The sequence below is a fragment of the Aeromonas rivipollensis genome (assembly GCF_037811135.1).
Classification (GTDB): domain Bacteria; phylum Pseudomonadota; class Gammaproteobacteria; order Enterobacterales; family Aeromonadaceae; genus Aeromonas; species Aeromonas rivipollensis.
On the sequence record NZ_CP149130.1, the window covers coordinates 2,928,766 to 3,041,431 of the forward strand.

The following is a 112,666-nucleotide window of genomic DNA, read 5'->3' on the forward strand; positions in this document are numbered from 1 at the left end:
GAGTTCGCCCGCTACCTGGCATCCCGCGGCCAGACCATGTGGATCCGCTACGTGGTGGTGCCCACCTGGTCCGACGATGACGAGAGCGCCGAGGGGCTCGGCCAGTTCATCGCAGAGCTGGGGGAGTGCGTCGAGAAGGTGGAGCTGCTGCCCTACCACGAACTCGGCAAGCACAAATGGGACGTGCTGGGAGACACTTACGATCTGACCGGGATCAAGCCCCCCAGCAAGGAGACCATGGACAGGGTCCAGGCCATCCTCGGCAAGTACCACCCCAACGTGAAGTATTGAGACAGGAGGCCGCCCGGGATTGGGCGGCCTCTTTTCACTGCACCGCCAGCGCCCGGGCTCATCACCGGGCAATGACATCCGAGGGAACATGTCATGAGTGAAGGACAAGTCGCCGCCCTCCTGCTCTGGCTGGTGCTGCTCGCCTTCAGCCTGAACGCCTCCCTGCTGCGCACCCTCCACGACCACCCCCTCTATCAACACCTCTGCCTTGGGGGCGCCATCGTCCTGGTGCCGCTCTGGACCTTGCGGGCGGGCCTCCATGAGGGGCTGGAGATCCACTTTCTCGGCCTCACCAGCCTGACCCTGCTGCTGGGCTGGCGCCTCGCCCTGCTGGCCCCCTGCCTCACCCTGCTGATCCTCGGGGCCTTTGGTGTCACCGATCTGGCGGAGTTCGGCTGGCAGGCGCTCATCGGCGTCGCGCTGCCGGTGGCCACCAGCTGGCTGCTGTTTCTGGCAAGCTGGGCCTGGTTGCCCCGCCACCTCTTCGTCTACCTGTTCGTGGCCGCCTTCCTCGGCGGGGCGCTGAGCATCTCGGTCAAGATCCTCGCCAGTGCCCTGCTGATGGGGATAAGCGGCGCCTACCCCTGGCACACCATCAGTGCCGACTACCTCTCCATCTGGCCGCTGCTGCTCTTCCCCGAGGCCCTGCTCAACGGCATGGCCATGACACTGCTCGCCGTCTATCGACCCCACTGGGTCAACACCTTCTTCGACAGGGAATATCTGGGGCGGTGAGCCAGCAGAGGCCGGCGCCATAAAAAAAGCCCGCAGCTGCGGGCTTTTTCATTTCTGTCACACGCTGCGGGGGCGCAGGTGGGCGTGCCAGCGGGCCTCCCACTTCTTGAACAGCCAGACGATGGCGAAGGTGAGCAGCATGTAGAGCAGGCCTGCGGTCAAGAAGGCCTCGAACGGGCTGTAGTAGCGGGAGTTGATGATCCGCGCCGCACCTGTCAGGTCGACGATGGTGATGATGCCCGCCACCGCCGACCCCTGCAGCATGAAGATCACCTCGTTGCTGTAGGCGGGCAGCGCACGGCGAAACGAGTTGGGCAAGATGATGCGGGTGAGGGTCTGCCAGCGGCTCATGCCAAAGGCATTGGCCGCCTCAATCTGCCCCTTTGGCATGTTCAGCACGGCACCGCGCACTATCTCGGCGGTGTAGGCCCCGGTGTTGAGGGTGAACGCCAGCAGGGCACAGAACCAGGCCTCGGAGAAGAGCGCCCAGGCGGGCCCGTTCTTGAGCCACTCCCACTGGGCGGCGCCGTAGTAGATGATGAACAGCTGCACCAGCAACGGGGTGCCGCGGAAGAAGTAGATATAAGCCCAGATCGGCCCCTTGATCAGCCAGTTGCGGCTGTTGCGCAGAATGCCCATGGGTACCGCCAGCATGAGGCCGAGCATGAGAGAGGCTGCCACCAGCCAGATGGTGGTGTAAAAGCCCTCCCAGTAGGTGGGCCACTCCTTGAGAATGATGGAGAAATCCATGGCTTACCTCGTCTTGATCGTGATGTAGATACGCTCGGCACTGACACCGCGACTATCACAGTAAACGAATGACTGCATTGAATACGGCATGGCTTACCTCGTCTTGATGGCGTAGTGACGCTCGGCCCACTTGAGCGCCGAGGTCGAAACCGCGGTGAAGATCAGGAAGATCAACGCCACCGCCATGTAGAAGGTAAACGGCTGCTGGGTCGAGCCCGCCGCCAGGGACGCCTTTCGCACCATGTCATCGAGCCCGATGATGGAGACCAGGGCCGTGGTTTTGAGCAATACCAGCCAGTTGTTGCCAAAGCCCGGCAGGGCGTGGCGCATCATCTGGGGAAAGAGGATCCGCACAAACACCTGGGTTGCCCGCATGCCAAAGGCGCGTGCCGCCTCGAGCTCCCCCTTGTCCACCGCCAGGATGGCGCCGCGGAAGGTCTCGGTCATGTAGGCACCGAAGATGAAGCCTATGGTGGCGACCCCGGCCGCAAAGGGACTGATGTCGATGTAATCCGGTAGCAGGGAGACCCACTCCTGATTCGGATTGCTCTCCAGCAGGTAGTTGTTGTAAGCCTCGTTGACCCAGGTACAGATCCCGTTGATCAGCACCTGGCCGCCGAAGAACAGCAGCATCATCAGCACTAGATCCGGAATGCCGCGAATGACGGTGGTGTAGGCGGTCGCGATGCCGCGCGCCCACTTGTAGGGGGAGAGCTTGGCCAGGGCACCCAGCATGCCCAGCACCAGCGCCAGCAGCAAGGAGGCGAGCGCCACCTCCAGGGTGACCCAGGCCCCCTCCAGCAGGGAGGTTTCATATCCTTTCAAATCAAACATATGCAATGCAGCTCCATCGCAATCGGGCCCGTCACTCCCAGCGGAAGGCAACGGGCCCGATGACTACTGACGGGATCAACCTGTCGTTGTTCGCCTGACGTTGACTTACTCGCCGTACACGTCGAAGTCGAAGTACTTGTCGTTGATTTCCTTGTACTTGCCGTTGGCGCGCAGGGCCAGGATGGCAGCATTGAATTTCTCTTTCAGATCCTTGTCAGCCTTGCGTACCGCTATGCCGGCACCCTCGCCAAACCACTTGGGATCCGTCAGTTTCGGGCCGACGAACTCGTAGGCATCGCCACCCTCTTTCTTCAGCAGACCGTCGCTGATGGCGGCGGAGTCGGCCATCACATAGTCAACCCGGCCCGATTTCAGATCGAGATAGGCCTCATCTGCGGTGCCGTAGCGCTTGATGGTGGCGTTGGGGAAGTTGTCGGTGATGTAGGTGTCCATGGAGGTGGCGCGCTGCACGGCGATGGTCTTGCCATCCATGAAGGCCTTGTCGAGCTGCACCTCGGTGCCTTTCTTGGCGGCGAAGCGGGCCGGAATGTGCTGGTACTTCTGGGTGAAGTCCACCTTCTTCTTACGCTCTTCGGTGATGTCCATGGTGGCGATGATGGCGTCATACTTGCGTGACAGCAGCGCAGGAATGATGCCGTCCCAGTCCTGCTTGACCAGGGTGCACTTCACCTTCATCTCTTCACACAGGGCGTTGGCGATGTCGATGTCAAAGCCTTTCACCTCGCCGCTCGGCTCGGTCCAGGAGAAGGGAGGATAGGCACCTTCCACCCCGATCCGTACCTCTTTCCACTCCTTGGCCATCAGGCTACCGGAACACAGGGCCGTCATCACGGCAGTCGCCAGCATCAGCTTGTTCATGTATCTCTCCTTGATAAACACGTCGATCGTTGAAAACGCAGAATATTGAAAATACCGCTCCCCCATCAATAAATGGAAGAGATGAATTGCTTGAATCGCTCCGACTTGGGATGGGCGAAGATCTCCTTGGGATTGCCTTCTTCCTCTACCCGCCCCTGATGGAGGAACATCACCTTGTTGGACACGTCACGGGCAAAGGACATCTCGTGGGTGACCACCAGCATGGTGCGCCCCTCTTCGGCCAGCTCGCGCATCAGGCCGAGCACCTCGCCCACCAGCTCGGGATCGAGCGCAGAGGTGGGCTCGTCGAACAGCATCACCTCGGGCTCGACCGCAAGGGCACGGGCGATGGCGGCCCGCTGCTGCTGGCCGCCGGAGAGGTGACCGGGGTAATAGTCGCGCCGCTCCCACAGGCCCACCCGGTTGAGCAGTTGCTCCGCCTTGGCGATGGCCTCGGCACGGGGCACCTTGAGCACCTGGATGGGGACTTCGATGATGTTCTGCATGATGGTCATGTGCGACCAGAGGTTGAAACTTTGAAACACCATGGCCAGACGGCTGCGAATCCGCTCCACCTGACGCATGTCCTCAGGCAGGCGTTCACCGGCCCGATTGCTCTTCATGCGGATCAGCTCGCCATGGAGTGACACTGTGCCGGAAGAGGGGGTTTCCAGCAGATTGATACAGCGTAGAAAAGTCGACTTCCCCGAACCCGAGGAGCCGATCAGGGAGATAACATCCCCCTTGCGGGCCGTCATATCGATGCCCTTGAGCACTTCGTGGGTGCCAAAATACTTGTGCAGTTCACGAACTTCCAGTGCGGCAACGTCGCTCATCCATTACAACCTTGTCTGTCCCTAGACGCCGCTACGGCGTGACTCCACCATCGCAAATTTAACAAAAAGTTAACCGATGGCAACCTTCAGCGAAAATATCATTCAGGTAGTTAAAAAACAATACAGAACCGAGGTATTTAGTGGTTTATCTGTATTTTTATTGGCCTTGGCGGTATTTTTCAGCACTTTGTCTGCATAAAATCTGCTTTTCGCCACCTCTGAGATACCGCCTTTTTATACCCGGAACGCACCAGTAGCAAGAAGATTAAGCCATTTCAGTCAGAAGCCATTCAGAGTCACTTTATTCACCCAGGTTCAGCTGAACAAAACGCACTTTTTTCTGAATGAAATTGATTTTATTGGCGATGACGACCCGAGAGCAGAGGGCTCCGGGAAGATGGCCTCGCCATGCAAAAGTAACAAACCGATAAAAAAAGGGTCGAATGAAACATACAAACTCATGGATTTATGACTCTTGGCCAATAAGTAGTGGTAATGTGTCGTTTTCCCAGTTTTGTGACCGAGGCCCCAATGTTGCTGAATGTGTTGCTGATCCTGCTGCCGCTGGTGATTGGCTATCTTGTCCCCCTATCCTCCACCCGGCTCATCAAGCTGATCAATCAGTCGCTGGGCAAGATGGTCTATCTCATCCTGTTCCTGATGGGGCTGGGGCTGGCCTATGTGGAGAACCTCGGCAGCAACCTGGCGGTGATCTTCAAGGTGGCCGGGGTGATGCTGGCCGCCATCACCGCCTGCAACCTGCTGGCACTCTGGTGGCTGGACAGACGCAGCCCCCCCACCCATGAGGCGAGCGACGCCAGGATGCCGAGCAAGCTGCATCTGCTCTGGGAGTCACTCCAGCTCTGCTTCGTGGTGCTCGGCGGCGTGCTGCTGGGGCTGCTGGTGGACTTGCGCGCCCTGCCCATCGACAAGTGGAGCGAGTGGGCCCTGATGCTGTTGCTGCTGCTCATCGGCATCCAGATGCGCAACTCCGGCATGCGCCTGCGCCAGATCCTGCTCAACCCCTGGGGCATGAAGATAGCCGCCACCGTCATCCTCAGCAGCTGGCTCGGCAGCCTGCTGGCGGCCCAGTTGCTGGGGATGCCCTCGAGCCACGCCCTGGCGCTCGCCTCCAGCTTCGGCTGGTATTCGCTGTCGGGCATACTGGTGGCCGACAAGCTGGGACCCGTGCTCGGCTCCGCCGCCTTCATCAACGATCTGGGGCGCGAGCTTATCGCCATCCTCATCATTCCGGTGCTGATGCGTCGCCACCCCTCTGCCGCCATCGGCTACGGCGGCGCCACCGCGCTGGACTTCACCCTGCCGGTCATCCAGAAATCCGGCGGCATCCAGGTGGTGCCGGTGGCCATCGTCTCGGGCTTTATCCTGAGCCTGCTCGGTCCCATCCTGATCCTGGGTTTCCTCGCTATCTGAGCCTGGATAAACCACCCAGGCGAAAAAAAGCCCGGCAGCAGTGCCGGGCTTTTTGTTGGTTCAGGGGTGCGCCATCTCTAGGTTCGCCACTGGCCGCCGCTCATCACCCTCTCGATGGCGAGGTGCTCCGGCGCTATCAGCAGCAGGTCCGCATCCTGCCCCACCCCTATCATCCCCTTGCCAGCCAGCCCCAGGGCTCGCGCCGGATTGGCCGTGACCACCCCCAGGGCGACCTCGAGCGACACCCCGAGGGCGCAGGCACGAACGCACTCCTGCCACAGGCTGGCAATCTGGCCGCAGCGCATCTCCACAAGGCGCCCCTCACCGTCAAATCGCGGCAGGCTGGCGTTGGCATCCGAGCTGAAGCTGATGCGATCGGCGGGCACGCCGGCCGCCAGCAGCGCCACCAGCGCCTCTGCCGCCAGTTGCTCGCCATCGTCCAGCAGCTCGGGGAAGCTCGAGGTGGTGAGATCGATCCAGCCCCCCGCCCTGCCCCAGTCGATGGCCTCGGCAAAGAGCCAGGGGTTGCGGTTGCAGTGGGTGGGATAGAGCTGGCGCAGGGGAATGTCGGTGCCATCGCGCAGGGCCCGCAGCGGTGCCAGGGCCCCGCGGCCGTCCCCGACGTGGAAGAAGCTGACCCCGCTCTTGCCCGTGAGCAGCCCGGCCACCCGCGCCTCGCTCACCAGCCGCGCCAGCTCATCCTGGGTGGGCGCGCTGGATCTGTGATCGCTGATGGCCAGCTCCCCCACCCCCAGCACCTCGGGGATCAGCATGATGTCCGATTCCACCCTGCCGGTGAGGGTCTTGACCGGCAGGTGATAGGAGCCGGTGTACATGTAAGCGCTCACCCCGGCGGCGCGAAACTCGCGCACCTTGCCGAGCACCTGGGCCGGGGTGCGGGTCAGACTGTCGGTGCCGAGCGCCGCCACCAGCGTAGTGACCCCGGCCTTGAGGGCCTCCCCCGCCGCGAGTTCGGGGGTACGGAAGGCAAAGCCCCCCTCCCCACCGCCCCCCGTGATGTGGGCCAGGGGATCCACCAGCCCGGGCACCAGGTAGCGGCCACGGCCGTCGACGCGCACCAGCGGCCAGTCAGGGGGAACAGTCAACCCCTTGCCCAGCCAGGCGATGCGGCCGTCGGCCACCAGCAGATCCTGCTGGCCGAGCGGGGCCGGGCTATGAATTTCCGCGCCCTCGATCAGGGTCAACATGGGCATCTCCTTGTTTCATCACCGCTTGCTGCGGAAAAAAGAGAGGGAGCAAGCTCCCTCCCCCATCAACCACCATAAATATCGTACTTGAAGTACTTCTGGTTGATCTCCTGATACTTGCCATTGGCCCGCAGGGTCTTGATCGCCTCGTCCAGCTTGGCCTTGAGATCCTGATCGCCCTTGCGTACCGCAATTCCCATGCCGTCACCAAACCACTGGCGATCGGTCAGGGCCGGCCCCACATACTCGAACTTCTCCCCGCCCGCCTTGCTGAGCAACCCCTGATCGATGGCCGAGGCGTCGGCCAGCAAGGCCAGCACCCGGCCCGCCTTCAGATCGAGATAGGCCTCATCGGCATTGCCGTAACGCACTATGGTGACGTCGGATCCAAAGTTATCCGTCAGGTACTTGTCGTGGGTGGTGGCGCGCTGCACACCGATGCGCTTGCCTGCAATCCCCGCCGGGGTCAGCTCCAGCGTTGTGCCCTTGGCCGCCACGAAGCGGTTGGGGATATGGGCATATTTCGCGGTGAAATCCACCTTCTTGCGCCGCTCGTCGGTGATCGACATGGCGGCGATGATCGCATCGTATTTGCGCGACAACAGGGCCGGGATCATGCCGTCCCAATCCTGGGCCACCAGCTCGCACTTGACGGCCATCTGTTGGCACAGGGCGTTGGCGAGATCGATATCAAACCCCTTGATCTCCCCCGATGCATCGGTCCAGGAGAAGGGGGGATAGGCGCCCTCCACACCGAAGCGCACGGTTTTCCACTCCTTGGCCGTGACGGGGGTGGTGAGCAGGCAGGCAGCAAAGAGGGCTGACAGGGTCAGTTTGGTATTCATCATGAGTACTCCATTACATAGAAAGCGCACAGGCGCGGTCAAGGCATCGCAAGCCTGGGCAGGCGATGGCCAACAAACGGCAAAACGCGGATGAGCGAGATCACGCCCCCGTGGGTATCAATGATCGACAGATATCAATGACCGTCGGGTATCAATGATCGGCGGGCGTCAATGAACTGCTCCGGGGCCTCGATCTATTCGTCGAACCACTCGGAGAGGTAGAAAGGCTTGAAGTAGAAGGCCAGAAAAAAGCCTCTGGCTTTGCGCATCATGATGGTCTGTCGCGTCCTGTGACAAAGATGGAAACCACCTTAGCACGCCCCAAATTTGCCCTGCAAGAGGGGCTTGCAGGGCTATCGAAAAATCCTGATCATGGCCAACAGAATCAGGATCCTCTAGGCTCTGAGCACCTTGTCATCGACCTGAAAACGACCTCAATTCCATGAATTACCTGGCGCATCTCCATCTGGCGGCCCACACCCGAAGCTCCCTCACCGGCAACCTGCTGGGGGACTTCGTCAAGGGGCCCCTGCCCACTGGTCTCGCGGCCCCCTTCGACGAGGGGATCTGGCTGCACCGCAAGATAGATGCCTTCACCGATGCCCACCCCGAGCACAGGGCGGCGGTCGCCTGCTTCGAGGCCCCCTGGCGCCGCTTTGGCGGCATCCTGGTGGACATGCTCTACGACCACTGGCTGAGCCACCACTGGCAGCAATTCAGTCAGGATCCCCTGCCCCGCTTCCTGCAGCGGAGCTATGGCCAGCTGCTGGCGGATCACGCCCGCCTGCCGGAAGGGTTGCCAATGGCCCTCAAGCGGATGGCGGAGCAGGACTGGATCGCCTCCTACGGACGCCGGGAGGGGCTGGGTCAGGCCCTCAACGGCATAGGCCGGCGCCTGCGTCGTCCCCTGCTGCTGGGGGAGGCGCTCCATACCCTGGATGAGGGCAGCTGGCGCGACTGTGAACTGGGGTTTCTGCGCTTCTACCCCGAGGTGATGCGCTTTAGTGAGCGGCAACTCACCTGCTACCGCGCCACCAGGGCTCCTCAAGGAACCCCAGGGTAGATACCCTGGCCCTGTTTCAGGCAAGACTGGTGGGGCAAGGCATGAAACTGAAGCTGGATCAGATTGGGTCTTTTATGGCACCCAAAAAAGGAGGAGACTGGCGATGCCGATCAGCCCGGGCTCAGGCTGAACGGGCAGGGCAGGGCCAGACTCAGCCCCCTCAAGATCCAAGGAGACCTCTTCATGTCATTGCGATTATTCTGCAGCGCCCTGTGCGGCGCCCTCCTGACCGGCGGCACCGTTCACGCCACCGAACCGGCTCATACAGCCACCTTGTTTGAAAACGTGCGCATCTTCGATGGCAAGGGGAGTACCCTCAGCGCCCCCTCCTCCGTCCTGGTGGAAGGCAACCTGATAACCAAGATCAGCCAGGGCGGCATCAAGGTGGAAGGCGAAGTGCAGCGTATCGACGGCCAGGGCAAGACCCTGATGCCGGGCCTCATCGATGCCCACACCCACCTGATGTTTGCCACCCTGCCGCAAATCGCCGTGCTGACCAACGACGTCACCTTCACCACTGTGGCGGCAACCAGGGCGGCCAACGACATGCTGATGCGCGGCTTCACCAGCGCCCGTGATCTCGGCGGCCCCGTCTTCGGCCTCAAGAAGGGGATCGACATGGGGCTGACCAACGGCCCACGCATCTGGCCGGCCGGCGCCATGATCTCCCAGTCCGGGGGCCACGGTGACTTCCGCCTGCCCAATGAACTGCCGGCGCTGGAAGGACAATACTCCTTCGGCGAGCGGGCCAACGCGGCCATGGTCGCCGACAGCCCGGATGCCGTGCGCCAGCGCACCCGCGAGCAACTGGCCCTCGGCGCCTCCCAGATCAAGGTGATGGCCGGTGGCGGTGTGGCCTCCAACTATGATCCCATCGATGTGACCCAGTACACGGTGCCGGAGATCCGCGCCGCCGTCGAGGCCGCCGACAACTGGGGCACCTATGTGACAGTGCACGCCTATACCCCGAAGGCGGTGCGCCAGGCCATCGAGGCTGGCGTCAAGTGCATCGACCATGGTCAGATGCTCGACGAGGACACTGCCAGGCTGATGGCCGAGAAGGGGATCTGGTGGAGCCTGCAACCCTTCACCGACGATCGCAAGTCCCCCTTCCCGGAAGGCTCGGCCAACCGTCTGAAGCAGCTTGAGATGTACAAGGGCACCGACCACGCCTATGCCATGGCCAAGAAGTACGGCATCAAGACGGCGTTCGGTACCGATGCCCTGTTCAGCGCCCAGGCTGCCGCCGATCAAGGCACCATGCTGGCCAAGATGGGCACCTGGTATACCCCGGCCGAAGTACTGAAGATGGCCACCCATGACAACGCCGAGCTGCTGGCCCTCTCAGGCCCGCGCAACCCCTACCCGGGCAAGCTGGGTGTGGTGGAAGTCGGCGCCCTGGCCGACTTGCTGCTGGTTAACGGCGATCCCCTCAAGGAGCTCTCCCTGGTGGCCGATCCGGCGACCAACTTCAAGGTGATCATGAAGGACGGCAAGGTCTACAAGAACACCCTCTGACCTCTTTCGATAACAAAAAAAGGCCCCGAAAGGGGCCTTTTTTATGGGTACTGCATGACCGCCAGTGGTGGAGCGGCTCAGCGATCTTCCTTCTTCTTGCGAATGCTGAGGCCAAGCTCACGGCCGCGCTGGCGGGCGTAATAGATGGTCCCGACGAAGGCCAGGGTGGTGAATACCAGCTCCACCACCGCCAGCCACCGCTCCCCCTCATCCGTAGTGATCAGGGTCAGGGCGTGGAGGAAGTAGGGCATCAGCACGAAGTTGCCCCAGGCGTGGGTGTAGGGGTTGCCCTGCACTATGCCCTTCAGGGGAAACAGCAACGGCACAGTCCAGATCACCGGCAGCAACCAGGGGGCGAGCCCCGGGTGAGGCGAGAGCCACAGATGCCAGAGCAGGACCCAGGCCAGCAGGCCGAAAAAGCCGACCAGGGTCAGCAGGCGGGCGAAGCGGGTGCTCACTTGAGGATCTCCAGCACCAGCTCGGGCGGGCGGCCGATGCGGGCCTGGCCATTCTTGATGACGATGGGGCGCTCGATGAGCTTGGGGTGCTGATGCATGGCACGAATGAGGGCATCGCCCTGCACATCGGCCAATCCCAGCTCCTTGTAGAGCTCTTCCTTGGTGCGCATCAGCTGGCGCGGATCGGCAAACCCGAGCTGGCCCAGCAGGGTGCGGATATCATCCTCGCTCGGCGCCTGTTCCAGATAGAGCACCACCTCGGGGGCTATCCCGTGCTGTTCCAGCAAGGCCAGGGTTTCACGGCTCTTGGAGCAGCGCGGATTGTGATAGATTTGGGTCTCGCTCATGGTAACTCCCTGATATTGCAAGATGGGACAACAAATGGCGCTATTGTAGGGGAAACGGATGGGCAGGGTAAGCGGGAGGGCGGTGGAAATGAAACGAATATGTTGGCTGATTGTGGCCGCCTTGCTGGGCGCCTGCACGCCGGCCCCCCAGTTCATCGACGGGGCGGGCAAAAACCTCAGCCTTAGCACCCTGGCGGGCAAGCCCCTGCTGGTCAACTACTTCGCCCCCTGGTGCGCCCCCTGCCTGCGGGAGATGCCCCTGCTCGCGGCGCTGCACCGGGAGGGACAGATAGGGGTGATCGCCATCAACTATGATCCCGCCTCCCCCGCCGAGCTGGCCGAGCTGGCCCGGCGATACCAGATAGCCGTGCCCCTGATGGTCCCTCTCGATGAGGCCAGCCTCCCCTTCCCAAGGCCTGGCGCGCTGCCCACCAGCTACCTGCTCGATGGCAAGGGGCAGTTGCAAAAGACCCTGGTGGGGGAGCTCGATGAGCACAAGCTCGCCGCCATCCGGGCCTGGGCCGCCACACAAGCCTCCTCGGCACGGCCCTGATGGCCCCATGACGACAAGGGGTGCACCATCTCTGGTGCACCCCGTTTCATTCAGGCGTGGTCAGCCGGACTAGCCCTTCAGGCTGTCCAGATCCTTCTTGGCCCGCTCCAGCTGGGTGATGCGCGCCTCGATGCGGGCCAGGGTCAGCTTGTCGCTGGTGGTGCCGCGGGCCACGATCAGCTCGTCGATGGCCGCCTGGTAGTCCCCGCGCAGGGAGAGGGTCTCCGCCCGCGCCATGTGCAGGTCCGTCATCCTTCCCGCCTTGCGATAGGCATCCGACAGCAGGCTCCAGGCCAGGCTGTTCTCGTCGTGCTCCCGGGCATAAGGGTCCAGCAGGGCGATGGATTTCTGGTAGTTGCCCGCCTCCAGATAGGCGTTGCCGAGGTTGACCACCACCACCTCGTTGTCCGGCATCCGGGTGCGGAAGCGCTCCAGCCGGGCGATGGCCTGGGCGCTGCGCCCCTTGGCGAGATCGATGTCGGTCAGGGCATCCACCACGAAGAGATCTTCCGGATGGCGGGCGGCCAGGCTCTGCATCAGGGTATCGGCCTCGTCGGTGCGCTTGAGCTGCAGCAGGGCCAGCGCCTTGCCATAGGTGGCGGCGTCTTTCAGGGGGTAGTCCCCCTTCTGCAGGCGGCTGTCGAAATAGGTGAGCAGCGCCTGGGGGCTCTCGGTGCCATAACGCACCTGGATGCGCACCTTGGCCAGCCAGAAGTCGAGGCTGGGAGGCAGAGCGCGGCGGCCATAGCTGTTGGCGCGGGCGCGGGCTTCGCTGATCCGGGTCTCCGGCAGGGGGTGAGTGAGCAGCATCTCGGGCGGCTTGCTGGCGTAGCGGTACTCCGCCGCCAGTTTCTGGAAGAAGCTGGCCATGCCCATGGGATCGAAACCGGCGTCATAGAGCGTCTTCATGCCGATGCGGTCCGCTTCGTACTCGTTGTCCCGGGTATAGTTGATGGCCGACTGCATGGAGAGCCCGAGGGTGGTCTGCAGCGCGGCGATGCCTGCGGTGGGGTTGATCACCGCCAGTGCGATGGAGCCCACCAGACCGGCCAGGGTCATGGCCGAGCTGCTCGCCTGGGCCTCCATGTAACGGGCTATGTGGCGCTGGGTCACGTGGGTGATTTCGTGAGCCAGCACCGAGGCCAGCTCGCTCTCGTTGTCGGCGTAGAGGAAGAGGCCGGTATGCACCTTGACCCGCCCGCCGAGGAAGGCGGCCGCGTTGATGCTGGGATCATTGATGAGGAAGAAGGTAAAGGGGAAACGCACCCCGTCGGCATTGGTGAGCAGTCGCTGACCCAGATCGTCGATGTATTCGCTCAGCACGGGATCATCGATGATGGGCAAGCCCGCCCGGGCAAACCGCATGAAGGCATTGCCATAGCGCACTTCCTGCTCGATGGGCAGGGCGGCAACCCCGGCGGTGCCGATGTCGGGCAGCTGGTTGTTCGCCTGAGCCTGAAAGGTCGCGCTCATCAGGGATATCAGCAGGGGAAGCGATGCCATCAAGGGGGAAAAACGGGCCACAGTGTTTCTATCTCCATCAGAAGGGGCTCGGGCAGAATACCCTTGCCCATCAAGGCCCACAAGCGTTGTTTCATACTGGTATCACGGCCATAATGACCACCACGCACGCGATGGAATCCTCATGGAACAGCTCGACCTGACCCCCTGGCGTTGTCCCGAGCCGCTGATCCGGCTCAAGCTCTGGCTGCGCCAGGCAAGACCCGGCCAATCCCTGCACCTCATACTGGGGGATGCCGGCTCCCGGCAGGACATTCCGGCCTACCTGCAACGCCTGGGTCACAGCGTCCGTCCCCTGGAGGAGTCCGCCGCCCGCCTCTCCTTGCTGCTCGTGGTCGGGAACCGGCCATCATGATGCCAGGCCCCGGGCTGCCCCTTTCCATCGAAATGACACGGTAAAAACCAAGGAAGCCTCGATGTTAGATGTATTGAAGCGCTGGTATCAGACCCGTTTTTCCGATCCCGATGCCGTTGCCCTGTTCCTGCTGCTGGTGTTCTGCTTCGCCGTGCTCTGGCTGTTCGGCGATCTGTTGGCCCCCCTGCTGGTGGCCGTGGTGATGGCCTATCTGCTGGAGTGGCCGGTCAGCCGCCTGCAACGCACCGGGCTCTCCCGCCCCCTGGCCACCAGCCTGGTGCTGCTGCTGTTCCTCAGTGTGACCACCATGATGCTGCTGGGGCTCATCCCCACACTGGTGAGCCAGGGGGTCAACCTCGCCAAGGAGGCGCCCTCCATGCTGGCCCATGCCCAGGACGCGGTCCGCACCCTGCCGGAAAAATACCCCGAGATAGTCGACGTCAGCCTGGTCGAGACCATCATCGACAACATTCGCCAGCGCATTCTGGCCGGGGGGGAGCAGCTGGTGAGCGCCTCCCTCAGCTCCCTCATCAACGTGGTGGCCATCCTCATCTACGCCATCCTGGTGCCCCTGATGGTGTTCTTCATGCTCAAGGACAAGCAGGTACTGATGGGCGGCCTGCGCCGCTTCCTGCCCCGCAACCGCACCCTGGTCAACCGGGTCTGGGTGGAGATGAACGACCAGATCATCAACTACATCCGCGGCAAGGTAATCGAGATCCTCATCGTCGGGGTGGCGACCTACATCCCCTTCGCCCTGATGGGGCTGCGTTACTCGGTGCTGCTGGCGGTGGCGGTCGGCTTCTCCGTGCTCATCCCCTACATAGGGGCGGTGGCGGTGACTGTGCCCGTCGCCATGGTGGCCCTGTTCCAGTGGGGGCTGACCCCGGACTTCGCCTGGCTGATGGTGGCCTATCTGGTCATTCAGGCGCTGGACGGCAACCTGCTGGTGCCCCTGCTCTTCTCAGAGGCTGTCAACCTGCACCCTGTGGCCATCATCGTCGCCGTGCTGGTGTTTGGCGGACTCTGGGGATTCTGGGGGGTCTTCTTCGCCATTCCCCTGGCGACCCTTGTGAAAGCTGTGCTCAACGCCTGGCCCAAGCGGGACGAGGCGCCCCGCCCCGCCCCCTGATGAGAAGAGAGGCTTTCGCCTCTCTTTTTTTATTACCGCGAACTCATCGACCACGGACTCAGTTCCCGCCTGAATCCAGGTGAAATACAGTGACGCTATCGAATTGAATTTCCAATGAAAACGGGCTTCACTGACAAGGTCATCGGCAGTATGCTCTGCCAGCCCCGACTCTGAAGGATCAGTTCATGCCCCCTGTTCGTACCCTTTACAGCGCCGCGCTTGGCGCGCTCCTGACCCTGCTGTTCGCGACCCCGGCCCGGGCCGAGGTCGATCTCGGCTCCCTCGATATCTTCGTGCAGGACAGCCCCACCAGCCCGGTGCCCAAGGGGCTGGTGCTGGGCGGCGCCGTCATCGGTGGCGATGCACGCTATCAGGGCCAGGATGACACAGCCCTTGCCGTGCCCGGCTTCATCTACTTCGGCGAGCAGTTCATGTTCCTCGGGGACAGGGCCCGCTACTACTTTCACAAGGATGACAGTTTCGCCGCCTACGGTTACGGCAGGATGCGCTTTGGCAACCTGGATCCCGACGATGCCCCCGAGCTGGCCGGCATGGAGGAGCGCAAGTGGGAGCTGGAAGGGGGTGTCGGCGCCAGTCTCATCACCCCCTATGCCCTGCTCAGCACCCGCCTCAGCACGGACGTGACCGGGCGCAGCAACGGCCAGGAGCTGCTGCTGTGGGCCGACTTCCCCATATTGCGGGACAGGCTGCTCATCATGCCCGGCATGGGGATGATGATCCGCAGCAGCAAGATGGCGAACTACTACTTTGGCGGCGTCTCGGGGGGCGAGGCCAGGGGGCAACGCCCGGAGTGGGACACGGGCACCACCCTCTCCCCCATGGCGGCCATCATCACCAGCTACCGTTTCAGCCCCCACTGGATCGGCATGTTTGCCGCCAACTACGAGCGCTACGACGACGACATCGCGGACAGCCCCATAGTCCAGCACAAGGGGGAGCTCTACGCCGGCTTCGGGATCGGCTATATCTGGTAACCGCAGCGCCCGGTAGCAAGAAACGCCAGTAACAAGAAGGGAGCCCGAGGCTCCCTTCTTTGTTATCGATAGGCGACTGGCGCTGACTGCCCGGCCTTATAGTCCGGCCAGAAACTCGGCCAGGGTCCGGTTGACAAACTCGGGGTTCTCCAGGGTCGAGATGTGGCCCGCGGCCGGGATCTCCTTGAAGGGGCAGGCCAGCGCCTCGGCCATCAGATAGCCCTCCAGCACCGGGCGCGCCTTGTCCTCGCAGCCTGTCATCACCAGGCTCGGCACTTTCATCTCTTCGAGCCACTCGATGCGATCCTCCCGGGTCACGAAGCTGCGCCCCACCGCCACCAGACTCGCCACCTTGTCGGCGGGCCACTGGGCCAGCCGCGCCTTGAAGCCGCTCATCAGGGCGGGATCCGGCTCATGGGCAAAGAAGAGCGGCGCCACCTGATCGATGACGGGGGCCGGCAGACTGCCAAGCTGCTCTATCATGGCCAGCATGCCGAGGTAGCGCTCGCAGGGGATCTGGGGCTCCCAGCCAACGAAGGTATCCATCAGCACCAGTCCCTTGAGCCGCGCCGGGGCCATCCTGGCGAGCTCTACGCCCCACATGCCGCCAATCGACAGCCCCACCAGCACGCACTGCTCGATGTCGAGGGCATCCAGCAGCGCCAGGTGATCCCTGGCCAGGGTTTCAAGGGAGCAAGGACCGGCTGGCAAGGGGTCTGAATTCCCGTGGCCCCAAAGCTCGGGCACTATGCAGCGAAACTGCCCCTTGAGGGCCTCGACTTGCGGCGCCCACATGGCACTGTCCCACAGGTAGCTGTGGCCAAAGAGCAGCACAGGGCCCTGTCCCTCGTCCAGATAGGCCATGCGGCGACCCGCTATCTCCATAAAATGCTTCATGTTATCTCCTGTTGCCAGCTGCCGATGATGAGACGGCAGTGCACATCGCCATAAATGGCTTCATGTTTTTCTATTGCCAGCGGTTGATGAGGCGGCAGTATAAATCGCCACGAATGGCTTCATGTTTTTTCTATTGCCAGCGGCTGATGAGGCGGCAGTATAAATCGCCACAAATGGCTTCATGTTTTTTCTGTTGCCCGCTGCTGATGATGAGACGGCAGTATCAGTCGCCATACATTGCCTCATGTTTTCTTCTGTTCTGCTGGCAGCGATGGGGCGGCAGTGTAACACGCCGGCCTTGGCAGTGGCGCCTCCCTGGTGCAAGCTGGGGTGACCCACAGAAAGGACTCGAACAGGAGAAGATCATGCCGAAGGAAAAGAGCAAGAAACGCCCGCGCCTGGGCAAGAAGACCTATGAGCACCACCTCACCCAGCTGCAGGAGGAGCTGGTCAAGCTGCAGGAGTGGGTCAAGCAGGAGGGGCTCAAGGTAGTGGTGCTGTTCGAGGGGCGCGATGCCGCCGGCAAGGGGGGCGTCATCAAGGCGATCACCGAGCCCCTCAATCCCCGGGTCTGCCGGGTCACCGCCCTGCCCGCCCCTTCGGACCGGGAGCGTACCCAGTGGTACTTCCAGCGCTATGCCGCCCACCTGCCGTCGGCGGGCGAGATGGTGCTGTTCGATCGCTCCTGGTACAACAGAGCCGGGGTCGAGCGGGTGATGGGCTTTTGCACCGATACCGAATACCGCGAGTTTCTGCGTGCCTGTCCCGAGTTCGAGCGGATGCTGACTCGCTCCGGCATCACCCTCATCAAGTACTGGTTCTCGGTCAGCGACGAGGAGCAGGAGAAGCGCTTCAAGGAGCGCATCAACACCCCCATCAAGCGCTGGAAATTCAGCCCCATGGACCTGCAGTCACGCTCCCGCTGGGTGGAGTACTCCCGCGCCAAGGATGACATGTTCATCTACACGGACACGGAAGACTGCCCCTGGTTCGTGGTCGATGCCGACGACAAGCGCCGCGCCCGCCTCAACTGCATCGCCCACCTGCTCGGCAAGGTGCCCTACGAGGCGATCCACTACGAGCCCATCAAGCTGCCCCCCATCAAGACCGAGGGCTATGAGCGCCCGCCCCTGGCCAGCCAGACCTTCGTGCCCGACATCACCGCCGAGCTCTAAGCCTTCACCCCGACACCCTGCCTGCCCGCTTGCCCACACGGCAGGCAATAAAAAGCCGGTCATTCGACCGGCAAAAAGGCATTGAATACTACGGAAACCTGCACTGCAACACCATCAGGTGCGGATATATCTGGCGGTACGGGGGAACGCCTGCTCCTTGGCATCGAACAGGTAGCAGGCCTCGGCCGGAATGCCGACGCTGTACTGCTCACCGGTGGCCACGTCCACGTCTGAACTGGCCTTGACGGTGAAGTCGTGGCCATCCACGTCCATGTAGACGAAGGACTCGGCCCCCAGATGCTCGGCTACCTGCACCACCCCGCTCACCTTGCTGTCGGCGTGGGCGTGATCCAGCGGCACCAGGTGCTCGGGACGAATGCCCAGCTCCACCTTGTCACCGACAGCGCCGCTGCGGGCATCGACCCGGGCACGCACTGTGTCGCCGGAAGTCAGCTTGACCACGCACTCCTGCTCGCCTATCTCCAGCAGCTCCCCCGCCAGGAAGTTCATCTTGGGAGAGCCGATGAACCCCGCCACGAACTTGTTGTCCGGGTTGTGGTAGAGCTCGAGCGGCGTGCCGAACTGCTCCAGGTTGGTGGTCGCCTCGCCCTTGAGCGGGCTCAGCACCACGATGCGGTTGGCCAGGGTCATGGCCTCCACCTGATCGTGGGTCACGTAGATGATGGTGGAGTTGAGCTCCTTGTGCAGCTTGGCGATCTCGATGCGCATCTTGACCCGCAGGGCGGCATCCAGGTTGGACAGCGGTTCGTCAAACAGGAACACCTGGGGCTGCTGTACGATGGAGCGACCTATGGCCACCCGCTGGCGCTGACCGCCGGAGAGGGCCTTGGGCTTTCTGTCCAGCAGGGGTTCGAGCCCCAGGATCTCGGCGGCACGCATCACCCGCTTGTGGATGTTCTCCTTGTCCATCTTCTTGAGCTTGAGGCCGAAGGCCATGTTCTCGTAGATGTTCATGTGGGGGTAGAGGGCGTAGGACTGGAACACCATGCCCACGTTGCGCTCCACCGGCGGCACGTCGTTCATGTAACGACCGCCGATGGTCAGCTCACCGCTGGTGATGTCTTCCAGACCCGCGATCATCCGCAGCAGGGTGGACTTGCCACAACCGGACGGGCCGACGAAGACGATAAACTCCCCTTCCTTGATGGCCAGGTTGATGTTGCGCAGCGTGTCCTTGTGGACAGCCGGATCGTAGTTTTTGCGAACGTTGTTGAGTACTACTTCAGCCATGACGAGCTCCGCTCTGAAATCTGTGCAAATCGTGATAGTCGGGGGAGCACTCCCCCGGCCATTAAAACCTTAACCTTTCACACCGCCCGCGGTGAGACCACCCACCAGCCAGCGCTGCGCCATGAGGAACACCACCGTGATGGGCAGGCCGGACAGCACGGCGGCAGCGGCGAAGTCACCCCACAGATAGTTCTGCGGATAGAGGTATTGCTGGGCACCGACCGCCAGGGTCAGGTTGTTCACATCCTGCAGCAGGATGGAGGCCACGGGCACCTCGGTGATGGAACCGATAAAGGCCAGAATGAAGACCACCGCCAGGATGGGCACCGACAGGGGCAGCAGGATCAACCTGAATGCCTGCCAGGGGGTCGCACCATCGATGGCCGCCGCTTCCTCGAGGGAGGAGTCGATGGTCTCGAAGTAGCCCTTGATGGTCCAGACATGCAGCGCTATGCCGCCCATGTAGGCCAGGATCAGGCCACCGTGGGTGTTCAGACCCAGCCAGGGGATGTAGTCGCCAATCTTGTTGAACAGCGCGTAGATGGCCACCAGTGCCAGCACCGCCGGGAACATCTGGAAGATCAGCATCCCCTGCAAGATGGTCTGCTTGCCACGGAACCGCAGGCGGGCAAACGCATAGGCACAGGTGGTGGAGAGCACCACTATCATCAGGGCCGTGATGCCCGCGATCTTGATGGAGTTCCACAGCCAGGTCAGCACAGGGAACGGTGGCGGCGTTATGCTGCCATCGGCGTTGGTGATGGACATGCCAAGGGCCAGCTTCCAGTGATCCAGGGTCGGATTGGAGGGGATTATCTCCCCCACCGAGAAGTTGCCGTTACGGAACGAGATGGCGATGACCATGATCACCGGGAAGATGATCAGCGCCAGGAAGCCCCACATGACCAGGTGGGTTGCCCACACCCGGTATTTCACTGATTTGGGTTGTACGATAGCCATTGAGAAGCCTCCTTACAGCTTGTCCGCTTTGGACAATTTCAGGTTGAGCAGTGCAAGCGCGCCGACGATCAGGAAGATGGCGGTGGCGATGGCACTGGCCAGACCGTAGTCCTGACCACCCGAGCCCTGGAACGCGATCCGGTAGGTGTAGTTCACCAGCAGATCCGTGGTCCCGGCCGGGGTACTGGCCCCTATGATGTCCGGCGCCCCGTTCGTCAACAACTGGATAAGCACGAAGTTGTTGAAGTTGAAGGCAAAGGATGCAATCAACAGGGGGGTCAGCGGCTTCATCAGGAGCGGCACAGTGATCTTGAAGAAGTTCTGTACCGGACCCGCACCGTCCATGGCGGACGCCTCATAGAGATCTTCCGGGATGGCCTTGAGCAGCCCCATGCAGAGGATCATCATGTAGGGGTAGCCGAGCCAGGTGTTGACGATGAGGATCATCACCTTGGCCAGGAAGGGAGTGGTGTACCAGTCCGGCTTGATGCCGAACGCCGCTTCCAGGAACAGGTTGATCTCGCCGAAGTTCTGGTTGAACAAGCCCTTGAACACCAGGATGGAGATGAACGCCGGTATCGCATAGGGCAGGATCAGCATGACCCGGTAGAAACCGCGCCCCCTGAGCTGCTCCCACTGCACCAGACAGGCCATCACCATGCCGATGGCCAGGGTGAAGGCCACAGAGCAGGCGGAGAAGATCACCGTCCAGACGAAGATCTGCATGAAGGGACCCTGGATACCCGGGTCTGTCATGATGCGGACGAAGTTCTTCCAGCCCACGCTCACCACGAAGCCAGGAGCCATGCCCTTGCCGACGAAGTGACCGTCAGCATCGATGTACTGATAGAAGCCGGTATCGCCGTTGGGCAGCATCAGCTCGCCGTTCTGGTTGTCACGCAGCAGGTTGCCATCCTTGATAACGACTCCTGACTTGAGCACGGCCCCGTCAACCAACTGGGTATAGAGGGGCTTTTGCGCCGCGAACTTGCGCAGGCTGCTCAGGGTCAGGTGGATGGTGCCATCCGGCAGTACCAGATCCAGGGCGCTCAGGTGAGTGCGGTGATCGACGATGGCACGTATGGGTGCCGCCTTGTCGAGCGCTTCCCCGTTCAGGGGTTGCAACTGAACAACCTGTGGCTCGTCACTGACCCGTCCTTCACGGACGGCCAGGGTACGCGCCTTGTTGTTCAGCAGGGTAAGGGGTTGACTGATAAAGGATTGGTCGTCCTGTTGCAGCAGCAGCTGAAACTGATTGTTCTCACCACCCAGGAGGGTGAAATCGAATTCACCGCCGGTCACCTTATAGATTTTTTTCAGATGGAAATCCCGTGCCTGCTCGAGGGAGAGCAAGTTGGACCCCGAATAGTTGGTGAAAGCGATGCCGATCGTGTAGGCAAGAGGGAAGATGATAAAAACAACCATGCCTGCCACACCGGGGAAGATATAGCGGTGGGCATAGGTCTTCTTGTTCATGAAGACATAGAGACCGACGGAAACGACCACCAGATCGAGCAGGGCAAACACCCACTCGCCGCTGGCATACATCATCACGGCCGCATAACCATTAAGCACTGCAATCAGTGCCGCCATGGTCCACTTCAGCCAGACGTACTTGTCTTTCTTCGGACCGGCATAGGATTCGATAGAAGGTACAACTTCCATGCCAATTAACCTTTATTGCGCCAAGAGAGATTGGAGAGAGTGGGAGGCCCGAAGGCCTCCCTGGTGCTAGCTTACTGGACGATGCGCTTGGCAGCGGTATCCAGGGCTTCGTCAACGCTCTGACGGCCAGAGGTGACGTTCTTGAGGGCTGTTTCGAAGGAAGACCAGAAACGGCTCATCTCGGGCACGGACGGCATCGGCTCGCCATTCTGGGCGTTCTGCATGGTGGCCTTGATGTTGGGGTCGGTTTCCAGGGTCTTCTGGAAGGACTTCAGCGCCACGGCACCCAGCGGCTTGTCGGCGTTGACCGGCGCCAGACCGGCATCGGTCAGCAGGTAGTTTTCCAGGAACTCGATGGCCAGATCCTTGTTCGGGCTGGCGGCGTTGATGGTGGCACCCAGTACGCCGACGAAGGCCTTGGCCGGATTACCCTTCAGGGTCGGCAGCGGCGCTACACCGTACTTGATACCGCTCTTGTCCAGGTTGCTCCAGGCCCAGGGGCCGTTGATCATCATGGCCACTTCGCCCTTGTTGAACTTGGCATCCATGACGCCGTAGTCGATGCCCTTCTCCAGGTGACCGGACTTGATCATCTCGGAGATGTAGCCGACGCCGGCCTTGGCACCCGCGTTGGCCACGCCGGTGTCTTTCACGTCATAACCGGTGGCGGTCTTCTTAAAGGCATAACCACCGTTTGCAGCCACCAGGGGGTAGCTGAAGTAGGGGGTGTCATAGGCCCACATGATGGCGCGCTTGCCATTTTTCTTCAGGTCTTCGTCGATCTTGGCGATCTCTTCGAAGGTCTTGGGCGGATTGGGCAACAGATCCTTGTTGTAAATCAGGCTGACGGCTTCCACCGCGACCGGGTAGCCATAGGTCTTGCCATCGACAGTCATGGCGTCCCAGGCGAACTGCTCGAACTTGGCCTTGGTGGCGGCGTTCGGAGTCACTGGCACCAGCAGACCGGCCTTGACCCACTCACCGTAACGGTCGTGAGCCCAGAAGAAGATGTCCGGGCCGTTGCCGGTGGCGGCGGCTTGCTGGAACTTCACTTCTACCTGGTCCGGGTGCGCGACGGTCACCTTGATGCCGGTCTCGGCTTCAAACTTCTTGCCTACTTCGGCCAGGCCGTTGTAGCCCTTGTCACCGTTGATCCAGATGGTCAGCTGACCTTCGTCAATAGCAGCAGTGGCTGAGCAAGCCACACCCAGGGTAGCCAGACCGATCAGGGATGACAGCAATTTCTTTTTCATGAGCCTTTCCTTGTATTAGTTCCGCGCTGTAAGAGCATTGTGTGCGAGATGAATATTATCCCAAGCCTGCAACGCCTCACATGACACGCCTCGCATTTTTGAAATGCAATTACGTATTTTCTTCCAGAAAGTTATGAAAACATTTTCTTATTTCAGCGACTTATCGGGATTTGTCGCCATATTTTTGGCCTTCCATGGAAAATAAATTACCAAAAAGAAATAAATTTACACCATTGAAAGGGGTTTCACCCCATTGAAAACCCTTTCAACTCCATTATTTTGTTTAATGTGTTAACAAAAGTACCAAGCCGGATTCCAGGTTCATCTCCCCCTTAAATAAAAAGGCACCGGAGCGAACTCCGGTGCCTTTTTGCCAGAAATGGTGACTGGATCACATTATGACTGGCGCAGCAGCTGATCCTTGAGGTTGGGCGGCACGCCACGGATGGTCAGGGTGTCCGTCTGAGGATCGTAGAAAACCCGGCTGTTCAGCAATTTCTGCTCGAAGCTCAGGGTGAGGCCGCCACCGGAGCCGACAAACTTGGTCAGGCCGCGCAGGGTGGAGCGATCGGCCGGGAAGCGATCTTCCAGCTCATATTCCTGACCGATGAAGCTGTAGAAATCGAGATCGCCATCGCCAGGCAATTCTGCCGACAGCTCCTTGATTTCGATCTCTTCACCGGCGCTCGCCTGCTCGGTGCAATATTTGAAGACCTGCTTCTTGTAATCATTGCGCTCGGCGGGTTCGAGCTGGCGGCTGTCGCAGTAATCGTCCACCGCCTGCAGCAAGCCTTTATTCTGCACCTTGGCATCCATGCCCTCCCGGGCACCGAGCAGATCCATGAAAAAATCCCCCAGCTTGCGGCCGACCCGCCCCTTGCTGAAGGTGATATAACGGCGAGAATCTGCTTGAGTTTTCCATTCGGTCAGATCGATGCGGGCCACCAGGTTGAGTTTGCCGATATCCAGGTAATGAATGTGACGCAGGTCCAGCGCCTCGCTGACGGTGACGCTCTCCTTGCCCTCCAGCAGGGCAATCATCAGATAATCAACCCCGACATAGTTGTATTTGGCAATCAGCAGCACGCCCTGCTCGTCCAGGGCGTGCTCCACCAGCTGCTTGACCAGCATCTGGGTCAGGGTGATGGAGAAGGGGACGAATTCGGTCTGCTCGCCAAGCAGCTGTTCGAGGGCGATGCGAAAGGCCGGAGACGGCTGCTTGGGAGCCTCTTCACCTTCTGCCAGCTCGGCGACGGCGGCTTCCGGGTCGGCAAAGAAACCGAAGCCCTTGCCACCCTTGCCGTTGTAGATGCGATGCAGTTCTGCCATCAGCCCTTGCACCGCCTCGTCGGCAGGCAGAGTCTGGCTGCGGGTATCGGCGTGCGGCTGACCGTCATTGCCGGCGCGCAGGGAGTGAAGAATGATCTTGTCGATATCGAGACTCATGTCACAAAGCCATAGTGTTAGCCGAAAGGGTGAAGTATTATAAGGCGCTTTGAACCGAGATGAACCCAAGATTATGCCCATCGTATCAAAGTACAATAACGAGCAGTTTGACGCCCTGATGAACGACCTGATCACCGCCCTGGAGAAACACAAGGCGCCGGTGGATCTCAGTCTCATGGTGCTTGGCAACCTGACCACCAACATCATCAACGGTATGGCCCCGGCCCAGCGTCAGGCGATCACCGAGAAGTACATCCAGGCGCTCACCGCCTCGGTGGATCATCGCCACGATGCTCACTGAGTTTCTTCGCATTCTTTGATGTTTTTCAAGCAGATGGATCATTATGGTCGAAACCGGCAACCCCTATCGTGATAACGTCTCTCGCCTGATCACCTGGGGGCATTGGTTCTCCTTCTTCAACATCATCCTGGCCATGCTGATCGCGACCCGCTATCTGGGTTCCATCAGCTGGCCATCGACCACGCTCGGGGTCACCTATCTCATCATCAGCTGGATAGGTCATTTCTCGTTCCTGAGCTTCGTCACCTATCTGCTGACCGTCTTCCCCCTGAGCTTCGTGCTGCCCAGGGAGAAGCCCCTGCGCTTCATTTCGGCCATCATCGCCACCCTGGCGCAGGTGCTGCTGCTCATCGATACCCAGGTCTTCCAGCTATTCAAGTTCCACTTGAATGGTCAGGTGTGGCAACTGCTGCTGGATCAGGCCCAGACCGAAGAGGGCTCTATCTGGAGCATCATCTTCGTCGCCGTGCCCACCATCTTCCTGCTGCAATTGCTGCTGTCGGCCTATGTGTGGCGCAAGATCAACAAGCGCAAACGCCGCCAGTACGGCAATCAGGTGGGGCTGGCCCTGCTGGTCTGCTTCATGCTGACTCACCTGGTCAACAGCTGGGCCGATGCGACCCTGTATCAACCCATCACCATGCAGCGCGCCAACTTCCCCCTCTCCTACCCCATGACAGCCCGAAGCTTCCTGGCCAAGCATGGCTGGCTCGATCTCGAGCAGTATGAGAAGAAGGCCGAGAACCAGGGCAGCGCCGAGCATCGGCTGCTCTATCCCCTGCGCCCCCTCAGCGTGAGTGCGCCGAGCGAGCACAAGAACCTGCTGGTGGTGGTGGTCGACTCCCTGCGGGCCGACATGCTCAACAACATCAACATGCCCAATCTGCAGCGCTATGCGGATCAGCACCTCAACTACAGACGCCACATGAGTGGCGGCAACGATGATGCCATGGGGATGTTCGGCCTCTTCTACGGGCTGCCCGGCCACTACTATGGCGATATCCGTGCCGACAAACGCCCGCCGGTGCTGTTCGACGAGATGCTGCGCCAGGACTACCAGTTCGGCCTGTTCGGTGCGCTGGAAGACGCCAAGCAATATCAGCAGAGCCTGCTCGCCGGCCTGCGCAAGCAGGTGTTTGTCTCCCGCCAGAGTGATGACACTCGCCTCATCGGCGACTGGCAGCAGTGGCTTGGCACCCGCACCGCGGACAGGCCCTGGTTCTCCCTGGTCTATCTCTCGAGCCCGGGGGATTATCAGGTGCCCGCCAGCCTCAAGGGCCCCTTCCAGCCCGAGCTGACGCGCTTCAACCCGGCCACCGCCTATAGACCCGAGAACCTGCAAAAGCTGGAGAATCGCTACAAGAACTCGGTGTTCTACACCGATCAGCTGCTGGAGCAGATGCTCTCCCAGCTGCAGCAGCAGGGGCTGAGCGAACAGACCATAGTCGTCATCACCTCCAATCACGGCCAGGAGTTCAACGAAACCCAGAGCAACAGCTGGGGCTATGGCAGCAACTACTCCCCCTATCAGGTGCAGGTTCCTTTGGTGCTCGCCTGGCCAGGCGTCGAGAGCCAGCCACAGGAGCAGGCAAGCAGCCACCTGGATCTGGTGCCGACCCTGATGAAGGGCATGCTGGGGGTACGCAACCCCCCTCGCGACTACAGCACGGGGCGCAGCCTGTTTGACACCAGCCCGCGCACCTGGCTGCTGGCCGGCGATCAGAATGACTTTGCCATCTATCAGGACAACACCATCACCCAGTTCAACAAACAGGGTGACTTCGAGCTGCTGGATCGCAACACCTATCGCCCCATCAAGCACGGCACCCCGGACATGGGTGCCATGATCCAGGTGATGAACGAGCTCAACCGCTTCTATCGCACCCCCTAGATGCTCTGATGGCTCCAATCAGCCCGCCTTCTCGGCGGGCTTTTTATTGTCTCGAGATCCAGGCGGGGCGCCCTCTTCCCCTCCCCCGGCCAGTGCCATTCGCAAACGTATGCCCTGCAACTACTGATTCATCTCTCAAAAAAACTCAGTCCGATCAAGATCATAAAACAAAGATGATAATGATTATCAATCGTTGATACGGAGGGATTCATCTGCAATAATCCGCGCCCTTCAGGCTTAAATAAAAATCATTATCAACAATGAAAATACTGCTTCACTACTGGCCCATGCTGCTGTCCGGTACAGCCCTGGCCGCCAGCGATCCCGCCGGGACTGATCCCGAACCCAGGGCCCACGAGACCATTGTGGTCAAGGGGCAGCGCATCGAGCAGAAGCTCTCCGATGTCTCCGGCTCCATCACAGTCATCACGGAAGAAGATCTGGATCGCCAGGTCGCCACCGAGCTCACCGATGTGTTCAAGAACGAACCCGGGGTCTCGGTGACCGGCTCCGCAGGTCGGCCGCAAAACATCATCATCCGCGGCATGGGCGGCAACCGGGTGCTCATCATCAAGGATGGGGTGCGGGTCAGCGACGGCTTTGGCGCCGACGACCTCAACGACAAGGTGGGCCGCTTCAGCTTCGATCTCGATGACGTCAAGCAGATCGAGGTCGCCAAAGGCGCCGGCTCCTCCCTCCATGGCTCCGACGCCATCGGCGGCACCATAGTCATCTCCACCAAGCAGCCGGAGGACTACCTGCAGGGGCAGGATGCCTATCTCGGCAGCAAGGTGTTGCAGGATGGCAGCAGCGACAAGCAGAAGCTGAGCGCCACCGGCGCAGCCCGGGTACTGGATAGCGAGCACCTGCTGCGGGTCTCCGGCTGGCAGGGACACGAGACCGCCAACTATGACGAGAGCCGCATCCCGGCGGATCTGGACGGCCTCAGCGCCTCCACCAGCTCCCGCTTCCCGTTAAGCGATCACCACCTGCTGCGCCTGGAGCTCGACTACTTCGAGGACAATGCGAAGCGGGATCAGGGACCGCGCGAAGTGCCCCAGCCCGACGGCAAGTGGCAGGTGCGCCAATACCACGAGCAGGGCAGCCAGCGCACCCAGGGGGGCAAGCTTGGCTGGGAGGCGAGCGATCTCGGCAACCTGCTGGCGGATCAGTTCACCTGGAGCCTCTATGGCAACCACTCCAAGAACAGCGCCAACAAGCGCAGCCTGCTGCAAAACGACCTGCTGAGCGGTTATCCCCGCTACCGCAGCGAGCGAGAGCTCGCCACCTTCACCGAAGACCGCGTCGGCAGCGAGCTGGACCTGCGCCGGGATCTCGTCACCGGCGACCTTTCCCACAAGCTGAGCTACGGCATCGAGCTGGAGCGTACCCGCCACGAGCGTCCGGTGGAGAAGCTGAGCCTGGAAGCGGGCGTGCCCCAGCCCAGCCAGTCCGAGCCCTTCAGCAGTGCCCGCACCGACCGGGCCGGGGTCTGGCTCGGCGACGTGGCGACCCTGGGCCGGTGGCAATTCACCCCCACCCTGCGCATGGATCACCAGTGGCTGCGCCCGCAAGATGGCAACCAGGGAGAGAACCACAGTTGGCATCTCTCCCCGAGCCTGGCCACCAGTTACCGCGTCAACGAGCAGTGGCGCAGCTGGCTCAGCTATGCCAACGGCTTTCGGGCCCCCTCCTACGACAAGGTGTACGGCAACATCCCCCACTACTTCGCCCTGCCGCCGTTCCAGATCATCGCCAACACGGATCTGAAGGAGGAGACCAGTCACAGCTTCGAGTGGGGTTTGAGTGGCGAGGGGGAGAGCTGGAGCATCAAGCCCGCCCTCTTCTACAACCGTTACTACAACTTCATCGACTGGCGCGAGGTGGGGCTGCGCCTGAGTGACGGCGTCATCCTGCGCCAGTACCGCAATGTCGCCAAGGCCGAGACCTGGGGGGCAGAAATCGCCGCCAGCTACTGGCTGACCCAGGAGTGGGAGCTGGCCACCAAGCTCGGCTGGGTCGACGGGGAAGACAGCCAGGGCGAGGCGCTGCGCACCCTGACGCCGCTCGAGGGCAACACCCGCCTGAGCTACCAGACCAATGACTGGAGCCTGGGGCTGCAGGCGGACTACGCCGCAGCCATGGACAGGGTGCCCAGCTGCGGCAACAGCCTGACCAAGCGCCAGGATGCCTGCCTCACCAGCGCGGGCTGGTTCAGCCTCGCCATGACGGCGGACTGGCTGATCACCGATGCCCTCAAGGTCAACTTCAAGCTCGATAACCTGTTCGACACCCGCTACATCCGCTATCAGGACGTGGCCGGGCTGGAAGCCGGGACCGACGCCGGACTCTTCACCCAGAGCGGCCGCACCTTCAGTGCCAGCCTGCGCTACACCTTCGTGGGGATCTGATGCACAGCCTGCTTGTACTGGCCAGCCTGCTGGCCATCCCGGCCCCTGCCGCCCCGCTTCCTGAGGCAACCCAGGAGGCCGCGCCCCTTATCCCCGAGCGCCCACTGCAGATGAAGGGGGAGATAGCCCGCCTCGATCCCTATGGCGGCTGGCGCGACGACAGTCGCCGCTCCCCCGAGCTGCTGGCGCTGCTGCGCGAGCAGAACCGCTGGACCGAACAGCAACTCGCCGACCAGCAGCCGCTTGCGAAGACGCTGCAAGCCGAGTGGCAGGCCAGAGAGCGGGGCGAACCCCTGCCAGAGGAGTGGCTAACCGAGGCCGGCAGCCAGTGGCGCATGGCGGCGGACGGCAGCCTGTGGCAGCGCAGCGACGCAGGCTCCGCCCCCCGCCAGCGGCTGGCCCCCCGTCAACCCGACCAGGGTTATTACGAGATTGCCGCCTGGGCCCTGCACCCGGATGGCCGCCTGCTTGCCCTGGCCGAAGACCACCGAGGGGATAGGGACTACCGCATCACCTTGCTGGATCTGGCGAGCGGCGAGACGCTCGCCTCTTTGCCACACCGCGCCAGCGATCTGCTCTGGAGCCTGGATGGCAAGACCCTCTATACGGTCGCCAACGAGCGCCACACCCTGCGCCCCTGGCAACTGTGGGCCTGGCAGGCAGGTAAGGAGGCGCTTGTGCACCAGGAGGCCGATCCCGCCTGGCTGCTCAGCCTCTATCGCACCACGGACAAGCGTCACCTCATCTTGCAGAGCAACAACCACGACAGCTCGGAGCAATACCTGCTGGATGAGGGCGGCCCCACCCTGCTCAAGCCCCGTCAGCGCGGGCTCGAATACTACCTGGATACCCAGGGGGACAGGGTGCTTGTCAAGAGCAACCGGGACGGGGCCATGGGTCTTTATCAGGCGCCCAGCCTGGCTCAGGTAGCGAGCGGGCCCTGGCAACCCCTGTGGTCCGGCGAGGGCCGGGAGCTCGAGAAGTGGCGCCTGTTTGCCCACCACACTGTGCTGCAATACCGCAAGGCCGGGGACGACTGGCTCGATGTGCTGGATGCAGGCGGCAAGCTGACCCACAGCCTGGCGCTCACCGAAGGGGCCGGCACGGCCTGGATCCAGGGTGCCCATGATCCCGCCAGCCAGCAGATCCTGATCCGCCGCCAGGGCATGGCCGAGGCGCCGCACCAGTGCTGGCTGGATCTCGCCTCCGGCACCTGGAGCCAGGGGAAGGCTACCTCCTCCTCTCCCTACCGGAGCGAGCGGCGCTGGGTGGTCGGCCGGGACGGCGTCCGGGTGCCTGTCTCCCTGGTGTGGCGCAAGGACATTCAGGCCCCCAAGGCGCTGCTGCTCTACGGCTATGGTGCCTACGGCACTCCCATGCGCCCCTACTACCAGCCCCAGGTGCTGAGCCTGCTGGATCGCGGCTTCGTCTACGCCATCGCCCATGTGCGCGGCGGCGGTCTGCTGGGAGAGGCCTGGTACAAGGGGGGTCGTGGCCAGCAGAAGCAACACAGCGTGGACGATTTCCTGGCGGTGGCAGAGAGCCTGGCCCGGGATCCCGCCATCGATCCCGCCCGGCTGTTCGCTATGGGAGGCAGCGCCGGCGGTCTCTTGGTAGCGGCGGCCCTCAATCAGGCACCGACCCGCTTCGCAGGGGCTGTGCTGCAGGTGCCCTTCGTCGATCTGCTCGGCACCATGCAGGATCCCGAGCTGCCCCTCACCCGCCAGGAGTACGGGGAGTGGGGCAATCCGGCCATCCCTGCCGACTATGCGGCCATGCGCCGCCTGAGCCCCTATGACAACCTGCACGCGGCCCCCTACCCGCCCCTCTATGTGACGGCCGGGCTGCACGACAGCCAGGTGCCCTACTGGGAGCCCCTCAAGTGGCTGGCCCGCCTGCGAGCCCACAGCACAGGGGCCGGCCCCTATCTGCTGCACACCGAACTCGAGGGGGGCCACCTGGCCAATCCCCGCACGGCCGAGCTGCGCGCAGGCCGGGAGTATGCCTTCCTGCTCTCCCTGGCGGGGGTCCGTCACTGATGCCCCCATTCACCTTTTCTGTTTTGGAGTCACCCATGAAACCCTCCTCCCTAGCCCTCTGGCTGGCGGCGACCCTGCTCGCCCAACCCCTGCTGGCGGCCGAGCTGCAGTTTGTCGATGAACAACCCCTGACCACCACGCCCCAGGCCTGGCTGGAGCAGCGCCTCGGCGTGACCCTCGCCCCCGACTACGACAGGGCCAGCCTGCTCGGCCACCACCATAGCTTCCGCATGCTGGTCAACGGCCTGCCGGTGGCCACCACCCAGGCCGCCGTCAGCATAGACAGCGCCGGCAGACCCTGGCGCCTCTATCACAATCTGCGCCCACTGCAGAGCGCAGCGCCCGGCTGCGATGCCAACACCAGCCTGGATCCCCTGCTGGACCAGTTGCGCGCCGACGGCAGCCAGATAGCGCCGCTGGGACAGGTCGAAGCCTGGTACTGGCGTGACGGCGACACCCTGGTGCCGGCCCTGCGCCAGCGGGTGAGCGAGCACAAGGCGGGCAATGCCAAGGCCAGCCGAGTCCAGCTGTTTGCCAGTTGCGACGGCGATCGCGAACTTGGCCGCTGGGGGGATCAGGCAAGCACCCAGGCGGTGCGCACCCCAGAGGCGGGGGATCAGCGGGTCCTGGCGCGGGTGTTCGATCCCGATCCCCGCACCCAGCTGCAAGACGCCAGCCTGATCTGGCATGAGGCCCTGGTGCTGGCGGATGCCGCCTATCAGGACAAGGTGGAACTGCCGGTCACCCTGCTGGGCACTGACTATGTGCTGAGCGGCCCCCATGCTCGAGTGGTGGATGCCATCGAGCCCACTACTGCCCCCTACGGGGCAGACAACCAGCAGGCCTTTCGCCTGACCCGGGACGATCCAGGCTTTGCCGACATCAACGCCTACTACCACCTGGACTTGGCCCAGCGCCACCTCAAGGCGCTCGGCTTCACCGACCTCATCCCCGGTGCCCTCGACATCGACACGGACGCAGGCTACCAGGACAACTCCCTCTACGATCCGTTCGAGCGCAGGCTGGAGCTGGGTCGCAGCGGTGTCCCCGATGCCGAGGATCCCATGGTCATCTGGCACGAGTTCGGCCACGGCGTGCAGCACCACATCCTGCCGGATCTCGGGGAAGAGGGTGACTGGGGCGCCATCGGCGAGGGCTTCGGCGACTTCCTGGCCGCCAGCCATCGCCAGCGCAGCGAGGCGGGCCGCCAGTTCGAGCCCGCCATGGTGTTCAACTGGGATGCCCGCTTCACCGACCGCACCCCGCGCCAGCTGGACGATGCTCGGGCCCGCTACCACCCGGACTACAACTACCCGGCCCACCGCACCATCAACGGCAGCAGCGGGGATCAGCTGTGGGGCACACCGCTGTTCCAGGCCCTGCTGGCGTCGGTGGCCGAGCATGGCGAAGGGGCGCGGGACGAGTTTGACCGCGTCATCATCGAATCCCACTTCGGGCTGGGCCCGGCCATCCGCATGCCGCAACTGGCCCGCATCACAGTGGACACGGCAGCCCGGCTCTACCCGGCGCGCGCCTATGCCCGCCATCTGGAGCAGGCCTTCCGCCAGCACGGCCTGTTGCAGGCGCCCGTCAACGTCGCCCTGGTAGAGGGCAACGCCCTGGTGCTGGATCAGCGCCAGTCGGTGCAACTGAACCTGAGCAACCCCGGCAGCGCTCCGGTGACCCTCAACGCCCTGACCCTGTCCCTGCCCGCCGGCTTGCAGGCCGATCCCCTGGCCTGGTCAGCGACCACACTGGCGGCCGGCGCCAGCACCATCGCCACCCTGCGGCTGCTGGCCACCAGCCCGCTGGCCTGTGGCGACGAGGTGAGCCTGCCGATAAGCCTCGCCATGAGCGGCACCAGCCCGACCGAGCGTCAGTGGCAGCAGTCGCTCACCCTGCCCATAGGCACCCCCGTCATCAGCCGGGCCAACGGCCAGCCGCTGGCCCTCAAGGATGCCCAGAGCGAGGAGGTGCGCGGCATCAGCGAAACCAGCCTGGTGCAGGAGAAGAGCGACGCCCGGGTGAGCGATCGCCTGCAACTGAACCTGGACTTGCAGCACCAGGCCCTCGATGAGCTGGAGATCTGGCTCAACTCCCCCTCAGGTACCCGCATCCAGATCTGGGACAAGGGGTACAGCCCGTTGCCGCGGCTCAAAGGGATCTTCCCCACCGAGCTGCTGCCCCTGCAACCCTTCACTCCCCTGGTGGGAGAGCCGCTGGCCGGTCGCTGGACCCTGGAAGTGGTGGACAGCAAGCCAGGCAACCAGGGGCGCATCAACGGCTGGAGCATCAGCCAGCGCATCGGCGCCCAGTGTGGTGAGCCCGTCGCCCCGCCGGATGACGGCATCATCCACTTCGACACCGCGGACAGCAGCGGGGGCGGCACTGTCAACCTGCTCTGGCTGCTGCCGCTGACCCTCTGGCGCCGCCTCCGCCGTCGCGGCTGATCCATCCCTGTAGAAACAAAGAGGGGCCGAGGCCCCTCCAAGGACAAGAAATGAAGATGAGAATGACACCGCTGGCCTGCCTGCTGGCCCCCCTGCTGAGCGCCTGTGGCGGTGGTGGATCCGACGAGGCGCCCCTGACCCCCCCCGACTACCGTCTGAGGGTCAACCTGCCCGCAGCGGGCACCCTGTGCTCCAACCTGAACCAGAACGACAGCTGCGAGCCCGGCGAGCCCTTGGTCAGTGGCGAGGCCGGTGCCCGCCAACTGAGCACCAGCGCCCCCGGCCTGCTCACCAGCCCCTTGCTGTTCATCCCCCGGGATCCGGGCGCCCTGACCCTGACCCACCCGGCGGCGCGCCTGGATGATCAGCACCTCACCCCCACCCCCTTGAGCACGCTGTTGCAGACCCGGATCGCGGACGGGATCCCGCCGGCCCAGGCCCTGGCCGAGCTGCTGCTCGCCCTGGCGCCGCTGCAACCGGGTCAGGGACTCGTGGCCCTGGCGCAACAGGAGGAGTTCAACAGGGCACTGGAAGCGCTCGCCCTGGCGGCACGCGATGACGCCGCCACCTTGCCCGCTCTCGCCACCGGCGAGCGCCAGCGCCAGATCTGGCAGGGGCTGGTCACCCTGCTGCCCGAGCTCGCCCGGCACTTTGCCGCCAGCCCCGAGCTCCTGAGCCAGCAGGCCAGGCTCGCCACAGTGCTGATGCAGCAGCAACCCCGGGCCCTGGTGACCGCCGGCGGCGTCACCACCTACACGGACGGGGCGGATTACCTGCTGACCCAGGAGCCTGCCGATCACCCGGGCCAGGAGGCGAGCCTGGGCCAGGCGCCCCTGCGCTATCGCAAGCTGGACGGCAAGGGGCAGCCCCTGGCGGACAATGCCCCCGACTGGGAGTGCGTGGAGGATCTCAATACCGGCCTCATCTGGGAGAAGAAGCTCGATGATCCGGACAGTCCGCGAGACAAGCACCGCACCTTCGCCTGGGCCCTCGGCGACTATGCGCCCACCCAGGAGGAGCTGGACTACGCCTGCCCCCAGGGGGAGGCTATCTGCACCACAGAGCAGTATCGTCAGTGGCTCGACACCCAACAGCTGTGCGGCATCCAGGGCTGGCGTCTGCCCCACTCCCGCGAGTTGATGAGCCTGCAGCATTACGGCTCCCTCGCCCATCAGGATGGTCAGCTCGTCACCCTGGATGTGCGCTACTTCCCCGACGTCAGCACCACGACCAAGGATTTCAGCGGCTACTACTGGAGCCAGACCCTGACCCCGTCCCGGCGCCTCGAGAGCGCCCCCCTGAGCGCCATTGCCCACATCTTCCTCGGCGAGGATGCCGGCACCGACTACGCCACCACAGTTCAAAACAGCGATGATGCCAACGGTCTGCAACTGCGACTGGTGGCCGAGGTAACCCGATGAACCACTATCTTCTGACCCTGCTGCTCACCCTGTGCAGCCCCCTGGCACTGGCCATCGCCATCTGCGACGACAGCCTGCCGCGCACCAGCCCCAGCTCCCGCTTCCTGGATCGCGGCAACGGCACAGTCACCGACAGGGCCTCCGGCCTCACCTGGATGCGCTGCCAGCTCGGTCAGACCTGGCAGAATGGGAGCTGCAGCGGCGAGCCGACCCGGCTCTACTGGCAACAGGCCCTGCTGACCGCAGAGCGGATTCGCACCGAGCCGAGCCATGCCCTCCACGGTTTCGGCGGCCACACCGATTGGCGCCTGCCGACCATCAAGGAACTCACCAGCATACTGGAGTCCGCCTGCTACAAACCCGCCCTCAACGAAACCCTCTTCCCCCGCGCCATGGCCGGTGACGGCAAGGAGGTGAACGACGGCTACGTCTACCTCTGGTCCTCGACTCCGGTACCCGCCAGCAAGGGCGTCGCCTATCTGGACATCACCAGTGGCGCCGTCGGCATGCGGGCCCCCGGTTCCTGGGCAAAGCAGGTGCTGCTGGTAAGGTGAGCCGTCCGGGCGGGGACTCCCCTGCCCGGTTTACTCCCGAATGGCCCCTTTGTGGTGGAAGGCGTCAAAAAAGCATCAAATTACGTCACTCTGTGCCGGTTCAGGCCGGTTTTGCGCGCCGGAGCGCTGGCGTGAAACCGGCAGAGCGGTTAGTCTAGCGGCGTTGAACCAATCCCATGAGGTACAGATGAAAACCGTATTGCGTTTTAGCCTGCTGGGCGCCTTGTTACTGGGCGGCCATGCCTTCGCCGCCGAACCGAAAAAATTTGATATCAGCATGTTCCCTGCCGCCGAAGTGAACCAGGAACGTGTCGTGATCCGCCTGCCGGAAGTCGAGAACGAAGCCGACATGATGGTCGAGCTGCAAGTGGGCAAGAAGATGCTGGTGGACTGCAACCTGCCCCGCTTCGCCGGCAACCTGGAGCAGCACAGTGTCAAGGGCTGGGGCTACAACTACCTGACCCTGGGCCAGGTCTCGGGTCCCGTCAGCACCCTGATGGCCTGCCCGGATGGCCAGAAGAAAGAGAGCTTCGTCCAGATCTATGGTCAGGGCTTCTTCGTGAACTACAACTCCAAGCTGCCGTTCGTCATCTATGTGCCCCAGGAGTATGAAGTGCGCTACCGTCTGTGGCGTGCCGACAACCTGGCCCAGCCAGCCATGATTGAATGAGTGCCCGACGCTCAGGTTCAGCCAATTCATGAACAAACAAGGGCGCCGTATGGCGCCTTTATTTTATGGTTTTCACCCTGCAGAGAGCGGGTCCAGCTGTACAAAACCTGACATAACTCCACTATTTTTCAGGCTTTTTGTGCTGCAGACCGCAAAATTCTCCCCCAGGATGAGACAAAGGCTGTTCGATAAAAGATATTTATTAACATAGTAAGAAAATTGATTTTGCACTCTGCGACGGCCTGATGATACTTGCCCGCAAAGGTCAAACTAACCAGAACAAGAGCACTATGAGCTTCGAATCAGACAAGCGTTTCAACGACTTCAAACATTTTCCCCGTGGCCTGCGTCGCAGTGGCGAATTCACCGTGGCCGAAGCTGACAGTCTGGAAAAATATGGCACTGTGATGCTGGCGCTCTATCAGGGCAACCTGGCCCCACGCGATGACGTAGAAAGTGCCTTCATCGAGCAGGTCAAGTCTGGCGCAGCCGGCAGCAACCCCCACGCCAAGGTGTGGTTCAAGTACCTTAAGGTGATTGGTCCCAAGCGGGTGCACCGTCTGTGCACAGTCGCGGGTGGCGCCAATGAAGATGCGGGCGGCAGCTTTGAAGGCGGTGGCGGCGGTGGCAGCGACGAGTCCCTCGATTAATGGATACCGAGCTGCTTCGGACCTTTATCGAGGTCAGCAAGACCCGGCACTTTGGCCGGGCTGCCGAGAATCTCTACCTGACCCAGTCGGCGGTGAGCTTTCGGATCCGCCAGCTCGAGCAGCAACTCGGGGTCAGCCTGTTTGCCCGCCATCGCAACAACATCCGTCTGACCGCCTCAGGTGAGCGTCTGCTGCCCTATGCAGACGCCATCTTGCACACGCTAGGCCGCGCCAAGCAGGACGTGGCCCTCTCCCCCGGTTTCAGTCAGCAGCTCGCCATAGGCGCGCCCGCGGTGTTCTGGGAGCTCGACTTCAATGACTGGCTCAACCATGTCTATGCGCTGGCCCCCGGCCTGGCAGTGCGGCTCGAGACCGCCTCCCGCGAGCACCTGTGCCGCCAGTTGCTGGAGCGCTCCCTCGATCTCGCCCTGCTCTCGGAGCCGACCAAGATAGACGAGATAGCCCTGCACCCCATAGGCGAGCTGGTGTTCGAGCTGGTGAGCCGGGAGCCGGCCGCCAATGCCGACAGCCTGATGCAGATGCCCCATATTCACCTCGACTGGGGCACCAGTTTCGAGCCGCCCTCGAGCCGGTTGCAGAGCCTGCAGAAGACCCCTGTGCTGCACTCGAGCTCAGCCAGCATGGCGCTGCAGTTCGTGCTGGCCAATGGGGGCGCCGCCTATCTGCCGCGGCGCATGGTGAGCCCCTTCCTGGAGCAGGGACAACTGCACCTGGTGGAAGGGGGGCAGGCGCTGAGCCGCCCGCTCTACCTCGCCTATCTGGAGAAATCCGATCGTCGGGAGCTGATCGATCAGCTGCTCACCCTGCCGCTGGGTTGGGATGGCGCCGATCTGCGGCTGCCATCCGCCGAGTAGCCGGGCTTCAGCCTGACCAACATGAAAAAAGGGGCCAAGAGGCCCCTTTGTTATGGATGCGTGCCATCAGTCGTGGTGACGGCGGTCGTTGGCCTGGGCCAGCAGGGTGCGGCTCTCCCGCAGGAACTCGTCGGCATGTTCGCCGAAGAAGCCGGACACTTGCGAGAAGGCCTCGATGAAGCCGGCTCTGTCCCCCCGCTCCAGCAGCCCCAGCGCTTCACCAAAGTTCTGGTAGTAGCGGCGGATCATCGCGAGGTTCTGCGGTGACGACAATATGATGTCGGCATAGAGGTGGGGATCCTGGGCAAACAGCCGCCCCACCATGGCGAGCTCCAGCCGGTAGATGGGGGAACTCAGGGCCAGCAGACGGTCGATGTTGGCCTGCTCCCGGGAGAGGTGCCAGCCGTAGGCGAAGGTGGCGAAGTGGCGCAGCGCCTGAATGAGGGTCATGGCCTCGTCGTGAGCCTTGGCCTCCACCTGCTGCAGCCGTGCGCCCCAGATGGTCATCTGATCCAGCAGCCACTGGCTGGCAGCAGCGTCACGGCCCTGACAGCAGACGATCACCTGCTTGGCAAGGCTCGCCACATCCGGCCCGAACATGGGGTGCAGCCCCAAGACAGGCCCCTGGTGCACTGCCAGCATGTGCTCGAGCGGTGCCGCCTTCACGCTGGTGACGTCCACCAGCAGGCAATCCGCAGGCAGCTTGCCGAGCCGGTCGATGATCTGGCAGGTGATGTCGATGGGCACCGCCACCATCACCAGACCCGCATCGGCGAGGATCTCGTCAGAGCGCGGCCAGTCCCCCTGCTCCAGGCTCTCGACCCGGTAACCGGAGAGGCCGAACATCTGGCCGAACAAGCGGCCAAGCTGACCCTGGCCGCCTATGATCACCACCTTGCCAAGATCCGGCTTCATGCACTTGAAGTGGTTCTCTTTTTCGCTGGCCGACTCGAGGATGTAGGACTCGCGCATCACCCGGCGCAACACGTCTTCGATGAGATCGCCGGGCACCCCCAGCAGTTCGGCCTCGGCCCGGCGGCGTGCCAGCATGCTCGCCTCCCTGTCCGGCGCATAGATGGGCAGGCCGTGGCGGCTCTTCACTTCACCCACTTCCCCCACCAGGGCCAGACGGGCGGCCAGCAGATCGATCAGCTGCTTGTCCACCACATCTATCTTGTCCCTGAGGGCATTCAACTCTTCAGCCATATCCAGTCCCTGCCGGCGCCGCTGGCGGCGGCGCCCTGTGATTCAAGAGGCAACAAGGTATCACTGCGTGGGCAGTGATACCTCTATGGTTCAATCAGTTACGACAAGATACCACGACTTACAGCGCGGTTCTGCTCTTGAGCGGCGCCGCCAGCTGGCTGTGGCAGCGGGCCAGCAGGGTTGCCGTGGTCTCCCAGTCGATGCAGGCATCGGTGATGGAGACGCCGTAGCGCATCTCGCACTTGGGCTGCTCGCTGGACTGGTTGCCCTCGAACAGGTTTGATTCGAGCATCACTCCGATGATGGAGCGGTTGCCCTCCTGGATCTGGTGGATCACGTTGTCGGCCACCTTGGGCTGCAGGCGGTGATCCTTGCTGGAGTTGCCGTGGCTGCAATCCACCACCAGACCGGGCAGCAGGCCCGCCTTCTCCAGCGCCTCTTCCGCCAACGACACATTGACCGAGTCGTAGTTCGGGTGCTTGCCACCACGCAGTATCACGTGGCCATCCGGGTTGCCCTGGGTCTGCAGCAGCGCGACCTGGCCCTGCTGGTTGATCCCCATGAAGGCGTGGGGGCTGGAGGCCGCCTGCAGCGCATTGATGGCGGTGCCGAGGTTACCGTCTGTGCCGTTCTTGAAGCCGACCGGCATGGAGAGGCCGGAAGCCATCTCCCTGTGGGTCTGGGATTCTGTAGTACGGGCGCCTATGGCCGACCAGGAGAAGAGCTCCGCCAGGTATTGGGGGCTGATGGGATCGAGGGCCTCGGTGGCCAGCGGCAGTTCCAGCTCCGCCAGCCAGCAGAGCAGCTCGCGGGCGCGGTGCAGCCCCAGCTCCACGTCGAAGGTGCCATCAAGGTTCGGGTCATTGATAAAGCCCTTCCAGCCGACAGTGGTGCGTGGCTTCTCAAAGTAGACCCGCATGACAATGTAGAGAGAGTCCTGGTAGGCATCATGCAGCGCTTTGAGTCTGGTTGCGTACTCTTTGGCGGCGTCCATGTCGTGGATGGAGCAGGGTCCACAGATCACCAGCAAGCGGTGATCGCGACGGTGGATGATGTCGGCTATGGTATTGCGGGCCCCTTGCACGAATGCCAGCGCGCGATCGGAGATGGGTAGTTTCTCCTTGAGCTGGGCAGGCGTGATCATCACTTGTTCGGACTGGATATGGATGTTGTTCAGGGGGTCTCTTTGCATTTTCTCATTCTCTCTACTGTATTTAAGCCAATCGCGCCAAGGTGTATTTATTTATTTACACAAGTCAGCGCTTTGTTACGCAACCGCCCTCACCTTACCAAGGAAAAACAAACAATCAAGTGAAACTAGCGGTTTACTGCATCAAGAGATGGATTAATGACCACCTGCGTGACCAAAATAGCCAGAAAGTAGCGTGTCAAAGCCCCCCTGCACCACGAAAAACGTAAACAAATAATTACACCCTGCACCTCATCACTCCCGGGGCTGGCCTGCCGCCATAAAAAAGCGGGGCACCTGGCCCCGCTTGCGTTCCCCTGTTGCTCTTCTTTTATTATTTGCCGTGGGCCTTGATGACCGCCACCGCCTTGTCCGGGAAGTCGCTGAACACCCCGTCCACATCCGCCTGATAGAGGAAGATGTTGAGCAGGTCGGTGAAGTCTTTGGCATAGGCCGGGATCTGCCCCTGATCCTGGCGGAAGGTATAAGGGTGCACCTTGAGGCCGGCGGCGTGGGCCTCCTTGACCATGGCGGTGAACACCGGCTTGCCGAGCGTGCCCGGCTCGGTGACTATCATCGGCTTCCAGGGGCCTATGCCGTCGGCGTAAGTGGCGATCTCCTTCATGGCGCCCGGCTTGAACATCCAGTCATAGCTGTAGGGGGTCGCCTGGCCCTTGGCGTCGTAAACCATGGTCTCATTCCAGTCGGTCTCGGCCATCAGCTGCACCAGCTTCAAGTCCATCCCTAAGGCGGGCATCAGCTCGCCGTTGATGCGCTTGAGCTCGTCCACATCGAAGCTCTGCAGATAGACTTTGTCGCCCTTGCCGGTGTAGCCGTACTCCTTGAGCACGGTAAGCACGGCTCTTGAAATGTCCTTGCCCTCATGGCGGAATAGCCAGGGGGCCTTGATCTCCGGGTAGATGCCGATCTCTTTGCCGGTGCTCTTGTTGAGCCCCTGGATCATCTCTATCTCTTCCTGGAAGGTGTGGATCTTGAAGTCGGACTTCCACAGCGGGAAGCGGGCCGGATAGACGGGCACCTGCTTGCCCTCCACCAGCTGGAAGGGCTCCGTCATGCGCAGGGAGTGCACCTCGGCCAGGGTGAAGTCCACCACGTAGTAGCGTCCGTCCGGGCGGGCGCGGCCGGGGAAACGTGTCGCCACGTCCGTGATGCCGTCGAGGAAGTGATCGTGCATCACCACCAGCTGGTCATCCCTGGTCATCACCAGATCCTGCTCCAGGTAATCGGCCCCCATGCCATAGGCCAGCGCCTTGGATTCCAGGGTGTGCTCGGGCAGATAGCCGGAGGCGCCACGGTGGGCGATCACTATCTTGCCGTCATCCGCGGCCAGGGCGGGCAAGGCGAGGGCAACCCCGAGGCCGAGGGCCACCAGGGAGAGGTGAGGTTGTTTCATAAGAACGGCTCTTTGTTATTGTTTATTGGATGTAGGTAGTTGTTATAGCAGAGGTTTATTGCAGTTTAACGGCGGCGGGCGGCCAGGGCCGCCCGCCTTGTCATCAGCTTGCCTTGGGCAGGGCGTGATGGTGTTGCTCCAGCCAGGCGTGCAGTTGCTGTTGCTCGGCATCACAGAGGCGCAGCCCCAGCTTGCTGCGACGCCACAGTATGTCTTCCATCGAATGGGCCCACTCGCGGCTGATCAGATAGCGCACTTCCGACTCGTACAGCCCGGCACCAAAGTGCTGGCCGCGCTCCTCGTGCAGCCAGAGACGGGCATGACTGCCATAGGCCTCGGCGATGCGGCGGGCGCTGCGCTCATCCAGCCAGTCGAATTCGAGCATGTAGGCGCGAGCCAGCTCGGTGGTGGAGCAGTCGAACTCGCCACCGGGCAGCCGGCTGCTGGCTGTCCAGTCATCCCCCATCTGGCTGAACCAGGGCTTGAGCTTGTTGCAGGCGGCCTGGGCCAGCTTGCGATAGGTGGTGAGCTTGCCGCCAAACACCGACAAGAGTGGCGCACCGTCGGATTCGCCGGAGAGCTCGAGGGTGTAGTCGCGGGTCACCGCCTGGGGAGAGTCGGACTCGTCATCGCAGAGCGGCCGCACCCCGGCATAGGTCCAGATGACCTCGGAGGGCGCAATCTGGCGGGTGAAGTGGGCGTTGACCACCTTGCACAGGTAATTGATCTCGGCCTCGCTGATCTTCGCCTCCCGCGGGCTGCCATGGTGCTCCACGTCCGTGGTGCCGATCAGGGAGTAGTCCTGCTGGTAGGGGATGACGAAGACGATGCGGTTGTCCTCGTTTTGCAGGATATAGGCCTCTTCGCGCTCGTGGATGCGCGGCACTATGATGTGGCTGCCCTTGATGAGGCGAATGCCGCGCGGGGATTTCTCGTGCAGGCTCTCGTCATAGAAGGTCTTGACCCAGGGACCGGCCGCATTGACCAGGCCACGGCAGGTGACATTGAACTGCTCGCCCCCTTCCCGCTCCAGGGTCAGGGTCCAGTGCTTGGATCCGCGCACCGCCTTGACGCAGCGGGTGCGGGTCTGCACCTCGGCGCCCTTGTCCCGGGCCATCATGGCGTTGAGCACCACCAGGCGGGCGTCGTCGACCCAGGCGTCCGAGTACTCGAAGCCCTTGTTGATGCCGCTCTTGAGACCATCTTGCGGCAGGAAGCGCAGGCCGCAGCTGCCCTTGAGCTTGTCGCGCTTGGCCAGGTTGTCGTAGAGGAAGAGGCCGGCACGGATCATCCAGGCCGGACGCAGGTGCGGGCGGTGCGGCAGACGGAAGCGCATGGGACGGGCGATGTGCGGCGCCATGCCGAGCAGCACCTCCCGCTCCGCCAGCGCCTCTTTCACCAGCCTGAATTCGTAATGTTCAAGATAGCGCAAGCCGCCGTGGATCAGCTTGCTGGAGTTGGACGAGGTGGCCGAGGCGAGATCCTGCGCCTCGAACAGCGCCACCTTCAGCCCCCGCCCCGCCGCATCCGCCGCAATGCCGACCCCGTTGATGCCGCCGCCGACGACGACCAGATCATAATGTTCGCTCATGTTCACCTACTTTCTTATTTTGTGTTTGCCATGCCGGCAATGTTTGATTTCGCTCATATTAGAACATGAAAAAATGATAAACGAACATTTTATGAGGGAAATGTGATCGCGATTGTTCTGACAATGCTAAAAATGCTGCCAGCAGGTGACAAGATGCCACCCCGAGCCTTGCCATGGCACCTCCTGTCAGGGTGAATCTGCCACAGCGGATGTCGGCGCGGCTGCCCGGGCCCACAGGATCCGGGTCCGAAGCACGCACAACCACAGAAGATAAGGAGAGCGCCGTAGCTTTTAGCTCAAGCCGCGCAGCGACCAGCAGAGCACAGGGACAAATGGGGAAAGGCAGCAGGAGCAAGGCGTCCGCCATGGGACAAAATCTGAATAGAGGGCAACAAGAAAGCGGCCGCCCGGTGGCGGCCTGATGCTAATACGGCGTGGGGGAGCTCAGCAGATGTGGCAGGCTATCTGATGCTGGGACATCAGTCGCATCAACTTCTCCGGCGGCTCCTGATCCGTGAACAGGGCGTGGATCTGGTTGAGGTTGCCGAGGTTGACCATGGCATTGCGCCCGAACTTGGTGTGGTCGGCGGCCAGGAACACCTGGCGGGAATGGGCGATGATGGCCTGGGCGATCTTCACCTCGTGGTAGTCGAAATCGAGCAATGAGCCGTCGTTGTCGATGCCGGAGATGCCGATGACGCCATAGTCCATGCGGAACTGGCCGATGAAGTCACGGGTCGCCTCCCCCACTATGCCGCCATCCCGGTTGCGGATCTCGCCACCGGCGATGATGACGGTGAAGTCATCCTTGGCGGTGAGAATGCTGGCGACGTTGAGGTTGTTGGTGACCACGCGCAGCTCCCGGTGATCGAGCAGGGCGCGGGCGATGGCTTCCGTGGTGGTGCCGATGTCGATGAAGAGGGACGAGCCGTCCGGAATATTGGCGGCCACCTCGCGAGCGATGCGCTCCTTCTCCTTGAGCTGCATCACCTTGCGGGCGCTGTAGGCGGTATTGACGGTACTCGAATGCAGGGAGGCCCCGCCGTGATGGCGCCTTATCTTGTTCTGCTCGGCGAGATCGTTCAGATCCCGGCGAATGGTCTGGGGGCTGACGTCAAAATGGGTCACCAGATCGTCGGTCGAGACAAATCCCTGCCTTGTCAGAACGTCCAGGATCTCCAGATGTCGTTGGGTTTGCTTCACGCTTGCACTCCGCTTGAGAGACGAAAAAAGGCCCCGGCATTGCGGGGCCTTTGGCAGTGTACCCTATCCCTTTTCGGACTGATAAGGGCAGGATCACGTTTTATGCCTTGTCGGCAGCGGCCTTCTTGGCAGCGACGGCGATGTTCTCATGCTTGAGGGTCATGGCCAGCAGCACTATGGAGAGCACGCAAGATGCGGTCAGCACCATGAAACCGCCGTCCCAGCCGAAGTGGTCAACGGTGTAGCCCAGCATGGCGTTGGCCGCCACGGCGCCACCCAGATAACCGAACAGCCCGGTGAAGCCCGCCGCTGTACCGGCCGCCTTCTTGGGTGCCAGCTCAAGGGCGTAGAGACCGATCAGCATGACGGGGCCGTAGATGAGGAAGCCGATGGCGACCAGGGCCATCATGTCGATGGTGGGGTTGCCCGCCGGGTTGAGCCAGTAGACCAGCACGGCCAGGGTCACCAGCACCATGAACAGTATGCCGGCCGGGGCGCGGCGGCCCTGGAACATCTTGTCAGAGATCCAGCCGCACAGCAGGGTGCCCGGAATACCGGCCCACTCATAGAGGAAGTAGGCCCAGGAGGAGTGATCCACGCTGAAGTCCTTGGCTTCCTTGAGGTAGGTCGGTGCCCAGTCCAGCACGCCATAGCGAATCAGGTAGACGAAGGCGTTGGCAATGGCGATGTACCACAAGAGCTTGTTGTGCAGCACGTACTTCATGAAGATCTCCTTGGCGGAGAACTCCTGCTCGTGACTCTCGTTGTAATCCTTCGGGTAGTCGTTCTTGTACTCCTCGATGGGCGGCAGACCCACGGATTGCGGGGTATCACGCATCACGAAGAAGGCGATCACCGCAATGGCGGCGGCGGCCGCAGCCGGTACATAGAAGGCACTGCGCCAGTCGTTGAACCAGCCCATGCCGAGGATGAACAGCGGACCTATCATGCCGCCACCCACGTTGTGGGCCACGTTCCAGACCGCGACCACTTCGCCCCGCTCCTTCTGTGACCACCAGTGCACCATGGTGCGACCACAGGGCGGCCAGCCCATGCCCTGAACCCAGCCGTTGAGGAACAGCAGCACGAACATGATAGCGATGCTGGAGGTAGCCCAGTGCACAGTCCCCATCATGAACATGATGCCGGCCGAGAGCAGCAGGCCGGCGGAGAGGAAGTAGCGCGCATTGGAGCGGTCCGACACGTTCCCCATCAGGAATTTGGAGAGACCATAGGCAATGGAGACACCGGACAGGGCCAGGCCCAGATCGCCGCGGGAGAAGCCCTGCTCGATGAGGTAGGGCATCGCCAGACTGAAGTTCTTGCGCACCAGGTAGTAGCCGGCATAACCGAAGAAGATCCCGAAAAACACCTGCCAGCGCATGCGTTTGTAGAAGGGATCCACCTTGTCGGCTGGTAGCCGCTCTATGTGGGGTGCAGGCCTGAAGAGACTAAGCATGTTCTGCTTCCTTATTGTTGTTATGGGCGGTTGAGGGTGCCCCGATCATGCCTGCGACCAGATGAGTCCTTATTCGCAAGCGAGCCTATTGTGCTCATTTGTGAACATTCAATCTGTGATGAAGGCTAAATTATTGCAGTTTTATTACAAAAAATGTCACCTGATGAGTGATCGCTCATCGGCCGCCGGCCCTTGCAGGGCAAGGAATGCGGCCACCCACTAAGGAGTATTAACACCGCTAACAGTTGCTTTTCGTCACATTTTCTTAGCAATGAATGGGATCTTGTCCACATTTCCGGTGGCGGGGGTCTGGTGAATTGGCACAGAAGGTTTATTTTCTCTCTCGTCCAAGAACGAGCGCAAACGAGCATAACGTTTGCGTCAGCTCAAATAACAAGAAGAAACGTTTTCGGACGCAAAAAATGGGAATGCAAGATAACGAAACGGAACATCAAACCTACTCTGGGTGGATATAAGGAATAACAACTATGAGCATACAAAGACCCAATACCCTGCTCGGCGAGTGCCTCGCCGAGTTTATCGGCACCGGCCTGCTGATCTTCTTCGGCGTCGGTTGCGTGGCCGCCCTGGTGCTGGCTGGCGCCAACTTCGGGCAATGGGAAATCTCCATTACCTGGGGCCTGGGGGTCGCCATCGCCATCTACGTGACCGGCGGCATCTCTGGCGCCCACCTGAACCCGGCGGTGACCCTGGCACTGATGACCTTCTGCGGCTTCGACAAGCGCAAGGTGGTGCCCTTCATCATCGCCCAGATAGCGGGTGCCTTCGCCTCCGCCGCCCTGGTCTACTTCCTCTATGGCAACCTCTTCACCCAGTGGGAACTGACCCACAACGTGGTGCGCGGCAGCGTAGAGAGCCTCGGCACCGCTGGCATCTTCTCCACCTACCCCAATGCCCTGCTCTCCAACATGCAGGCATTCGCGGTCGAGCTGGTGATCACCGCCGTCCTGATGCTGGGCATCATGGCGCTGGGTGACAACAACAACGGTGCCCCCAAAGGCTTCGCCGCCGCCCTGCTGATCGGCATACTGATCGCGGTGATCGGCGCCTCCCTCGGCCCCTTGACCGGCTTTGCCATGAACCCGGCCCGTGACTTTGGTCCCAAACTGTTCGCCTTCTTTGCAGGCTGGGGCGATGTGGCCCTGACCGGCGGTCGCGACAATCCCTACTTCTGGGTCCCCATCCTCGGCCCCATAGTCGGCGCCCAGCTGGGTACCGCTCTGTATGTGAAAGTGCTGGCTCCCTGCGTCCCGGGCAACCGTGTCGCGACCGAAGAAGCCGCCAAGCTGTCCAATAAAGAAGAGGCCGCCGCCTAAGAGCGGTCCCCCCAAACGTGGAGAACATCATGTCTGCTGAAAAGAAATTTGTCGTCGCGCTGGATCAAGGTACCACCTCCTCCCGTGCCATAGTGTTCGATCAGGACGCCAACATAGTCGCGACCTCACAGCGCGAATTCACCCAGCACTACCCCAAGGCGGGCTGGGTCGAGCACGACCCCATGGAGATCTGGGCGACCCAGTCCTCCGTCTTCACCGAGGTGCTGGCCAAGAGCGGCCTGCACAGCGAGCAGATTGCCGCCATCGGCATCACCAACCAGCGTGAAACCACAGTGGTATGGGAAAAGGCCACCGGCAAGCCCGTCTACAACGCCATCGTCTGGCAGTGCCGCCGCACCGCGGCCATCTGTGAAGAACTCAAGGCCCGCGGCCTGGAAGAGTACGTACGCGAGAACACCGGCCTGGTGCTGGACGCCTACTTCTCCGGCACCAAGGTGAAGTGGATCCTGGACAACGTTGAAGGGGCCCGCGAGAAGGCGATGAACGGCGAGCTGCTGTTCGGCACCATCGACACCTGGCTGGTGTGGAAGATGACCAACGGCGAAGTGCACGTCACCGACCCGACCAACGCGTCGCGCACCATGCTCTACAACATCCGCGATCTGAAGTGGGACGAGCGGATGCTGGACGAGCTGGGCATCCCCGCCTCCATGCTGCCGGAGGTCAAACCCTCCTCCGAGGTGTATGGCTACACCACCCGTGGCGGCGGCTCCCGCATCCCCATCGCCGGCATCGCCGGTGACCAGCAGTCTGCCCTGTTCGGCCAGCTCTGCTTCGAGAAGGGAATGGCCAAGAACACCTATGGCACCGGCTGCTTCCTGCTGATGAACACCGGCACAGAGCCTGTCCGCTCCAGCAACGGCCTGCTGACCACTGTCGCCATCGGCCCGAAAGGGGAAGTGAACTATGCGCTGGAAGGGGCTGTCTTTATGGGCGGCGCCACCATCCAGTGGCTGCGTGACGAGCTGAAGATCATCCACGATGCCCGCGACACCGACTACTTCGCGAGCAAGGTGGGCGACACCAACGGCGTCTACCTGGTGCCGGCCTTCGTGGGCCTGGGCGCCCCCTACTGGGATCCCTATGCTCGCGGCACCATGGTCGGCCTGACCCGTGGCGCCAACCGCAACCACATCATCCGTGCCGCGCTGGAATCCATCGCCTACCAGAGCCGCGACGTACTGGATGCCATGCAGCAGGACTCCGGCATCAAGCTGGCGGCGCTGAAGGTAGACGGTGGCGCCGTCGCCAACGACTTCCTGATGCAGTTCCAGGCTGACATGATGCACACCCCTGTGGTGCGTCCGACCCGCATCGAGACCACCGCCATGGGCGCCGCCTTCCTGGCAGGCCTCGCCGTCGGCTTCTGGAAGAGCTCAGAAGAGCTGGAAGACAAGTTCAGCGTGGACAGGGAGTTCATTCCCCAGATGGACAAAGCCGATCGTGCCAAGCGTTACAGCGGCTGGCAGAAGGCGGTCGAACGCTCACGCCGCTGGGCGGAAGAGGATTAATCGGGCAGCCGATGCATCCTTGAGATGAAAACGAACGAGGCCGACAGCGATGTCGGCCTCTTTTTATTGGCGAGCGCAGGTGTTCTGACCGCACCTTACCCCAGCCCTCCCCTTGCCAAGGGATGGGAGAAAATGACCCCTCCCCCTCGTGGAGGGGGAGGCCGGGAGGGAGTTGGCACTGTCGGCATGCCCTCTACAACGCCTCGGCGCCGAGCAGCTCTTTCAGGAAGTCGAGCCAGACCCGCAGCCGGATATCCCGCTGGGCATCGGAGTAGAAGACCGCATGAATGGGGCGCGAGGCGCCGCTGTTGCTGCGGGCCAGCACCTCCACCAGAGCCCCGCTCGCCCTGTCCTCTCCCGTCATGAAGTCCGACAGGCAGACGATCCCCTGACCTCTGAGCGCCAGCTGGCGCAGGGTCTCGCCACTGCTGGCCCTAAGCGTCGGGGTGATGGCGAACCTGTCTCCCTGCTCCGTGCTGAGCAGGGGCCAGTGGTTGAGGTGATCGGGGTGCAAAAAGCCGAGCAGCTCGTGGCCCGCCAGCAAGTCAGCCGGCTGGCGCGGGGTGCCGCGCTCGCTTAGATAGGCGGGAGAGGCCAGCAGCCGCAGCTTGGATCGCCCGAGCGGCAGGGCGCGCAGGGAGGAGTCGGTCAGCTCGCCGATGCGAATGGCCATGTCCACCCGCCGCTCCATCAGGTTGATAAAACCCTCGGAGCTGTGCAGTTGCAGCTCTATGCCGGGGTAGCGGCGGCGGAACTCGCCGATGATGGGCACCAGCCGGTGCAGGATGAAGGGGGTGGCGGCATCGACCCTCAGTATTCCCTCGGGTTGTTCCCGGCGCATCAGCAGATGGCTCTCCGCCTCGCTCATCTCGGTCAGCACCTTCACCGCCCGCTGATAGAACCAGCGCCCCTCCTCGGTCAGGCTGACCCGCCGGGTGGTGCGATTGAGCAGCACCGTGGCGAGCTTCTCCTCCAGCCGCTTGATGCCGCGGCTCACCACAGAATTGTCCATGCCGAGGTTCTCCGCCGCCTGGCGAAAACTGCCCGCCTCCACCACGGCCACGAACAGGGTCAATTCATCGGAATGGGTCTTCATTGTTGTTGTCCTGGCAAGAGTCATGGGCCTTTATAGGCGCAATGGCCGGGAGCTGGCAAGACAGGCGTCGCTTCGTATCGTGACGCACCGCCTGTTTTATCTCCGCCCTTGCCAGTACAATGCCGCCAAATAGCACCGTATGAAGCCAAACATGCACAGAGACGACCCCCTAGTATTCGCACACAGGCTGGATGCCGCCCATCGGGAGCTGGCCGACAAGGGCGTGCAGGAACTCAACTACAACCCGCCGATCATCTGGCTGCTGCGAAAGGCGGGGTTCACCATCAGGCCGCCCCACTACGAACGCTTTCTGGTCAACGTCCTTGCCCTGGGACTCCCCATCGGCGCTATCTGGGGGGTGTTGATGTGGTACCTCGGCTGGCAAGATGAGGTGAGCCCGGGGTTTGCCCTGCTCCAGAGCCTGCTGTTTGGCATCGGGCTCGGTCTGCTGATGGGGACCTGGTTCTGGTTTCGGCGCAAGCAGCTCAAGCTGACCCCCTGGGACACCTTGCCCCACGCCACGATCCGCACGCAAAAACGCTGGCAACCGAAATAATCACCGACAAGGAGACCCTTATGACCAGGGCCCATGAAAAACTGAACTATGTGGAGTTCGCGGCCAGGGATCTTGCCGCCACCAAGGCCTTCTTTCAGGCCTCTTTCGGCTGGCAATTTGCCGACTACGGCCCCGACTACTGCGCCTTCGAGGGAGAAGGGCTGGATGGCGGCTTCTATCGTGCGGATCTGTGCGGCCAGAGCGCCCAGGGCGGCGCTCTCCTGGTGTTCTACAGCGCCGATATCGAGGAGACCCAGGCCAAGGTGCAGCACCATGGCGGCATCATCAACCGCCCGCTGTTTGACTTCCCCGGCGGCCGCCGCTTTCACTTCGTCGAGCCCAGCGGCAACGAGTTTGCGGTCTGGTCCGAACCGGCGGCCTGATGGCGAGGGGCGTCCCGGCGCTCCCTGCTCTTTTTACCTCCTCGCCTCCACCTCGCCCCTGCCCATCTATTGCTGCTCTTATCTCAATAGTGTTTTGTGACTGCTGCCCTGTTTCCCCCAGTCTGCCGGGGGCATACTGACCGTCGTTTTTTGCAAGGAGGTGCCCATGTCATCCCCCCTGATCGTGATTGCCGAGCTCGAGGCCAAACCTGAATTCGCCGCCGAGTGTCGGGCCGCCCTGACGCCGCTCGTCAACGCCAGCCGGCAAGAGCCCGGGTGCCTTGGCTACCGGCTGCACCAGAGCCTGGAGAGCCCCCACGGCTGGATGATCCACGAGGAGTGGGAGAGCGAGGCAGCCCTCAGCGCCCACCAGCAAGAACCCCATTTTCTCGCCTTCGTGGCCAACACCCTGGGCTGGTTTGCCAGCACCAGCGTTCGCCGCTATCAACTAGCCTGAATCCAGTTGCGGCCTCTCCCCTGCCCGCCCTGGATGCGAAGATGGGCCGACACAATATTGAGCGTAGAAACAATAATTTGAGGAATATGATGATGAAGATGCCCAACCTGGGTCTTGGTACCTTCCGCCTGAAAGATCAGCCCCTGCGCGACTCCCTGCTGCAGGGTCTGGAACTCGGCTATCGCCACATAGATACCGCCCAGATCTATGACAACGAGGCCGACGTGGGCCGCTTGATGAGCGAAAGTGGCGTCCCCCGCCAGGATATCTACCTGACCACCAAGGTGTGGACCAGCGAATTTGGCCCGGGCAAGGTGATCCCGAGCCTGGAGCTGAGCCTGGAGAAACTGGGCACCGACTATCTGGATCTGGCGCTCATTCACTGGCCCTCCCCCAAGGATGCGGTGCCGATGGCGGTCTATCTGGAGCAGCTGGCCGAGGCCAAAGCCCGGGGCCTGACCCGGGAGATCGGGGTCTCCAACTTCACGGTCGCCCAGCTTAAAGAAGCCATCGCTATCCTGGGGCCGGGTGCCATCGCCCACCAGCAGGTGGAGATCCATCCCCTGCTGCAAAACCGCAAGGTGGTGGAGTTCTGCCAGGATCAGGGCATCGCCATCACCGCCTATATGCCGCTTGCCTATGGCAAGGTGCTGAGCGAAACACTGCTGATGGAGATCGGCAAGCGCCACGGCGTCTCGGCGGCCCAGGTGTCCCTGGCCTGGCTGCTGGCCCAGAACATGGCGGTTATCCCGAGCTCCACCAAGCGGGAGAACCTGGCCGCCAACCTGGCCGCCCTCAAGGTGCAACTCAGCCCCGAGGAGATGGCACAGATTGCCACCCTGGAGCGGGGTGAGCGCTGCGCCAACCCGGACTTCGCCCCGAATTGGGATTGAGCCCCCTCATCCCCAGCCCTTCTCCCGCCAGGGGAGAAGGGAGCACAGATAACCCGACACCATCGGCGAGAACCCCAGCGGGAGGCATCATGCCTCCCGCTTTTTTGTCTCCAGTATCGCTCCAGCCGCCCGCGCCGCTGACCCCCACCTCTGCAACCCGCCCTTGCCCCTTTCCTCTTTGTTCCTAGCTCGGTCTGTACGCCTTGCTTCTACGCGCTTTGCCTCTGCACTCAACTCGCGCTGTACGGCCCGCTCTTGTCTGCGCAGCCTCAGCCACTCCCACTGCCCCATTCCACGGCTCCATTGCTGCTGATTTGGCAAAAGTAATTTGACGTTGCCGTCATTTTTGCCAACAAAGCTCATCGGCATACTGGCGCCATTCTCCCGTCGGGAGCCACCATCCAAGGAGTTTGTATGCCACTGGCGTTATTTGCCCTCACCCTGAGTGCCTTTGCGATCGGCACCACCGAATTTGTGATCGTGGGGCTCATTCCCACCATAGCCGAGCAGCTTCAGGTCTCGCTCCCCTCGGCGGGCCTGCTGGTCAGCCTCTACGCCCTGGGTGTGGCCATCGGCGCCCCCGTACTGACGGCGCTCACCGGCAAGCTGCCGCGCAAGTGGCTGCTGGTAGGGTTGATGGCGCTCTTCACCGCCGGCAACCTGCTGGCCTGGCAGGCACCGGGCTACGAGAGCCTGATCGTCGCCCGCATCCTCACCGGCCTGGCCCACGGGGTCTTCTTCTCGGTGGGCTCGACCATCGCCACGGGTCTGGTGGCCAAAGAGAAGGCGGCGAGCGCCATCGCCATCATGTTCAGCGGCCTCACAGTCGCCCTGGTGACAGGCGTGCCGCTCGGCACCTGGATTGGTCAGCAGTTCGGCTGGCGCGAGACCTTCCTGGTGGTGAGCCTGCTCGGGATCATCGCCATGTTGGGCAGCCTGCTGCTGATCCCAAGCAACCTGCCAAAAGGCACGGCCTCCAGTATTCGTGGACAGCTCTCGGTGCTGACCCACAAGCCCTTGCTGATGGTCTACGCCAAGACGGCCCTGGGTTACGGCGGCGCCTTCACCGCCTTTACCTTCCTCGCCCCCATCTTGCAACAGGTGAGCGGCTTCGGTGCCAATGCGGTGAGCCTGATCCTGCTGGTGTACGGGGTCTCGGTGGCCGTCGGCAATATCTGGGGCGGCAAGCTGGCGGACAAGATGGGCCCGCTGCCCGCCCTGAAGCTGATGTTTGGCGGTCTGGCACTCATCCTGCTGATGCTCACCTTCACCGCGCCCCATCCGGTGCTGGCGGTGCTCACCGTGCTGGTGTGGGGCGCCTTTGCGTTTGGCAACGTGCCGGGACTGCAGGTGCTGGTGGTGAAACAGGCCGAGCGCCATACCCCGAACGCCGTGGACGTGGCCTCCGGCCTCAACATCGCCGCCTTTAACGTCGGCATCGCCTTGGGCTCTGTCGTTGGCGGTTTTGTGGTGGAGCACCTGGGGTTGATGCACACCCCCTGGATCGGGGCCCTCATAGTGCTGCTGGCCTATGGCCTCACCCATGCAAGCGAGAAGCGCGAAGCCAGACTGGCCCTGGCAATCTAATCCGCCGCGCAAAAAAACAAAAAGGCCGACACCTGGTGTCGGCCTTTCTCGTTTTCAGGGGGGATCAAGGTTCCTTGAGATCCTCATCCGCGGCCCAGCGCGCCTCCAGCCAGAGCAGATTGACCAGGCCGCACAGCAGCGCAAACCCCAGCCCCAGTATCCAGGTGAAATACCACATATCGAAGACTCCTCAATTCCGGTGTTAGTAGAGGCTATGGCCCTGCTCGCGCACCTGCTCGGTACTCATCTTGCCCCGCGCCACCCAGTAGACCCAGAGGGTGTAGCCAATGTTGATGGGCATCAGCACCGCGACTATGCCCAGCATGATGAAGAGGGTGCCCTCGCTGGAGGTGCCGTCCCACAGGGTCAGGCTGCTCGACGGATCCAGGGACGAGGGCAGCACGAACGGGAACAGGGCGATGGCGATGGTCAGCATCATGGCGGCGCAGGCACCACCGCTGGCAAGGATAGCCAGCCGCGCCCGGCCAAGGGCGCTTGCCAGCGTGCTCAAGAGCGGCAGCAAGAGGCCGAGGGCCGGCACCGCCCAGAGCACTGGGTGCGCCACGAAGTTGCCAAGCCAGCCATCCGGCGCCGTCGTCACCTCTTTCATCAGGGGCGTCAGGGCGCTGTTGAGATCGCCAATCTCGGCTATCCGGTAACCACGCATCTGGCTGAGCCAGAGGCCGCCGAGGGCAAACAGAGCACTCGCCAGGGGCCCGAGCCAGAGGCTGTGGCGGGCGCAGCGTTGTGCTATCACCCCTTGGGTCTTGCACTGCAGGAAGCTGCTGCCGTGCAACATCAGCAGGGCCAGCGCCGTGCCCATGCAGGTGAAGAGCAGCGGCCAGTTGAAATCGAAGGCGCCATAGTGGATGCGAAGGGCCGAGTCGAAACGAAACGGCAAGCCTTGCAGCAGGAAGCCGAGGGTAGCGCCAAACACCAGGGTCGGCAGCAGGGCCCCCATCACCAGGGCCCTGTCCCACCAGCGGCGCCACGCAGGGTCCGGCAGCTTGCTGCGATAGTCAAAACCGACCGGACGCAGGAAGAGGCCGAACAGCAGGAACATGAAAGGCACATAGAGCGCCGAGAAGGAGGCGGCATAGACCAGGGGCCAGGCGGCGAACAGGGTGCCGGCACCGGCGATGAGCCACACCTGGTTACCCTCCCACACGGGCCCCACGCTGTTGAGCAGCACCCGCCGCTCCTCGTCATTCTTGGCCACCACGGGCAACAGCATGCCGACCCCGAGATCGAAGCCGTCCATCACCACGAAGCCGATGAGCAGGAACAGCACCAGCCCCCACCAGACGAGTTTCAGGGTTTCGTAATCCATCAGACAGGACTCCCGTTTTTCAACACTTCACCTTGATAACGACCCGTCTGCAGGCTGGCGGGCCCTTTGCGGATCACGTGACGCAACAAGAACAGCTCCACCACCAGCAACGTGCTGTAGATGAGGAAGATGGAGATGAGGCTGAACCAGAGTTGGCCCGGTTGCAGCAAGGAGACCGACGCCGACACCGGCAGCACGTCGCTGATGGTCCAGGGCTGGCGGCCGAACTCGGCCACGAACCAGCCCGCCTCTATGGCAATCCAGGGCAGCGGTATGCTCCAGAACAGGGCTTTGAGCAGTCGGGTCGATTGCACCAGCCGGCCCCGGCACAGTTGCAGGAAGGCGGCACCAAAGAGCAGCAGCAACACCACCCCTATGCCCACCATCAGCCTGAAGCTCCAGAACAGCGGCGCCACCTGGGGGATGGAGTCGTCCACCGCCTTAGCAATGGCCGCCTCGTCCGCCTTGCCAATCGCCTTGGCGTAGGGGGTGAGCAAGAGGCCGTAGCCGAGATCGGCGCGGTGGCGCTCGAAGGTGGCACGAGCCTCGGCATTGCTACCATCCGCTCGCAGGGCTTCCAGGGCGTCGTGGGCCAACATGCCGCTGCGAATGCGCACCTCGTGCTCGGCCTTGAGATCTTTAAGGCCTGTCACCTGCTCATCCAGGGAGCGGGTGGCGATGATGCCCATCAGATAGGGGATCTTGACCGCGGCGTGGGTAGTCTCGGCGCGCTGATCCGGCAGGCCGAACAGGGTGAAGGAGGCCGGCGCTGGCTCGGTATGCCACTCCGCCTCGATGGCGGCGAGCTTGACCTTCTGCACCTCGCCGGTGCGATAGCCCGACTCGTCACCCAGTACGATGACCGAGAGGATGGCGGCGAGACCAAAGCCCGAGGCGATGGCGAAGGATCGCAGGGCGAAGCGCACCTCCATGCGGCGCAGCAGATACCAGCTGCTCACCCCCATTACGAACAGGGAGGCGGCCACATAACCCGCCGCCACTGTGTGGACGAACTTGACCTGGGCAACCGGGTTGAAGATCACCGCCGCCACGTCCACCAGCTCCATGCGCATCGTCATGGGGTTGAACTCGGCGCCGACCGGGTTCTGCATCCAGCCGTTGGCGATGAGGATCCAGAGGGCGGAGAGGTTGGAGCCGAGCGCCACCAACGCCGTCACCAGCAGGTGCTGGCCCCGGGAGAGCTTGTCCCAGCCGAAGAAGAAGAGGCCGACCAGGGTGGATTCCAGGAAGAAGGCCATCAGCCCCTCCACCGCCAGCGGAGTGCCGAAGATGTCGCCGACATAGTGGGAGTAGTAGGCCCAGTTGGTCCCGAACTGGAACTCCAGGGTGATCCCCGTAGTGACCCCCATGACGAAGTTGATGCCAAACAGCTTGCCCCAGAAGCGGGTGATGTCCTTGTAGATCACCTTGCCGGTCATCACGTAGGCGGATTCGGCGATCACCAGGATCCAGGACAGCCCCAGGGTGAGGGGCACAAACAGAAAGTGGAACATCGCCGTCGCGCCGAACTGTATTCGGGAGAGGCTGACCACATCATCCAGGCTTATCATGCATGACTCTCTATGTTGCATTTAACAGACAGGTTTTCGCCTGTTAAGTACAACACGTGCCATGACACCTATAACAGATGCAGTTATAGTGAAATTCACCTATAACAGTTAGGACGCACCATGTCCCGTTACGGTCAGCTGGCTGCCTTGTTGCAGCAGCAGATAGAGAGCGGCCTCTGGCAGCCGGGGGAGCGCATCCCCTCCATCCGCCAGAGCTGCAAGACCCATGACCTCAGCCCCATGACGGTGCTGCAGGCCTACCAGTTGCTCGAGAGCCGCGGCCTCATCCTGGCCAGGCCTCAGTCCGGCTACTACGTCAAGGCCGCCACCTCCCCGCTGCAGGCGAGCGCGGCCCAGCAGGCCCACTACAGCGGCTCGGTGGACATCAACGATCTGGTGTTCGAGGTGTTGCAGGCGAGCAAGTCCCGGGAGCTGGTGCCGCTGGGGCTCGCGGTGGCGGATCCCGCCCTCTTCCCCCATCCCCAGCTCGGCCGGGCACTGGCGAGCTGCATGCGCCGCCTCGACCCCTTCAGCACTGTGGCAGATCTCCCCCCAGGCAACGAGGCGCTGCGCCGCGCCATCGCCCAGCGTTACGCCAGCGACGGCCTGGCGGTGGACCCCCAGGAGATCATCATCACCACCGGCGCCATGGAGGCCCTCTCCCTCAGCCTGCAGGTGCTGACCGAACCCGGGGACTGGGTGGTGGTGGAGTCCCCCACCTTCTACGGCGCCCTGCAGGCCATAGAGCGCTTGCAGCTCAAGGTGGTGGAAATACCGGTGATCCCCGGGGTGGGCATCGATCTTGCCCTGCTCACCGAGGCCCTGGCCCAGCGTCCCATCAAGGCGTGCTGGCTGATGGGCAACGTCCAGCACCCCCTCGGCCACACCATGCCGGATGGCCACAAGCAGGGGCTGATGGCGCTGCTCAACGCCCATGAGGTGCCCCTGGTGGAGGACGACGTCTACGCCGAACTCTACTTTGGCCGCGAGCGGCCAAGACCCATCAAGTATTGGGATGCCCGGGGCGACAGCCTGCTGTGCGGCTCCTGGACCAAGTGTCTGGCGCCGGGCTTTCGGGTCGGCTGGGTAGTGGCGGGACCCCATGCCGAGCGCATCCAGCGGCTGCAACTGATGTCGACCCTCTCCACCAATGTGCCGAGCCAGCTGGCACTCGCCGACATGCTGCGCCAGGGCGGGGTGGATGCCCACTTTCGCCGCCTGCGCCACACCCTGGCCCAGCGCCAGCAACAGATGCGGGCGGCCCTGCTGCGCCTCTTCCAGGACGAGGTGCGCATCTCGACCCCGAATGGCGGCTACTTCCTCTGGCTGACATTCGACGAGCGCCTCGACAGCCGGGCACTCTATGCCCAGGCGCTGGCCAGCGGTTTCTCACTGGCCCCCGGGGCCCTGTTCTCGAGCCAGGGCCAGCACAACCACTGCCTGCGCCTCAACAGCGCCCATCCCTGGAGCCCGGCGCTGGAGGCCACCCTCACCCGGCTGGCGGCCCTGGTCCACCAGCAGCTCGTGCCCCATCAATAGACCACCAACGACAAGGCCCCATGACGGGGCCTTGTTTATTCACCGGACATCGGGCTATCTGGCGTACGTTTCAGACTGCCGGGTAAAGCCAAGGGATTCGTAAAGCGACCTGGCCCTGTCATTGAATGACATGACTTCCAGCTTGAGCTGGCTGGCATCATGGGCCTTGGCCCAGCCATCACAATGGGCGATCAGCGCCTTGCCGATGCCACGGGATCTGTGGTGCTCATCCACTACCACTGTCGTGATGCGGCAGACGGGCAGCTTGGTAAGAAACGGAATGCTGTCATTGATGTCGAGCCGGGCGCTCAAGAAACCCACCACCAATCCCTCCACCAGGGCGACACAAAACAGCCGCCCCTCCCGTTGGATGGCGTCCAGCAGAAATGCCCGCTGCTGTGAAGAGGGAGGGCAGAACACTTCGGGAGCCTGCTCGAAGTGGATCTGCCCTATCTGCCGATCCAGTTCGACGATGGCGTCGAGATCCAGCTCGGTTGCCTTGCGTATTTCCAATGGGTGCTCCTTGCCTGTGGCTGATGACCTCACCCCAGTGGCCTGGGGAAAAACCCATCATAGGAGGTGCCGGCACCAAGTTGAAGCGCCGAATGTATCCCCTTGTGGCAGAGGTTCACCCGGGTGACACCAACAACAAGGCCCCATCACGGGGCCTTGTGGACAATCCTGATGGCAATGGGGGCTCAACCCGGCGCGCCCAGCTGGGCCACCTGGCGCTCTATGCTGGTTTTCAGGTTGTCATCGAGCTTGAGGGCACGGGCCAGCTCGTCGAGATAGCCGCGCTCCATGAAGTGATCCACCTCGACGGCGAGCAGGGAGGCGAGATAGACCTCGGTGGCCTGCTCCATGTCGGTCACCTCCCGGGCCAGGGCCTGGGGATCCAGCGGGCGGGCCAGCTCGGCGTCAATCCAGCGGGCGGCATCGGGTTGGCCCTGCTCGGTCAGGTACTGCTGGATCTTCTGGCGCTCGTTGCCGTCGATGTGGCCGTCGGCCCGGGCCGCCGCCACCATGGCGCGCACCAGCAAGCTGGCGCGGGCATCCAGTTCGGCGCCCGCCAGCTCGTTGAGGGGATGGGGCGTGCCGGCCGCTGGCGCACTCTGGTTCTGCTGCCAGTCCTGATAGAGCTTGTAGGCCAGCCCGCCGAGGGCGGCCGCCCCGCCCACCGCCGCCACCTTGGTGCCGTACTTGCGCATCTTCTTGTTGCCAAGCAGCAGCGCCATGGCCCCGGCGGCCAGCCCCCCCTGGGCCATGCCCTTCATCTGGGCCTTGCGACTGTCACCGCCATCGTTGAGCCAGCCCTTGCCAGCTCCCATCAATTGCTCCAGCATCTGTTTCATGGGGCCTCCTCATTTGCATGAGCTGCCATGCTGGGCCGCCGCCGCTGAACTCAAGGTGAATGGATGTCACTACCCCGCCTGTTGCTGCTGACCCTGCTCATGGCCGGGATCATCTGGTTGGATGAGTCCTGGTCGCTGCGGTTGTTATTGTCATCACTGGGCATTCTGGGGGGCATAACCCTGGTCATAACAGGACGCCCCCCACAAGGAGACAAAGCATGATGAAGATGGTCATATTGCTGCTCGGTGGCACCCTCTCCAGTGGCCTGCTCGCCATAGAACAGGATCGGGAAACCCATCAGGCCGGGCTGGATCGGGCCTGTTCCAACGCCCAGCAACTGCTGATCGTGCAGGGTCGACAGCAGCGCATCGACGCCTGCATCAAGGAGGGGGGGAAAACGACCCGCTGCCAGCAGGAGTTTGCCAGCTTCGGCCAGCGCGAGGGCAACAAGCGCCCCGATTTTTCCAAGGTACCCGCCTGCCAGCAGGCCGAGGCCTACCGCAAGAGTGACCGGCAATGAACCGAGGAGACAATATGACCCCACCCCACGAGCTGACCCTGCAATTTCTCGCCGAACCCGCCGACGTCAACTTCGGTGGCAAGGTCCATGGCGGCATGGTGATGAAGTGGATCGATCAGGCCGGCTACGCCTGCGCCGCCGGCTGGTGTGGCGGCTATGCCGTCACCGTCTATGTGGGGGGCATCCGCTTTTTGCGCCCCATCCAGATAGGCCAGCTGGTGGAGGTGCACGCCAGGGTGATCCACACGGGCACCACCAGCATGCACCTGGCGGTGGATGTCTACAGCCGCCACCCCACTGATCCCCAGCGCCACAAGACCACCCACTGCATCATCATCTTCGTGGCCATGGACGAGCACGGCAAGCCGAGCCCTGTGCCCCAATGGCAGCCGGTGAGCGAGCAGGATCTGAGCTTGCAGCAGTACGCCAAAAAACTGATGGCCCTGCGCGAAGAGCTCGACAAGGAGATGCGCCAGCACATGTGAGGCCCTTCAAGCCCCGGGCAACCGGGGCGTGTCTTCACGGCCCGCGGCGGTATAATGGCGCCCACTCTGCCCCCATGAGAAACCAAGATGTCACTGGAAAATGCACCGCCCGAGGTCAAACTCGCGGTGGATCTGATAGAACTGCTGGAAACCAACCAGATTGCCCCTGATCTCGCCCTGGCGGCGCTCGCCATCGTCCGCCGGGACTATGAGCGCAAGCTCGAGGAAGGCCGGGCGCACTGACGCTTTGCTCTCGACCCTCTCCCTTCACCCCTTCCCTTCCCACCCAGGAGGCGCTATGTCAGAACCCGTTCGCTTCGAAACCGGCAAGGCCATGCTGCTTGGCGGCCTGCGCCGCCATCACAGCTTCCAGCACGGCGACTTCGGTGGCCAGTGGCGCGACTTCAGCGCCCTTGGCCCCCTGCCGGGTCAGCTGGGGGAGCACGCCTACGGTGTCATCTGCGCCGCCACCGCCACCGAGTGCGAATATATGTGCGCGGTAGAAGTCGCGGCGCTGGAGGTCTTGCCCAAAACCCTGGGCCGGATGCGGATCGCCCCCCAGACCTATGCGGTCTTTCGCCATCTGGGCCATGTCGATGCCCTGCCCCAGACCTGGCAGGCCGCCCTCGACTGGCTGGCTCGGTCCAGCTGGGAATCCGCCAACAAGCCGGATTTTGAGCGCTACGGCGACGCCTTTGACCCGGATAGCGGCAGCGGCGAGGTGGAAGTCTGGCTCGCCGTGGTGCCGAAGCAATCCCTGGCCTGAGGCCTCGGGCCAGGCTTGTACCTACCTGGGCCCCATCACCTCGTCACAGAGCGCGATCAGGGCCTCGCACAGCCGGCTGAGGGGCTCACTCTCCCCGGCCCCTAGGTGCAGGGCCAGCTCCACCGAGCGCACCGCCGGCCAGTCCACCAGCGCCACCTGATCGGGCTGCAGCAAGCGGGCGGGCAGCAGGCTCACCCCTATGCCCGCGCTCACCGCCCCCTGCAGGCTGGCGAGGCTGGCACTGACGTAGGCGATGCGCCAGGGGATCCCCCTGGCATCCATGGCCTCGGTGATCTGGCGCCGATAGAGGCCTTCGCTCGGAAACACCACCAGGGGAACCGGCTCCCGCTGGCTGGCTGGCCAGTCGCGGCTGTCGACCCAGGCCAGCGGCTCGCGCCAGCGGGCGATGGGCTCCCCCTGCCCCCGCCCCTGCTTGATCAGCGCCAGATCCAGCTCCCCCCCTTCGAAGGCCTGCCACAGGGCGTGGCTAAGTCCGCTTTGCACCTCCAGCCTCACCTCGGGGTATTGCCGGGCAAAAGCCGCCAGCACCGCCGTCATGGCGCCGGCGGCGAAATCCTCGGGCACCCCGAGGCGCAGGGGGTGACTGGCCTCGCTCACCCGCTCCCCCGCCCGGGCCAGCAGCCCCAGGATGCGGCGCGCCAGCCCCAGCAGCTTCTCCCCCTGGGCCGTGGTCACCACCTGGCGGCCGGATCTGTCGAGCAGCGGGCAACCGAGCTGCTGCTCGAGGCGGCGCATCTGCTGGCTGATGGTGGACTGGGTCAGGTGCATCCGCTCGCCGGCACGGGTGAAACTGCCGGTCTCGACGATGGCGACAAAGCTCTGCAGCAGGTGGGGATCCAGCAAGGGTCGCTCCATGGGGGGATTCTCCATTTATAAAATCACTGAAAGTCATTTTATCATTTAATTTCCAAATGACTTGCGGGCCCGTTAGGCTGCCGTCACCCCCCTCTTTTCCCAGGATGATCCCATGTCACAGCCTCCCCAGTCCGGTGCCCGCCCGGTGAACGCCCTCAGTGCCGTCTCGGCCCCCAGCCATCAGGCATGGCTGGAGCAGACCCTGCAGCTGGCCCTGACCCACCGCCAGCAGGGGGGCCGCCCCTTCGCCGCCCTCTTGGTGCGAGACAACCAGCTGGTGGCAAGCGCCGTCAACCGCATGCTGGAAGCGGGGGATCCCAGCCGTCACGCCGAGCTGGAGGCGCTGCGGGAGGGGAGCCGCAAGGGCCCGCTTGCGGGAGCCATCGTCTATGCCAGCGGCCACCCCTGCCCCATGTGCCTCTGCGCCCTGGTGATGAACGGCATCAGCGCCGTCTACTACGCCTTCGACAACGAAGACGCGGCCCCCTTCGGCTTTGACAGCAGCGCGGCCTACGCGGCGCTGCGCCTGCCGCTCTGCCCGCCGCCCCTGCCCCTCGTCAAGTTGCCAAGCCCCATACCGGCCGCCGCCCTCTACGGCCCCCAGTCCCATGGTTAAGCGCCTGCTCCCCTCCGGCAGCGGCGCCCTGCTGGTGCTGGTGGTGCTGATTGGCATCAACCTGCGCCCCTTCCTCACCGCCATAGGCCCCCTGGCGGGGCAGATAGACGCCCAGCTGGGCCTCGGCATGGACAGGCTGGCCTGGGTCACCCTGCTGCCGCTGCTGCTGATCGGGGTCGGTGTCTTGCTCACCCCGGCCCTGCTCGACAAGGCCGGGCCGCGCCCCTTGCTCGGGGCGGCCCTGTTGCTACTGACGCTGGGCAGCGCCCTGCGCCTCGATCTGTCCAGCGGCACCCTGCTCATCGCCAGCGCCGCCCTGTGCGGGCTGGGGTCGGCCCTGGTGCAGGGGACACTGCCCGGCCTCATCAAGGGGGCCTTTGCGGGCAAGGTGCCCCTGGTGATGGGGATCTTCTCGGCCTGCATGATGGGGGGCGGGGCGCTCGGCGCCGTGCTCACCCCCAGGGTCGCCCTCCACCTCGACTGGTCCCAGGCGCTGGCCCTCTGGAGCCTGCCGGTGCTGCTGGCCCTGCTCTGGCTCGGCTGGCGGGTGCGCCTGCCCGCCGCCGCGCCGCACTCCCCCGAATCAGGGGAGCAGCGGCTGATCGCGCTGCCCCGCGCCTGGCTGCTGATCGCCTGCTTTGGCATCATCAACAGCGGCTACGGCATCGTCGTGGCCTGGCTGGCCCCCGCCTACCTTGCGCTGGGTTGGAGCCCCCAGCAGGGGGGCGAGCTGGTGGCCTGGCTGGCCCTGGCCCAGACCGCCAGCGGCCTGGGTCTGCCGCTGCTGGCGGCCCGCAAGCTTGACCGCCGCCCCTGGATGGGGCTGGCCATTGTGATGCAGGTGGCGGGCTTTGGCGGCCTCTGGCTCGCCCCGGAGGCCGCCCCCATCCTCTGGTGCCTGCTGTGCGGCGCAGGCCTTGGCGGCAGCTTCTCCCTCATCATGGTGATGGCGCTGGATCACCTGCCAGACCCCAGACGCGCCGGTAGCCTGAGCGCCCTGATGCAGGGATTTGGCTTCATACTGGCGGCCACAGGCCCCTGGGTGGCGGCCCGCCTGCACCACCTGAGCGGTGACTTCGCCAGCGCCTGGCAGTGGCAGCTCGGCGGTTTGGTGCTGATGAGCCTGATGGTGCTACGCCTGGATCCGCGCCACTACGCTCGCGTGATGGGGGCCAGGGCGTTGGAGCAGCCCGCCCCTCTCACCCAAAGGGCCCAGACGGCACAAAGCGATACACCGGCCTAGGGCCGGTGTATCGGGAGCACATCAGAGGGCGATGAGGGGCGCACTAGCGCCCCTTCTTCTGCCGTCCGGCCTGGGGGGAGCGCGGTTTGCCCGCAGCCGGTTTGCCACCCTTGGCCGGAGCGCCCTTGCCAGCAGCGCCTTTACCGGCCGCGACCTTGCCTGCACCGCCCTTGCCCGCAGGGCTCTTCTTCTCGAAGGCCTCCGGGCCCGGCACATTGGGGCGCCCGCCAATCTCGTGATCGTCGTCCCGGCGCGGCTTCTTGCCCTGGGCCGGTTTGGCGGTTTGCGCCGCCGGGGTCTTGGGTTTCTCCCCCTTGGCCGGTTTTACCTCGGAGGAGGAGTCTTCAATGAGCTTGAACAGCTCGATCAGCTCGTCGTCGGTGAGATCGCGCCACTCCCCCACCGGCAGCCCCTTGAGGCTGACGTTCATGATGCGGATGCGCTCGAGCTTGGTCACCTCGAAGCCGAAGTGCTCGCACATGCGGCGGATCTGGCGGTTCAACCCCTGCACCAGGGTGATGCGGAACACGAAGGGGGCCTCTCGCTTCACCTTGCACTTCTTGGTGACGGCCCCGAGGATGGGCACCCCGGCCCCCATGCCCCGGATAAAGTCATCGGTCACCGGCTTGTCGACGGTCACCAGGTACTCTTTCTCGTGATCGTTGCCCGCCCGCAGTATCTTGTTCACCAGATCCCCGTGGTTGGTGAGGAAGATGAGCCCCTGGGAGTCCTTGTCGAGGCGGCCGATGGGGAAGATGCGGGTGCTGTGGTTGACGAAATCGACGATGTTGTCCTTCTCTCCCGCCTCTGTGGTGGAGACGATGCCCACCGGCTTGTTCAGCACGATGAAGACCAGGCTGTCGGCTTCGCGCGCCTCTATCACCTGACCGTTGACCTTGACCAGATCCCCGGCAAACACCTGATCGCCGATCCCGGCCCGCTTGCCGTTGATGTAGACATGGCCCTGCTCGATGAAGCGGTCGGCCTCGCGGCGGGAGCAGATGCCGCTCTCGCTGATGTATTTGTTCAGGCGCATGGATTCATCGGCCAGCATGGGTCACCTGCCAGATCGTGGAGTTCAGAAGAAGTGTCGGCTGAGTCAGCCGGGTCATGGTCGGGTTAGTCTGCATACGGTTCCATCTACAAAAAGAATCTACAAAAGCACCTGCAAAAAAGTCTCTTCAAAAGGGCAAGGCTGCCCTTTCATCAATAAACCCATCAAAAAACGCCGCTACAGTAGCATATTGCGCCATCCCTTGCCCCGCCCCGTGCACCGGATCCTGCTATCCGCCCCGAAGAGAACCGCCGCCCGGTGGATGCCGCCTCGCAGGTCAGCTTCCCTTTGTCCTTTCGCCCCTTCATCTTGCCCATGCTCCCCCCCTCCTCTCCCCTGCCCCGCCTGGAGCGACAGGCCCAGGGCCGCAGAGAGCGTCGAAGGATACCCATAGAGAGGGATGAACTAAAACTTGCTATTTATTGACCAAAAATGCATAAAAAGATTTTCGTCAGCGCGAATTATCACGCTCTTTTCGGCCATGTAGCGGTGTCATCGCTATCATTGTCGGCAATAGCCACCAAGAAACAAATTTTTATCCGTATTCACTTTCAACGTCGAATATAAAGCGGGGTGCGGCGCCGACCCTTCTCTGGCAAGAGGCCAATTTCCCTTTATTACAGGAGTTACAGATGAGTCATTCCCTCTCTCAGGAGGCATTCCTGGCCCAGGTGGCCAGCCGCAACCCCCACCAACCGGAGTTCATCCAGGCCGTGAGCGAGGTGGTCGCCTCCATCTGGCCCTATGTGGAACGTCACCCCCGCTACCTGCAACACGGCCTGCTGGAGCGGCTGGTGGAGCCGGAGCGCCTCATCCAGTTTCGGGTGAGCTGGGTGGATGACCAGGGTCAGGTGCAGGTCAACCGCGGCTACCGCATCCAGCACAACAGCGCCATAGGTCCCTTCAAGGGGGGCATGCGCTTCCACCCCTCGGTGGATCTCTCGGTGCTCAAGTTCCTCGCCTTCGAGCAGACCTTCAAGAACGCCCTCACCACCCTGCCCATGGGGGGCGGCAAGGGGGGGAGCGATTTCGATCCCAAGGGCAAGAGCGAGGGGGAAGTGATGCGCTTCTGCCAGGCGCTGATGCTGGAGCTCTATCGCCACCTGGGGGCCAATACCGACGTACCGGCCGGTGACATCGGGGTGGGCGGGCGCGAGGTGAGCTACATGGCGGGCATGATGAAGAAGCTCACCAACAGCGCCGAGTGCGTCTTCACCGGCAAGGGGCTCTCCTTTGGCGGCAGCCTGATCCGCCCGGAAGCCACCGGTTACGGCCTGCTCTACTTCGTAGAGGCCATGCTGGCCCACCGTGGCCAGTCCCTGGCCGGCATGCGGGTCTCGGTGTCGGGCTCGGGCAACGTCGCCCAATACGCCATCGAGAAGGCGATGGCCCTGGGCGCCTGTGTCATCAGCGCCTCCGACTCCGGTGGCACCGTCTACGATCCGGACGGCTTCACCCCCGAGAAGCTGGCCCGCTTGATGGAACTGAAAAACGAGCAGCGCAAGCGGGTGGCGGATTACGCCCATGAGCTGGGGCTGGAGTTCTTCACCGGTCGCACTCCCTGGCACCTGCAAGCGGACGTCGCCCTGCCCTGCGCCACCCAGAACGAGCTGGATGCAGAGGATGCCGCAGCCTTGGTCGCCAATGGGGTGCAACTGGTGGCCGAGGGGGCCAACATGCCCTCCAGCGCCGCCGCCATCAAGGTCTTCCACGAGGCGAGGGTGCTGTTCGCCCCGGGCAAGGCCGCCAACGCCGGTGGGGTCGCCACCTCGGGCCTGGAGATGAGCCAGAATGCCCAGCGCCTCTCCTGGACCCGGGAGGAGGTGGACGCCCGCCTCAAGGGGATCATGACCAGCATCCACGCCACCTGCGTCCGATTCGGACAAGATGGCGAGGGCCATGTGAACTACGAAAGCGGCGCCAATATCGCCGGCTTCGTCAAGGTGGCCGACGCCATGCTGGCGCAAGGGGTCTGCTAGTCACGCCCTTCCCCGTGACATCCCCCAAAGCAACAGGGCAGCCCATGGCTGCCCTGTTGTGTTATCTGCATCGAGGTGGCTTTCATCAGGGCAATCGCCGGTAGTGTGCCCCGGCGTCACTTCACGCTCACTTCACCCAGCCATGACATCCTCACCCCTCTTCCATAGGCGAACGAGGAGAACGAGATGACAACGACCATAGGCGCCCTTCTGCTCCTGGCCGGGCTCGGCTGCTTTGTGGCCTTCAACCTGCTTGGCACCACAGTGGATGCACAGGGATTCTTGCACGAGCCCTTTGCCCTGCTGCCCCTGGGCTATCTGCTGCTCTTCACCGGCATGGTGCTCAGCTTGCGCCCTCTACTGCGCAGGGCCCTCGCCAAAGGGGAGGACAACCGGCCATGATGCGTCGGGGGACTCAGCGATAGCGGCTGATCTCGATGAGGTTCTGATCCGGATCCAGGCAATAGACAGATTCGATGGGGCCGCAGGCGCCGCTCTTCGTCACGGGCCCCTCCACTATCTCGACCCCCTGGCTCTCGAGCTGGGCCATCACCTGATCCAGGGGCCAGCGGGTGATGAGGCAGAGATCCCCCGAACCTACCTGTGCCCGGTTGCGCGGCTCCTCCCCCAGCAGTTGCAGATTGATCTTCTGGTTGCCAAAACGCAGGGCCCGGCGCCCGGCCCCGAAGGTGATGGGCTCCATCTTGAAGGCGCGGCTGTAGAATCCCACCGCCCGCTCTATGTCGCTGACCGTCAATACCAGATGGTCGATATGGCTGATCATGCTTCCTCCCTGTGGTGGTGATTAGCGCCCCATCATAGCCAGCCCCCTTGGCAAAGACTGTGCCTTGGCGCACATCCATTATCCCTAAGCATTTCTTTTATCAGGGGAATACGCCTTATCGCACGGCGGCACAGGCCTTGTCGCGCTGGGCAAGCAGGGCTTCGTCTTCGCTCTCCATGGCCGCCAGAATGGCCTGATTGCAGGCTCGCTCCGCGAGCTTCGCCGGGCTCTGCCTGGCATCGGCGATCTCCGCAATCATGGGGCGATAGCCGATGGCGGCCGAGCAGTACATGGTGCGGTACTTTGGGAGCTGCCAGCTACTGTCATCCTGTCGCGATAACTCATCGCACAGCTTGCCAAACAGCGCCCTTGCCTTGACCGTACACTGGCTAAAGCGCCGCACATCCTGCTCATAGGGACGACAGACGCTGTTCTGTTTGATCTGCCAGAGCTGATAAGAGAAGGGGACTTGCTCCCCCTCATACTGCACCACCAGCGCCTTGACCTCGGTGCCATAGATATCCGTCACCTGCTGCTGCACCAAGTTGAGATAAGCCGAAAAAAGATAGGAAACCGGATCCATCACCACCTCCTTGTGGTTGGCTTTGCTGCTCTGCACCGCTAAAACCCTGATGGATTTTCAAACGAGTAACAGGCGGCAACAGCTTACTGATTTAGTTACGAAAAATGATACTCTTCCCACCATCCTCATGTACAAGCTCAAGGTCAATAGTGATGCAACAATGCGGTATTTATGAACAGCTCATTACTCAACTGCTGGCATCCCGACTCGACCGAGATCGCTTTTACGTAGGAGAGCGCCAGCTTGACCCCTCCGAAGCTGCCGTCTGGTTATCTCGATTTCTTAGCCACATTTTGGAATATGCGGTGGGCTCGGTAGCCGCTGGGGATGATCAACTACAACGGCAGATTGAACTGGCCAATCAATTACTACTCTGGTTGAAAGATCACATTCAAGACCCTGGCTTTGTTGAAGAAAACCTGATTAGCAGCCAAGGCAACATCCTCACCGCCCTCTATGCACTGGATAACCCCCTCTCCGCCAATTTAAAGCAATATGCTGAGGATATTTTTCCTCTGACTGGGCTGACCCAAAGTGAGTTGTTTTGCGGTAGCAATGCGGGCTTGTCGATGGAATCAGAGATTAAACGGGAAATATTATCTGCAGATAGCATCTGCTGGCTGGTCTCGTTTATCAAATGGGCAGGCATTCGTATTTTCCGCCATGAGCTGGAAGAATTTACCCGTAGTGGCCGCAAGTTAAAAGTCATCACCACCTCTTATATGGGGGCCACTGATGCCAAAGCAGTAGAGTTTTTAGCCAACCTACCTAATACCGAAGTCAAACTCAGCTATAACACTCAACGTGAGCGCTTGCATGCCAAGAGCTATCTCTTTTATCGCGAGACCGGCTTTCATACTGGTTATATAGGTTCCTCTAACCTCTCCCATTCAGCCCTCACCAGTGGATTAGAGTGGAACCTTAAAATCACCTCGCAAGAGATCCCCCATATCATTGAGAAATCCCTCAGTACCTTTGAAACCTATTGGGAATCCGATGATTTTGAGCTGTTTGATGGCAAGCTCGAAAGCCGAACAAAATTACAGCATGCTCTACAAGAAGCCCGTAGCGACGGTGACAAGCACAATCCTGCCCACTTCTTTGATATCACACCATTCCCTCATCAGCAGGAGATCCTTGAGCAACTGGCAATGGAGCGTTCTCTGCATCAACGCTTTCGTAACTTGATCGTTGCGGCAACCGGTACAGGCAAAACGCTGATCTCAGCCTTTGATTTTGCTCGTTTTCTGAAAATAAAACCCGATGCCAAGTTGCTGTTTGTCGCCCATAAAGAGGAGATCTTGCGCCAGGCACAGGCGGCTTACCGAGGAGTACTTAAACAGTCTCACTTTGGCGAGTTGATGGTTGGCGGTGTGACACCAAACCACTACAAGCAACTCTTTGCTTCAGTGCAGTCCTTGAATAATCAACTACCGAACTTGCGTCTTAGCCCTGATTACTTCGATTACATCGTTATCGATGAGGTTCACCATATTACGGCGGCCAGTTATCGTGGCTTGCTCGCCGCCTTTTCCCCTCACATTCTCTTGGGATTGACAGCCACTCCTGAGCGCCACGATGGCGGTGATATTCTCGCCGATTTTTGTGGCGTGATCGCAGCCGAAATCCGCCTACCAGAAGCCATCAATCGTCGCCATCTCTGTCCATTCCAATATTTTGGCATCGACGATGATACAGATTTACGCCAAGTCCCTTGGAAAAATGGCCGCTATGACATCACCGAGCTCACCAATATCTACACCCACAATCAGCAGCGGGTGCAGAAAATAGTCCAGAGCCTCGATGAGATCGTCACCGATATTACCAAGATCAAAGCACTGGCATTTTGCGTGAGCCGTGACCATGCCGACTTTATGTGTAAGGCCTTTTTACTCAAGGGCATCAAGGCGGACATTCTCACCAGCGATAACCGCGACGAGCGGCATAGTAAACAACAAGGTTTGCGCACTGGCGTTATCAACATTCTCTGCGTAGTGGACATTTTCAACGAAGGTGTCGATATTCCGGAAGTCGATACCTTGCTGTTTTTAAGACCAACGGAAAGCCTAACCATTTTCTTACAGCAATTAGGACGTGGCCTGCGACTGGCAAACGATAAAGAGTGCTGCACAGTGCTGGACTTTGTCGGCAATGCCCGTGCGGAATATGACTTTGCCCAAAAATTCCGAGCACTGGTTGGCAAAACCAATAAGGCGATTAGCCACGAAATCAAGCAGGGCTTCCCTCATGCCCCCTTGGGTTGTCGCATCGAGCTATCGAAGCAGACCCAAGAGTTGATACTGAATAATATCCGCCAAGCCACCCTTAATACGGCACGGTTGATTGGTCTGATCCGCCGTTTCTCACAGGATTGTGATTTGCCGCTGACCCTGGCGAACTTTTTGAGGTTTTACCCTCACATCACTCTTGGGGAGGTCTACAAACGCGGCAACTGGAGCGCATTGGTCAAGCAAGCACACAACTACACAGTTTCTGAGTTCACCGACGATAAGCTACACACCCTCTACACCCGTGCCATTAACACCCGCTTGCTCGGCTGTGATGCGCTCCATTACTTGCAATTTCTGCAAGAGCTGGCTGCAGGACACTTTTCCCCCCCTTCTGAACAAGATGAACGCATGGCCTTGATGTGCCATTACGACTTCTGGCAACAGAGCGGTCCCAAGGCGGGTTTCGCCACCCTGGCGCAGAGCCTTAAGCGGCTCGAACACCCGGAGCTCAGGGTTGAGCTGGCAGATCTGCTAGCCCTGTTGATCAACCGAGTGCAACACGAGCAATTAGCTATGCCTCATCTTCCCGGCAACCCGTTGCGACTGCATGCTCGTTATGCCAGAGAGCAGATTTTGGTGGGATTTGGCGCTACCCGTTTTGCTCAGCAGCCCTTAGCCCGTGAGGGTGTCTTCGTCATCGCAGAGCAAAATATCGAGTTGCTCTTTGTGACCTTGAACAAAACGGAGAAACACTTCTCCCCCACCACGCGCTACCACGATTACGCCATCAGCGAGTCGCTTTTCCATTGGCAGAGTCAAAACAGCGCTCGCCCCGATCGTGGCAAGGGTTTGAGTTACATCGAACAAAAGGAGAAGGGGAAGCGCCTGTTTTTGTTCGTCCGTGAGCAGAATAGAGATGAGTTTGGACGAACCCTCGGCTTCGTGAACTTTGGTGAAGTGGAGTACGTCTCCCACAGCGGCAGCCAACCGATGAACATTAAATGGCGTCTCACTACCCCGATGCCGCCCTTTATGTGGAAAGAAGCTGCCAAATTGGCGGTTGGTTGAACGACCAATCACAACAGAGCCCAACAAAGGACAGGCCGCCTTCGTATCGTTAACAGGCAATCCGCTCTATGCGGCCGCCGCTGAGTTTGAAGAAGGCATCCTGCGGCAGCTCCTGCAGCCAGGTGGTGGTGTAGTCGAGATCGGCATAGGCGCCGCGCAGCATGGCGCCGAACAGACCGTGGGAGACGACGATGGCCTGCTTGGCAATTCCTTCGTCCTGCAGCCATGCATGGGCCCGGCGCTGAATGCTCTGGAAGCTCTCTCCATTCGGGGCCTGCAGATACCAATCCGGCTCTTCCAGATCGAGCTCGGGATGGGCCGCCAACAGCTCAGGAACCCGGCGGCTCTCCCACTCCCCCATGCCCAGCTCCACCAGCCGTTCGTCCCAGACGATGAGTTCCTTATCCAATCCAAGCTGCTGGCATACCCGCTCCGCCGTCTGTCGGGCACGACCGAGGGGGCTGGCATAAAGGGTCCAGCTCGCGGGCTCAGTCAAGAGATCTGCCAGGCGGGCACCCATGGCGAGGGCCTGGGCTTCGCCTCTGGCGGTCAGATCCGAGTTGCAACGCCCCTGCAGCCTCAGCTCGGCGTTATAGCGGGTCTGGCCGTGGCGCAGCAAATATAGGGTTCGAGACATGGTTTCTCCTGCAGGTTCAACGAGATAACGAAAGCGGGAGACGCATGATAACAGATGTGGAGGGTCAACCAAGGCACAGACGAAGCCAGATACCTATATGGCACTGTGACATCACATCCCAATGGTCATGGTGAACGCAACTCTACGGCAACAATTACCATGCCCAAAGCGCCTCACATGAATGGGGCCCAGCACTACAAAGCGCCTCCAGGACTCTCCCCGAGCAGTATTTCAATGACAGGTCACGACCGGAACGATCTATTCCCAGATTTTCCATACCCCTGTTTTTCAAGCGGGAAAATTTGGAACCCGCCTTTGGATAGGGGGCGGGAGGGCATTGCCATCAAGGGGTAAATTCAGTGTTTTTACTCTGATCCTGGGCCCATTTTGGTGCGTATCGCTGGCCGGTTTGGGGCACCCCTGGTGTACAATCTGCCACCCGATTTCCCAGCCCGGCCATGGCTCAGGCCGTTATCCATCCCAGAGTGAATCAAGTGACCGCGACCCACCCCATGCTCGACAGTTATTACAGCCAGGATCTGGTGTTTTTCTCCATCCTGGTGGCGGTGCTCGCCTCTTACACGGCGCTGAATATGACGAGCCGGGTGAGCCAGAGTCAGGGACGGGCCGCCGCCCTCTGGCTCGCGGGGGGCGCCTTCGCCATGGGATTTGGCATCTGGTCGATGCACTTCATCGGCATGCTCGCCTTCAACCTGCCCATAGCGCTGGGCTACGACCTGACCCTGACCGGCCTCTCCCTGGTGGCGGCCATCGGCTCCTCGGCCTTCGCACTCTGGCTGGTGAGCCGCCCCGAGCTACCCTGGCGCCACGTCGCGGGGGGCGCCCTGCTGATGGGGGCCGGCATCGCCACCATGCACTACATCGGCATGGCGGCCATGAAGATAGAGCCCGGCATTCACTACCACAGCGGCCTCTTCGTCCTCTCCATCCTCATCGCCGTGCTCGCCTCCGGCGCCGCCCTCTGGATTGCGTTTCGCCTGCGCAACAGCTCGCCGCGCGCCTTCTTCAGCAAGGCCCTCGCCTCCCTGGTCATGGGGGCCGCCATCATCGGCATGCACTACACCGGCATGGCCGCCGCCCAGTTCCCCGAGGGGAGCCTGTGCGGCGCCCTCTACACAGGCCTCAATACCCAGTGGCTGGCGACCGTCATCATCCTGGTGACCCTGGCGGTGTTCGCCATCGCCCTGGTCCTCTCCATGCTGGATGCCCACGCCGCCCGCCTCTCGACCTCCTTGCACCTGGCCCACGACGAGCTGCTCAAGCTGGCGCTCCATGACAGCCTGACCCGGCTGCCGAACCGGCTGCTGTTTGCCGACCGGCTGGAGCAGCGCATCCAGGAGTGCCAGCACAATCAGCGCAGCTTCTCCCTGTTGTTTCTCGATCTCGACGGCTTCAAGATCATCAACGATGCCCACGGTCACCACACCGGGGATCTACTGCTGGCCGAGGTGGCGACGAGGATCACCGGGCTGCTCGGCACCAGCGACACCGCCTCGCGCTTTGGCGGCGACGAGTTCGTGCTGGCCCTGGCGCCGGGAGATATCACCCAGACCACGGCCTTTGTCGAGCGGCTGCTGGCCACCCTGGCCCAGCCCTATCCCTGGGAGCATCACAGCCTGCACATCACTGCCAGCATCGGCATCGCCGTCTATCCCCAGGATGGCACCAGCCTGCACGAGCTGACCCTCAACGCCGATGCCGCCATGTACTACGCCAAGGAGCGGGGGCGCAACGACTACTACTACTTCGACAGCGCCATGAATGCCAACGCCCACCAGCAGTTCTTGCTGCAAAAGGAGCTGCGCCATGCCCTGGAGCGGGGGCAGCTCGCCCTGCACTATCAGCCCAAGTACAGCGTCCACAGCGGCGAAGTGGTCGGTGCCGAGGCGCTGCTGCGCTGGCAACACCCGCACCATGGCGCCATCTCCCCGGCGAGCTTCCTGCCCCTGGCGGAGAAGACCCGGCTCATCATCCCCATCGGCAACTGGGTACTGGATGAGGCCTGCCGTCAGATGAGCCGCTGGCGGGAGGCGGGTCATCACGACTGGAGCGTGGCGGTGAACCTCTCCACCATACAGCTGGCCAGCCCCGGCTTGCTGGAGGAAGTGGAGGCCGCCCTGCGCCGCCACCGGCTCGAGGCGCGCCACCTCACCCTGGAGATCACCGAATCCACCGCCATGCAGAACGCCGAGGAGAGCCTGGCCATCCTCAATCGCCTGGCAGAGCTTGGGCTTGGCATCTCCATCGACGACTTCGGCACCGGCTACTCCAGCCTGCTCTACCTCAAACGCTTCCCCGCCAACGAACTCAAGATAGACAGGGGCTTCGTCGCCACCCTGGAGCACGAGGGGGACGATGCCACCATCATCGGCGCCATCATAGCCCTGGGCCAGGCCTTGGGGATGCGCATCGTGGCCGAAGGGGTGGAGACCACGGAGCAGCGCGCCCTGCTGACCCAGCTCGGCTGCGACACCCTGCAGGGCTATCTGCTGGGGCGCCCCATGGCGGGGGAGCAACTGCTGGCTCACTGCAAGGCGCCACTGCCGGCGTCGTACGGCCTGCCCGCCTGAACCGGCCTGACGGGGCAGAGGGCTCCCACTGCGTCATATTTTCCCATCCACTCACCCCTCCCCACGGCAGCCGAGCCGCGGAGGGATCTGCGGCTCAGTACAGTTCACGTACAGACAGCCGGTGCTCTAATCAATTAGTGCCGCGTACGGCGGTGCAGCCCCTTCTTGCTCACGGATATCCCATGGTACGACTGGAACAGATTGCCTGATCTGGTGCAGGAGTGGTGGCAAGGACAATCTCCCTCCCCCATCAACGGGACTGTGCCACGACAGATGACCACCTTGATCCTCCTGAGATGCAGCCGGGTTCAGCCAGTGCCACCACCATGGGCATCCAGGGCAGACGGCTACATAACCGACCAATACACGCCATGTTCGAAAAGTCGATGGCAAATCAACCAGTATCCCACCCGGATCTCCTCCGTGCTGCGACCTTGCCTCCGCCTTTGGGCCTGTGGGAATGAGCGCCAAATGCTACATGACATATATCGGTGACAATCTATGAGCCATTTGGCGACGAATGATAATAACCCCCGTAGAGCGGGTTATCCCTTGCAGATAACAAGGGCCGACGATGAAATAGATCTCTATACACTTTTCGCATTGTTGTGGCAGAAAAAGCGCTGCATCCTTATTAGCGCATTGATCTGTGGCAGCATGGGATTATTGTATGCCATGGTCACTCCCGAGCAGTGGACGGCTCACGCCATCATATATAAACCCAAACAGCGAGACACGCTGGAGCTCGATCGCCTAAGAACCGCTCTCGACATTCAAGGATTGGCCGGCCCCAAGAGCAATAATGCCCTCTACAATGATTTCTTACTGGAATTCAAGTCTTACGACAATATCAGCAGCTATCTGCGCGGCCGCTCCCAATTTAAACAATTCGTAGTGGAACAGGGCCTGAGCCCTCTGGCGCAGCAGCGGCTATTGAGAACATGGTCAGAGTGGATGCTGCTCGAGCCTGCAGACAAGAAGGGGGAACAGCCGGGCATACGCCTCTCTTTTTCTTTCTTTAACAAAGAGGAGGCTGCCTCACTTTTGACGGGATATATGAATTACATCGTTTCATTACAAAATAACGAGCTGTGCGATGCCCTGGAAAATAATAGAAATAGCCAGCGCAGTGCTCTCCTGCTCAGAATAAGGATGAAAACGGAAGACGCAAGGCGCGCGCTGGCCAAAGAAATTAAAAACATTGAATACAGCATGAGTATCGCCAATGCGGCCGGGGTGAATAAACCATTGGAAAATTTCAGCTACGGTGATCGCTTCCCCATCATGCTTGGAAAAGACGGGCTGGCTAAAAAACTGGCCATCCTCAAGTCACTCAAGCCAGAAGCATATATGCCGGAGATAATGGAGCTGCAGGTTCAGCTTGCCAGATTAGAAGGCATCCGCATTGATGCCCTGGCCTTTCGTCCATTCTCTTATCTGGATACACCTGGCCAGCCATTGACGAGAGACAAACCGAAACGTCCGTTGATCCTTGTCCTGACCACAATGCTGGGCGGGATGTTGGGGGTGGCCCTGGTACTGCTCCAGCACGCCTTCAGACAGGGCAGAAGCAAAGACGAGGATGCTCACCGGCCAGCCCTGGCTAACCTGGGGTGACTTTCATCCTCTTGTAAACAAGGCATTGTGCACCTTGCCGGAGAGACAACAAAAACGGCGCCCGAAGGCGCCGTTTTTCATTCCCGTCTTTGCCGCGACGGGGCGAACCAGCCCGTGGCTTATTCGTCTTCCAGATAGGCGTAGCCTTGCAGACCCAGCTCCAGCTCGTCGAGCAGGGCCTTGCGGGTCGCGTCGTCCAGCGCCGGGTGGGAGACGATCCGCTGGTAGTTCTCGCGGATGACGGAGGGGTCGATGTTGACGTAACGCAGCAGCTGGTCGACGGTGTCGCCGCGCACCACGTTGCGGATGTCCATCTTGCCTTCGTCATCGAGCCACACTTCCGCGCAGTGGGTATCACCGAACAGGTTGTGCAGATCCCCCAGGATCTCCTGGTAGGCACCCACCAGGAAGAAGCCGACGTGGCACTCTTCGTTCTCGCCGTAGACCGGCATCGGCAGTGTGCTCTCGACACCCAGACCGTCGACGTAGTGCTCGACCTGACCGTCGGAGTCACAGGTGATGTCCATCAGGATGCCGCGGCGGGTGAGCGGACGCTCGAGGCCGGTGAGCGGCATCACGGGGAACACCTGACCTATGCCCCAGGCATCCGGCAGGGACTGGAACAGGGAGAAGTTCGCGAAGCACTTGTCTGCCAGCTTCTCGGAGAGCTCGTCGGCCAGGGCGCGGTGGTTGCGGTTGACCGGGTTGAGCAGCTCCTTGAGCGCCAAGCAGGTGTTCTGGTGCAGCATCTCGGCCCAGGCGCGCTGCTCCAGGTTCAAGAGACCCATGGTGAACTGGGTGTTCACATCCCCAAGGTCGGCCACGGAATCGTGGAAGATCTCCAGCAGGGAGGGATCTTCACCGCGCAGGTCCAGCCAGCCTTTCCACATGTTCTGCAAGATGGTCGGGGCGTCTTCATCCGGCGCGCTGATGTCGTTCACCTCCACCCCTTCGGCACCAATCAGGTTGGTGACCAGCACGGCGTGGTGGGCGGTCAGGGCACGGCCGGACTCGCTGATGATGGTCGGGTGCGGCAGGTCGAACTCGCGGCACACATCGCCGATGCCCCACACCACGTTGTTGGCGTACTCGGACAGGCTGTAGTTGGCGGAACAGTGGCTCTGGGAGCGGGTGCCCTCATAGTCCACACCCAGGCCGCCGCCCACATCGACCACGTCGATGGGCACGCCCAGGCGGCGCAGTTCGGCATAGAAACGACCGCACTCACGGATGCCGCCCTGGATGTCGCGGATGTTGGCGATCTGGGAGCCCAGGTGGAAGTGCAGCAGTTGCAGGCAGTCCAGCTTGCCGAGGCTGCGCAGACGCTCCACCAGCGCCAGGATCTGGGAGGCGGAGAGGCCGAACTTGGACATGGAGCCACCGCTCGATTCCCACATGCCGGAGCCGGTGGAGGCGAGCTTGGCGCGCACCCCTATGTTGGGCTTGATGTTGAGGCGAACTGACTCGTCCAGCACCATTTCCAGCTCGGAGGGCTTCTCCACCACTATGTAGACCTTGTGGCCCATCAGGTTGCCCAGGAGGGCGTGGCGGATGTATTCGCGGTCCTTGTAACCGTTGCAGACGATCACCGAACCTTGCTCATGATGATGGGACAGCACGGCCAGCAGCTCCGGTTTGGAGCCGGCCTCCAGCCCAAGCCGCGGCTTGTCGCTGTAGGACTGACTGATGGTCTCGATGACGCGACGCTGCTGGTTTACCTTGATCGGGTAAACGCACAGGTAGTCCCCTTCATAGCCTGACTTCTCGATGGCCTGACCGAAGGCGTTGAACAACGCATCGACCCGGCTCTTGAGGATGTCGGGGAAACGCAGCAATACCGGGGTAGTCAGTCCGGACTGGCGCAGCTGTTCGATGGCTTCGGACAGCACTATATGCGCCCCGGGACGAGACTTGTCGGGGGAGACGGTCACATGACCGGCGTCATTGATATTGAAAAAACCCGCACCCCAGTAGGGAACGTTGTAGACCTTCAAGGAGTCCTTGCTGGACCAGTTAGTCATGGGCTATGCCTCGCAAATGAGCGGCCAGAAGGCCGCCTTCGTTACCCTCAATCACATCCAGACCATCGATTGCAACATGCGGCGAGCAAAGGCTGCCTGCGGGCACCCGGTGCGTCACGGCCAGCGGGGGAGGCGTTGTCGCCTGACCCTGGGCCTTGTCACAGCCAGATCATCTATTGCACATCGCGGCAAGCCAAGGCTGCCTGGTGGATCTTGGGAAGTAACGAGTCTTGATGTGGGGCTGGTGGCTTTACATCAAGCTCAACGGTATGCGGTGCCACTCTAATGGGGCACCGCGGTACTTTGATGACAACCGGCATCAGCCACGCCGTTCGTTCATCATTCGGCAGCCATCCCGACAGAAGGAGAGAGGTTCAAGGAAGAGAAGGGTAGACGTCAGCACGCACGCGTGTTGATAAACGACAACCACCACAGCCCGCTCAACGCCAGTGACCGCCCATGACAAGGGAAGATGATGAGCCGTTGGCCCACTCGGTCAGTAGGTGATGAGAGTCTGTTGTTCTCCCTGATACCGGAGCCTAACCGGTATTAAAGAAACCATTCCCCAGCAGTGTCTGTCGTTTCTGCGTGCCTCGCCCTATAGGCGTCTGATCCTGTCGGTGTCTGGCGGCCTCTGCCTGCTCAGGGTTACCCTCGGATCGGCGCGGAGTGTACACACTTACCGGCGCCACTGACAATAAAAAATCGTGTTAAAAAACGGGTTTTGATTGATGGGTCAAATCTTGCTGCCAGCAAGGCTGGCTCTGGGATGGCGAGGGATGAGGCCGCTCGGAATAGGCCCTGAAAATAACAGGGGAACCGGCCATTTTCCCCCACCCCTTGCCAGTGCTGGGCCGGGGGGAAATTCAGCCCTTTCGCATATGCATGACCAGTTTTAAATTCGGAATTTTTATTCAAAACACCTTCAGGTTAGGCCCCCTCCCCCAGCGCCCCCCACGGGATCCCTGCCCAAGAAATTCATCAAAAAATGCGCTGACGCAATAATCAGGCTGGCCGTCTTGTCCACAATGGTCCCTCTTTTGTGGTTTGAGGCCTGCCAATGGATACCCTGCTTGAGCGTTTTCTGCGTTACCTGACTTTTCATACCCGCTCCGATGCGACCAATCCTGCCTGCCCCAGCAGCGAGGGCCAGCTCGTCTTCGCCCGCGCCCTCTTCGAGGAGATGACGCAGTTGGGGCTGACCCAGGTCACCCTGGATGAACACGGCTATCTCACCGCCTGCCTGCCGGGCAACCAGCCAGAGGCGCCAGCCATCGGGCTCATCGCCCACATGGATACCGCCGATTACGAGGCCGCGCAGGTGGTGCCCCAGATAGTCGAGAATTATCAGGGGGGCGACATCTGCCTTGGCAAGGGGGACGAGGTGCTGGCCATTCGCCAGTACCGTTGCCTGAAAAACTACCTGGAGCAGGATCTCATCACTACCGACGGCACCACCCTGCTTGGGGCCGACGACAAGGCGGGCATCGCCGAGATCCTCACCGCCGCCCAGTACCTGCTGGCCAACCCAGAGATCCCCCGCGGGGATCTCTGGATAGGCTTCACCCCGGACGAGGAGATAGGCCGCGGCGCCGATCTGTTCCCCCTGGACAGATTCCCGGCCAAATGGGCCTATACCGTCGATGGGGGTGAACTGGGTGAGCTGGAGTATGAAAACTTCAACGCCGCCAGCGCCACTGTGCGCATCACAGGCAACAACGTGCACCCCGGCACCGCCAAGGGCAGCATGATCAACAGCCAGACCCTGGCCGCCCGCTTCCACGCCGAGATGCCTCCCGAGCAGACTCCGGAGTGCACGCAAGGGTATGAGGGCTTCTTCCACCTGGCCAGGATGGAGGGCACTGTGGAGGAAACCACCCTGCACTACCTCATTCGCGACTTCGACGACGACCACTTCGCCGCCCGCAAGGCCCAGCTCAAGGAGCGGGTCGCCTCCTTGCAGCTCGACTGCCCCAAGGCGCGCATCGAGCTGACGATAGAGGACAACTACCGCAACATGCGCAGCCAGATAGCGCCGCACATGCACATCATCACGCTTGCCAGGGCCGCCATGGAGGCCGCCGACGTGGTCCCCAAGATCAAGCCCATTCGCGGTGGCACCGACGGCGCCCGCCTCTCCTTTATGGGGCTGCCCTGTCCGAACCTCTTCACCGGAGGCCACAACTTCCACGGCAAGCACGAGTTCATCCCGCTGCAATCCATGGAGAAGGCGGTCGCCACCCTGGTGGCCCTGGTGCGGCTCACCTCGGCCTGGCGGGAGCAGTGACGCCGTCCTGAAGGCCGGGCCGGGTAAGAGCAGTAACGGCGGTCTGAGCGGGGCCCTGCGCCCCTATCATCAAACCGTCACGGCGCTGCCACAAAGGGGAAACCGGGGAACGGCACCCTGAGGCAACGTTCCGCGGAGCCTTGCCCATGTTCAACGTCGATACCCTGCTGGGGCAGCATCTGCCCCGCCTCACCAGCCAACCCCTGATCAGTCCCCTGCTCCGGCAGGGGCTGCGCTGGCTGCTCAACGAGGAAGCCTTCGCCGAGTTTGCCGAGCGCCATCCTCACCTGCGCGGCCTCGATTTCGTCGAGCAGGCCCTCGCCACCCTCGATTTTGACTACAGGGTGAGCGAGGCCGAGCTCGAGAACATCCCCGCCAGCGGCCGGGTCATGATAGTCGCGAACCACCCCATAGGATCCCTGGACGGGCTGGCCCTGCTGCGCCTGCTCGGCCGCATCCGCCCCGACGTCAAGATAGTGGCCAACCAGCTGCTGGCGGAGATCCGCCCCCTGCGTCCCCTGCTGCTGCCGGTGGACAACCTGGGGGGCAAGACCGACAGGCGCGCCATCCTGGCCATGGGGGAGCACCTGGCCCAGGAGGGCGCCCTCATCATCTTCCCCGCCGGCGAAGTGTCGCGCCTCGGCCCCAAGGGGGTGAAGGACGGCCCCTGGCAGGGGGGCTTCATCAAGCTCGCCAGGCGCACCCGCACCCCGCTGGTGCCCATTCATCTGGGCGGGCGCAACGGCCTCCCCTTCTATCTCGCCTCCTGGCTCCACAAGCCCGCCTCCGCCCTGCTGCTGGTACGCCAGCTGTTTCGCCAGCAGGGACGGCGCACCTCCCTCACCCTGGGGGAGCGCATCCCGCCCCAGAGTCTCGGGGAGCTCGCCCCCAAGACAGCGGCCGCCCTGGTGCGCCGCCACCTTTATCGCCTCGGCAAGGGGAAGAGGGGCCCCCTGGCAACCGAGGCCCCCATAGCCCTGCCGGAGGAGCGTCGTCAGCTCAAGCAGGCCATGGATGGCTGCGAGCTGCTCGGACAGACCCTGGATGGCCAGCGCATCCTGCTCTATCGCCGCCACGAGCAGGGCCATTCGGTGATACTGCGCGAGCTGGGGCGCCTGCGGGAGATCGCCTTTCGCGCCGTGGGGGAAGGCTCGGGCAGACGGCGGGATCTCGATGCCTTCGACGATGACTACCACCACCTGATCCTCTGGGATCCGGCCCGCCTCGACATCATAGGGGCCTACCGCTTCGCCCCCGTGGCCGAGCTGCTGGCGCGCAAAGGGGTGAGCGGCCTCTACAGCCACACCCTGTTCGGGTTTGAAGAGAGGCTGCTGCCCCGGCTGGAGCAGGCCATCGAGCTTGGCCGCTCCTTCATCCAGCCCGCCTACTGGGGCAAGCGGGGGCTCGACTACCTCTGGTTCGGCATAGGGGCCTACCTGGCCCGCTACCCCCAGTATCGGTATCTGTTCGGGCCTGTGACCCTCTCCGGCAGCCTGCCGCCGGCAGCCAAGGATCTGCTGGTGGGCTTCTACCGCCAGCACTTCGCCCCCGAGCTTGCCCTTGCCCCCTCGCGCCGCCCCTATCCCGAGACGGCGCCCCTGTTCGAGGGGACCGATTACGGCGCCGATCTCAAGGCGCTCAAGGCCCGCCTCGACCACCTGGGCTGCGCCATCCCCACCCTCTACAAGCAGTATTCCGAGCTGTGCGAACCGGGGGGCGTGCAGTTCATGGACTTTGGCATAGACCCCGACTTCAACCACTGCATCGACGGCCTGGTGTGGGTGGACGTGAGCCGCATCAAGCCCCACAAGCGGGCCCGCTACATAGGTTCTCCCGCGAGCGGGACCGATGCCCCGTCGTCTGCCGCCTGATCCCCCGGGCAAAAAAAAGAGAGGGAGGCCTGCGCCTCCCTCTCTCGTTCAACCCCTTGTCCCTCGCCTACTCGGTGGCAGGCTTGCGATCGGCATGACCGAGATCGCGCTCCGGGGATATGAGGTCCCGCACCCGCTGCTTGATCTCTTTGGCCTCGGGGAAGCCCTCGTCGGCCACCCTGTCCCACACCTGTATCCCGTTGACCAAGATCTTGAATTCCCCCTTGCTGGCGGGTACCAGCGCCACCTCGCCGAGATCGCTGTCGAAGGTGGAGAGCAACTCCTGGGCCAGCCAGGCGGCGCGCAGCATCCAGCGGCAGAGGGTGCAGTAGCGGATCTCGATGCGCGGCTTGCTGACCGGGGTCTGTCGTTCTGTCATGCGATGACTCCATGAAAATCGGTTAACCAGTGGCGGGCTATGGTCTGCATGGTGGCCTGGGGCAGCTCGAGCAGGCCGGGGGCAGGACTCTGCCCGGCCAGCTGGTGCACCCCTTCGATGATCTCCGCCAGCACCAGATAGACGTACTCGCCGATGACGGCGCCGTGGACGAAGTTTACCGCCTCGCCGCGATTGAGCAGGAAGATGGTGCTGCCATCCGGGCGCGTGAGCGCCAGCACATGGGGGCACACCTCCTCGCTCGGCCAGGGCAGCTGGGAGAGGCAGAAGGCGAACTCGTCATCCGCCGAGGTGACAGAGGCCACCATGGCGCCGGGGCGCAGCGCCTGCAAGTCGGCGATGTCCAGGGCCCCGTTGCCGGTGCAGCAGATCACCAGCTCGGCGCGGCCGAGGGCCTCGGCCTTGTTCACCAGCTTGAAGCCGTGGGAGAGCGCCTCCACCTGGCGCAGGGCATCCGTCTCCACCAGCTCCAGGTGCAGGTTGCGGCAGCGCAGCTCGCGGGCGATGCTGCGCCCCACCTTGCCATAGCCGAACAGGGCGGCCTGGCAGACGTTGAAGGTGCGCCTCAGGGTACGCGCCAGGGACTCGGCGGAGTAGACCACGCTCAGGCCGATCTGGATGTCTTCCGCCTGCTTGAGGGGACTGCGCGCCACCGAGATGACGGGGGCGGCCAGCAGCTCCTGTTCGTAGCGCTGATGGCCGTTTTCGGTCATCTCCACCACCCCGAGAAAACGCTCGCCGAAGTGTTCAGAGAGCACCGCCTGGGTCTTGGCGAAGTAGCCGCCTATGTCCAGGATGATGAGCCGCTCATGCTCCCGCACCAGGGGGGCAATCTGGGCTATGACGCCCTCGGGATCCGAGGTCCAGTGGCGATTGAGGGGCAGCACTGGGTAGTGCTGCTGGGCCCAGGCCAGGGTCGGCCCGTGAACGGACTTGGGTTTGGGCAGGATGGCGCCGACCCGCCCCACCCCATCGAGCACCTGGATGAAATGGGGCCGGTCCGGGAGCAGGTGGGTCACCAGCAGAATGCAGAGATCCCCGAGGCGTCCCTGCTCGGTGAAATGGCGAAAAAACAGATGCTCAGATCCCTGACTGCGCAACTGTGGCCTCCTTAGCGTGCCGCGAGAAAGCAGGCAAACAGAACCCGGCATAGCCGGGTTCTGTGTGTGTCCAGATAATTGAAAATCCTTTTTATCTGAAAGCACCATGGGGCTCAATCTTTATCTGTGCAGACTTTGACTAACCCATCAATTTATAAGGTAATAGTCTGTTTTTCATGCAGAAATTAATAAAGTGATGCTGCTGGCCAGACCCACCACAGACTCAAACCAGCACCAATTGCCCCGACCAGGATCAGCAGACCCCAACGAGACAATCCCGGGCGCTTGCGCAGGGCCCACTCCAAGAGCGGCAGCAACCAGACCGGCAGCAGGACCAGCAGCGGGACTTCCACATATTGCCAGGCCAGCATCTGTACGAAGGCCAGCGCCAGCGCCAGGGCGGCCGGGGTCACCTTGACCCCCGCAAAGGCACCGAGCAGGGCACGGAAACCGGCGAAGGCAGCCAGGGCGCCCGCCAGCTGGGCGATCAGCAAGCTGCCATCGATGCCGATGACCAGCGCCAGCCAGATGAAGCCCAGGGCAAAGCCCAGCCCCTCCTCGCTGTCACCGCGCCAGCCCGTCCAGCCGAACCAGGCGATGGCGGGCAAGAGGGCCAGCCAGATGCGCGGCTCGATGGCGAGGACCGAGGCCAGCCCCTGCCACCACACCAGGGCACCGAGCCCGGCGAACAGCACCAGGGCGATGCCCTTGTCTGCCAGTTGCAGCGCCATGGCGGGCACCAGCAGGCACAGCGGCAGCCACTGCCACGCCTTGACCGGCAGGCCATAGGCGCCGCCCAGCAGGCAGCCCACCAGCCAGAGCGCGAGCGCCCCCCACAGATAACCCAGTCGTGGCCAGCGCCATGACAGCAAAGCGGCCCCCAAAGGGGCCGCCAGGGTTTGTAGCAAGAGTGCTGCGCCCATTACTTGCGCACACCTTCGACGAACAGGTTGATGCTCATCTCGTCCGGAATGCCCGGCAGCATGTAGTTCACGCCAAAGTCGCTGCGCTTGATGGTGGTGGTGGCGTTGAAGCCGCTGCGGTAGCCGCCCCAGGGATCCTTGCCTTCACCGATGTGGACCATGTCGAAAGCCACGTCCTTGGAGACGCCGTGCAGGGTCAGGGTGCCCTTGAGCACGCCCTTGTCCTTGGTGCCTTCATAGCCGGAGCTGACGAAGGTCATCTTGGGGTACTGCTTGACGTCCAGGAAGTCGGGGCTGCGCAGGTGCTTGTCGCGGGCCTCGTGGTTGGAGTCCACGCTGGCGGCGTCGATTTCGAAGCTCGCCTTGGCGGCAGTCGGATTGGCATCATCCATGCTGAAGGTGCCGCTGAAGGTGTTGAACCGGCCGACCAGCTCGGAGAAGCCGAGGTGGCCCACCTTGAACTGGACTGTGGTGTGAGCCGCATCGACATCGTAGTCGGCCGCCATCAGGGGAGCCGCCATAAACAGGCAGGAAGCCAGCAGGGCCTTGGTCATTTTCATTCCGATCGTTCCTTCATTGGGGGGTTCACATCGATACCCGACATGCTAACCTCCGAGCAGGAATGGATAATCATCGATTTATTAAAATAATTATCAACCGAGAGTGGAATATGGATCAGATAGCCGCCATGCGCACCTTCATCAAGGTGGTGGAGTGCCAGAGCTTTACCAAGGCCGCCCATCAGCTCGGCATCTCGGTCGCCATGACCTCCAAGCTGATGCAGCAGCTCGAGGAGTCATTGTCGACCCGGCTGCTGTCACGCACCACCCGCCAGGTCAACCCCACAGAGGCGGGCCAGTTCTACTACCAGCGCTCCCTGGCCCTGCTGGCGGAGCTGGAAGAGACCCACAGCCAGCTCACCCACAACAACCAGCAGCCCCAGGGCACCCTCAAGCTGTCGGTGCCCATGGACTTTGGCTACCTGCACCTCTCCCCCGCCCTGCCGCTGTTTCGCGAGCGGTTTCCCGAGCTCAAGCTGGAGATAGAGTACAGCGACCGGCGGGTGGCGCTGGTGGAGGAGGGTTTCGATCTGGCGCTGCGGATCGGCAACCTGCCGGATTCCTCCCTGGTGGCCAAGCCGCTCGCCACCATGAAGCTGGTGGTGTGCGCCAGCCCCGAATACCTGGCCCGCAGGGGCACCCCAAAGACCCCGGAGGATCTCAAGCAGCACGACTGCCTCATCTATACCCTGACCCAGCCGGACTGGGTCTTCAAACGGGATGGGGAGCAGCAAAGCGTGCGCCCCCAGGGGCCCCTTCGCGCCAATAATGGCGTGGCCCTGACCCGGGCAGCCTGCGACCACCAGGGCATCATATTGCAGCCCACCTTCATCGTCGGGGATGCGCTGCGCTCAGGCGCCTTGGTGCCCCTGTTGCCGGAATGGGAGAAGGGACAGGTGGGGCTCTATGCCCTCTATCCGCACCGCCGTTTCGTCTCGGCCAAGGTGCGCTGCTTCATCGAGTTCGTGCAGGAGCGCTACCTGGCCCCCCACTACTGGGACAGGGAGACCTGAGCTCGGGCCGGAGGGAGGCTGATCAGGGGGTGGGGACGACCGGCAGCTCGGCCACCAGCAGCAGATCGCGCAAAGTCAGCTGCCAGCGCGGCAGGCGCCGTGCCAGGGTGGCGAGCTGCTCCTCGCCAAGCGCATAGGGCAGGGTGATGTGCAGACAGTGGCAGTCCAGCATGGCCGCCAGTTGCAGGATCAGCGCGAGGTTGGCCTCGTCCGTCTTGCGCTTGTTGATGCGCTTGGCGAGCTCCTGGCGAAAGTGGGTCTCGGGATCCTGGGTCATCGCCTGCCAGCCGTAGCCGAACAGCGGGACCAAGGCGCTGACGATGCCAAGGGCGGTGAGCGGCTGCTTGGGAGGATGGTAGAGGGCATTGAGATCCAGCAGTATGGGGCTTTGATGGGGCTCACGACTGCCGGATAAAATAGTATTACTCATTGGATAACCTTATTGATTCCTCTAGACTTCGCCGCATCTTTGACCTGACATGCCAACGAGGTGCTGATGCTAAGCGATATCGAGATCTCCCGCCAGTCCCCCCGTCTCTCCATCCAGGCGCTGGCCGAACGCCTCGCCATCCCGCCCCACCAGCTCAGCCCCCAGGGCCACCACAAGGGCAAACTCAGTCTCGAACTGCTCAAGTCCCGGCCCGGACGGGCAGGTCAGCTGGTGCTGGTGAGCGCCATCACCCCCACGCCCCTTGGCGAGGGCAAGACGGTCACCACCCTCGGCCTCTCCATGGGCCTCAACCACATAGGTCGGCCCAGCATCGCCACCATACGCCAGCCGAGTCTCGGGCCGGTGTTCGGGGTCAAGGGGGGCGCCGCCGGGGGCGGACATGCCCAGGTGGTGCCTATGGAGGAGATGAACCTGCACCTCACCGGGGACTTTCATGCCCTGAGCGCCGCCCATAATCTGGCGGCGGCGGCCCTGGATGCCCGTCTGTTCCACGAGCAGAAACTGGGGGACCAGTTCAGCGCCAGGACAGGCCTCTCGCGCCTCGAGATAGACCCGGCCAACATCCTCTGGCCGCGCACCCTGGACATGAACGACCGCGCCCTGCGCCATCTCACCCTGGGCCAGGGTGGCCCCGCCGACGGGGTGGAGCGTGCCGACCGCTTCGTCATCACCGCCGCCTCCGAGCTGATGGCCATTCTGGCGCTGGCCAGCGATCTGAAAGACCTGCGCGCGCGCATCGGCCGCATCCAGCTGGCGCTGGACATCCATGGCAACCCCATCACCGCCGAGCAGCTGGAAGTGGCGGGCGCCATGACGGTGCTGCTCAAAGACGCCCTGCAACCGACCCTGATGCAGACCACGGAGCAGACCCCGGTGCTGGTGCACGCCGGCCCCTTCGCCAACATCGCCCACGGCAACTCCTCGGTCATCGCCGATCGCATGGCGCTCGGGCTCACCGATTACGTGGTGACAGAGGCGGGCTTTGGCTCCGACATGGGGCTGGAGAAGTTCTTCAACATCAAGAGCCGCCAGTCCGGCATCACCCCCGCCTGCGTGGTGCTGGTGGCCACGGTACGTGGCCTCAAGGCCAACAGCGGCCTGCTCGACATCCGCCCCGGCCAGCCGCTGCCGGCGAGCCTGCAAGGGGAAGACCTGCCCACCCTCAAGCAGGGCTGCGCCAACCTCGCCTGGCATATCCAGAACGCCCGCCGTTACGGGGTGCCCGTGGTGGTCGCCATCAACCGCTTCCCGAGCGACAGCCAGGCCGAGCTGGATCTGCTGGCCCGCGAGGCGCTGGCCGCTGGCGCCTGTGACGCCGCCATCTCCCACGCCTTCACCGAGGGGGGCGCGGGCGCCAGCGAGCTGGCCCGGGCCGTGGTCGCCGCCTGTGCGCTGCCAAGGGACGTCAAGCTGCTCTACCCAAACGAGATGAGCCTCGGCGCCAAGCTCGCCACCCTGGTGGAGTGCGGCTACGGCGGGCGCGGGGTGCGGCTCTCGGACAAGGCGCGCCAGCAGTTGGCGCGGCTCTCGGCCGAGGGCTGGGATCACCTGCCCATCTGCGTGGCCAAGACGCCGCTCTCCATCAGCCATGATCCGGCCATCAAGGGGGTGCCGACGGACTTCGAGGTGCCCATCGAGGAGGTGAAGCTCTGCGCCGGCGCCGGTTTCGTCTATGCCCTGGCGGGCCCCATCATGACAATGCCTGGCCTTGGCAGCCTGCCGGCCTATCGCCATATCGATATCGACGACGACGGCGAGATAGTGGGGCTGAGCTGACGGCCGCCATGGCAGCCCGCCAGAAACAACAAGGCCCCGCCAATTGGCGGGGCCTTCTGCTATCTGCCGGGTGGCAGCAAGATTTAGAGGGTAAAACGCTGAGTCATATGGTGCAGATTGTTGGCCAGCTTGCTCAGCTCGACACAGGCCTGGGCTGTCTGCTGCGCTCCCTGGGCGTTCTCGTCGGCGGCATTGTGGATGTTCACTATGCTGCGGTTGAGCTCCTCGGTCACCGCGTTCTGCTCTTCGGTGGCGGTGGCGATCAGGGTGTTCATGTCGCTGATATGGGTGACGGCGCCGTTGATGCTGTCGATGCTGTCCCCCGCTTCCCGTGCCAGCCCGACGCTCTCCTGCATCTGCTGGCGGCTCAGTTGCATGGCGTTGCCCGCTTCGGCGGTGCGCTCCTGCAATAGCTCTATCATCTTGCTGATCTCGGCGGTGGAGGCCTGGGTACGCTGGGCCAGGGAGCGCACTTCGTCCGCGACGACCGCAAAACCACGCCCCTGCTCGCCGGCCCGGGCCGCCTCTATGGCTGCGTTGAGTGCCAGCAGGTTGGTCTGCTCGGCGATGCCGCGAATGACATCCAGCACCATGCTGATGCTGGCACTGTCCGCTTCCAGCTGCGACACCACTGCGCCCGCCTGCTCTATCTGCAGGGACACCTGCTCTATGCTGCCGATGGCGCTGCGCACCACCTGGTTGCCCTGGGTCGAGGTGCGAGAGGCATCCTTGGCCGCGCTCATGGCATCCGTGGTGTTGCGGGCCACCTCATTGACGGTGGACTGCATCTCGTTCATGGCGGTGGCCACCTGGGAGACCTCGCTCTGCTGGCTGGCCATGCCCTTGGCTGACTGCTCGGAGATGGCGCTCACCTCCTCCACAGCGCTGCTGAGCTGGCTCACCGAACCGGCTATCTCGCTCACCAGGTCCGCCAGCGCGCCCTGCATGCGGTCGATGGCCGAGCCGAGCTGACCCAGCTCGTCGCGGTTGAAGCGACTGCCACGGATCCACTCCTGCAGCTCCCCCTTGCCCAGATCGCCGCTCGCGATGCGCTGGGCCTGACGGGCCAGCATGATGAGCGGGTCGCGGATCTGGCGGGTCAGCACCACCGAGAGACAGACCACCAGCACCAGACCGACCAGCAGGGCCAGGGTGACGCTCAGTTTGGCGGAGTCATACGCTCCTACCACCACCTTGCGGGAGGCGTCGGCATAGCCATGGTTGATGCGTACCAGGTCGCCAACCGATTTGGCCAGGTTGGTGTAGAGGGTGATCCCCTCCCCCATGAAGAGGTGCTGGGCCTCGCTCATCTGACCGGCGTCCTGCATCTGCCTGATGCGCTGGTGCAGGCCGAGGTACTTCTCCCAGTCACCCTTGACGATGTCGAAGGTGCGGCGCTCCTCCACATCCTCCGCCCAGATGGTGGCATCGTGGGCCGCTATCTGCTGCCCGGCCTCCCTCAGGCTCTTCTCGCTCTCGTTGCGGTAATGGGCCTGCTGCTGGGGATCGTCCGCCACCAGAAAGACATCCAGCTCATAGCGGCGCACCGCATTGATGGTCTCGCCCAGGGTGCTGGTGCGCACCACGGCGGGCAGTATGCTGTCGGTAAATCCGATGGCGGCCCGGTTCATGGTGCTGAATTCAAACAGTGAAAAGCCGCCGATAAAGGCCATCATCAGGCCGAGTACGGCAAAGCCGGCGGTGAGTTTCTTGCCTATCGTCATGGTGTTCATGGCATGTCCTGCATATGGGTCATCAAGTGGCATTCGTCGGTGCCGGCCCTTCGAGGCGCGAGCACACTAGCTGCCATCCATAGCAGTCATTCAAACCTCATCCGTATCGGCACGGACGAGGGGGCCAAACGGGTGTCAAACAGGCCATCCCGTGGCACGGTGAGCTGTATCGGCCCCCGCGGGCATCACTTTAGAATTTTTTCAGAAAAAAACCGGAGCGGCAGACGGGAGGGGAAGAAGCCGGGGCATGTCGGTGGGACATGCCCCTGGGTGACTAGCCTTTCAGGCCACCGAGGAACTCGGCACGGGTCTCTGGCTGGGTCTTGAAGACACCGCCGAGGGAGGTGGTGGTGGTATAGGAGGTCGAATCCATCACCCCACGGGCCTTCACGCAGAAGTGGGTCGCCTTGATGCTGATGGCCACGTCCCTGGTACCGAGCAGGGTCTGCAGCGCCAGCAGTATCTGCTGGGTGAGCCGCTCCTGCACCTGGGGACGGCGGGCGAAGAACTGCACTATGCGGTTGATCTTCGACAGCCCGATCACCTTGCCACGGGGGATGTAGGCCACGTGGGCCAGCCCGTCGATGGTGACGAAGTGGTGCTCACAGGTGCTGGTGAGACTGATGTCCCGCACCATGATCATCTCGTCCACCTTCATCTTGTTCTCGATCACCGTCACCTTGGGGAAGGTGGCGTAGTCGAGGCCGGAGAAGATCTCGTTCACGTACATCTTGGCGATGCGGTGCGGCGTCTCGGCCAGACTGTCATCGGCCAGATCCAGCCCAAGCGTCTCCATGATGGCGCGCATATGGCCTTCGATGTTTTCCTTCTTCTGCTGGCCGTTCAACCCATTGGCCACCAGTGGTGTCTCGAGGCCCTCGGCCTCGAGCGCTGCCCTGACCAACAGGGCTTCCTGGCTAAAGCTCGTCATCTTGTTTCTCTCCCACGCTCAGGGACTGTGCTGGCCATCGACCTGGTGTCGTGGCGCAATGTTACAGGGCGATTATTGTCATAATTCAAACTAACTCAAGCCCGGCACCTGACTTTATGCCAAACCGCCCCGTTTTACCCTATGCCCCCCTCCCCGTTCGGGGGGCATAGGGTCAATGATCCGGCAACTCCCCATGCCACACCCTGCCATGCCACCCACAAGGAGGTAATTCAAGGGGGTGACCGCCCCCGTCATCCAGGCAAAAGCGGCTTTCTCCCCCCTTCCTGCGCGATCCGCCTGCCCATGGGGGCGGATTTTTGGGATAATCCGCCCCCTATACACCAGAGAGGTCATGATGATGGGATTCGATACCGGTGCACTCCTCCCCTTGGACAAGGCCCTGCAAGGGATGCTGGAACAACTCAGCTGCCGCTGCGAGACGGAGCAGTTGCCGCTGCCCCAGGCGCTGGATCGGATACTGGCCGAGGAGATAAGCTCCCCCCTGTCGGTGCCCCCCTTCGACAACGCCGCCATGGACGGCTATGCCGTGCGCCTGGCCGATCTCGCCGCCGGCGCCCCGCTCCCCGTGGCGGGCAAGGCCTTCGCCGGCCAACCCTATGAGGGGGAATGGCCAGCCGGTCACTGCATCCGCATCATGACCGGCTCCCCTGTGCCGGCGGGCACGGAGGCGGTGGTGATGCAGGAAGAAACGCAGGAAGGCGCCAACGGGATCACTTTTCTGACGACCCCCTTCCTTGGCCAGAACATCCGCCGCCGTGGCGAGGACCTGGCCGAAGGATCCCGGGTGCTGGCCAGCGGCCTTCGCCTCAGCCCCCGGGAGCTGCCGCTGCTGGCCTCCTTGGGCATCGCCACTGTGACGGTGCGCCGCCCCCTCAAGGTGGCCATCTTCAGCACGGGGGACGAGCTCAAACCCCTGGGAACCCCCCTCGCCCATGGCGACATCTATGACTCCAACCGTTACGGCGTCAAGGCCATGCTGACCCGCATGGGCATAGACTGCCTGGATCTTGGCATCATCCCCGACGATCCGGCCGCCCTGCGCGCCGCCTTCCTCCAGGCCGACCGCGAGGCCGATGCCCTGATCACCACGGGGGGCGTCTCGGTCGGGGAGGCAGACTTCACCAAGCAGTTGCTGGAGGAGCTTGGCGAAATCGGCTTCTGGAAGCTCGCCATCAAGCCGGGCAAGCCCTTTGCCTTCGGCCGCCTGCCTAACGCCTGGTTCTTCGGCCTGCCGGGCAACCCCGTCTCCGCCATGGTCACCTTCGATCAGCTGGTGCAACCGGCGCTGGCCAGGCTGGCCGGCCACCACTTCGCGCGCCCCCTGCCGCTGCAGGCCATGGCTGCCGAGCCCCTCAAGAAGGCGCCGGGGCGCCTGGACTTCCAGCGCGGCATCCTGAGCCTTGGCCCGAACGGCCTGGAGGTACGCAGCACCGGTTCCCAGGACTCCGGCGTCTTCAGCTCCCTGTCCCGGGCCAACTGCTACATCGTCCTCGAGCAGGCACGGGGCAAGGTGGCCGCCGGTGAGACGGTCACCGTCGAGCCCTTCTCGGGGCTGCTGCTGTGAGCGAGATCCTGAGCGATGCCGAGCTCCTTCGCTACAACCGCCAGATAGTGCTCAAGTCTTTCGACTTCGAGGGGCAGGAGGCGCTCAAGCAAGCCCGGGTGCTGGTGATAGGCGCCGGGGGCCTGGGCTGCGCCGCCAGCCAGTACCTGGCGGTGGCCGGGGTCGGCCACCTCACCCTGGTGGATTTCGATCGGGTGGAGCTCTCCAATTTGCAGCGCCAGGTGCTGCACAGAGACGAGCGCATCGGCATGTACAAGGTGGACTCCGCCGCCCTGGCACTGCGGGCCCTCAATCCCTGGCTCGAGGTGGAGACTCACGCCCTCCTCGCAGACGAGGCGCTGCTCGATGCCCTGCTGCCCAGCCACCAGCTGGTGCTCGACTGCACCGACAACGTCGCCATCCGTAACCTGCTCAACCAGCGCGCCCGCCAGCATCGGGTGCCGCTGGTGTCCGGTGCCGCCATCCGGCTGGAGGGGCAGCTGTGCAGCTTCACCTGGCAGGCGGACGAGCCCTGCTACGCCTGCCTGAGCGCCCTCTTTGGCGAGCAGTCACTGACCTGTGTCGAGGCCGGGGTGCTGGCCCCCGTGGTCGGGCTGGTGGGCAGCCTGCAGGCGCTGGAAGCCATCAAGCTGCTGGCGGGCATGGGCAGGAGCCACAGCGGCCGCCTGCTGATGATCGACGGCCTGGGTGGCAGCTTTCGCGAGATGAAGCTGCCCAAGCGCCCGGACTGCCCGGTCTGCTCCCAGCCCTGAGTGGCAAAACGCACCCACAAAAAAGCCGAACCCTGGGGTTCGGCTTTTTTGCATGGGCACGCAGAGACCCAGGCTTGCGCCCTAGAAGATTCCCTTGGCCTTGACCTTCTTCATGTTCGCGACCTGGCTCGAGAGATCCTCCACCAAAGGCTCAGCCTCGGCACCTGCCGCCCCCTGGCGGGCCGGGGCGCTGGCCAGTCGCTGGATCAGCCGGTGCTGCTCGCGGATGAGCCGGGATTGCTCCTCCAGCTGGCGAGAGAGCAGCTGGATGCTGCTGGCAAGGGGTGCCAGATCCTGCTCCGCCGCCGCCACGGGCAGCTTGCCCGCTATGGTTTCGGCCAGCAGATCGTGATCGAGCGGGGCAGGCAGCCCCTGCCTCAGCTCATCCCACAGCTCGGTGGGCTGCTGCTCGCCGAGCCGGCTCACTATCTCGTCCACCAGATGATCCGAAGAGGGCAGGGCCTGGGGCTGACCCAGGCGTTGCACTATCTCTTCCACCATCTGGGCACTGTTGTCCTGACCAAGGCGGGGGGCCAGCCTGGCCACTATCTCGTCGATCAGGGTGTCGCTCACGGCAGGGGCTGCCCCCTCCCCCAGCGCGAAGCCACAGCTGGCGAAGACATGGCGCAAGGTTTCGAAATTCACCTGCTCGGGGCCGAAGGCATTGGCCACCGCCTTGCACAGGCTGGGGGCCAGCACATACATGAACATGCCGGAGAGGTAGATGTCCTTGTGAAAGCGACTCTTGGAGAAGTCGAACTCCTCCACATCGTCCTGGATCTTGCGCGCCCGCTGGTACCAGCTCTGCAAGACCCCGGCGGCATAGCGATCAGACTCCAGCGCACCCGGATCCATGAAGATGGAGAAGGTCATGCGCTTGAGCTGGCTACTCATCCGCCACCCCGGCCATCACGGCCGCTTCCCGGTAGACTTCTTCCTCTTCCGTGGTGTAGAGACAGATCTCCCGGGCCAGGGCGGACTGGGCATCGTCCAGCAGCTCCACCCTGTCACCCAGGGTCGGGTAGGCGGCCTTGATGGCCTCATGGATCAGGGAAGCGCCGCCGCCAACCAGGTAGACCCGGTTCGGGTTCTTGGCGAACTTCTTCGCCTCGTGCGCCACCTGGGAGCCCAGCTCGTCGATCTTGTTCTGCATCTTCTCGAGGATCTTGGGGATCTGGCTCTCGTCGTTGACCACGTCCCGCACGAAGCTCATGTCGTGGCGACGCTTGATGAACTCGTTGGCCACCAGATAGCTGGAGTCGCTGTCTGCCGCCGCCAGTGCCTTGCGAGTGGCGTCTGTCACCATGGAGACGCCGATCTCGTTGTTGCCATACACATCGGAGACGTCGTCAAACTCGCCGACGATGATCCCCATGTCCAGGGTGGTGCCACCGCAGTCGATCACCAGCGTCTTGGTGAACTCGTTGCAGCCAGAGCCGATCAGGCGGGAGAGTGCCGCAGGCAGGCTCTCCGGCATGACTTCCACGCTGACGATGTTGAACAGCTCCCCCTTGTTGAGGCTGATGGCCCGCATCAGGTTGCGCCGCTTCTTCTCTATCTTCTCTTCGTTGCGCTGGCAATCGTCCGGGTTGTAGAACTCGGTGATGGGCAGGGTGACAGTGATGGCCACGTCGCAGGGGGTCACGCCGGTCTGCAGCAGGGCGTGGTGCACGGAGAGCAGGTTGAGATCGTCGTACTGGTACTCCACATGGGTGGTCGCCAGGGACTTGTCCGAGGTGGCGTCATAGGTGTACTTGGTGTTGCCTATTTCGTAGTTGTAGATCTTCTTGTCCTTGCGCAAGGCGGCGCTCTTCCAATCCTTGCGAAAGGAGTTGGGGGAGATGATGGTCTTGAGCACCTTGTTCTCGATCCAGCTCACCTTGACGTTGGTGGAGCCATCATCGATGGCCATTTTCATTACTTCAGACATGAGGAAATACCTGTTAAATAGAGCAAAATGGGTCCGATTGCCTTGCCTTGTGCCATTGGCAAGGCGATCGGACCAATACATACACGGGTAATAAGGCTAAGGGGCGACAAGTTTAATGAGTTTCTAAAATCCGGTGAAGCAAATGATTGAACCCGGCGGGATCTTCCGCAGGCCAGGCGTGATGGCCCTCCGGGGTATGGATGCTGGCGTTGGGCAGGGAGGCGAACTGCTCCACCCGTTTGGCGAGCGGCAGGTAGTCGTGGCTGGTGGAGATGATGGCCACCGGCTGCCAGAGGCTACCGAGCCGGGCGCGCACCGACCAGCCGGGCAGCGCCTCCAGCAGCGCACGATAAGTCTTTTTCTTGTTGCTGCGCACGAAGCGCAGCCGGAAGGTGTGGCGCACCTGGGCGAGCTCGGGACCGGGGAAGAGCTCGCGCCCCAGCCACCAGGCCAGCGGCCGCATGCCAAACCAGCGCAGCCACTTGAGGCGCATGGCATGGCGCTCCTGCTCTTTCGGCGTCTCCAGCAGAAACTCGCTGAAGCCGTTGACCAGTACCAGCCCCTGCACCTTGTGGGGCAGTCGCAGCGCCAGCTCCAGCGCCACCATGGCCCCGAGAGACAGCCCCACCACCCAGGCGGGTTCCGGCTGCTCCTCGAGCCAGCGGGCCACGTCCGCCGCCAGGGTGGGCACGTCGAAGGGGCCCTCCTGCATGCTCTGGCCGTGGCCGCGCAGGTCCAGCGCCACCACCCGGTAGTGCTGGGAGAAGTGCTCGATCTGGGCCTGCCAGTCGAGGCTGGAGGAGCCAAGGCCGTGCAGCAGGAGCAGCAAGGGGCCCTCCCCCGCGCTGCGCAGGGCCAATCCATGGGATTTCATTACCTGGTTACGACGCACCCGTGCTCTCCCTCTCGACTCGATAGCGGCCATCGACGGCCTTGCTGCCCATGCTGTGGCGACAAGCCCCTCAGCCCTCTCCCACCAGGCTCACCGCCTTGATGTAGGCGTAGAGGCGCTGCCCAGGCACCAGCGCCAGCCGTTTCGCGGAGCGGCTGGTGATCCGGGCCAGCAGTATCTGCTGCCCCAGCGCCAACTGCAACAGGGTTTGCCCCGGCCTCACCTCCCTCACCTCGAGCAGTCGGGTCGCGAGGCAGTTGGAGAGGCTGGAGTGTGTGATGGGGGCGGTGGCGATCACCAGATCCCGCCCCGCCACCTTGATCTGCAACTCCCCTGTCTCGTCGGGGGCATGCTCCATGGTGACCATCAGGCTCTGATCCCCGAGTTGCAGGGTCGCCATCTGTTCATCGTCATCGTAATGGGCCAGGGTCGCCGTCAGCATGACACCGACGTCGTCGCGACTGGAGAGGGAGAGGTCGGTGCGGGCGAAGATCTCGCTCGGCCTGCCCTGCGCCTCCAGCCTGCCGTCAGCCAGCAGCACCAGTTGATCGCACAGCAGGCTCACCTCCTCCATGGCGTGGCTCACGAAGATCATGGGGATGCCGCTTTCGCGCTGCAATCCCTTGAGCACATGGGCCTGATGGATGCGGCTGCGGCTGTCCAGTGCCGAGAAGGGCTCATCGAGCAGCAGCAGATCGGGCTCCGCCAGCAGGGCCCGCCCCAGGGCCACCCGCTGGCGCTGGCCGCCGGAAAGCCCGTGAGCCGGCTGTTCCAGCAGATCGGCAAAGCCGAGCCGCAGCGCCAGCGCCTCGGGCTGCCAGCGCCCTCGCCCCTTGCCCGCCGCCAGCTGCAAGTTGCCGAGCACGCTCAGATGGGGGAAGAGGCGGGAGTCCTGGAACACCAGCCCGATGCGGCGCGCCTCCGGCAGCAGGGCCGCCAGATCACGCCCCTGCCAGTGCAAGACGTCCGAGGGAGCGCGGTCCAGCCCGGCGATAATGCGCAGCAAGGTGCTCTTGCCACAGCCGGAGGGGCCAAAGAGGCCGAGAATGCCGCCAAGGGGCAGCGCCAGATCGCATGCCAGGGTGAAGGAGCCGAACGCACGGTTGGCCTTGAGGTGCAGGCTCATCCGAACAGCCTCCGCTGCCGGCGCTGCAAGACGCCATAGACCAGCACCAGCATCACCAGGGAGAAGCCCATCAGGCCACCCGCCAGGTAGTGGGCATGCCGATAATCCATGGCTTCCACGTGATCAAAGAGGGCGATGGAGAGCACCTGGGTCTCCCCCGGGATGTTGCCCCCTATCATCAGCACCACGCCAAACTCCCCCAGGGTATGGGCAAAGCCCAGCGCCGCCGCCATCACAAAGCTCGGCAGCGTCATCGGCAAGATGATCTGAAAGAAGCGCTCAAGGGGCCCCAGCCCCAGGGTGGCGGCGGCTTCCAGCTCTTTGCTGCCCATGTTGACGAAGGCGGAGGTGAGGGGCTGCACCACGAAGGGGAGCGAATAGAGAATGGAGGCAAACAGCAGGCCGAGGAAGCTGAAGGCCAGGGTTGTCCCGAAGGTCTCCCGCCACCAGGCGCCGAGGCCATACTCCGGCGAGAAGGCGAGCAGCAGATAGAAGCCGAGCACGGTCGGCGGCAACACCAGGGGCAGCGCCACCAGGGCCTCCACCAGCGGCCGCAGCCGGTGCTGGCTGCGGGAGAGCCACCAGGCGAGCGGCGGCGACAGCAGCAGCAGTATGACGGTGGTGCTGGCCGCCAGCTTCAAGGTGAGCCAGACCGCCAGCAGATCCCCTTCACTCATCGTTCGCCTCCCGGGTTGATGCCGACAACCACATGCTGTGCCCTCTCATCGCAACGCCTGGTCGACCCCTGGGTCGGCCACTCGGGGTATAACATCAGCCCCATACCCTCATTGGGGCAGGGCATAGCCCGCGGCCTTGATCTGCTCCTGACCCGGGCCCTTGAGCCAGGCCACCAGCGCCTCGACCGCCTCCCCCTTCTTCAATACCAGCCCCTGCTGCTCTATGGGGGGGTAGAAGCTGGCCGGCACGGCCCAGGCTTCGCCTGTCTTGCCCGCCTCCACCAGGTTGGCCCAGGCGACGAAACCGAGCTTCGCATTGCCGGTGTCCACGAACTGCCAGGTCTGGCCGATGTTGGTGCCAGTCAGCAGCCGGTACTGCTTGGGATCTATCTTGAGGTGGGCCAGGGTTGCCATGGCGGCGGTGCCATAGGGGGCGGTCTTGGGGTTGGCGATGGCCAGCTCCCCCTGCCAATTGCGCAAGGTGGCCTCGTCGGGGGCAGGCCCTCCCTTCTGCCACAGGCCGAGCTGGCCGATGGCGTAGGTGAAACGACCGCTCCCCTTGCCCTCCGCCTCCAGTTTTTGAGGGGTGGCCACGTCGGCGGAGAGGAAGAGATCGAAGGGGGCGCCGTGGGTGATCTGGGTGTAGAGCACACCAGTGGCCGCCGAGCTGATGGCGACGCTGTGGCCGGTCTTGGCGGTGAACTCCTTGCCAATGCGCTCCAGGGTGCCCTTGAAGTTGGCGGCCACGGCCACCCTGACTTCATCGGCCAAAGCGGCCCCGCTGTGCAAGGCGCCGGCAAACAGACCGAGCAACACCACGGACAACTGTTTCTTCATTCCCTGTCTCCTTGAGGCTCCGGCGAACCCGAAGCTAGTGGTGGCAAGCGCCCGCGAGCACTCGCCTGTCATCGAACCGGGTCGGCTAGGACTCTTGCCGCCAGCGGGCGGCGGCGGCGTCATCGCTCGCCTTGGCCTCGACCCAGCGTTGAACGCCCTCGGCGGTCAGCTCTTTTTTCCAGAACGGCGCCCGGGTCTTCAAGAAATCCATGATGAAGTGGCAGGCCTCGAAGGCGGCGTCCCTGTGGGCGCTGCTCACCGCCACCAACACAATCTGATCCCCGAGCAGCAGATCGCCGATGCGGTGAATGAGGGTGCACTCCTGCAGCGGCCAGCGGCCACGGGCCTCTGTGACTATGTCCGTCAGTGCCTTCTCGGTCATGCCGGGGTAGTGCTCGAGGGAGAGTCCCTTAACCTCCTCCCCCTGATTGAAGTCACGCACCTTGCCGACGAAGGTGACGATGGCGCCGCTGTCATGGCGGGCAGCGAGGCGTTCATACTCCTCTCCCAGGGAGAAGTCGGCCCGCTGCACTAGGATGCGATCCACTGTCATTATCTCGCTCATCCTCAGCCTCCGGTCGTTACTGGAGGGAGAGGGAAGAAGGCGGCCTCATCCCCGTCCCACAGCTCAGTGGTGTGATCCACTGTCGTTATCTCGCTCATCCTCAGCCTCCGGTCACGGGGGGGAAGAAGGCGACTTCATCGTCCTCATTAAGAGGCGTCTCGAGCGGCACCAGGGTCTGGTTGACCGCCACCAGCAGCTTGCCCGATTCCAGCGCCAGGGCCCACTTGTCGCCGCGCTCGCACAAGGCGGCGCGAAGTTGCTCTGCAGTGGTGTAGTCGCACGGCAGGCGGAGCTCGTCGCAGCCCACCAGCTCACGCACTTGCGCAAAAAACAGTACCTTGATCATGCCTTCTCTCCTGCCTGGGAGCCCAGCTGGAAGTGGCCGGACTTGCCGCCCTTCTTCTCCACCAGCCTGACTTGCTCGATCACCATGTCCTTTTGCACCGCCTTGCACATGTCGTAGATGGTCAGCGCCGCCACGGACGCTGCGGTGAGCGCCTCCATCTCCACCCCTGTCTTGCCCGAAAGCTTGCAGAGGGTACGGATATGGACCCTATTGTGCTCGGGCTGGGCCTCGATCTCTACCTCCACCCGGGTCAGCGCCAGGGGGTGGCAGAGGGGAATGAGATCGGCGGTCTTCTTGGCCGCCATGATGCCGGCGATACGGGCGGTGGCGAACACGTCCCCCTTGTGGTGCTGACCGCCGAGGATCAGCGCCAGGGTCGCGGGGGCCATGGTCACGAAGGCTTCAGCGCGAGCTTCACGTTCTGTGACCTGCTTGTCGGTCACATCTACCATGTGGGCTTCGCCGCTCTGGTTTAAATGGGTCAGGTTCATCTATTCCCCTATCGAAAAATAAGATGGATGATCGAGAGAAACTCCCGAGATCACAGATGGGACACGAAGTTGCACGGCCTGGTGCGGGCGTCCAGCTGATCCCGGATGAGCTGCTCCCAGCCGAGCTGGCAGGCGCCGGTGGAGCCCGGCAGGCAGCAGATCAGGGTGCGATTGGCGAGCCCCGCCAGGGCGCGGCTCTGCATGGCCGAGCCTTTTATCTCGGCGAAGGAGAGCTGGCGGAACATCTCGCCAAAGCCCTGTACGGTGCGCTCGAACAGCACCCCCACAGCCTCCGGCACCCGGTTCTGTTCATTGAAACCGGTGCCGCCGTTGATCAGCACCACCTGCACCGCCTCGTCGACGATCCACTGGCTCACCTGGGCCCGGATCCGGAACAGGTTGTCGGCGCACAGGGCCCGATCCGCGAGCTGATGACCCGCCTGGGTCAAAGCCGATACCAGATAATCCCCCGAGCTGTCGTCGGCGGCGGTGCGGCTGTCGGAGACCGTCAGCACGGCGATCTTGAGAGGGATGAATTCGCTGTTTTTGGGTGCCATGTTTCTGGATGCCATAGGACAAATCCTGTCAATCATTCATTGACCAAGAGAGGAGAAGAGGGGGACGCGTCGCCCGGCCATGCCGGTCGGTGAATGTGCGCCGACAGGGGCGCCGCGTTGCCGGGGAGGGATTCTATCAAAAGATGTCTGGCTGAGGGGGTTAAAAGGCCCATAAAAATCAAAGGCCATCGAAGCGGTGTTATGCGCTCCGATGGCCCGGCACCTTAGAACCCTTCCACGCCCTTCATGTCAGGCAGCTGATGCGCGATGCCCTTGTGACAATCGATGCAGGTATTCTGACCGCTTGCCAGGTTGGTGGAGTGCATCTGGGCCGCCCGCCGCCCTTGCAGGGAGAAGTCCATGTACTCGAAGTTGTGGCAGTTGCGGCACTCGCGCGAATCCGTGTCTTTCATCCGCTGCCACTCCCGCTCCGCCATCTCCCGGCGGTGGGATTCAAACTTCTCGCGGGTATCCACCTTGCCGGTCAGCATGCCCCACAGCTCCTTGGAGGCCTGCACCTTGCGAATGATCTTGTAGGTCCATTCGTGGGGCACGTGGCAATCGGGGCAGCTGGCGCGCACCCCCGAGCGGTTCGCATAGTGGATGGTGTCGCGGTACTCCACGAAGACGTTGTCCTTCATCTCGTGGCAGCCGGTACAGAACTTCTCGGTGTTGGAAGCTTCCATGGCGGTGTTGAAACCGCCCCAGAAGATGACGCCGCCGAAGAAGCCCATCAGCAGCAGCACCCAGAGGGCCGCCTTCGAGGGGGACTTGAAGGTGGTCCAAAGACGCTGGATAAAGCCGGGTAATTTCATCTAGTTGGCTCCTCAGTTCAGCGCTTCAACTGGTTTAAACGTATTTTCCACCAGCGGCTTGGCATCCGCTTGCGGCACGTGGCACTGCAGGCAGAAGTAGCGGCGGGGGGACACCTCGCCAAGAGTCATGCCGTCGCGGGTCTCGAAGTGCGTCGGGCTGATCTTGGGGGCCTTCATCTTGCTGGCGTTCTTGAAGCTGTGGCAGGCCAGGCACTTGTTGACCTTGTTGTCCACCTCGTAGTTGCGAGTATCGTGGGGGATCAGCGGCGGCTGATGCATGTACTGGCGATCGTAGAGGTCGCCATCCTTGCGATAGTTCTTCATGGGGGCCGCATCTGCCTCCGTGACCAGATCCGTACTCCCCCGCTCCGACTTGATCCCCCCCGTGCTGTTGGTGATCTCGGGGGTGGCTGCCATCAAGGAGCCCGCCATCAGGCAGGCCAGCATTGCTCCAATCAGCTTTTTCATTATTTGTTCTCCGACGTTTTCTCTGCCTTGACGGCAAAACCTGTAGTGATTTCGAAAACTTGCTCCGCGCAGACATCGATGCAACGGCCGCAGTTGGTACACTCCTGAGCCACAATCAAGGGCCCGTGACCGCGCCTGGCCCCGTGAACCGGGCCGCGCAGGATGGGACGCTCCGGGCAGACCGCATAACAATCCATGCAGTTGCTGCACCGCTCACGCCCCCTGGCAGAAATCTTGATAAACCCGACCCGATTGACCAGGGCATAGAAGGCCCCCACCGGACAGAGATGACCACACCAGCCCCGCTCCACCACCAAGAGGTCGAACAGGAACAGGGCCACCAGCAGACCCCAGCCCGCCCCCATGCCAAACAGCAGGCCGCGCATGGCCAAAGAGACCGGATTGACCAGCTCCCACACCAGCACGCCCGTGATGGCGGGCGCCACCAGCACCATGGCCAGCAGCCAGTAGCGGGTATTGCGGTTGAACTGGCCGTTGCCCTTGAGCCCAAGCCGGGCCCTGACCCAGGCGGCGGCATCGGTGACCAGGTTGACCGGGCAGACCCAGGAGCAGAACACCCGCCCCCCGACCAGCCAGTACCCCAAGAGCACTATTGCCGCACCGAGCCAGAGGGTGGTGATGGGCCAATGGCCCGCCGCCACCGACTGCAGCAGGGTCAGGGGATCGCTCAGCGGCACCGTCTCCAGCAACAGCGAGCTGGAGAGGTTGCCCTTGAGGATCCAGACCCCCGCCAGCGGCCCCAGCAGGAAGAGCCCCAGCACGCCAAACTGGCTGAGCCGGCGCAGCAGCAGGAAGCGGTGGGCGCGCCACCAGCCCAGCCTGGCGCTGGCCTCGGCCCCCGGATAACGACTCATAGCCCCTCCGGTTTGCGGGTCGGCAGGGTGAGTCGCTCACCGATGAGGGACTTGCCCGCCCTGGCCTTCTCTTCCCAGCCGAGCCGGTAGTGATGACCGAGCTCACCCTTGGCGAGCCCATGGGGCACCACCTTGATGGCTGCCGTCTCCAGCACGCAGGCGTGCTCGCACTTGCCGCAGCCAGTACAGATGTCGCTGTGTACAGTGGGCAGAAACATGGCGTGCTTGCCGGTGCGCGGATTGCGTTGCAGCTCCAGGGTGATCGCCTTGTCTATCAAGGGGCAGACCCGGTAACAGACGTCGCAGCGCAGGCCCAGATAGTTGAGGCAGGCCTCGTGATCGATGAGCACCGCCACCCCCATGCGCGCCTGATCGATGTCGGTCATCCCCTGATCCAGCGCCCCGCTCGGGCAGGCCACCACGCAGGGGATGTCGTCACACATCTCGCAGGGGACGGCGCGCGCCTCGAAATAGGGGGTGCCCGTGGTCACGGGATCCAGCAGCCGGGAGAGCTTGAGGGTGTCATAAGGGCAGGCTTCGACGCAGAGCCCGCAGCGCACGCAGGCACCGAGGAAGTCAGCCTCCCCCAGTGCCGCCGGCGGCCGCAATGCCTGGGCGGGCACCGCCTGCGCCTGCTGGCGGGCCACAGTGCCGAGCCCTGCCCCAAGCAGGCCCACGGAGCAGGCCCCCTTGGCAAGGTCGGCCAGGAACTGGCGACGGCTGCGACTCATCCCCCCGGCCCCGCCTTACGCCTTCATGACCTTGACGGCGCACTTCTTGTAATCCGTCTCTTTCGAGAGCGGATCCGTGGCGTCCAAGGTCAGCTTGTTGACCAGCTGGCTCGCATCGAAGAAGGGCATGAACACCAGGCCTTTGGGCGGACGGTTGCGACCGCGGGTCTCGACGCGGGTCTTCACCTCGCCACGGCGGGAGGCGACGATCACCTCTTCGCCACGACGCACACCACGGGCCTTGGCATCTTCCGGGTGCATGAAGAGCACCGCATCCGGGAAGGCGCGATAGAGCTCGGGTACCCGACGGGTCATGGTGCCGGTGTGCCAGTGTTCCAGCACGCGGCCGGTGGAGAGCCACATGTCGTACTCCTGGTCCGGTGCCTCGGCGGCCGGCTCGTAAGGCAGCGCGAAGATCACCGCCTTGCCATCGGGTTTGCCGTAGAAACGCACCCCCTCCCCCGCCTTCACATAGGGGTCGAACCCTTCGCGATAGCGCCACAGGGTCTCCTTGCCGTCCACCACCGGCCAGCGCAAACCGCGCGCCTCATGGTACTGATCGAAGGGCGCCAGATCGTGACCATGGCCGCGACCGAAGGAGGCGTACTCCTCGAACAGCCCCTTCTGCACGTAGAAGCCGAAGTGTTCGGCCTCGTCGTTCAGCGCTCCCTTGCTCTGCTCTTTCGGGAACTGGTTGACCTGACCGTTGGCATAGAGCACCTCGAACAGGGTCTTGCCCTTCACTTCCGGCATCTTGGCGATAAGCTCAGCTGGCCACACCTCTTCCACGGTGAAGCGCTTGGCGAACTCCATCAGCTGCCACAAGTCGGACTTGGCCCCTTCCGGCGCCTTGACCTGCTGGTGCCAGAACTGGGTGCGGCGCTCGGCGTTGCCATAGGCCCCCTCTTTTTCCACCCACATGGCGGTGGGCAGGATGAGATCAGCCGCTTGCGCCGTGACGGTCGGGTAAGGGTCAGAGACCACGATGAAGTTGGCCGGGTTGCGATAACCGGGCAGCCCCTCCTCGTTCATGTTCGGGCCGGCCTGCATGTTGTTGTTGCACATCACCCAGTAGGCGTTGAGCTTGCCGTCTTTGAGCATGCGGTTTTGCAACACGGCGTGATAACCCACCTGCTCGGGAATGGTGCCTTCCGGCAGCTTCCAGATCTTCTCGGCGATGGCGCGGTGCTTGGGATCAGTGACCACCATGTCGGCGGGCAGACGGTGGGCGAAGGTGCCCACTTCCCGCGCCGTGCCGCAGGCAGAGGGCTGGCCGGTCAGGGAGAAGGGACCGCTGCCCGGGGTGGAGATCTTGCCGGTCAGCAGGTGGATGTTGTAGCAGAGGTTGTTCGCCCAGACGCCACGGGTGTGCTGGTTGAAGCCCATGGTCCAGTAGGAGACCACCTTCTTGTCCGGATCGGCGTAAAGCTGGGCCAGTTTTTCCAGCTTGTCCTTGGAGACGCCGGAGAGCTTGGCCACAGAGTCGACGTCGTAATCCGCCACGAATTTCGCGAAGTCCTCGAAGCTCATGGGGGTGGAGTCGCCGCTGTCCGGGTTCTTGGCTTTCTGCTGCAGTGGATTGGTCGGACGCAGGCCGTAGCCGATGTCGGTGACCCCCTTGCGGAACTGGGTGTGCTTGTTGACGAAGTCCCAGTTCACCTTGTCGTTCTGGATGATGTAGTTGGCGATGTAGTTGAGGATCGCCAAGTCGGTCTGGGGCGTGAACACCATGCCGTTATCCGCCAGCTCGAAGCTGCGGTGCTCGAAGGTGGAGAGCACGTGCACCTGCACATCCGGGTTGGAGAGACGGCGATCGGACATCCGCGACCAGAGGATGGGGTGCATCTCGGCCATGTTGGAGCCCCAGAGCACGAAGGCGTCGGCCTGCTCGATGTCGTCATAGCAGCCCATGGGCTCATCCATGCCGAAGGTGCGCATGAAACCGACCACGGCGGAGGCCATGCAGTGACGGGCGTTGGGATCCAGGTTGTTGGTACGCAGGCCCGCCTTCATCAGCTTGGCGGCGGCGTAGCCTTCCCACACTGTCCACTGGCCGGAGCCGAACATGCCGATCGCGGTCGGGCCTTTCTCCTTGAGGGTGGCCTTGAACTTCTCGGCCATGATGTCGAACGCCTGATCCCAGCTGATGGGGGCGAAGTCGCCATTCTTGTCGAACTTGCCATTGGTCATGCGCAGCATGGGCTGGGTCAGGCGATCCTCGCCGTACATGATCTTGGAGAGGAAGTAGCCTTTGATGCAGTTGAGGCCACGGTTGACCGGTGCATCGGGATCCCCCTGGGTCGCCACGACACGCCCGGCCTGGGAGCCCACCAGCACGGAGCAGCCGGTGCCGCAGAAGCGGCAGGGTGCCTTGTCCCAGGTGATGGCCGTCTTGTCGGTGCTGGTAATAAGGTTCGCCGCCAGGGTGGGGGCACTGACTCCGGCCACGGCAGCGGCTGCCGCCACCGCATTGGCCTTCATAAAGTCGCGTCGACTCAGCTTCATGACATATCCTCGCATTGCTTAATCACATCAATGACAGCCATTGTCACGAGCCGCGCTGGCTCAGCGTCATGGCGCTTTATTGCTTTCTTCGGGCATCGCGAACCTCGCGGCCCAAGCCTAATGGCGCTATTCCTTGCCCTCGGCTTCGACTTCATCAAACTGGTGGTAGATCAGGGCGGCAGAGAGCACGCCCGGCATGGCATTGATCGCATCGATGGCCGCCATGATGGGACGCTGGCTGGGCCCTTCCAGGGTCACCACCAGCTTGCCTTCGTCGCTGACGGCATGGATCTCGGCCCCGTCCAGAGCCGCAATCTGCTCTGCGAGCCGGTGGCGCAAGGGGGGCTGGGTCAGTACCACCAGGCTGGATACATGGAACTCTTCTCGGGTCATATGGTTGTTTTCCAACTTGCTCATCCCTTGCTTCATGTGGACGACCCCTGATGGGGGACGCCCACCCTGATACTGCCGACCGGACAATCTGCCACGCAGGCACCACAGCCATTGCACGACTCGGTATGGATGCTGGGGGTGGGTACTCGCCCCAGCTGAGGAGAAAAACGGATGGCCTGCTGCTCGCAGCTGTCCTGACAGCGCTGGCAGAAGACCTGGGCACTGGCCAGGCAACCCGCTTCGATGTGGGCCACATAGTCCCAGGGTGTCTGCGTCGTCGGCCTGAACACCGGCGCCTGGCAGGCGCTGACGCACTCGCCACAGAAGGTGCACTCGCCACGCTGGAAATCCACCGTCGGGAAGCCGCCATCCCCCTTGATCAGGATCTGTTCCGGGCAAGCCGTCAGGCAGTCGCCACACCGGGTGCAATCGGCCACGAAGTCGGCCCAGGAGACGGACCAGGGCAGCTGAATCCCAGCCTTGGGCGCACTAAGCCGTCCTCGAAACAGACTGCGGCGTGACAGATTGACCCCATCAGGCATATCAATTCCTCTTCACAGGACAGAATTCGAGCGCGGAAGCAGTGACTGGCATTTTCAATACCAATTATAAGCGTGGGTGTATATTGCGACTCTCACAAGTCCAGCGATATACCACCAGGGAGATAAACAGGGGGGATTATTGCGCTGGATCAAACCCTTGGCGCAATAAGGCAGCAGAGGGGCAAGGTAAATTACCCCTATGTGAGGATTGCTTATTAATCGATGGCTATTTTGCTCTGACGGCGAGCGCTCAGCCGCCGATGGAGGCGAGATGGGGGGTCATGCCGGCATTGCCTTCGTGCAGACGATGGGTGGCGGCCTTGCCGGTGAGTGCCTGACGGATCCGCTGTTGCAGGGCCTCCTGCTGGCTGTCGTCACCGAGCAGATCCCGCAACTCCACCCCGTTGTCGCCGAACAGACAGAGGTGCAGCTTGCCCACGGAGGAGACCCGCAGCCGATTGCAACCGGCGCAGAAGTCCTTGCTGTAGGGCATGATGAGTCCCACTCCTCCCATTGACTCAGGATGCATAAACACCTGGGCCGGGCCATCGTCCACCGCGCGCAATTGCTGGATCCAGCCATTGCCAAGCAGTTGCTCCTTGATGAGCTCGCCGCTGGTGTGGTGGTCGCGAAACAGGCTGTCCATCTCCCCGGTCTGCATCAGCTCGATGAAGCGCAGCTCGATGGGCTTGTGCCTGATCCAGGCCAGAAACTGATCCAGTTGCTGGTCGTTGAGCCCCTTGAGCAGCACCGCATTGATCTTCACCGACCTGAAGCCGGCGGCCAGTGCCGCCTCTATCCCCTCCATCACCTCCGCCAGCTTGTTCTCGCCGGTGATCTGGTGAAACTGGCGTGGATCCAGGCTGTCAACACTGACATTGAGGGCATTGAGTCCGGCATCGAACCACTCCTGGGCCCGCTCCTTCAAGCGATAGCCATTGGTGGTCATGGCCACCTTCTCGATGCCGGGGGTATTGGCCACCGTCTCTATGATGGCGGTGAAGTCACGGCGCAGGGAGGGCTCCCCCCCGGTCAGGCGCACCTTGCGGGTGCCCATGGCGGCGAAGCCAGAGACGATGCGGCGGATCTCCTCCAGGGAGAGAAACGACTTGCGCCCCTCCTTGTTCCCATCCGGGGGGCGATAACCGTCCGGCAAACAGTAGGTACAACGGAAATTGCACACGTCGGTAATCGACAGGCGCAAATAGTAAAAGCGACGGGAAAAACCATCTTCAAGTGGCAACATAAACACCTTTCCAAATACGGGAGGCCAGGGCATTTCTTTCCTGACCCTTTCAGCTCGAACGACGGCTGACGGCGTTTTCCCCCTATCTCAATGACTTAGGCAAAAACGCTCGGAGTTCATCTAGTTTTTCGATGCTAGCACAAGTTGGAGTACACTCCCATGCTACTTTGTGGGGTCTTTGTCTGATCTGAAGGAAGCCAATCGGCATGGGAAAGTGGTTCAAAGTACACTCGGTCAGCAGCGCCATCGGCCGCTCCATGGTGCTGATCCTGTTCATGGCCAGCCTGATCGCCGTGGTGGCCATGGTCACCCTCTTCTATTCGGTACCCGATGCCAAGGCGATCAACCTGTCGGGATCATTGCGGATGCAGGCCTATCGCATGGCCTACGAAATCGAGAAGGATCAGGCCGTCCTCGGCCGACTCGACCAGTTCGAGCAGACACTGCACGCCTCCGAGTTGCAGGAGACCCAGCGCTGGATCACCCCCGCCTCTCTGCGCCGCACCTATGGTGAGGTGCTGCTGCAATGGCAGATGATGCGCGAGCACATCGAGAACGCCACCCCCAGCCGCTACACCGACAACACGGAACAGTTCGTCGCCGCCATCGATGACTTCGTCAACCAGATGCAGTATCACGTGGAGTTCAAGGTGCGCATGCTGGCCCTGGCGGAGGGGCTGGGCTTGCTCTCCATCATCACCATCGCCTGGTTCACGGTGCGTTTCACCCGCCAGCAGGTGGTGGCCCCCCTCAATCAGCTGGTCCATTGCGCCCGCCAGATCCAGCGCCAGGAGTTCGACCTGACCCTGCCCCCCCACTGCGAAAACGAATTGGGGGAACTGTCCGGCGCCTTCGCCACCATGGCGGACGAGCTCGGCAAGCTCTATAGAGAGCTGGAGAGCAAGGTGGAAGAGAAAACCGCCAAGCTGCAGCAGGCCAACGACACCCTCTCCTTCCTCTACTCCACCGCCCAGAAGCTGCATGCGGCGCCGCTGAGCCGGCGCACCCTGCAAAAATTGCTGGAGCGGGCCGCCGCCCACCAGCACATCGACCATATCCGGCTGACCCGCTTCGAGCACAATGCCATGCCGGTCTACATCACCGGGCGCAAGGGCTGGCCAGGCGATCTGGAGGCCGTGGTGAGCTTCTATCTGCAGATGGATGATGAGGAGTACGGCCGGCTCGACATGATAAGCGAACACCCCATAGACGAGCGGCTGATGAAGAACTTCTCCATGTTGCTGGCCCAGGTGCTGCACAAGGATCAAACCCTGCTGCAACACCAGCGCCTGCTCTTGATGGAGGAGCGGGCCGTCATCGCCCGCGAGCTGCACGACTCGCTGGCGCAGGCGCTCTCCTACCTCAAGATCCAGTCCACCCTGCTCAAGCGTTCCGTCACCAAGGGGGATAATGGCAAGGCCGAGGCCGCCATGCAGCAGATCGACGAGGGGCTCAGCAATGCCTATACCCAGCTGCGCGAGCTGCTCGGCACCTTCCGCCTCAGCATCGGTGACGCCAACCTCGGCGAAGCCATAGGCGTCATGCTGGAGCAGCTCAAGCCCCAGACCCGGGCCGAGATCAGGCTCCAATACGGGCTGACCGATACAGATCTCGAGGCGGGGCAACACATTCACATCCTGCAGTTGATCCGTGAGGCAGTGCTCAATGCCATCAAACATGCCTGCGCCCAGCGCATTGACGTTAGCTGTGAGACCCTGGCTGATGGTAACATCCAGGTTCAGATTGCAGATGATGGTGTCGGAATAGGGGGCGCAAGCTCTGCGGTGAATCACTACGGTCTCAGCATCATGAACGAGCGTGCCAGCAAGTTGCACGGTCAGTTGACCATCAGTGAACCGCCCTCCGGGGGCACCCGTGTACACCTGACCTTTCCCACCAGCCTAACAAGAGACGCCTGATGGACGAGATGAAATATAGTGTTCTGGTCGTAGATGACCATCCCCTGATGCGCAAAGGCATTGTGCAACTGCTGGAGCTGGAAGATAACATCGAAGTGATAGGCGAGGCTTCTAACGGCACTGACGCCGTGGCCATGGCCAAGGAGTCGGAGCCGGACCTTATCCTGCTCGATCTCAACATGAAGGGCTTGTCCGGCCTCGATACCCTCAAGGCCCTGCGCGCCGAAGAGGTCACCTCCCGGGTCGTGATCCTGACCGTCTCCGACGCCCGCCAGGACGTGGTTGCCCTGCTCAAGGCCGGTGCCGATGGCTACCTGCTCAAGGACACCGAGCCCGACATGCTGCTGGGCCAGCTGGCCGATGTCATGACCGGCAAGCAGATCCTGAGCGAGCCGCTGCGCCCCTACCTCGAGAACATCTACGAGCTGGATCACCTGCAGCAGAAGCTGGAAAGCTTGACCCGCCGGGAGATGCAGATCATGCGCGAGATTGCCAAGGGCCTCTCCAACAAGCAGGTCGCCTCCGTGCTCCACATCTCGGAAGGTACCGTCAAGGTGCACGTCAAGAGCCTGCTGAAAAAGCTCGAGGCCCAGAGCCGGGTGGAAGCCGCCGTCATGTACCTGGAGCAGCGCAACTAAGCTCCCGTTACGGACCCCATCTCATGTCAGCCAAGGCCCCGCCATCCCGGGGCCTTTTGCTGGCCGCCTCCCCCACCTCACAAAACGTCACCGGTTCCCGCATCTTATTGAGCAAATGAATTATTATGTTCAGGAAACGGCACATGGAGAGCACGGCATGACATCCGAACAGATCGAGCTGGTACAAAGAGCATGGGGCAAGGTCACCGCTCTGAACAACACCTATGTCCAGGAGGTATATGCGGAGCTGTTCCGACTGTCTCCTGAATTGATCAACCTCTTTCCCGATCCTGCGGGAATGCCGGTCGCCAAGGTGTCGGATACCCTGAATACGGTGATCACCAGCCTGGAGCAGCTGGATGCCTTGAGCTTCATCATCCGGGATCTCGGCAGGCGGCATCAAAAATTCAAGGTGCAGTCACACCAGTTCGACCTGTTGAAACAGGCATTGACCCTGGTGCTGGCACGTCGGCTGGGAGAGCATTTCACGCCAGCGCTCTCTGATGCCTGGTCACAGATGTACGACGAGATAGCCGCCCTGATGCTGGAAGGGCTCAGTCAGCCCGCCGAATCCGTCGCCTAGCCGCCTCAGCCATCACACCCGAGAGATCCTGCCGCTTAAGATGGACGGCAGATACGCATTTTGCAGGGGGATCATTTGCAATATGCGAACTCTACCCCATTCTGCAGATGGGGCATGTACGAGCCCCTACAAAGCCACCTGAATCCCTTCCTGCGTTATCCTGCCTCTTCCATTGAATAAAATCCTAATAGATTGATTACTAATGGATATTTAAATCACTGGCATCATTTTCCTGCCATTTCTCCATTTTCCCCGAGCTCTGGCACAGTCACTGCATTGTCATATTCAGATGCAACTTATCGGAGGATGGAACATGAAACTTCAACAACTGGCACTGTTCCCCTTGCCCTCACACATATTGCCGGGCGGGAAACTCCCCTTGCGCCTGTTCGAGCCTCGCCACCTGCAGATGCTCAAGGAGTCCTTCATCGATGATCGGGGCTTTGGCATCGTGATGGAAGAGACCACCAGCACAGGCACCTGCGGACGCATCCTGCCGGTCGGCACTCACGTCAAAGTGACTGATTTCTATACGCTCAACGATGGCCTGCTCGGGGTCACAGTGCTCGGTCTGGAACGTTTCTGCATCCATGAAATGGAAACGGACGAATCTGGATTGCGTCACGCTCAGGTGGAAACCCTGCCCAACTGGCCGAGTGCGCACTCGGACTTCAGCGACAAGCAGCTGGTCAGCAGATTGCAGGAGGTATTTGAACAATAT

Annotated in this window: 108 protein-coding genes and 1 riboswitch (2 of these 109 running past the window's edge); of the genes, 49 read left to right on the plus strand and 59 right to left on the minus strand. The window is 62.4% G+C overall.

Annotated elements, in window-relative coordinates:
* Positions 1-291, plus strand: the 3' end of a protein-coding gene (pflA, locus tag WIR04_RS13125; RefSeq protein ID WP_025326498.1) for a pyruvate formate lyase 1-activating protein. 552 nt of this gene lie to the left of the window's left edge; 291 of the gene's 843 nt are visible here — the last part of the coding sequence; the start codon falls outside the window, past its left edge; the stop codon is at positions 289-291.
* Positions 292-384: 93 nt separating this feature from the next.
* A complete protein-coding gene (locus WIR04_RS13130; protein ID WP_338887488.1) occupies positions 385-1,026 on the plus strand; it encodes an energy-coupling factor ABC transporter permease in 642 nt (213 codons plus the stop codon).
* Positions 1,027-1,083: 57 nt separating this feature from the next.
* Here WIR04_RS13130 and WIR04_RS13135 read toward each other — a convergent pair whose 3' ends face one another.
* The 4 genes from WIR04_RS13135 to WIR04_RS13150 all read right to left on the minus strand — a co-directional run bounded on the left by WIR04_RS13135 (position 1,084) and on the right by WIR04_RS13150 (position 4,325).
* Positions 1,084-1,776: an ABC transporter permease gene (locus WIR04_RS13135; RefSeq protein ID WP_025326496.1), complete on the minus strand. Its 693-nt coding sequence runs from the start codon at positions 1,774-1,776 to the stop codon at positions 1,084-1,086.
* Between the two features lie 93 nt (positions 1,777-1,869).
* On the minus strand, positions 1,870-2,610 hold the full coding sequence (locus WIR04_RS13140) for an ABC transporter permease (protein ID WP_025326495.1): 741 nt from the start codon (positions 2,608-2,610) through the stop codon (positions 1,870-1,872).
* A gap of 105 nt (positions 2,611-2,715) precedes the next feature.
* Positions 2,716-3,489 (minus strand): ABC transporter substrate-binding protein, encoded by a 774-nt coding sequence (locus WIR04_RS13145; RefSeq protein ID WP_025326494.1) that lies wholly within the window; start codon positions 3,487-3,489, stop codon positions 2,716-2,718.
* 65 nt (positions 3,490-3,554) lie between these two features.
* Positions 3,555-4,325, minus strand: coding sequence for an ABC transporter ATP-binding protein (locus WIR04_RS13150; RefSeq protein WP_025326493.1), 771 nt, complete (start codon positions 4,323-4,325; stop codon positions 3,555-3,557).
* A gap of 531 nt (positions 4,326-4,856) precedes the next feature.
* On the opposite strand from WIR04_RS13150, the gene WIR04_RS13155 reads away from it, so the two are divergent.
* Positions 4,857-5,759, plus strand: a complete 903-nt coding sequence (locus WIR04_RS13155; RefSeq protein WP_338887493.1) for a lysine exporter LysO family protein — start codon at positions 4,857-4,859, stop codon at positions 5,757-5,759.
* Between the two features lie 77 nt (positions 5,760-5,836).
* On the opposite strand, the gene iadA is transcribed toward WIR04_RS13155, so the two are convergent.
* Together iadA and WIR04_RS13165 are read right to left on the minus strand one after the other, a co-directional pair.
* A complete protein-coding gene (gene iadA, locus WIR04_RS13160) occupies positions 5,837-6,967 on the minus strand; it encodes a beta-aspartyl-peptidase (RefSeq protein WP_338887495.1) in 1,131 nt (376 codons plus the stop codon).
* A 65-nt stretch (positions 6,968-7,032) separates the two neighbouring features.
* On the minus strand, positions 7,033-7,815 hold the full coding sequence (locus tag WIR04_RS13165) for an ABC transporter substrate-binding protein (protein WP_338887497.1): 783 nt from the start codon (positions 7,813-7,815) through the stop codon (positions 7,033-7,035).
* Between the two features lie 439 nt (positions 7,816-8,254).
* Here WIR04_RS13165 and WIR04_RS13170 point away from each other — a divergent pair, with 439 nt between their 5' ends.
* Together WIR04_RS13170 and WIR04_RS13175 are read left to right on the plus strand one after the other, a co-directional pair.
* The gene (locus WIR04_RS13170; RefSeq protein ID WP_338887499.1) at positions 8,255-8,875 is read left to right on the plus strand and encodes an ACP phosphodiesterase; all 621 of its coding nucleotides are present in this window, start codon (positions 8,255-8,257) and stop codon (positions 8,873-8,875) included.
* Positions 8,876-9,058: 183 nt separating this feature from the next.
* Entirely contained in the window at positions 9,059-10,393 is a 1,335-nt protein-coding gene (locus WIR04_RS13175) for an amidohydrolase family protein (RefSeq protein WP_338887501.1), read from the plus strand.
* 77 nt (positions 10,394-10,470) lie between these two features.
* On the opposite strand, the gene WIR04_RS13180 is transcribed toward WIR04_RS13175, so the two are convergent.
* Together WIR04_RS13180 and arsC are read right to left on the minus strand one after the other, a co-directional pair.
* The gene (locus tag WIR04_RS13180) at positions 10,471-10,851 is read right to left on the minus strand and encodes a DUF2069 domain-containing protein (RefSeq protein WP_338887503.1); all 381 of its coding nucleotides are present in this window, start codon (positions 10,849-10,851) and stop codon (positions 10,471-10,473) included.
* Positions 10,848-11,198, minus strand: a complete 351-nt coding sequence (gene arsC, locus WIR04_RS13185; RefSeq protein WP_025326486.1) for an arsenate reductase (glutaredoxin) — start codon at positions 11,196-11,198, stop codon at positions 10,848-10,850. Before arsC ends, WIR04_RS13180 begins: the two co-directional genes overlap by 4 nt.
* A gap of 58 nt (positions 11,199-11,256) precedes the next feature.
* Here arsC and WIR04_RS13190 point away from each other — a divergent pair, with 58 nt between their 5' ends.
* Positions 11,257-11,751: a TlpA disulfide reductase family protein gene (locus WIR04_RS13190; protein WP_338887506.1), complete on the plus strand. Its 495-nt coding sequence runs from the start codon at positions 11,257-11,259 to the stop codon at positions 11,749-11,751.
* Between the two features lie 69 nt (positions 11,752-11,820).
* Here WIR04_RS13190 and WIR04_RS13195 read toward each other — a convergent pair whose 3' ends face one another.
* Positions 11,821-13,275, minus strand: a complete 1,455-nt coding sequence (locus WIR04_RS13195; protein WP_420883425.1) for a M48 family metalloprotease — start codon at positions 13,273-13,275, stop codon at positions 11,821-11,823.
* Between the two features lie 121 nt (positions 13,276-13,396).
* On the opposite strand from WIR04_RS13195, the gene WIR04_RS13200 reads away from it, so the two are divergent.
* The 3 genes from WIR04_RS13200 to WIR04_RS13210 all read left to right on the plus strand — a co-directional run bounded on the left by WIR04_RS13200 (position 13,397) and on the right by WIR04_RS13210 (position 15,754).
* A complete protein-coding gene (locus WIR04_RS13200) occupies positions 13,397-13,627 on the plus strand; it encodes a sulfurtransferase TusA family protein (protein WP_289986253.1) in 231 nt (76 codons plus the stop codon).
* 61 nt (positions 13,628-13,688) lie between these two features.
* Positions 13,689-14,759, plus strand: a complete 1,071-nt coding sequence (locus tag WIR04_RS13205; RefSeq protein WP_025326482.1) for an AI-2E family transporter — start codon at positions 13,689-13,691, stop codon at positions 14,757-14,759.
* 185 nt (positions 14,760-14,944) lie between these two features.
* Positions 14,945-15,754: a MipA/OmpV family protein gene (locus tag WIR04_RS13210; protein ID WP_338887512.1), complete on the plus strand. Its 810-nt coding sequence runs from the start codon at positions 14,945-14,947 to the stop codon at positions 15,752-15,754.
* Between the two features lie 96 nt (positions 15,755-15,850).
* On the opposite strand, the gene WIR04_RS13215 is transcribed toward WIR04_RS13210, so the two are convergent.
* A complete protein-coding gene (locus WIR04_RS13215; protein ID WP_338887514.1) occupies positions 15,851-16,651 on the minus strand; it encodes an alpha/beta fold hydrolase in 801 nt (266 codons plus the stop codon).
* Between the two features lie 60 nt (positions 16,652-16,711).
* Positions 16,712-16,885 (minus strand): hypothetical protein, encoded by a 174-nt coding sequence (locus WIR04_RS13220; protein ID WP_338887516.1) that lies wholly within the window; start codon positions 16,883-16,885, stop codon positions 16,712-16,714.
* Positions 16,886-17,016: 131 nt separating this feature from the next.
* Between WIR04_RS13220 and ppk2 the strand changes: the two genes are divergently transcribed.
* The gene (gene ppk2 / locus WIR04_RS13225) at positions 17,017-17,826 is read left to right on the plus strand and encodes a polyphosphate kinase 2 (protein WP_025326479.1); all 810 of its coding nucleotides are present in this window, start codon (positions 17,017-17,019) and stop codon (positions 17,824-17,826) included.
* Between the two features lie 114 nt (positions 17,827-17,940).
* Here the strand turns inward: ppk2 and WIR04_RS13230 are convergent, their stop codons facing one another.
* The 5 genes from WIR04_RS13230 to yejK all read right to left on the minus strand — a co-directional run bounded on the left by WIR04_RS13230 (position 17,941) and on the right by yejK (position 24,401).
* Complete coding sequence (locus WIR04_RS13230; RefSeq protein WP_025326478.1) at positions 17,941-19,077, minus strand: ABC transporter ATP-binding protein; 1,137 nt, start codon at positions 19,075-19,077, stop codon at positions 17,941-17,943.
* A 69-nt stretch (positions 19,078-19,146) separates the two neighbouring features.
* Positions 19,147-20,037 (minus strand): maltose ABC transporter permease MalG, encoded by an 891-nt coding sequence (gene malG, locus WIR04_RS13235; protein ID WP_025326477.1) that lies wholly within the window; start codon positions 20,035-20,037, stop codon positions 19,147-19,149.
* Positions 20,038-20,049: 12 nt separating this feature from the next.
* Positions 20,050-21,702 carry a maltose ABC transporter permease MalF gene (gene malF, locus WIR04_RS13240; protein ID WP_307764966.1) on the minus strand — a complete coding sequence of 551 codons (1,653 nt, stop codon included), beginning with the start codon at positions 21,700-21,702 and terminating at the stop codon, positions 20,050-20,052.
* Between the two features lie 71 nt (positions 21,703-21,773).
* A complete protein-coding gene (gene malE / locus WIR04_RS13245) occupies positions 21,774-22,955 on the minus strand; it encodes a maltose/maltodextrin ABC transporter substrate-binding protein MalE (protein WP_025326475.1) in 1,182 nt (393 codons plus the stop codon).
* Positions 22,956-23,351: 396 nt separating this feature from the next.
* The gene (gene yejK, locus WIR04_RS13250) at positions 23,352-24,401 is read right to left on the minus strand and encodes a nucleoid-associated protein YejK (RefSeq protein WP_163157045.1); all 1,050 of its coding nucleotides are present in this window, start codon (positions 24,399-24,401) and stop codon (positions 23,352-23,354) included.
* Positions 24,402-24,474: 73 nt separating this feature from the next.
* Between yejK and WIR04_RS13255 the strand changes: the two genes are divergently transcribed.
* From WIR04_RS13255 to hdfR, 10 genes are all read left to right on the plus strand, one after another.
* Entirely contained in the window at positions 24,475-24,702 is a 228-nt protein-coding gene (locus tag WIR04_RS13255) for a DUF1414 domain-containing protein (RefSeq protein WP_011705556.1), read from the plus strand.
* Between the two features lie 43 nt (positions 24,703-24,745).
* Complete coding sequence (locus tag WIR04_RS13260) at positions 24,746-26,593, plus strand: DUF3413 domain-containing protein (protein ID WP_163157047.1); 1,848 nt, start codon at positions 24,746-24,748, stop codon at positions 26,591-26,593.
* Between the two features lie 260 nt (positions 26,594-26,853).
* Positions 26,854-29,004, plus strand: coding sequence for a TonB-dependent hemoglobin/transferrin/lactoferrin family receptor (locus tag WIR04_RS13265; RefSeq protein ID WP_338887523.1), 2,151 nt, complete (start codon positions 26,854-26,856; stop codon positions 29,002-29,004).
* Positions 29,004-31,043 carry a prolyl oligopeptidase family serine peptidase gene (locus WIR04_RS13270; RefSeq protein WP_338887525.1) on the plus strand — a complete coding sequence of 680 codons (2,040 nt, stop codon included), beginning with the start codon at positions 29,004-29,006 and terminating at the stop codon, positions 31,041-31,043. The genes WIR04_RS13265 and WIR04_RS13270 overlap by 1 nt, the downstream gene beginning before the upstream one ends.
* Positions 31,044-31,078: 35 nt before the next feature.
* Positions 31,079-33,493: a proprotein convertase P-domain-containing protein gene (locus WIR04_RS13275; protein ID WP_338887527.1), complete on the plus strand. Its 2,415-nt coding sequence runs from the start codon at positions 31,079-31,081 to the stop codon at positions 33,491-33,493.
* A 62-nt stretch (positions 33,494-33,555) separates the two neighbouring features.
* Entirely contained in the window at positions 33,556-34,914 is a 1,359-nt protein-coding gene (locus tag WIR04_RS13280; RefSeq protein ID WP_338892571.1) for a DUF1566 domain-containing protein, read from the plus strand.
* On the plus strand, positions 34,911-35,468 hold the full coding sequence (locus WIR04_RS13285) for a DUF1566 domain-containing protein (protein WP_338887529.1): 558 nt from the start codon (positions 34,911-34,913) through the stop codon (positions 35,466-35,468). The genes WIR04_RS13280 and WIR04_RS13285 overlap by 4 nt, the downstream gene beginning before the upstream one ends.
* Positions 35,469-35,655: 187 nt before the next feature.
* A complete protein-coding gene (eco, locus tag WIR04_RS13290) occupies positions 35,656-36,138 on the plus strand; it encodes a serine protease inhibitor ecotin (protein ID WP_005328180.1) in 483 nt (160 codons plus the stop codon).
* A gap of 290 nt (positions 36,139-36,428) precedes the next feature.
* Complete coding sequence (gene maoP, locus WIR04_RS13295) at positions 36,429-36,788, plus strand: DUF413 domain-containing protein (protein WP_005328181.1); 360 nt, start codon at positions 36,429-36,431, stop codon at positions 36,786-36,788.
* The gene (gene hdfR / locus WIR04_RS13300; protein WP_025326467.1) at positions 36,788-37,663 is read left to right on the plus strand and encodes an HTH-type transcriptional regulator HdfR; all 876 of its coding nucleotides are present in this window, start codon (positions 36,788-36,790) and stop codon (positions 37,661-37,663) included. The genes maoP and hdfR overlap by 1 nt, the downstream gene beginning before the upstream one ends.
* Positions 37,664-37,729: 66 nt before the next feature.
* On the opposite strand, the gene tyrA is transcribed toward hdfR, so the two are convergent.
* From tyrA to glpT, 6 genes are all read right to left on the minus strand, one after another.
* Positions 37,730-38,869, minus strand: a complete 1,140-nt coding sequence (gene tyrA, locus WIR04_RS13305) for a bifunctional chorismate mutase/prephenate dehydrogenase (protein WP_338887533.1) — start codon at positions 38,867-38,869, stop codon at positions 37,730-37,732.
* A gap of 118 nt (positions 38,870-38,987) precedes the next feature.
* Positions 38,988-40,061: a 3-deoxy-7-phosphoheptulonate synthase gene (locus WIR04_RS13310; RefSeq protein WP_338887535.1), complete on the minus strand. Its 1,074-nt coding sequence runs from the start codon at positions 40,059-40,061 to the stop codon at positions 38,988-38,990.
* Between the two features lie 331 nt (positions 40,062-40,392).
* A complete protein-coding gene (gene glpQ, locus WIR04_RS13315) occupies positions 40,393-41,472 on the minus strand; it encodes a glycerophosphodiester phosphodiesterase (RefSeq protein ID WP_338887536.1) in 1,080 nt (359 codons plus the stop codon).
* Positions 41,473-41,575: 103 nt separating this feature from the next.
* A complete protein-coding gene (glpD, locus tag WIR04_RS13320) occupies positions 41,576-43,063 on the minus strand; it encodes a glycerol-3-phosphate dehydrogenase (RefSeq protein WP_338887537.1) in 1,488 nt (495 codons plus the stop codon).
* 444 nt (positions 43,064-43,507) lie between these two features.
* A complete protein-coding gene (locus tag WIR04_RS13325) occupies positions 43,508-44,266 on the minus strand; it encodes a DeoR/GlpR family transcriptional regulator (RefSeq protein ID WP_005328190.1) in 759 nt (252 codons plus the stop codon).
* A 100-nt stretch (positions 44,267-44,366) separates the two neighbouring features.
* The gene (gene glpT / locus WIR04_RS13330; RefSeq protein ID WP_338887538.1) at positions 44,367-45,725 is read right to left on the minus strand and encodes a glycerol-3-phosphate transporter; all 1,359 of its coding nucleotides are present in this window, start codon (positions 45,723-45,725) and stop codon (positions 44,367-44,369) included.
* 488 nt (positions 45,726-46,213) lie between these two features.
* Here glpT and WIR04_RS13335 point away from each other — a divergent pair, with 488 nt between their 5' ends.
* On the plus strand, positions 46,214-47,062 hold the full coding sequence (locus tag WIR04_RS13335; protein ID WP_042648340.1) for an MIP/aquaporin family protein: 849 nt from the start codon (positions 46,214-46,216) through the stop codon (positions 47,060-47,062).
* Between the two features lie 29 nt (positions 47,063-47,091).
* Complete coding sequence (gene glpK, locus WIR04_RS13340; protein ID WP_025326461.1) at positions 47,092-48,594, plus strand: glycerol kinase GlpK; 1,503 nt, start codon at positions 47,092-47,094, stop codon at positions 48,592-48,594.
* A gap of 193 nt (positions 48,595-48,787) precedes the next feature.
* Here glpK and WIR04_RS13345 read toward each other — a convergent pair whose 3' ends face one another.
* Positions 48,788-49,690: a LysR substrate-binding domain-containing protein gene (locus WIR04_RS13345; protein WP_338887543.1), complete on the minus strand. Its 903-nt coding sequence runs from the start codon at positions 49,688-49,690 to the stop codon at positions 48,788-48,790.
* 151 nt (positions 49,691-49,841) lie between these two features.
* Here WIR04_RS13345 and WIR04_RS13350 point away from each other — a divergent pair, with 151 nt between their 5' ends.
* The 5 genes from WIR04_RS13350 to WIR04_RS13370 all read left to right on the plus strand — a co-directional run bounded on the left by WIR04_RS13350 (position 49,842) and on the right by WIR04_RS13370 (position 53,566).
* The gene (locus tag WIR04_RS13350; protein WP_338887545.1) at positions 49,842-50,246 is read left to right on the plus strand and encodes a DUF6404 family protein; all 405 of its coding nucleotides are present in this window, start codon (positions 49,842-49,844) and stop codon (positions 50,244-50,246) included.
* Positions 50,247-50,266: 20 nt separating this feature from the next.
* On the plus strand, positions 50,267-50,629 hold the full coding sequence (locus tag WIR04_RS13355; protein WP_338887546.1) for a VOC family protein: 363 nt from the start codon (positions 50,267-50,269) through the stop codon (positions 50,627-50,629).
* Positions 50,630-50,795: 166 nt separating this feature from the next.
* Positions 50,796-51,086, plus strand: a complete 291-nt coding sequence (locus WIR04_RS13360) for a putative quinol monooxygenase (RefSeq protein WP_338887548.1) — start codon at positions 50,796-50,798, stop codon at positions 51,084-51,086.
* An 89-nt stretch (positions 51,087-51,175) separates the two neighbouring features.
* Positions 51,176-51,979 (plus strand): 2,5-didehydrogluconate reductase DkgB, encoded by an 804-nt coding sequence (gene dkgB / locus WIR04_RS13365; RefSeq protein ID WP_338887551.1) that lies wholly within the window; start codon positions 51,176-51,178, stop codon positions 51,977-51,979.
* A gap of 414 nt (positions 51,980-52,393) precedes the next feature.
* Entirely contained in the window at positions 52,394-53,566 is a 1,173-nt protein-coding gene (locus tag WIR04_RS13370; RefSeq protein WP_338887553.1) for an MFS transporter, read from the plus strand.
* 64 nt (positions 53,567-53,630) lie between these two features.
* On the opposite strand, the gene cydX is transcribed toward WIR04_RS13370, so the two are convergent.
* Genes cydX through WIR04_RS13385 form a run of 3 tightly spaced genes read right to left on the minus strand, consistent with a single transcriptional unit; the run spans position 53,631 to position 56,467 of the window.
* Positions 53,631-53,744, minus strand: a complete 114-nt coding sequence (gene cydX, locus WIR04_RS13375; protein ID WP_025326454.1) for a cytochrome bd-I oxidase subunit CydX — start codon at positions 53,742-53,744, stop codon at positions 53,631-53,633.
* Between the two features lie 24 nt (positions 53,745-53,768).
* Positions 53,769-54,896, minus strand: a complete 1,128-nt coding sequence (gene cydB, locus WIR04_RS13380; RefSeq protein WP_338887555.1) for a cytochrome d ubiquinol oxidase subunit II — start codon at positions 54,894-54,896, stop codon at positions 53,769-53,771.
* Positions 54,896-56,467: a cytochrome ubiquinol oxidase subunit I gene (locus WIR04_RS13385; protein ID WP_338887557.1), complete on the minus strand. Its 1,572-nt coding sequence runs from the start codon at positions 56,465-56,467 to the stop codon at positions 54,896-54,898. The genes cydB and WIR04_RS13385 overlap by 1 nt, the downstream gene beginning before the upstream one ends.
* A gap of 120 nt (positions 56,468-56,587) precedes the next feature.
* Between WIR04_RS13385 and WIR04_RS13390 the strand changes: the two genes are divergently transcribed.
* Positions 56,588-58,006, plus strand: a complete 1,419-nt coding sequence (locus WIR04_RS13390; protein WP_338887559.1) for a PLP-dependent aminotransferase family protein — start codon at positions 56,588-56,590, stop codon at positions 58,004-58,006.
* A gap of 54 nt (positions 58,007-58,060) precedes the next feature.
* Here WIR04_RS13390 and WIR04_RS13395 read toward each other — a convergent pair whose 3' ends face one another.
* Both WIR04_RS13395 and WIR04_RS13400 read right to left on the minus strand, forming a co-directional pair.
* The gene (locus WIR04_RS13395; RefSeq protein WP_338887561.1) at positions 58,061-58,519 is read right to left on the minus strand and encodes a GNAT family N-acetyltransferase; all 459 of its coding nucleotides are present in this window, start codon (positions 58,517-58,519) and stop codon (positions 58,061-58,063) included.
* 185 nt (positions 58,520-58,704) lie between these two features.
* The gene (locus tag WIR04_RS13400; RefSeq protein ID WP_338887563.1) at positions 58,705-59,358 is read right to left on the minus strand and encodes a tellurite resistance TerB family protein; all 654 of its coding nucleotides are present in this window, start codon (positions 59,356-59,358) and stop codon (positions 58,705-58,707) included.
* Between the two features lie 221 nt (positions 59,359-59,579).
* Between WIR04_RS13400 and WIR04_RS13405 the strand changes: the two genes are divergently transcribed.
* The 4 genes from WIR04_RS13405 to WIR04_RS13420 all read left to right on the plus strand — a co-directional run bounded on the left by WIR04_RS13405 (position 59,580) and on the right by WIR04_RS13420 (position 61,130).
* On the plus strand, positions 59,580-59,879 hold the full coding sequence (locus WIR04_RS13405) for a hypothetical protein (protein ID WP_338892573.1): 300 nt from the start codon (positions 59,580-59,582) through the stop codon (positions 59,877-59,879).
* Positions 59,880-59,893: 14 nt separating this feature from the next.
* The gene (locus WIR04_RS13410; protein ID WP_338887565.1) at positions 59,894-60,364 is read left to right on the plus strand and encodes an acyl-CoA thioesterase; all 471 of its coding nucleotides are present in this window, start codon (positions 59,894-59,896) and stop codon (positions 60,362-60,364) included.
* An 87-nt stretch (positions 60,365-60,451) separates the two neighbouring features.
* Positions 60,452-60,607: a pleiotropic regulatory protein RsmS gene (rsmS, locus tag WIR04_RS13415; RefSeq protein ID WP_111912584.1), complete on the plus strand. Its 156-nt coding sequence runs from the start codon at positions 60,452-60,454 to the stop codon at positions 60,605-60,607.
* Positions 60,608-60,662: 55 nt separating this feature from the next.
* On the plus strand, positions 60,663-61,130 hold the full coding sequence (locus WIR04_RS13420; RefSeq protein WP_338887570.1) for a GyrI-like domain-containing protein: 468 nt from the start codon (positions 60,663-60,665) through the stop codon (positions 61,128-61,130).
* A gap of 21 nt (positions 61,131-61,151) precedes the next feature.
* On the opposite strand, the gene WIR04_RS13425 is transcribed toward WIR04_RS13420, so the two are convergent.
* Positions 61,152-61,994 (minus strand): LysR family transcriptional regulator, encoded by an 843-nt coding sequence (locus WIR04_RS13425; RefSeq protein ID WP_338892575.1) that lies wholly within the window; start codon positions 61,992-61,994, stop codon positions 61,152-61,154.
* A 124-nt stretch (positions 61,995-62,118) separates the two neighbouring features.
* Here WIR04_RS13425 and WIR04_RS13430 point away from each other — a divergent pair, with 124 nt between their 5' ends.
* A complete protein-coding gene (locus WIR04_RS13430; RefSeq protein ID WP_338887572.1) occupies positions 62,119-62,622 on the plus strand; it encodes a nucleoside deaminase in 504 nt (167 codons plus the stop codon).
* On the plus strand, positions 62,615-63,865 hold the full coding sequence (locus WIR04_RS13435) for a cyanate transporter (protein ID WP_338887573.1): 1,251 nt from the start codon (positions 62,615-62,617) through the stop codon (positions 63,863-63,865). Before WIR04_RS13430 ends, WIR04_RS13435 begins: the two co-directional genes overlap by 8 nt.
* Positions 63,866-63,908: 43 nt before the next feature.
* Here WIR04_RS13435 and rluF read toward each other — a convergent pair whose 3' ends face one another.
* Positions 63,909-64,919, minus strand: a complete 1,011-nt coding sequence (rluF, locus tag WIR04_RS13440; RefSeq protein WP_338887575.1) for a 23S rRNA pseudouridine(2604) synthase RluF — start codon at positions 64,917-64,919, stop codon at positions 63,909-63,911.
* Positions 64,920-65,551: 632 nt separating this feature from the next.
* Here rluF and gdhA point away from each other — a divergent pair.
* Together gdhA and WIR04_RS13450 are read left to right on the plus strand one after the other, a co-directional pair.
* Entirely contained in the window at positions 65,552-66,898 is a 1,347-nt protein-coding gene (gdhA, locus tag WIR04_RS13445; protein ID WP_338887577.1) for an NADP-specific glutamate dehydrogenase, read from the plus strand.
* A gap of 186 nt (positions 66,899-67,084) precedes the next feature.
* Positions 67,085-67,300 carry a DUF3955 domain-containing protein gene (locus WIR04_RS13450; RefSeq protein WP_338887579.1) on the plus strand — a complete coding sequence of 72 codons (216 nt, stop codon included), beginning with the start codon at positions 67,085-67,087 and terminating at the stop codon, positions 67,298-67,300.
* Positions 67,301-67,313: 13 nt separating this feature from the next.
* Here the strand turns inward: WIR04_RS13450 and WIR04_RS13455 are convergent, their stop codons facing one another.
* Positions 67,314-67,682, minus strand: coding sequence for a VOC family protein (locus tag WIR04_RS13455; protein WP_307764993.1), 369 nt, complete (start codon positions 67,680-67,682; stop codon positions 67,314-67,316).
* Positions 67,683-67,797: 115 nt separating this feature from the next.
* Entirely contained in the window at positions 67,798-68,265 is a 468-nt protein-coding gene (locus WIR04_RS13460) for a hypothetical protein (RefSeq protein WP_338892577.1), read from the minus strand.
* Between the two features lie 152 nt (positions 68,266-68,417).
* Between WIR04_RS13460 and WIR04_RS13465 the strand changes: the two genes are divergently transcribed.
* Positions 68,418-71,564 carry a DUF3427 domain-containing protein gene (locus WIR04_RS13465; RefSeq protein WP_338887582.1) on the plus strand — a complete coding sequence of 1,049 codons (3,147 nt, stop codon included), beginning with the start codon at positions 68,418-68,420 and terminating at the stop codon, positions 71,562-71,564.
* A gap of 49 nt (positions 71,565-71,613) precedes the next feature.
* Here the strand turns inward: WIR04_RS13465 and WIR04_RS13470 are convergent, their stop codons facing one another.
* Positions 71,614-72,201, minus strand: a complete 588-nt coding sequence (locus tag WIR04_RS13470) for a histidine phosphatase family protein (RefSeq protein WP_338887584.1) — start codon at positions 72,199-72,201, stop codon at positions 71,614-71,616.
* Positions 72,202-72,713: 512 nt separating this feature from the next.
* Between WIR04_RS13470 and WIR04_RS13475 the strand changes: the two genes are divergently transcribed.
* Together WIR04_RS13475 and WIR04_RS13480 are read left to right on the plus strand one after the other, a co-directional pair.
* On the plus strand, positions 72,714-74,792 hold the full coding sequence (locus WIR04_RS13475) for a bifunctional diguanylate cyclase/phosphodiesterase (protein ID WP_338887586.1): 2,079 nt from the start codon (positions 72,714-72,716) through the stop codon (positions 74,790-74,792).
* A 501-nt stretch (positions 74,793-75,293) separates the two neighbouring features.
* Entirely contained in the window at positions 75,294-76,409 is a 1,116-nt protein-coding gene (locus WIR04_RS13480) for an LPS O-antigen chain length determinant protein WzzB (RefSeq protein ID WP_338887588.1), read from the plus strand.
* A 119-nt stretch (positions 76,410-76,528) separates the two neighbouring features.
* Here WIR04_RS13480 and speA read toward each other — a convergent pair whose 3' ends face one another.
* Positions 76,529-78,430 carry a biosynthetic arginine decarboxylase gene (gene speA / locus WIR04_RS13485; protein ID WP_338887590.1) on the minus strand — a complete coding sequence of 634 codons (1,902 nt, stop codon included), beginning with the start codon at positions 78,428-78,430 and terminating at the stop codon, positions 76,529-76,531.
* 1,060 nt (positions 78,431-79,490) lie between these two features.
* On the opposite strand from speA, the gene pepT reads away from it, so the two are divergent.
* Together pepT and WIR04_RS13495 are read left to right on the plus strand one after the other, a co-directional pair.
* Positions 79,491-80,717: a peptidase T gene (gene pepT, locus WIR04_RS13490; protein ID WP_338887592.1), complete on the plus strand. Its 1,227-nt coding sequence runs from the start codon at positions 79,491-79,493 to the stop codon at positions 80,715-80,717.
* 146 nt (positions 80,718-80,863) lie between these two features.
* Complete coding sequence (locus tag WIR04_RS13495) at positions 80,864-82,588, plus strand: lysophospholipid acyltransferase family protein (protein WP_338887594.1); 1,725 nt, start codon at positions 80,864-80,866, stop codon at positions 82,586-82,588.
* A 67-nt stretch (positions 82,589-82,655) separates the two neighbouring features.
* Here the strand turns inward: WIR04_RS13495 and WIR04_RS13500 are convergent, their stop codons facing one another.
* From WIR04_RS13500 to WIR04_RS13515, 4 genes are all read right to left on the minus strand, one after another.
* Positions 82,656-82,967, minus strand: coding sequence for a SelT/SelW/SelH family protein (locus WIR04_RS13500; RefSeq protein ID WP_338887595.1), 312 nt, complete (start codon positions 82,965-82,967; stop codon positions 82,656-82,658).
* Positions 82,964-84,085: an adenosylhomocysteinase gene (locus WIR04_RS13505; RefSeq protein WP_025326431.1), complete on the minus strand. Its 1,122-nt coding sequence runs from the start codon at positions 84,083-84,085 to the stop codon at positions 82,964-82,966. The genes WIR04_RS13500 and WIR04_RS13505 overlap by 4 nt, the downstream gene beginning before the upstream one ends.
* Before the next feature lie 185 nt (positions 84,086-84,270).
* A complete protein-coding gene (locus tag WIR04_RS13510) occupies positions 84,271-85,008 on the minus strand; it encodes a hypothetical protein (protein ID WP_338887597.1) in 738 nt (245 codons plus the stop codon).
* On the minus strand, positions 85,008-85,568 hold the full coding sequence (locus WIR04_RS13515) for a YceI family protein (protein ID WP_025326429.1): 561 nt from the start codon (positions 85,566-85,568) through the stop codon (positions 85,008-85,010). Before WIR04_RS13515 ends, WIR04_RS13510 begins: the two co-directional genes overlap by 1 nt.
* Before the next feature lie 110 nt (positions 85,569-85,678).
* Between WIR04_RS13515 and WIR04_RS13520 the strand changes: the two genes are divergently transcribed.
* Positions 85,679-86,581, plus strand: a complete 903-nt coding sequence (locus WIR04_RS13520; RefSeq protein ID WP_338887600.1) for a LysR family transcriptional regulator — start codon at positions 85,679-85,681, stop codon at positions 86,579-86,581.
* Positions 86,582-86,603: 22 nt separating this feature from the next.
* On the opposite strand, the gene WIR04_RS13525 is transcribed toward WIR04_RS13520, so the two are convergent.
* The gene (locus WIR04_RS13525; RefSeq protein WP_338887602.1) at positions 86,604-87,011 is read right to left on the minus strand and encodes a hypothetical protein; all 408 of its coding nucleotides are present in this window, start codon (positions 87,009-87,011) and stop codon (positions 86,604-86,606) included.
* Between the two features lie 66 nt (positions 87,012-87,077).
* Between WIR04_RS13525 and WIR04_RS13530 the strand changes: the two genes are divergently transcribed.
* On the plus strand, positions 87,078-88,808 hold the full coding sequence (locus WIR04_RS13530) for a formate--tetrahydrofolate ligase (RefSeq protein ID WP_338887604.1): 1,731 nt from the start codon (positions 87,078-87,080) through the stop codon (positions 88,806-88,808).
* 83 nt (positions 88,809-88,891) lie between these two features.
* Here WIR04_RS13530 and WIR04_RS13535 read toward each other — a convergent pair whose 3' ends face one another.
* On the minus strand, positions 88,892-90,541 hold the full coding sequence (locus WIR04_RS13535; RefSeq protein ID WP_338887606.1) for a methyl-accepting chemotaxis protein: 1,650 nt from the start codon (positions 90,539-90,541) through the stop codon (positions 88,892-88,894).
* A 274-nt stretch (positions 90,542-90,815) separates the two neighbouring features.
* Positions 90,816-91,472, minus strand: a complete 657-nt coding sequence (folE, locus tag WIR04_RS13540; RefSeq protein WP_025326424.1) for a GTP cyclohydrolase I FolE — start codon at positions 91,470-91,472, stop codon at positions 90,816-90,818.
* A 358-nt stretch (positions 91,473-91,830) separates the two neighbouring features.
* Between folE and moeA the strand changes: the two genes are divergently transcribed.
* Positions 91,831-93,057, plus strand: a complete 1,227-nt coding sequence (gene moeA, locus WIR04_RS13545) for a molybdopterin molybdotransferase MoeA (RefSeq protein ID WP_338892579.1) — start codon at positions 91,831-91,833, stop codon at positions 93,055-93,057.
* Positions 93,054-93,809, plus strand: a complete 756-nt coding sequence (moeB, locus tag WIR04_RS13550; RefSeq protein WP_338887608.1) for a molybdopterin-synthase adenylyltransferase MoeB — start codon at positions 93,054-93,056, stop codon at positions 93,807-93,809. The genes moeA and moeB overlap by 4 nt, the downstream gene beginning before the upstream one ends.
* A gap of 81 nt (positions 93,810-93,890) precedes the next feature.
* Here the strand turns inward: moeB and WIR04_RS13555 are convergent, their stop codons facing one another.
* The 18 genes from WIR04_RS13555 to moaA form a co-directional block, all read right to left on the minus strand.
* On the minus strand, positions 93,891-94,703 hold the full coding sequence (locus WIR04_RS13555; protein WP_025326420.1) for a hypothetical protein: 813 nt from the start codon (positions 94,701-94,703) through the stop codon (positions 93,891-93,893).
* Positions 94,696-95,739 (minus strand): plasmid segregation protein ParM domain-containing protein, encoded by a 1,044-nt coding sequence (gene parM, locus WIR04_RS13560; protein ID WP_234568201.1) that lies wholly within the window; start codon positions 95,737-95,739, stop codon positions 94,696-94,698. Before parM ends, WIR04_RS13555 begins: the two co-directional genes overlap by 8 nt.
* Positions 95,740-95,851: 112 nt before the next feature.
* Complete coding sequence (locus WIR04_RS13565; RefSeq protein WP_303805216.1) at positions 95,852-96,631, minus strand: alpha/beta fold hydrolase; 780 nt, start codon at positions 96,629-96,631, stop codon at positions 95,852-95,854.
* 70 nt (positions 96,632-96,701) lie between these two features.
* Complete coding sequence (gene modC, locus WIR04_RS13570; protein WP_338887613.1) at positions 96,702-97,757, minus strand: molybdenum ABC transporter ATP-binding protein; 1,056 nt, start codon at positions 97,755-97,757, stop codon at positions 96,702-96,704.
* Complete coding sequence (gene modB, locus WIR04_RS13575) at positions 97,754-98,434, minus strand: molybdate ABC transporter permease subunit (protein WP_338887614.1); 681 nt, start codon at positions 98,432-98,434, stop codon at positions 97,754-97,756. Before modB ends, modC begins: the two co-directional genes overlap by 4 nt.
* 108 nt (positions 98,435-98,542) lie before the next feature.
* A complete protein-coding gene (modA, locus tag WIR04_RS13580; protein WP_338887616.1) occupies positions 98,543-99,271 on the minus strand; it encodes a molybdate ABC transporter substrate-binding protein in 729 nt (242 codons plus the stop codon).
* 85 nt (positions 99,272-99,356) lie between these two features.
* Entirely contained in the window at positions 99,357-99,836 is a 480-nt protein-coding gene (gene moaE, locus WIR04_RS13585) for a molybdopterin synthase catalytic subunit MoaE (RefSeq protein ID WP_338887618.1), read from the minus strand.
* Positions 99,837-99,936: 100 nt separating this feature from the next.
* The gene (moaD, locus tag WIR04_RS13590; RefSeq protein WP_338887620.1) at positions 99,937-100,182 is read right to left on the minus strand and encodes a molybdopterin synthase sulfur carrier subunit; all 246 of its coding nucleotides are present in this window, start codon (positions 100,180-100,182) and stop codon (positions 99,937-99,939) included.
* Positions 100,179-100,673, minus strand: coding sequence for a cyclic pyranopterin monophosphate synthase MoaC (gene moaC, locus WIR04_RS13595; RefSeq protein WP_111913679.1), 495 nt, complete (start codon positions 100,671-100,673; stop codon positions 100,179-100,181). The genes moaD and moaC overlap by 4 nt, the downstream gene beginning before the upstream one ends.
* A 50-nt stretch (positions 100,674-100,723) precedes the next feature.
* Positions 100,724-101,230, minus strand: coding sequence for a molybdenum cofactor biosynthesis protein B (gene moaB, locus WIR04_RS13600; RefSeq protein WP_106887335.1), 507 nt, complete (start codon positions 101,228-101,230; stop codon positions 100,724-100,726).
* A 224-nt stretch (positions 101,231-101,454) separates the two neighbouring features.
* Positions 101,455-102,045 (minus strand): cytochrome c3 family protein, encoded by a 591-nt coding sequence (locus WIR04_RS13605; RefSeq protein WP_025326410.1) that lies wholly within the window; start codon positions 102,043-102,045, stop codon positions 101,455-101,457.
* A 12-nt stretch (positions 102,046-102,057) separates the two neighbouring features.
* A complete protein-coding gene (locus tag WIR04_RS13610; RefSeq protein ID WP_106887336.1) occupies positions 102,058-102,513 on the minus strand; it encodes a nitrate reductase cytochrome c-type subunit in 456 nt (151 codons plus the stop codon).
* On the minus strand, positions 102,513-103,388 hold the full coding sequence (napH, locus tag WIR04_RS13615; RefSeq protein WP_262109285.1) for a quinol dehydrogenase ferredoxin subunit NapH: 876 nt from the start codon (positions 103,386-103,388) through the stop codon (positions 102,513-102,515). The genes WIR04_RS13610 and napH overlap by 1 nt, the downstream gene beginning before the upstream one ends.
* The gene (napG, locus tag WIR04_RS13620; RefSeq protein ID WP_338887630.1) at positions 103,385-104,119 is read right to left on the minus strand and encodes a ferredoxin-type protein NapG; all 735 of its coding nucleotides are present in this window, start codon (positions 104,117-104,119) and stop codon (positions 103,385-103,387) included. The genes napH and napG overlap by 4 nt, the downstream gene beginning before the upstream one ends.
* Before the next feature lie 15 nt (positions 104,120-104,134).
* On the minus strand, positions 104,135-106,624 hold the full coding sequence (napA, locus tag WIR04_RS13625) for a nitrate reductase catalytic subunit NapA (RefSeq protein ID WP_338887632.1): 2,490 nt from the start codon (positions 106,622-106,624) through the stop codon (positions 104,135-104,137).
* Between the two features lie 126 nt (positions 106,625-106,750).
* Positions 106,751-107,041: a chaperone NapD gene (locus tag WIR04_RS13630; protein ID WP_256351239.1), complete on the minus strand. Its 291-nt coding sequence runs from the start codon at positions 107,039-107,041 to the stop codon at positions 106,751-106,753.
* An 8-nt stretch (positions 107,042-107,049) separates the two neighbouring features.
* Positions 107,050-107,559 carry a ferredoxin-type protein NapF gene (gene napF / locus WIR04_RS13635; protein ID WP_025326405.1) on the minus strand — a complete coding sequence of 170 codons (510 nt, stop codon included), beginning with the start codon at positions 107,557-107,559 and terminating at the stop codon, positions 107,050-107,052.
* 250 nt (positions 107,560-107,809) lie between these two features.
* Complete coding sequence (gene moaA / locus WIR04_RS13640) at positions 107,810-108,805, minus strand: GTP 3',8-cyclase MoaA (protein WP_025326404.1); 996 nt, start codon at positions 108,803-108,805, stop codon at positions 107,810-107,812.
* A riboswitch (molybdenum cofactor riboswitch) is annotated at positions 108,793-108,932 on the minus strand. (Overlaps the previous gene by 13 nt.)
* A gap of 79 nt (positions 108,933-109,011) precedes the next feature.
* Between moaA and narQ the strand changes: the two genes are divergently transcribed.
* The 4 genes from narQ to WIR04_RS13660 all read left to right on the plus strand — a co-directional run.
* Positions 109,012-110,724: a nitrate/nitrite two-component system sensor histidine kinase NarQ gene (gene narQ, locus WIR04_RS13645; protein ID WP_025326403.1), complete on the plus strand. Its 1,713-nt coding sequence runs from the start codon at positions 109,012-109,014 to the stop codon at positions 110,722-110,724.
* The gene (gene narL, locus WIR04_RS13650; RefSeq protein ID WP_005325544.1) at positions 110,724-111,362 is read left to right on the plus strand and encodes a two-component system response regulator NarL; all 639 of its coding nucleotides are present in this window, start codon (positions 110,724-110,726) and stop codon (positions 111,360-111,362) included. The genes narQ and narL overlap by 1 nt, the downstream gene beginning before the upstream one ends.
* A 157-nt stretch (positions 111,363-111,519) precedes the next feature.
* The gene (locus WIR04_RS13655; RefSeq protein WP_025326402.1) at positions 111,520-111,945 is read left to right on the plus strand and encodes a globin domain-containing protein; all 426 of its coding nucleotides are present in this window, start codon (positions 111,520-111,522) and stop codon (positions 111,943-111,945) included.
* A 313-nt stretch (positions 111,946-112,258) separates the two neighbouring features.
* Positions 112,259-112,666 carry the 5' portion of an LON peptidase substrate-binding domain-containing protein gene (locus WIR04_RS13660; RefSeq protein ID WP_025326401.1) on the plus strand. The gene runs 168 nt beyond the window's last position, so the window shows 408 of its 576 coding nt (coding positions 1-408); its start codon is at positions 112,259-112,261; the stop codon falls past the right edge of the window.

Bases quoted from the DNA above. Each gene is read 5' to 3' on its own strand.
- WIR04_RS13130 (WP_338887488.1), top strand. From the start codon at position 385: ATGAGTGAAGGACAAGTCGCCGCCCTCCTGCTCTGGCTGGTGCTGCTC.
- WIR04_RS13135 (WP_025326496.1), bottom strand. From the start codon at position 1,776: ATGGATTTCTCCATCATTCTCAAGGAGTGGCCCACCTACTGGGAGGGC.
- WIR04_RS13140 (WP_025326495.1), bottom strand. From the start codon at position 2,610: ATGTTTGATTTGAAAGGATATGAAACCTCCCTGCTGGAGGGGGCCTGG.
- WIR04_RS13145 (WP_025326494.1), bottom strand. From the start codon at position 3,489: ATGAACAAGCTGATGCTGGCGACTGCCGTGATGACGGCCCTGTGTTCC.
- WIR04_RS13150 (WP_025326493.1), bottom strand. From the start codon at position 4,325: ATGAGCGACGTTGCCGCACTGGAAGTTCGTGAACTGCACAAGTATTTT.
- WIR04_RS13155 (WP_338887493.1), top strand. From the start codon at position 4,857: ATGTTGCTGAATGTGTTGCTGATCCTGCTGCCGCTGGTGATTGGCTAT.
- iadA (WP_338887495.1), bottom strand. From the start codon at position 6,967: ATGTTGACCCTGATCGAGGGCGCGGAAATTCATAGCCCGGCCCCGCTC.
- WIR04_RS13165 (WP_338887497.1), bottom strand. From the start codon at position 7,815: ATGATGAATACCAAACTGACCCTGTCAGCCCTCTTTGCTGCCTGCCTG.
- WIR04_RS13170 (WP_338887499.1), top strand. From the start codon at position 8,255: ATGAATTACCTGGCGCATCTCCATCTGGCGGCCCACACCCGAAGCTCC.
- WIR04_RS13175 (WP_338887501.1), top strand. From the start codon at position 9,059: ATGTCATTGCGATTATTCTGCAGCGCCCTGTGCGGCGCCCTCCTGACC.
- arsC (WP_025326486.1), bottom strand. From the start codon at position 11,198: ATGAGCGAGACCCAAATCTATCACAATCCGCGCTGCTCCAAGAGCCGT.
- WIR04_RS13190 (WP_338887506.1), top strand. From the start codon at position 11,257: ATGGGCAGGGTAAGCGGGAGGGCGGTGGAAATGAAACGAATATGTTGG.
- WIR04_RS13200 (WP_289986253.1), top strand. From the start codon at position 13,397: ATGGAACAGCTCGACCTGACCCCCTGGCGTTGTCCCGAGCCGCTGATC.
- WIR04_RS13205 (WP_025326482.1), top strand. From the start codon at position 13,689: ATGTTAGATGTATTGAAGCGCTGGTATCAGACCCGTTTTTCCGATCCC.
- WIR04_RS13210 (WP_338887512.1), top strand. From the start codon at position 14,945: ATGCCCCCTGTTCGTACCCTTTACAGCGCCGCGCTTGGCGCGCTCCTG.
- WIR04_RS13215 (WP_338887514.1), bottom strand. From the start codon at position 16,651: ATGAAGCATTTTATGGAGATAGCGGGTCGCCGCATGGCCTATCTGGAC.
- WIR04_RS13220 (WP_338887516.1), bottom strand. From the start codon at position 16,885: ATGGCGACTGATACTGCCGTCTCATCATCAGCAGCGGGCAACAGAAAA.
- ppk2 (WP_025326479.1), top strand. From the start codon at position 17,017: ATGCCGAAGGAAAAGAGCAAGAAACGCCCGCGCCTGGGCAAGAAGACC.
- WIR04_RS13230 (WP_025326478.1), bottom strand. From the start codon at position 19,077: ATGGCTGAAGTAGTACTCAACAACGTTCGCAAAAACTACGATCCGGCT.
- malG (WP_025326477.1), bottom strand. From the start codon at position 20,037: ATGGCTATCGTACAACCCAAATCAGTGAAATACCGGGTGTGGGCAACC.
- malF (WP_307764966.1), bottom strand. From the start codon at position 21,702: ATGGAAGTTGTACCTTCTATCGAATCCTATGCCGGTCCGAAGAAAGAC.
- malE (WP_025326475.1), bottom strand. From the start codon at position 22,955: ATGAAAAAGAAATTGCTGTCATCCCTGATCGGTCTGGCTACCCTGGGT.
- yejK (WP_163157045.1), bottom strand. From the start codon at position 24,401: ATGAGTCTCGATATCGACAAGATCATTCTTCACTCCCTGCGCGCCGGC.
- WIR04_RS13255 (WP_011705556.1), top strand. From the start codon at position 24,475: ATGCCCATCGTATCAAAGTACAATAACGAGCAGTTTGACGCCCTGATG.
- WIR04_RS13260 (WP_163157047.1), top strand. From the start codon at position 24,746: ATGGTCGAAACCGGCAACCCCTATCGTGATAACGTCTCTCGCCTGATC.
- WIR04_RS13265 (WP_338887523.1), top strand. From the start codon at position 26,854: ATGAAAATACTGCTTCACTACTGGCCCATGCTGCTGTCCGGTACAGCC.
- WIR04_RS13270 (WP_338887525.1), top strand. From the start codon at position 29,004: ATGCACAGCCTGCTTGTACTGGCCAGCCTGCTGGCCATCCCGGCCCCT.
- WIR04_RS13275 (WP_338887527.1), top strand. From the start codon at position 31,079: ATGAAACCCTCCTCCCTAGCCCTCTGGCTGGCGGCGACCCTGCTCGCC.
- WIR04_RS13280 (WP_338892571.1), top strand. From the start codon at position 33,556: ATGACACCGCTGGCCTGCCTGCTGGCCCCCCTGCTGAGCGCCTGTGGC.
- WIR04_RS13285 (WP_338887529.1), top strand. From the start codon at position 34,911: ATGAACCACTATCTTCTGACCCTGCTGCTCACCCTGTGCAGCCCCCTG.
- eco (WP_005328180.1), top strand. From the start codon at position 35,656: ATGAAAACCGTATTGCGTTTTAGCCTGCTGGGCGCCTTGTTACTGGGC.
- maoP (WP_005328181.1), top strand. From the start codon at position 36,429: ATGAGCTTCGAATCAGACAAGCGTTTCAACGACTTCAAACATTTTCCC.
- hdfR (WP_025326467.1), top strand. From the start codon at position 36,788: ATGGATACCGAGCTGCTTCGGACCTTTATCGAGGTCAGCAAGACCCGG.
- tyrA (WP_338887533.1), bottom strand. From the start codon at position 38,869: ATGGCTGAAGAGTTGAATGCCCTCAGGGACAAGATAGATGTGGTGGAC.
- WIR04_RS13310 (WP_338887535.1), bottom strand. From the start codon at position 40,061: ATGCAAAGAGACCCCCTGAACAACATCCATATCCAGTCCGAACAAGTG.
- glpQ (WP_338887536.1), bottom strand. From the start codon at position 41,472: ATGAAACAACCTCACCTCTCCCTGGTGGCCCTCGGCCTCGGGGTTGCC.
- glpD (WP_338887537.1), bottom strand. From the start codon at position 43,063: ATGAGCGAACATTATGATCTGGTCGTCGTCGGCGGCGGCATCAACGGG.
- glpT (WP_338887538.1), bottom strand. From the start codon at position 45,725: ATGCTTAGTCTCTTCAGGCCTGCACCCCACATAGAGCGGCTACCAGCC.
- WIR04_RS13335 (WP_042648340.1), top strand. From the start codon at position 46,214: ATGAGCATACAAAGACCCAATACCCTGCTCGGCGAGTGCCTCGCCGAG.
- glpK (WP_025326461.1), top strand. From the start codon at position 47,092: ATGTCTGCTGAAAAGAAATTTGTCGTCGCGCTGGATCAAGGTACCACC.
- WIR04_RS13345 (WP_338887543.1), bottom strand. From the start codon at position 49,690: ATGAAGACCCATTCCGATGAATTGACCCTGTTCGTGGCCGTGGTGGAG.
- WIR04_RS13350 (WP_338887545.1), top strand. From the start codon at position 49,842: ATGCACAGAGACGACCCCCTAGTATTCGCACACAGGCTGGATGCCGCC.
- WIR04_RS13355 (WP_338887546.1), top strand. From the start codon at position 50,267: ATGACCAGGGCCCATGAAAAACTGAACTATGTGGAGTTCGCGGCCAGG.
- WIR04_RS13360 (WP_338887548.1), top strand. From the start codon at position 50,796: ATGTCATCCCCCCTGATCGTGATTGCCGAGCTCGAGGCCAAACCTGAA.
- dkgB (WP_338887551.1), top strand. From the start codon at position 51,176: ATGATGAAGATGCCCAACCTGGGTCTTGGTACCTTCCGCCTGAAAGAT.
- WIR04_RS13370 (WP_338887553.1), top strand. From the start codon at position 52,394: ATGCCACTGGCGTTATTTGCCCTCACCCTGAGTGCCTTTGCGATCGGC.
- cydX (WP_025326454.1), bottom strand. From the start codon at position 53,744: ATGTGGTATTTCACCTGGATACTGGGGCTGGGGTTTGCGCTGCTGTGC.
- cydB (WP_338887555.1), bottom strand. From the start codon at position 54,896: ATGGATTACGAAACCCTGAAACTCGTCTGGTGGGGGCTGGTGCTGTTC.
- WIR04_RS13385 (WP_338887557.1), bottom strand. From the start codon at position 56,467: ATGATAAGCCTGGATGATGTGGTCAGCCTCTCCCGAATACAGTTCGGC.
- WIR04_RS13390 (WP_338887559.1), top strand. From the start codon at position 56,588: ATGTCCCGTTACGGTCAGCTGGCTGCCTTGTTGCAGCAGCAGATAGAG.
- WIR04_RS13400 (WP_338887563.1), bottom strand. From the start codon at position 59,358: ATGAAACAGATGCTGGAGCAATTGATGGGAGCTGGCAAGGGCTGGCTC.
- WIR04_RS13405 (WP_338892573.1), top strand. From the start codon at position 59,580: ATGAAGATGGTCATATTGCTGCTCGGTGGCACCCTCTCCAGTGGCCTG.
- WIR04_RS13410 (WP_338887565.1), top strand. From the start codon at position 59,894: ATGACCCCACCCCACGAGCTGACCCTGCAATTTCTCGCCGAACCCGCC.
- rsmS (WP_111912584.1), top strand. From the start codon at position 60,452: ATGTCACTGGAAAATGCACCGCCCGAGGTCAAACTCGCGGTGGATCTG.
- WIR04_RS13420 (WP_338887570.1), top strand. From the start codon at position 60,663: ATGTCAGAACCCGTTCGCTTCGAAACCGGCAAGGCCATGCTGCTTGGC.
- WIR04_RS13430 (WP_338887572.1), top strand. From the start codon at position 62,119: ATGTCACAGCCTCCCCAGTCCGGTGCCCGCCCGGTGAACGCCCTCAGT.
- WIR04_RS13435 (WP_338887573.1), top strand. From the start codon at position 62,615: ATGGTTAAGCGCCTGCTCCCCTCCGGCAGCGGCGCCCTGCTGGTGCTG.
- rluF (WP_338887575.1), bottom strand. From the start codon at position 64,919: ATGCTGGCCGATGAATCCATGCGCCTGAACAAATACATCAGCGAGAGC.
- gdhA (WP_338887577.1), top strand. From the start codon at position 65,552: ATGAGTCATTCCCTCTCTCAGGAGGCATTCCTGGCCCAGGTGGCCAGC.
- WIR04_RS13450 (WP_338887579.1), top strand. From the start codon at position 67,085: ATGACAACGACCATAGGCGCCCTTCTGCTCCTGGCCGGGCTCGGCTGC.
- WIR04_RS13455 (WP_307764993.1), bottom strand. From the start codon at position 67,682: ATGATCAGCCATATCGACCATCTGGTATTGACGGTCAGCGACATAGAG.
- WIR04_RS13460 (WP_338892577.1), bottom strand. From the start codon at position 68,265: ATGGATCCGGTTTCCTATCTTTTTTCGGCTTATCTCAACTTGGTGCAG.
- WIR04_RS13465 (WP_338887582.1), top strand. From the start codon at position 68,418: ATGCAACAATGCGGTATTTATGAACAGCTCATTACTCAACTGCTGGCA.
- WIR04_RS13470 (WP_338887584.1), bottom strand. From the start codon at position 72,201: ATGTCTCGAACCCTATATTTGCTGCGCCACGGCCAGACCCGCTATAAC.
- WIR04_RS13475 (WP_338887586.1), top strand. From the start codon at position 72,714: ATGCTCGACAGTTATTACAGCCAGGATCTGGTGTTTTTCTCCATCCTG.
- WIR04_RS13480 (WP_338887588.1), top strand. From the start codon at position 75,294: ATGAGCCATTTGGCGACGAATGATAATAACCCCCGTAGAGCGGGTTAT.
- speA (WP_338887590.1), bottom strand. From the start codon at position 78,430: ATGACTAACTGGTCCAGCAAGGACTCCTTGAAGGTCTACAACGTTCCC.
- pepT (WP_338887592.1), top strand. From the start codon at position 79,491: ATGGATACCCTGCTTGAGCGTTTTCTGCGTTACCTGACTTTTCATACC.
- WIR04_RS13495 (WP_338887594.1), top strand. From the start codon at position 80,864: ATGTTCAACGTCGATACCCTGCTGGGGCAGCATCTGCCCCGCCTCACC.
- WIR04_RS13500 (WP_338887595.1), bottom strand. From the start codon at position 82,967: ATGACAGAACGACAGACCCCGGTCAGCAAGCCGCGCATCGAGATCCGC.
- WIR04_RS13510 (WP_338887597.1), bottom strand. From the start codon at position 85,008: ATGGGCGCAGCACTCTTGCTACAAACCCTGGCGGCCCCTTTGGGGGCC.
- WIR04_RS13515 (WP_025326429.1), bottom strand. From the start codon at position 85,568: ATGAAAATGACCAAGGCCCTGCTGGCTTCCTGCCTGTTTATGGCGGCT.
- WIR04_RS13520 (WP_338887600.1), top strand. From the start codon at position 85,679: ATGGATCAGATAGCCGCCATGCGCACCTTCATCAAGGTGGTGGAGTGC.
- WIR04_RS13525 (WP_338887602.1), bottom strand. From the start codon at position 87,011: ATGAGTAATACTATTTTATCCGGCAGTCGTGAGCCCCATCAAAGCCCC.
- WIR04_RS13530 (WP_338887604.1), top strand. From the start codon at position 87,078: ATGCTAAGCGATATCGAGATCTCCCGCCAGTCCCCCCGTCTCTCCATC.
- WIR04_RS13535 (WP_338887606.1), bottom strand. From the start codon at position 90,541: ATGAACACCATGACGATAGGCAAGAAACTCACCGCCGGCTTTGCCGTA.
- folE (WP_025326424.1), bottom strand. From the start codon at position 91,472: ATGACGAGCTTTAGCCAGGAAGCCCTGTTGGTCAGGGCAGCGCTCGAG.
- moeA (WP_338892579.1), top strand. From the start codon at position 91,831: ATGGGATTCGATACCGGTGCACTCCTCCCCTTGGACAAGGCCCTGCAA.
- WIR04_RS13555 (WP_025326420.1), bottom strand. From the start codon at position 94,703: ATGAGTAGCCAGCTCAAGCGCATGACCTTCTCCATCTTCATGGATCCG.
- parM (WP_234568201.1), bottom strand. From the start codon at position 95,739: ATGTCTGAAGTAATGAAAATGGCCATCGATGATGGCTCCACCAACGTC.
- modC (WP_338887613.1), bottom strand. From the start codon at position 97,757: ATGAGCCTGCACCTCAAGGCCAACCGTGCGTTCGGCTCCTTCACCCTG.
- modB (WP_338887614.1), bottom strand. From the start codon at position 98,434: ATGAGTGAAGGGGATCTGCTGGCGGTCTGGCTCACCTTGAAGCTGGCG.
- modA (WP_338887616.1), bottom strand. From the start codon at position 99,271: ATGAAGAAACAGTTGTCCGTGGTGTTGCTCGGTCTGTTTGCCGGCGCC.
- moaE (WP_338887618.1), bottom strand. From the start codon at position 99,836: ATGAGCGAGATAATGACAGTGGATCGCATCCTAGTGCAGCGGGCCGAC.
- moaD (WP_338887620.1), bottom strand. From the start codon at position 100,182: ATGATCAAGGTACTGTTTTTTGCGCAAGTGCGTGAGCTGGTGGGCTGC.
- moaC (WP_111913679.1), bottom strand. From the start codon at position 100,673: ATGAACCTGACCCATTTAAACCAGAGCGGCGAAGCCCACATGGTAGAT.
- moaB (WP_106887335.1), bottom strand. From the start codon at position 101,230: ATGGCACCCAAAAACAGCGAATTCATCCCTCTCAAGATCGCCGTGCTG.
- WIR04_RS13605 (WP_025326410.1), bottom strand. From the start codon at position 102,045: ATGAAATTACCCGGCTTTATCCAGCGTCTTTGGACCACCTTCAAGTCC.
- WIR04_RS13610 (WP_106887336.1), bottom strand. From the start codon at position 102,513: ATGAAAAAGCTGATTGGAGCAATGCTGGCCTGCCTGATGGCGGGCTCC.
- napH (WP_262109285.1), bottom strand. From the start codon at position 103,388: ATGAGTCGTTATCCGGGGGCCGAGGCCAGCGCCAGGCTGGGCTGGTGG.
- napG (WP_338887630.1), bottom strand. From the start codon at position 104,119: ATGAGTCGCAGCCGTCGCCAGTTCCTGGCCGACCTTGCCAAGGGGGCC.
- napA (WP_338887632.1), bottom strand. From the start codon at position 106,624: ATGAAGCTGAGTCGACGCGACTTTATGAAGGCCAATGCGGTGGCGGCA.
- WIR04_RS13630 (WP_256351239.1), bottom strand. From the start codon at position 107,041: ATGAGCAAGTTGGAAAACAACCATATGACCCGAGAAGAGTTCCATGTA.
- napF (WP_025326405.1), bottom strand. From the start codon at position 107,559: ATGCCTGATGGGGTCAATCTGTCACGCCGCAGTCTGTTTCGAGGACGG.
- moaA (WP_025326404.1), bottom strand. From the start codon at position 108,805: ATGTTGCCACTTGAAGATGGTTTTTCCCGTCGCTTTTACTATTTGCGC.
- narQ (WP_025326403.1), top strand. From the start codon at position 109,012: ATGGGAAAGTGGTTCAAAGTACACTCGGTCAGCAGCGCCATCGGCCGC.
- narL (WP_005325544.1), top strand. From the start codon at position 110,724: ATGGACGAGATGAAATATAGTGTTCTGGTCGTAGATGACCATCCCCTG.
- WIR04_RS13655 (WP_025326402.1), top strand. From the start codon at position 111,520: ATGACATCCGAACAGATCGAGCTGGTACAAAGAGCATGGGGCAAGGTC.